The following is a 112,877-nucleotide window of genomic DNA, read 5'->3' on the forward strand; positions in this document are numbered from 1 at the left end:
GATCGACATCGAGGCGATCCTGCGCGATCGCATGCCGGGGTTCTCGCCCTCCGAGCAGAGCCTCGCGGCCTATATCCTTGACAATATCCAGATCCTGCCCTTCGAGACCGGCAGCAGCATCGCGCAGGCCGTCGGCGTCAGCGAAATGACCGTCACGCGCTTCGTGCGAGGCCTCGGCTTCGAGAACCTGCGCGACCTGAAGAAACGCTTGCGCGTGGCGGTGACGGAGAAGGACAGCGAGATCGACGACTACATGGCCCGCTTCCAGATGCGCGAGGGCCGGCAGCAGATGCTGCAGGAAAGCCTGCGGCTGGAGCTCGATGCCATCGTGAAGGCCTATGCCCTGACGACGTCCGAAGTGTGGGACGAGGCGGCCAGCCTGCTGGTGAAGGCCCGCACCATCTATGTCGTTGGCTTCCAGGCCTCGAAAGGCCTGGCGCTGGATTTTGCCAGCCGCCTGCTCTGGGCGCGCTCCAACGTCATCTTCATCGACAATGTCTCGGGCACGTTCGGCGAAATCCTCAACGCCGATCCCAGGCAGAGTGCCGTCGTTCTCGTGGATACGGCGTCCTATGCGACGCGCGGCATCAAGCTGGTGGAAAAGCTCAAAGCCATGGACATGCCGCTGGTCATCGTCACCGACAAGTTCAGCCATTGGGCCTTCGCCTATACGCGCTTCGTCTTCGAGGCGCACACCCATGTGAAAACCTTCTGGGATTCGACGGCGAGCCTCAGCGTCGTGCTCAACCTGCTGATCGATGCCGTGGCCACCAAGCTTGGGCCCAAGGCCAAGCGCAACTTCTCCATGATGAGCGACATGGGCAGCCTTTTCGGGGAATTCGTCGGCGGCAGCTACCTGCGCCGCAGCGATTGATCCCCATCCAAACCGTGAAACGAGACCTGCATGACCAGCCTTCCGTCCTTCCGTGATCCAACCGCGCCCGGCAATCCCGTCATTCCCCGGCAGGAGTGGGACCGAGCGCCCTGGAACCGCTGGACCTTCCAGCACGTGCGGGAGATGCTGCCGACGGCGCAGGTCTGGCGCGGGGCGGGGCCGGCAAGCCCGCTGCCGGTCGATCTCAGCGATATCGACGCCATCGCCTTCACGGCGGAGGGACAGGCCTATACCGTCGCCAGTTTCCTCGAAACGAGTTACGCCGATGGCCTGCTGGTGCTCCATCGCGGCAAGGTCGTCGCCGAGCGCTACCTCAACGGCATGACACCGCACAGCCAGCACCTGTCGCAGTCGGTCGCCAAATCGGTGGTCGGCACCGTTGCGGGCATCCTGATCGGCCGCGGCATCGTCGATCCTGCCGCGCCCCTGACATATTATCTGCCCGAGCTGGAAGCGACGGCCTATCGCGGCGCGACCGTCCAGCATGTGCTGGACATGACCAGCGGCGTGGTCTTCGACGAAACCTATACCGCGCTCGATTCCCACATGGCGCAGCTCGATGCGGCCAGCGGCTGGAAGGATCGCTGGAACCCCGACTGGCCCAGCCATGTCTGGGACCTGATCCTGTCGCTGAAGGATCTGGAATGCCCGCACGGCGCGTCCTTCCGCTATCGCTCCATCGAGACGGACGTCCTGTCCTTCGTTCTGCAGCGCGCCGCCGCCACGCCGCTCGCCGCGCTCGTCAGCCGGGAATTGTGGGCGCCGATGGGTGCGGAGGAGGATGCCTGTTTCACGGTTGATGCCGCCGGCTATGCGCTGGGCGATGGCGGGTTCAATGCGACGCTGCGCGACTATGCCCGTTTCGCCCTGCTGCATCTTCGCGGCGGCGAGATCGACGGCCGGCGTATCGTGCCGGCCGAATGGATCGGCGGGACGCGGTTCGGGGCCGACCCGACACTCTTCGGTGGCATCTACCACGACGTTCTTCCCGCCGGGGCCTATCACAACCAGTTCTGGATCGAAGACACGGTGCGCGGCGCCTACATGGCGAGGGGTGTCTTCGGGCAGCTCATCTATATCGACCCGGTGGCGGATTTCGCGGCGGTTGTCCTGTCGAGCTGGCCGGAATTCGTCAGCACGGTGCGGACGCGAACGGCGCTGACGGCGGTCAGGGCAATCCGCGAGGCCTTGTCAGCTTAGTGCATGCCCAGCCGGAGCCGCATCGCTTCGGTGCCGGACAATGCTACACGCACAAGAGGCGAGAGCAATTCCGGTAAACCGTAGCGCACCGGAATTGCTGTCGGATATTATTCGCGCGGCAGACCGTAGATGTCGAAGCTGAAATACGGCTTGGCAATGCGGTCGTACTCCCCGTTCTTGAGGAGCGTGCGGATCGCGGTGCTGACCTTTTCCGTCAGATCCTTGTCTTCCTTGCGGATGGCGATGCCCGCGTTGAGGGCGCCGCCATCCTCGGCGGGGACATCGGCAAGCATGGCAAGGCCGGCCCCGTCCGGGGACTTCAGGAAGGCATCGAGAGCCACATTGTCGGCGAGCACGACATCGACGCGCCCGGCGACGAGGTCGGCATTAGCCTCATCCTGCGTGGCATAGGTGCGGACTTCGGCGACATCCTTGAACTTGCTCTCGACATAGGTCGCATGGGTGGTCGAGACCTGTACGCCGATCACCTTGCCCTTCATTCCCTCGGGCGTCAGTTCCAGCGTCGTGCCTTTCGGCCCCATGAAGGTCGCCCGTGTCGAATAATAGGGAATGGTGAAGTCGACGATCTTGCTGCGCTCGTCCGTGATGGTCATGGAATTGAGGATCATGTCGATCTTCTTGGCCTGCAAGGCCGGAATGATGCCGTCCCAGGCGACCTCCACCAGGACGCAATCCTGCTTGATCTCGGCGCAGATCGCCTTGCCGATGTCGATGTCGAAGCCCTTCCAGGTGCCGTCCGCTTCCTTCCACTCGAAGGGTGGGTAGGCCTCGGGCGCCATGCCGATTTTCAGCGGTTCGGCGCTTGCCACCGCGGTTGCGGCGACGCTCATGCAGAGGGTGAAGGCAAGGGTCAGCAGGCGTTTCATCGGCACACTCCAGTCGGATAGCGCGATGGCAGTACGCCATCGCAGCGCAGGTTGCGCAGGCGATGATACAGGTTCGGACTCGTGGCGCAATAGAAATTGAACGATCGTTCAGTCTTCTGTTTTTGCAGGCGCCGCCGCGACGAGGAGACGAGGCATCGCGCCGGCGCACAGCGCGTCCACCCAGCTTTCGCAAAGCGTGATGGCCTCGTCCCGGGCGAAGGTCGTGGGGTTGAGGCTAAGTTCCAGCCAGAGACCGTCGAGCATGGCCGACAGGCCGATGGCCGCAAGGCGCGCGTCGATGCGGGGGCCCTTCCGGTCGGCGTGGATGTCGCCGAGAAGCGTTTCCAGCAGCGTCCGGTAGACGGCATAGGTGCGGTCATGCGCTTCGTTGATGGCCTGGGAATGGTCGATCATGCCCCAGAAGACCACCCATGTCCGCAACGTCGCGCGGTCCAGTGCCGCCGAGGAAAAGATGCCTTGGAAGCAGGCGCTGAGCCTTGCGCGTGGATCCGGCCCGGCGGCCGCTACCTGCGTCCTGACGGTCTCGAGCAGGCCGAGCGCCAGATGCTCGTAGGCATGACCGACAAGCGCATCCTTGTTTGCATAATGGTGGTTGATGAGACCGATGGATATGCCGGCCTCCGCACTGATCTTGCGGACGGAAAGACCCGCATGGCCCTCCCGGCCGAGGCAGACAAGCGTCGCCTCGATCAGTGCTTGGCGCCGATCCTCCGGCGGTTGTCGCTTGAACTTGCCGAATTCGTCCATCGTCGCCGCATTCTATAAAGGCGCGGGGCGTTGTGCGCTCGCCGCCGGGGGCATGCAATACCCGGAGGGTGTGCCACCAACTCCGGGTACAGAAATCTCGATGCGAAATTATCGCTTGGCGTTTCGCGCGATATGCTGCTCGAACGCCTTGCCGAAACCGGTGAGGAAATCGCGGGTTCCCTCGTTGGTCAGCTGCCCTGCATCGTCGAAAAGATTGCTGGTGCCGCCGATATAGGCTTCCGGCTGTTCCAGAACGGGCATGTTAAGGAAGCACAGCGACTGGCGCAGATGATGGTTGGCGCCGAAGCCGCCGATGGCGCCGATCGACGTCGAGATGATCGCGGCAGGCTTGCCGGCGAGCGCGCCTTGCCCATAGGGGCGGGAGGCGACATCGATTGCGTTCTTCAGCACGCCGGGGACCGAGCGGTTGTATTCGGCCGTTACGAAGAGCACCGCGTCCGCGGCCGCGATACGTTCACGCAATGCCGTCCAGTCGGCCGGCGGCGATGCTTCCAGATCCTGGTTGAAATAGGAAACCGCACCGATATCGAGAAAATCGAATGTCAGGTTCGGGGTCAACGCGGCAAGGGCCTTGGCGACCTTGCGGCTGAACGATTCCTTGCGGAGGCTGCCGACGAGAACTGCGACTTTGGTCATGTGAAACTCCATGCTTCGTGGAGTGGCGATCCTCCATCCTCGGACGGGAAAACTCAATATCGAAGATGTGGCCGTACTTTCCATCTTGCGGATCCAGCGAGCGTTTCCTGTTCGATGGGCGACCGGCGCGAACCTTTCAGCGGGTGACAGGCACGCGTGACGGTTGGCGAGAGCGGCCCACGCCTGGCGCAGCACGCCAAGCAGGGGCGGAGAGGGAATCGAGGCCGGCTGGAACGGAACGAAAACCGGTAACCATATCTTCAAGAGATCGTTGCACTGTCCCGGCAGGAGACCGGCGATGGCAAAGAAGACGACGAAGCGGAAGAAAAGCGCGGGAACGAAGCGGATGACGCGCGCGCGCGGTGGCATGGCGCACTGGTATGTGCTCGGTGCGGCCGTGATCGGCGGAATTCTCTACATGGACAATTGGGCGTCAGGGCCGGAATCGGCGGCGACGGGGATTCGCACCGCTTCCATCGAGCGCAAGACGGCGAAGGTGGAACGGGAGACGGCGCTGGTCCGGCCGAAGCAGCGGCCCGCGGAGGCGGTGGAGAACAAGGTTCCCGTCGACGAGAAGCTGCCGCCCTTTGCAGGGAAATGGTTCATCTGCACGACACAGACGGATTATTGCGTGCTCGACGGCAGCACGATCCTTTATGCCGGGCGCAAGGTGCGGCTCGCCGACATCGATGTGCCGGCGATTGCCGAGGCGCGCTGCGAAGCCGAGCGTTCGCGAGGCGGCGACGCCAAGCTGCGGCTGCGGGAAATCCTGAACGAAGGCGACGTGACGCTTGTCGCGGCGAAGGGCAATGGCGGCAAGGCCGGCGCTGCGCCGCATCTCGTGCTTCGCGGCGGGCAGTCGATCGGCGGCAGGCTGGTGCGCGAAGGGTTTGCCCGGCCCTTTAAGGGGCAGCACCAGTCCTGGTGTGGTTAACAAATCCTTGCCCGAACGCCGGGCTTCCTCGCGCCTGAATCTTCATGAAAACAAGAGGATATGGTGTCTTCACCATCTGGTGAAGACTGGCGGCGCGCCGGCGCGCGGTTTAAGCCTTGCGTCGCCTGTTCCTTTCCGGCACAAGCCAGACGCAAGCCTGCGTCCCTAAGCTTTCCGTTAACCGGGATGGTGCCGGCTGGAAAGGGACAATGACATGTCGAACGACCTCGAGCGCTATAGCGACCCTGACAATGCAACGGTCGCGCTCTTCCTTCTCGAAAACGACGTGGACGAACTGACGGACATTCTGGTGGCCGCGCTGGATGAGGCTTTCCGCATCCTGGACGACGAAGCATCCCCCGCGACCGTTCACTGATCGCCGATACGAAAGAGGGGCCTTCGAGGCCCCTCTCGCTTTTCGGGGTCAGCCGGCGGCGACGTTCTGGCGCTGCACGCCGAGACCGGCAATGGCGACCTCCATGCGGTCGCCGGGCTTCAGGTAGCGCGGCGGTTTCATGCCCATGCCGACGCCGGGCGGCGTGCCCGTCGTGATGACGTCACCGGGTTCGAGCGCCATGAACTGCGAGATGTAATGTACGAGGAAGGGCACCTTGAAGACCATGGTGCTCGATGAACCGTTCTGCACCCGTTCGCCGTTGACGCTGAGCGTCATGGCGAGATCGCCGGTATCCACCGCATCCGCCGTCACCAGCCAGGGGCCGATCGGGCCGAAGGTCGGGCAGCCCTTGCCCTTGGTCCACTGGCCACCGCGCTCCAATTGATAGGCGCGCTCGGAAATGTCGTTGCAGATGCAATAACCCGCCACGTAGTCCAGCGCCTCGGCCTCGGAAACGTAGGAGGCGCGCTTGCCGATGACGATTGCCAGTTCCACTTCCCAGTCCGTCTTCTCCGAGCCGCGCGGGATGAGGATCGTGTCGTCAGGGCCGACGACGCAGGAGGGAGCCTTGTTGAACAGCACCGGCTCGCTCGGCACCGCCATGCCGCTTTCGGCGGCGTGGTCTGCATAGTTGAGGCCGACGGCGATGAAGTTGCCGACCCGGCCGACGCAGGCCCCGAGACGGCTGCCGTCCGGCGCCAGCGGCAGGCTTGCGGGGTCGAGCGCACGCAGGCGGGCAAGGCTTTCCGGGCCGAGCGCGTCGCCGGCAATGTCGGGTACGATGCCCGAGAGATCGCGGATATGGCCGTCCGCGTCGATCAGGCCGGGCTTTTCCGCGCCCGCCGCGCCAAAGCGCACCAGTTTCATGTTGTCCTCCCGTGAATGCGGATTTCTGTTGCGCCCACATTCCATCCGGTTTTACATCGAGTCAACGATTTTCGAAAATCTTCCAGAGTTTACCAAATATGCGTGAGGCAGCCGATCAGAAGCGGGCAGGGGGAAAGACGCTGGCGGAGGATGCCTATGCGGCGATCCGGCAGGCGATCCGCTCGGGCGTTTATGCGCCGGGCGCGCGGCTGCGCTTCAGCGATCTGCAGGCGCTGTGCGGCATGAGCGTGACGCCGGTGCGCGAGGCGCTGGCCCGACTGACGGCGGAGGGCTTCACCGTGCTGGACGGCCATCGCGGCTGCAGCGTCGCGGGGCTCTCGCTGGCGGAACTGCGCGATGTCACGGCGGCGCGGCAGCTTTGCGAGGGCGAGGCCTTGCGGCTTTCCGTGGCGAAGGGGGATGCGGACTGGGAGGCGCGTGTTCTTGCCTGTCACCACCTGATGGTGCGCATTCCCCAACTGCGCGAGGACATGCCCTCGGCGATGCGGGAGGACTGGGAGGCGCGGCATGCGGCGTTCCATGCCGCGCTGATCTCCGCCTGCGGCTCGCCGACGCTGCTGGAGATCTGCGAGAAGCTGTTTTCGCGTGCGGACCGCTACCGGCGCCTGTCGATCAGCCTGTCCGGCGCGACGCGGGATGTGGAAGGCGAGCACAGGGACCTGATGGAGCGGGCGCTGGCGCGTGACGAGGATGGCGCGGTAGACGCCCTGCGCGCCCACTACGGCAGAACGGCCGCCGCGCTGGAAGCCTTCTTCCAAAACGAAAACGGCGGCCCGGCATAACCGGACCGCCGCTTCAATTTCGTCGAGGCCAGGCTTACTTGCTGGCGATCGTTGCCGCTGCGCCGACTTCCGCGCCGCCACCGATGGCCACATTGAGCGCGACATAGTCGCGGGCAAGCTGGCGGATTGCCGAGGCGAGCGACAGGCGGGCCGACGCGACGTTGCGCTCGGCATCGAGCACGTCGAGGATGGTGCTGGCGCCGCCGCGATAGCTTTCGCGGGCAAGGTTCAGCGTCTGTTCGTAGGACTGCACGACCTTGCGGAGGGCGGCGACCGTCTGGCCGTCGCGGATCAGCGCGGTCTGGGCGTTCTCGACTTCCTCGACCGCGTTCAGCACGGTGGACTTCCAGGAGAGATACTGCTGCTCGGCTTCCGAGCGGGCGATCTTGACCTGAGCCTTCAGCGCACCGCCGTTGAAGATCGGCAGGGTCAGCGTCGGGCCGAACGACCAGTTCGACAGGCTGCCGGTCACGGCGTTGAAGTTGCGCGCCACGCCGATGGAGCCGCCAAGCTCGATGCTCGGATAGAGCTGTGCCTCGGCAACGCCGATCCGGGCCGTCGCGGCCTGCAGGCGGCGTTCGGCGGCGCGGATATCAGGACGGTTGCGGATGAGATCGGCCGGGATGCCCGTCTTCGTCGAGTAACGCGGCATCGGCTGGGCCGAGCCCTTGATCAGGCTGGACGTGATGGTGCTGGCCGGTACGCCGAGCAGCGTGGCGATGTGGTTCGCCGCTTGATGGAAGCCGGTTTCCAGCGCCGGCAGGTCGGCCAGCGTCTGGTTGACGAGGCCTTCGGTCTGCAGCACGTCGAGGCTGGACGCGGCGCCGGCCTGCTTGATCTCGTTGGTGAGCTTCAGCGTCTCGCGGCGCGAGACGAGGTTCTTGCGGCTGAGCGCCAGCGCTTCCTGATAGTAGCGGGCGTTCACGTAGCTCGAGACGAGGTCCGAGAGATAGGCGAGGCGCGCGACGTCGACGTCGTCATAGGCCGCGTCGAGCGAAGCGTTGGCCGCTTCCTTCGAACGCTTGTACTGGCCGAAGAAGTCGAGCAGCCAGGACGCGCTCGCGCCGGCCGTGATCGACTTGGATTCCGAATGGTCGTTTCCGGTGGAGCGGCGCAGATAGCTGCCGTCCTGGCCGCCGACATTGCCGTCGGCGGATGCGCCGATGCTCGGCAGCGAACCCGCGCCGGCGACGACGACATTGGCTTCGGCCGCCGTGATGCGCTCCAGAGCCTGAAGAACCGTGAGGTTTTCACCCAGGCCCTGATGGACGAGATCGTTGAGGCGCCTGTCGCGGAAGGACTCCCACCACGGATTGAGCGCTACGTTATCGGCGCTGGCTGCCTTGCTTTCCGAGAATTTGGCCGGCAGCGCGGTCTCGGGCTTCTGGTAGTCGGGGCCAACGACACAGCCCGACAGGAGGAGCATGCTCAGGGGAAAAAGCGTCCGTACGAAATTCATGATCATACCCTGCCGACCGTGGTGGCTTTTCTTAACAGAACAAAATTGCGATTCACTCTTTATTCATGTTTAGGCCGAAGATCGAGCCTTCCCCGAAAAAAAGAATGGTCCCACAGCGTTTTTCCCCCGCTTCACGTGGCGTGTGTGTCCGTCGGGCAACTGACTTTTTCCACCAGATGCCCGATCTTCTCTTCTGGCGGGTAAATCGATTGTTGCTGTCGCGCCGCCAGGTTGCGCCACGGCATTTCCCCGGAATGTCCGTGTTCGCGACATATTTTCCTGAAAAATGCTGCATGCGCGAAAACTATTTTGCGATTCGAATTGTCACACAAATTCGGCAGCAATTTTTTCCAAAATTCTGCGGATTCCATTGACAAGAAAGGGAGAGCCGCTTATGTGTTGGAGCATCGCATGAAGACCGCATGCGTTTTGTTTCGGTCTACACCTGACGCATCCTTTTTTCAGCGTCAGCGCCAACCAGAGGGAGTGTGTCATGTACGATAACAACTGCATCGCCTCCGTGCGTGTGGCGTACTCCTGTCGTGAAACGATTACAGGGAAAGCGCATACGGCACTCCGCCGAATGTGATCTGCATCCCCCTCATCGAATTTAGCGCAAGATATGAATTGGCTGTGCCTCCGGGTGCGGCAGGAGTTGTTATGCAAAAGCAGGTTATCGAAATCGGTGGTGAGGCCGTCGGCGTCGTCGTTCCGGATGAGGATCGGCTGAAGTTCGTGGCCGTCAAATATTCCGTCTGGGATCTGGATTCCCAGCGTTTCTCCTCGGCAGACGAGGTACGCCTGGCGATCCGCCGTCTCCTCAACGATCCGTCCGCTGCGCAGCGGGCGATGTCCCCGGCCAATATCGCGGCCGCCTGAACCAGAATTTCCAACGTGCCGGCACTGTTTCGTGCTGGTTGACGACCGGCTCCGTCCCTGGCGGAGCCGGTCTTGTTTTGTGAACAATCCATTCACCGGGCGCTGGCTGGCGCGGGCGTTCAATTCCTGATTGGGTGGCTGTGAAAGGAGGTGCCCAATGACCAGTGGCATCCATCACATCACGGCGCTCACCCGGAAGATCCAGGCGAATGTCGATTTCTATGCGGGCTTTCTGGGCCTGCGGCTCGTCAAGCGCACGGCCGGCTACGAGGACGCCGAGCAGCTTCATCTCTTCTACGGCGATGCGGCCGCCACGCCCGGCTCGCTGATCACCTTCCTTGCCTGGGAGGACGGCTCTCCCGGCCGGGTCGGCCACGGCCAGCCGTCGGAGATCGCTCTTGCCGTGCGACCGGAAGCGATCGGCTTCTGGCTGACGCGCGCGTTGACCTGCAACATCGCTGCCACCGGGCCGGCGCAGGAATTCGGCGAACCCGTCCTGCGGCTGAAGGACCCCGACGGCATCATCGTCAAGCTCGTCGGCGAAGCCGATGTCGACGGCCCGGCGCCCCATGTCACCAGGGACATCGCGGCCGCCGATGCGATCCAGCGCATTCGCGGCGCGACGGTCCTGTCGGAAAAGCCGGCGGAGACGGCGGCTTTCGTCGGCCGGCATTTCGGCTTTCGCAAGGTGGCCGAAGCGAACGGCATCGTCCGGCTTGCCGGCGATGCCGGCGACGTGCTCGACATCCGGGATGCCAGCGGGTTCTGGACCTCGGCGCCGGGCACCGGCACGATCGACCATATCGCGTTGCGTGCGCCGGACCGCACCGCCGTGGAAGCGGCGGCGCGCCGTCTTGCGGAAGAGGATGCGGGCGACATGAACATGCACGACCGCAGCTACTTCTATTCGCTCTACGTGCGCGAACCCGGCGGTGCGCTGCTCGAATATGCGACGGATGGCCCCGGCATGACGGTCGACGAGCCGCTGGAAACGCTCGGCACGCGCCTGTTCGTCCCGAAACATTTCCGCGCCGACCCGGATGACGTCCGGGCGCGGCTTCCGCAATTTTCCCTGCCAGGAGAAGAAAGAATGCCCGAACGTGACCTGCCTTTCGTCCATCGCGTCCACCGCCCGGAAAATCCCGATGGCACCGCCGTCGTTCTGCTGCATGGCACCGGCGGCAACGAAACGAGCCTCCTGCCGTTCGGCGCGCGGCTTGCACCTGATGCCGTTCTTCTCAGCCCGCGCGGGCGCAGCGTGGATGAAGGCCATCCGCGGTTCTTCCGCCGGCTGAGCATGACGACCTTCGATCAGAAGGACATCGTGAACGAGGCGGAGGCCTTCGCGGCCTTCATGGAAGGGGCGAATGCGGCCTATGGGCTCGACCCGGAAAAGACGCTGTTCGTCGGCTACTCCAACGGCGCGAACATGATCGGCGCGATCATGCTGCTGCATCCCGGCATCATCCGCAATGCGGTGCTGCTGCGCGGCATGAATGTGCTGGAGAGCGTTCCGGCGACGGACCTGCCGGGCGCGAACGTCATGATGCTGAGCGGCCAGTCGGATCCCTATGGCCGCTTTGCCGGCGATCTCGAACGCCACCTGAAGGCACGCGGCGCGGCCGTCGAGCACAAGCTGCTTCCGGCCGGGCACGAGATCGGCGGCGCGGACCTCGAACTCGCCAAGGCCTACAAGGAGCGCATCCTCGGCTGAGGGCAATGGAAGAAGAAAGGGCGCGTCGTAGGACGCGCCCTTTTTGTTTGAGCGGCCTTTCGTTCAGCGCGTGTAGTCGCGGACGAAGGCCGCGAAGCCGGCAACAAAATCGCGCAGCTTCTGTTCCGTTGCCGCGTCTGCGATCCTGCCGTCCTGGATGACGGTGCCGGCGCGCGATACCATCAGCTTTGCGCCGAACCACGGCACCGTGCCGAGCGTGCGCATGATGGGAAGCCAGGCTTCCTGGGAAAGCAGGGTGCCGAAATTGCCTGGCGAGGCGCCGGTAATGGCGAAGGGCTTGCCGCCGAAGACGCGGGCGATATCGGAGGAGGGGCGGCTCATCCAGTCGATGGCGTTCTTGAAGACGCCGGGAATGCCGTTGTTATATTCCGGCGTGAAGAGGATGACGCCGTCCGCATCGGCGACAAGGTCCTTGAGGCGCGTCACGGTTTCGGGAATTCCCTCGGCCGCCTCCACGTCGCCATCGTATAGCGGAATGCCGTGGATCGAGCCTTCCGCGATCTCGACCCCTTCCGGCGCCATGGCGAGCGCCGCGCGCAGGAGCGCGGTGTTGAAGGAGGCCTTGCGCAGGCTGCCCGAGATAACCACCAGTTTCGTCATGTCGTCTCTCCGTTTTCAGACATAGAAAACCCCGGCGGACGGTTTGTCACGCCGGGGTTTGGCTTCAGCTTAGGCGAGGGGCTTCAGCCTTGCCTCGATCTGCGTGCGGCGCGGCTCCAGGAAGGGCGGCAGCGACAGGCTCTCGCCGAGGGTCTCCATGGGCTCGTCCACCGCAAAGCCGGGGCCGTCCGTGGCGATCTCGAACAGGATGCCGTTCGGCTCGCGGAAATAGAGCGAGCGGAAGTAGAAACGTTCGACCTCGCCGCTGGAAGGCAGGCGGAAGCCACGCAGGCGCTCCGTCCAGGCATGCAGCGCCTCGACATCCGGTGCGCGGAAGGCGACGTGGTGCACCGCACCGGCGCCCTGGTGGGCGGTCGGAAGGTCCGGTTCGACGGCGACGTGCAGTTCTGCCGCGGGACCGCCTTCACCCATCGAGAAGACGTGCACGTCCCCTTCGCCATCCGGGTTCGCGTAGACCGCCGTCTCCTTCATGTTCATGACATGCACAAGCACGGTTTCCGTGTTGCGGATATCGGGTACGGAGAGCGTGATCGGGCCGAGGCCCTTGATCTGGTGCTCGGCCGGAACCGGGCTCCTGTCCCAGGGATTTGCCGGCGTGCCGGCATTGTCGACCGTCAGGCGGAAGCGCTGGCCTTCGCCATCCTCGAAATCGAGCGTGGCGCGGCCGTTGACATCGCGGATATCGCCGACTTTCACCTTCAGTTCGGCAAAGCGGTCGCGCCACCATTCGAGCGTGGCAAGGGTGGCGACGCGCAGGCCCGTGCGGGAAACGCTGTGCGTGCCGCGGCGCTCATGGCCGACAGGCCAGTCGAAGAAGGTGAGGTCCGTGCCGGGGGAGGCAAGGCCATCGGCATAGAAGAGATGATAGGCGCTGGTGTCGTCCTGGTTGACGGTCTTCTTGACGAGGCGCAGGCCGAGGACCTGCGTGTAGAAGCGCAGGTTTTCCGGCGCATTCGCGGTGATCGCGGTCAGGTGGTGGATGCCAGTCAGCTGCATGGTCATGATAAACTCCTCTCCGGAAACTCCGGGGTGTTCTGGTGCGTACCCCGTTCTCGGGGCCTTGCGTTGAGGCGAATATCGCCCCTTGCCTGCGCTGCCGGAAGACCGGGCCGGACGAACGGATTGTTCACTTTTCTTGAACGGCCTCCGGTCGGTCTCCGTCGCGCGCACGCCACCGTGAAAGGCGTCGTTCCCTGGAGACTGCGTATCCGCCCATTCTGTTCCAACGTTCGGCGCCCCGAATTTTATCGTTTCATAAACCAGCATGCGCTTACGCTCCCGGTCTGCGAAATGACTTCGTCTCTGTTTCGCCGCGTCCGACGGCATGTTTCCGCCCTTCCGTTGAGTGCCGGCGCGGGTTTCCGCGGCCATGCGAGGAGACGTTTTATGCTGCCAAAGACTGCGACTGCCCGAAATATGTTCGCCATCGTGGCGGCCGGTGTTGCCACGACCGTGGCGACGGCGGGCGTTCTGCTCTGGCTGTCCTACCGCGCGGTGGAAGAGCGATCGATTTCGGAGATGGTCAATGCGGCCGAGGCGAGCGCCGGCAAGGTCGAAACCTATTTCGCGCAGGTGAAGGCGCTGAGCTGGAACATGCGTTCGGCGCTCTATGCCGTGAAGGCCACGGGCGCGCCCAGCCGCGAGACGATGAACGGCGTCTTCGACCGGCTGATGGCCGACAATCCCTTCGCGCTCGGCGTCAGCACCGGCTGGGAGCCGAACGCCTTCGACGGCAAGGACGAGCAATACAAGAACCAGCCGGGCCATGACGCCACGGGCCGCTACATTCCCTATTTCGTTCGCAGCGAGGGCAAGGTCGGCATGGAGGCGCTGGTCGATTACGACAAGCCCGGCCCCGGCGACTACTACCAGGTGCCCAAGGCGACGGGGAAGGATTTCCTGACCGAGCCCTACAGCTATGTCATCGGCGGCAAGAACGTGCTGATGACCTCCTTCATGGTGCCGCTGCTTTTCGACGGCAAGTTCCAGGGCGAAACGGGCGTCGACATCGCGCTCGATGCGCTGGCCGCCGACATGGCGCAGCTGAAGCCGCTCGGCGAGGGCTATGTCGCGCTGCTCAGCCAGGGCGGCAGTATCGTCAGCCATCCCGATTCCGCCGTGCTCGGCAAGACGCTCGCCGATTCCGGCCTCGATACGGCCGCCTGGCAGGCGCTGATCGCCGCGCCGGAAAAGGCGATGGAAATCACCGACGCGTCGGGCGTTCCCTCCATCGCGGTTGCCGTGCCGGTGCCGCTGGTGCCGGGCACGACCTGGTTCACCGTGGTTTCCGTGCCGAAATCCGTGCTTTTCGCCAGCCTTTCGACGCTGGCCGTCACCTCCATCATCGTCATTGCCGTGGCTGCGGGCCTGATGATCTCCATCGGCTGGCTGCTGGCCGCCCGCTTCCGCAAGCGTCTCGGCACGGTCATCGCCGCGACGAGCGAGATCGCCCGCGGCCGCACGGATGTCGACCTCTCGGAATCGGAGCGGCAGGACGAAATCGGCGAAATGGCCCGTTCGCTCGCCGTGCTGCGGGATGCAACGCTCGCCAAGATTCGCCTTGAGGGCGAGGCGGAGCAGAACCGCGCGCTTTCGGAAGGCGAACGCCGCCAGCATGCCGAGGAAGCCGAGGCGCGCGAACGCCAGACCCGGGCCGCCGTCGAGGCGCTCGCCGAAGGCCTGCAGAAGCTTTCCGACGGCGACATGACGCACCGGATCGAGCGGGCCTTCGCCGGTTCGCTGGACGAGTTGCGTCACGACTTCAACGCTTCCGTGGAGAAGCTGCAATCGGCGCTGCGCTCGGTTGGAAGCAATGCCAACGCCATCCAGGCCGGCACGTCGGAAATCCGCGCGGCGTCCGACGATCTTGCCAAGCGAACCGAACAGCAGGCCGCCTCCGTCGAGGAAACCGCGGCGGCGCTGGAGGAGATCACCACCTCGCTGAAGGACGCCACCAAGCGGGCGGAGGATGCGGGCCAGCTCGTCGAGCGCACCCGGGCGGGCGCAGAAAAATCCGGCGAGGTCGTTCGCCGCGCCGTCGATGCGATGAGCGGCATCGAAAATTCCTCGCGCGAGATTTCCAACATCATCGGCGTCATCGACGAAATCGCCTTCCAGACCAACCTGCTGGCGCTGAACGCCGGGGTGGAAGCGGCTCGTGCGGGCGAGGCCGGCAAGGGCTTCGCCGTCGTCGCGCAGGAAGTGCGCGAGCTTGCCCAGCGTTCGGCCAATGCCGCCAAGGAGATCAAGGCGCTCATCACCAAGTCGGGCGATCAGGTGCATCTCGGCGTCGCGCTGGTCGGCGAGACCGGCTCGGCGCTGTCGGAAATCGTCAACCAGGTGCAGGAGATCGACCAGAATGTCGCGGCCATCGTGCGCTCGGCGCGCGAGCAGTCGACCGGCCTCAACGAGATCAGCGCCGCGGTGAATTCCATCGACCAGGGCACGCAGAAGAACGCGGCCATGGTGGAAGAGCAGACGGCGGCGAGCCATGCGCTGGCAAGCGAGGCGGCGGCGCTCAACACGCTCATCGCCCAGTTCCGTCTCGGCGCTTCCGCAGCGGCCGCCGGCCGGCCGGTGGCCGCCTCGCCGGCGGAGCACCGTCCCGCGGCCTCGGGTGCAAGGGCGCTCGGCAACAAGCTCGCCCGCGCCTTCGGTGGCGGGCAGGCCACGGCGGCAAGTGCGGCCGCGCAGGACTGGGAAGAGTTCTGAGATTGCTTATCGGATGCGACAGAAGGGCGGCCCCGGTGGCCGCTCTTTTTTTGTCCGAAAGATGGGCGCAGGGCGCCGCCGGTTGCACAGGTTTTGCACAGGCGCGGGTCGCCTGAAGCGACGCGTCGCATTAGAAGCGCCTTTAGTAATATGAAAACACGATTGATTTTGCGGCCCCGCCATTCTGGCACGCTTCGTGCTTTTTGAGGGAGGGTCCAGAGGGGACCTAGATAGAAGCGTCCGAAGAACGGCGCTCCGAAAAAGCCGCTGCGTTGCTTTCCGGAAACCTTGGCGTTTCCAGGCAACCAGCGGCTTTCTTGTTTCCCGGCATTGCCTGCGGTTGCGCTAGGTTGCTGAAAGATATGGTCTATTATATTTTCCTGTCATAGCCTTACCCCGATTGGCTTTTTTCGCGGCTTCCGCCACACTCGGCTGCGGCAAGTTCAACGCCAGATGGCGCGGCGGCTTGCCAGTCTGCTCTTCGCGATATAATGAGGACCCATATTAAATGGGGTTTCTGCAACAGTGGAGACGACGATGACCCGAACGGGCAAGACGATGCTGGCGGCCCTTCTGCTGTCGGCTGCCACGGTGCCGGCCTTCGCCGACGGCATGGCGCGGCCGGTGCGTGTCGCACCGGTGCATTTCGAGGAACGCGAACAGTCGATCACCATCACCGGCGAGGTGGTGGCGCGGGTGGAGACCGATCTTTCCTTCCGCGTCGGCGGGCGCATCACCGGCTGGTTCGTCGATGTCGGCGGGGCGGTGAAGGAAGGGCAGGTCCTTGCCCGGCTCGATCCCGAAGAGCAGAAGGCGGATGTCGAGGCGGCCGAAGCCGGCGTGCGCGCGGCCGATGCGCGGCTGAAGCTCGCCCGCACCAATTTCGACCGCCTGAAGGCGCTTCTCAACGACGGCATCAGCACCCGGCGCGATTTCGACGACGCCGAGACGGCGTTGCGCACTGCCGAGAGCGCGCGCGAGGCGGCGATTGCCCAGCGCGACACCGCCAAGGAAGTGCTGTCCTATACCGAACTGCGCGCGCCCGCCGACGGGATCGTCACCGCGCGTCTTGCCGAGACCGGCCAGGTCGCCCAGGCGGCGCAGACCATGTTCACCATCGCCGACACCGGCCCGCGCGACGCCGTCTTCGACGTCTATGAATCGCTGTTCTTTGCCCAGCCCGCCAAGGATGGCGTCGTCGTGACGCTGCTCAGCGACGACACGGTGCGCACGACCGGCCATGTGCGCGAGGTCTCGCCGACCATCGACAGCCAAACCGGCACGGTGCGGGTGAAGATCGCCATGGAAGAAACGCCGCCGGAAATGACGCTGGGCGCTTCCGTCGTCGGCATGGGCTCGCTCGCCGCCCGCCGCGTCGCGGTGGTGCCGTGGCAGGCGCTGTCGGGCGTCGATGGCAAACCGGCGCTCTGGGTCGTCGACAAGGCGAACAGCACGGTCAGCCTGCGGCCGGTCGAGGTCCTGTCCTTCGAGACCGGCTCGGCGCTGGTCTCCGGCGGGATCGAGGAGGGTGAAAGCTACGTCGCCGACGGCACGAAGCTGTTGCGCCCCGGCCAGACCGTCACCGCGCGCGAAGGAGCCGCCCAATGAGGACATCCCTCCTTTTGACCACGGCCGTCATCGCAGCGCTCACGCTTTCCGGCTGCAAGAAGGAAGAGGAAGCGGCCGCACCGCCGCGTCCGGTGCTCTCGCTTGTCGTCGCGCCCACCGCGCTGCCGGGCACGCGCTTTGCCGGCACGGTGCAGGCGAAGGTGCAGGCCGCGCTCGGTTCGCGCGTTGCCGGCCGCCTCGTCTCACGCACCGTCCATGTCGGCGATCTCGTGAAGAAGGGCGATGAACTCGCCGTGCTCGACGGCACCGCCTACGAGCTTGCCGTGCGCTCCGCGCGTGCGGAACTCTCCAGCGCCGAAGCGACATTGACGAGCGCCATTGCCAGCGAGGAGCGGCAGAAGACGCTGCTGCAATCCAACGCCGCCGCCAAGGCTGCCGTCGAAAGTGCCGAGCAGTCGCGTGAGGCGGCCGATGCCGGCCTCATCCGCGCCCGCACGGCGCTGGTGAAGGCGGAAGAGCAGCTTTCCTATACCCGTATCCTCGCGGAATTCGACGGTGTCGTCGTGGCGACGGGGGCGGAGGTCGGACAGACCGTTTCACCGGGCGAGGCCATCGTCACCGTTGCCCGCCCCGACGAGCGTGACGCCGTCGTCGATATCCCGGAAATGGCGGAGCCCATCGCCGTCGGCACCCGCTTCCAGGTCTCCCTGCAGATCAATCCGGCCATCACCGTCAAGGGCACGGTGCGCGAGATCGCACCGGCCGCCGATGCCGCAACCCGCACGCGGCGCGTCAAGATCGCGCTGGAGAACCCACCGGACACCGTGCGGCTCGGCACGACGATCACCGCCGAACTGGAAGGCCCCGATCTCACCGCGCTGATGGTGCCGGAAACAGCCGTGCTGACGAAGGACGGCAAGCCGCATGTCTGGCTCGTCGATGCGGAAAAGGGCGAAGTGCATCTGAAGCCCGTGGAAACCGGAGCGAGTGCCGGCCGGTTCGTTCCGGTCACGAGCGGGCTGAAGGATGGCGACCGCGTCGTCACCGCCGGTGTGAACAGCCTCGAAGAAGGCCAGAAGATAAAGATCGAAGACGAGGCAAGCCTATGAAGAAGTTCAACCTTTCGGACTGGGCGCTCGATCATGCATCGCTCGTCTGGTACTTCATGATCGTCTTCGCGCTGCTCGGTTTCTTCACCTATCAGAATCTCGGCCGCGAGGAGGATCCATCCTTCGTCATCAAGACCATGACGATCAGCGCCGCCTGGCCCGGCGCTTCCGTGGAAGAGACGACCCGGCAGGTGACGGAGCGCATCGAGCGCAAGCTGGAGGAACTGGAATCGCTCGATTTCAGCCGCAGCGTCACGACGCCCGGCCAGACGCTGGTCTTCGTCAACCTGAAGCCGACGACCAAGGCCCGCGACGTGGCGCCGACCTGGCAGACCGTTCGCAACATGATCAACGATATCAGGGGCGAATTTCCCTCCGGCGTCATCGGCCCGGCCTTCAACGACCGCTTCGGCGACGTCTTCGGCAATATCTACGCCTTTACGGCCGATGGCCTGACGCCGCGCCAGCTCCGCGACTATGTCGAGGACGCCCGCCGCCGCGTGCTGACCGTGCCGAATATCGGCAAGGTCGATCTCGTCGGCGCGCAGGACGAGGTGATCTATCTCGAATTTTCGACGCGCCAGCTTGCCGCGCTCGGCATTTCCACCCAGCAGGTCGTTTCGACCCTGCAGGCGCAGAACGCCATCGCGCCCTCCGGCGTGGTGCAGGGCGGCGGCGAGCGCGTCAGCGTGCGCGTCGGCGGCCAGTTCACGTCCGAGGAAAGCCTTCGCGAGGTGAATCTGCGCGTCAACAACCGCTTCTTCCGCCTGTCCGACATCGCCACCATCACCCGCGGCTACCAGGATCCGCCGTCTTCCCTGTTCCGCTTCAACGGCGAACCGGCCCTCGGCCTTGCCATCGGCATGAAGCAGGGATCCAACCTCCTGGAATTCGGTGCGGCGGTGGAGAAGGAGATCGAGCTCCTCTCGCACGAACTGCCGGTCGGCGTCGACGTGCACCTCGTTTCCGACCAGCCGAAGGTGGTGGAAGAGGCCGTTTCCGGCTTCACGCAGGCGCTGTTCGAGGCGGTCGCCATCGTTCTCATCGTCTCCTTCGTCAGCCTTGGCCTGCGCGCCGGCCTCGTCGTCGCGCTCTCCATTCCGCTGACGCTCGGCATCACCTTCGTCTTCATGTACTACGACGCCATCTCGCTGCAGCGCGTGTCGCTCGGCGCGCTGATCATCGCGCTCGGCCTCCTCGTCGACGACGCCATGATCGCCGTCGAAATGATGGTGGCGCGGCTGGAGGCGGGGGATTCGCTGCGCAAGGCGGCGACCTATGTCTACACCTCCACCGCCTTCCCGATGCTGACGGGCACGCTGGTCACGGTGGCGGGCTTCATCCCGATCGGCCTCAACAACAGCGCCGCTGGCGAATTCACCTTCAGCCTCTTCGTCGTCATCGCCATTTCGCTCGTCGTGTCCTGGGTGGTCGCGGTCATCTTCACGCCGCTGCTCGGCGTGACGATCCTGCCCAAGAGCATGAAGAAGCACCACGAGGAGAAGGGCCGTTTCGCCCGCGTCTTCGCGCGCATCCTCGACGTGTGCATGCGCTGGAAATGGACGACCATCGTCGCGACCGTCGCGATCTTCCTCGTTTCGGTCTTTGGCATGCGCTTCGTGCAGGAGCAGTTCTTCCCGTCCTCCGACCGGCCGGAACTCGTCATCGACTGGGCGCTGCCGCAGAATGCCTCGATCGCCGAGACCAATGCGCAGATCGCCAAGCTCGAAGAGGAGAAGCTGAAGGGCAATCCGGATATCGAGCGCTGGTCCTCCTATGTGGGCGAGGGCGCGGTGCGCTTCCTGCTGTCCTTCGACGTGCAGCCGCCGTCGCCGGCCTTCGGCCAGACGATCATCGTCAGCAAGGACCTCGAAGCTCGCGACCGCCTGAGGGCCGACCTCCAGGCCTATCTGCGCGAGACCTTCGTCGGCACGGACGCGCTGGTGAAGCTTCTCGACATCGGCCCGCCGGTCGGCCGGCCGATCCAGTACCGCGTCAGCGGCCCGGATATCCAGGAAGTGCGCGCGCAGGCGCTCGCCTTCGGCGAACTGCTCGGCAAGAACGACCGCCTCGGCGATATCGTCTATGACTGGAACGAACCGGCCCGTGTGGTGAAGGTCGATGTTCTCCAGGACAAGGCGCGCCAGCTCGGGGTCACCTCGCAGGACATTTCCTCGGCCCTCAACGGCGTCGTCGGCGGCACGACCGTTACGCAGATCCGTGACGACGTCTACCTGATCGATGTCATCGGTCGGGCGCGGTCGAGCGAGCGCGAATCCATCGAGACGTTGCGCCAGATGCAACTGCCGACGGCCAACGGCACCTCGGTGCCGCTCGCGGCCATTGCCAACTTCCGCTACGAGATGGAGCAGCCCGTCGTCTGGCGCCGCTCGCGCCAGCCCACCATCACGGTCAAGGCGAGCATTACCGGCGGCGTGCAGCCGGCGACCGTCGTCTCGCAGATGGAGAAGGACGTCACCGCCTTCCGCGCGGACATGCCGTCCGGCTACGACGTCGTCGTCGGCGGCACGGTGGAGGAAAGCGCCAACAGCCAGGCGCCCATCGTCGCGGTGGTGCCGCTGATGCTCTTCGCCATGGCGACGATCCTGATGCTGCAACTGCAGAGCTTCTCGCGGCTCTTCCTCGTCTTCGCGGTGGCGCCGCTGGCGCTCATCGGCGTGGTCATCGCCCTGCTCGGCAGCGGCGCGCCGCTCGGCTTCGTCGCCATTCTCGGCGTTTTGGCGCTGATCGGCATCCTCATCCGCAACTCGGTCATCCTCGTCGTGCAGATCGAGGACCTCAGGCGCGAGGGCATGCATGCCTGGGATGCCGTGCGGGAGGCGACGGAGCATCGCATGCGACCGATCATGCTGACGGCGGCGGCGGCGAGCCTGGCGCTCATCCCCATTTCGCGCGAAGTGTTCTGGGGGCCGATGGCCTATGCCATGATGGGCGGCATCATTGTCGGCACGGTGCTGACGCTGCTCTTCCTGCCCGCGCTCTATATCGCCTGGTTCCGCATCAAGCCGGAGGCGAAGGACGAAGAGGCTGCGGCCGCCGAACCGGTGGACGCGACGCCGGCGGTCTGAGGATCCGTCCTCTCCGCCACGCGAACTTGGGCCGGGAGCAGCACGCTCCCGTCTTCCGGTCAGGATGTGCGGGGATCAGGGTCTCTTGCCCCCGCTCCATCCCGCACCCGCGGCGATGAAGTTCGGGTTGGCGAAATCCGCGTCATGCGCCTGATTGCGCTTGCCGTAGACAAGCGCTTCGCCGTCGAGCGTGCGCGTCTCGCCCCCGGCGGCGCGCAGCACGGCGTCACCGGCCGCCGTATCCCATTCCATGGTGCGGCTGAAGCGTGGGTAGACGTCGGCAAGGCCCTCGGCGACGAGGCAGAATTTCAGCGACGAACCGATGGCGGTGCAGGCATCGATGCCGTGGTCATCGAGGAAGCGTGCCGTCTCCGGCGTATCGTGCGAGCGGCTTGCAACGGCGGTCAGCGCCTTGCCACGTCCGCGACAGCCGATCGCCTGTCGCTCGACAATGGCTTCGCCCGCCACCTTGAAGCGCTCCGCGCGGCCTCCGGTCGCGACGAAGCCCATCGAAAGGGCAGGGGCGAGAACGATGCCGGCAATGGGCGCGCCTGCACGGATGAGGGCGATATTGACGGTAAATTCGCTGCGCCCGGCGACGAATTCCTTCGTGCCGTCGAGCGGATCGACCAGGAAGAACAGGCCGCCGGAAACATCCGGCACGCGTCCGGCGGCGACGGCCTCTTCGGCGACGACGGGGATATCGGGAAAATGCCGGATAAGGGCTGCAAGGATCAGCCGCTCGGCTTCCTCGTCCGCCTCGGTCACCGGCGAACTGTCCGGCTTGTACTGGACGTCGGGTCCGGCGCTGTGGATGGCCATGATGGCGCGACCGGCCGTAAGCGCCGCGCTCTCCATCACCTGCTGCAATGTCGAAAAATCTGTCCGCATGGTTTCCGGCTCTTTCTTCCCCGGCTTAGACGCACGGACCGGGGAATGCAACGCCGTCGTCATGTGGAAAGAGTCGCCCCTGCGCGTGGCTGCGACGCTGCCCCGTCTTGCCGTTTGTGCTGCATATGCGAATGTGGGGCAACTGATCCGGGATACCCCATGCGCTACTCCGCCCTGTCCATCATCAAGCAAGCCTTTGCCGGAAACCTCGGCTGGAAGCCCGCCTGGCGGGAGCCGGACCCGAAGCCGCACTACGACGTCATCATCGTCGGCGGCGGCGGTCACGGCCTTGCGACCGCCTATTATCTGGCGAAGGAATTTGGCGTGCGCAACATCGCCGTCGTGGAGAAGGGCTATCTCGGCTCCGGCAATGTCGGGCGCAACACCACCATCGTGCGCTCCAACTACATGCTGCCCGGCAATGAACCCTTCTACGAGTTTTCGCTGAAGCTGTGGGAAGGGCTGGAGCAGGAACTCAACTACAATGTGATGTTCTCGCAGCGCGGCATCATCAATCTCTTCCACAATGACGGCCAGCGCGATCACTACATCCGCCGCGGCAACGCCATGATGATGGAGGGCGTGGCGGCCGAGCTTCTCGACCGCGAGACGCTGAAGAAGATGCTGCCCTTCCTCAATTTCGACCATGCCCGTTTCCCGATCATGGGCGGCCTTCTGCAACGGCGCGCCGGCACGGCGCGGCACGATGCCGTCGCCTGGGGTTTCGCGCGCGGCGCGGACCGGCTCGGCGTCGATCTCATCCAGAATTGCGAGGTCACCGGTATCCGCCGGGAGAACGGCGCGGTGACGGGCGTCGAGACGACGAGAGGGTTCATCGGCTGCACCAAGCTGGCGCTGGCGGCGGCGGGCAACACCTCGCGCGTCGGCGCGATGGCCGGGCTGAGGCTGCCGATCGAAAGCCATGTGCTGCAGGCCTTCGTCACGGAGGGGCTGAAGCCCTGCATCGACCACGTCATCACCTATGGCGCGGGACACTTCTACATCTCGCAGTCCGACAAGGGCGGCCTCGTCTTCGGCGCGGAGATCGACGGTTATTCCTCCTATGCCCAGCGCGGCAATCTCGCGACGGCCGAACATGTCATGGAGGAGGGGGTGACGATGATCCCCGGGCTTTCGCGCGTGCGGGTGCTGCGAAGCTGGGGCGGCGTCATGGACATGTCGATGGACGGTTCGCCCATCATCGACCGCACGCCGATCGACAATCTCTACCTCAATTGCGGCTGGTGCTACGGCGGCTTCAAGGCGACGCCCGCGTCCGGTTTCTGCTTCGCGCATCTGATCGCCAGGGGCGAAAGCCATCACGTGGCGCGGGCCCTCAGGCTCGACCGGTTCGAGCGCGGTTTCCCCATCGACGAGGCGGGTGCCGGCACCCAGCCGAACCTGCATTGAGGTCAGCATGGCGAGCCTGATTTCCTGTCCGCATTGCGGCACGCGCCCCAAGGAAGAATTTGCCATCCGCGGCGATGCGACGCCCGTCCGTCCCACGCCGATGGCGAGCGACGAGGACTGGCACGACTATGTTCATGTGCGCGCCAATCCGCGCGGGCGCATCCGCGAGCATTGGCAGCATGTGGCCGGCTGCCGGCGCTGGCTGGTGGTGGAACGGGACAATTTCACCCATGAGGTCTTTGCCGTCACCGACGCCGCCGCAGAGCGGGGAGACGCCCGATGACCGCCTATCGTCTTGCCACCGGCGGCCTCGTCGACCGCAGCCATTCCCTGCACTTCACCTTCGACGGCGCAAGCCTTTCGGGGCATGCCGGCGATACGCTTGCCTCGGCGCTGCTCGCCAATGACCGGCTGCTCGTCGGTCGCAGCTTCAAGTATCATCGCCCGCGCGGCATCGTGACGGCCGGTCCATCCGAGCCCAATGCGCTCGTCACGATTGGCAGCGGCGCGCGGCGCGATCCCAACAGCAAGGCGACGGTCGCCGAACTCCACGACGGTCTTGCAGCCACCAGCCAGAACCGCTGGCCGAGCCTTGCCTATGATATCGGTGCGGTGAACGACCGGATATCGCGCTTCCTGTCGGCGGGTTTCTACTACAAGACCTTCATGTGGCCGGCCGCCCTCTGGGAAAAGCTCTACGAGCCGGTGATCCGCCGCGCCGCCGGCCTCGGCCGCACGGCGTTGCCGCCCGACCCTGACACCTACGAGAAAAGCTGGGCGCATTGCGACCTGCTGGTCGTCGGCTCCGGCCCGGCGGGCCTTGCCGCGGCGCTGGTCGCCGCGCGCTCGGGCCTGCGTGTCGTCGTCGCCGAGCAGGATTTCGTCCTTGGCGGCGCGCTGCTTTCGGAAACGACCCTGCTCGATGGCGAGGCCCCCTTCGTCTTCGCCCGCCGCGTCGTCGACGAACTGCGCAACAGCCCGAACGTCACGCTTCTGCCCCGCACCACCGTCTTCGGCTGGTATGACGACAATGTCTTCGGCGCGGTGGAGCGCGTGCAGAAGCATGGCGCCGCGATCGATCCGGCGCGGCCGGTGGAGCGGCTGTGGCGCATCGTTGCGCGACAGGCGATCCTTGCGACCGGTGCGGAGGAGCGGCCGCTGGTCTTCGGTGGCAACGACCGGCCCGGCATCATGACCGCGAGCGCCGTCAGCACCTATGCCAACCGGTTCGGCGTCGCCGCCGGCAAGTCCGTCGCGATCTTCACCAGCGGTTCCTCCGGCTACCGTACGGCGCGAGACCTTGCGGCGCAGGGCGTCGGGATCGCCGCCCTGATCGACAGCCGTACAGGCTCGGCCGACAACGCGCCGGAGGGCGTGCGCGTCATTCGTGGCGGGTCCATCGTCGATACGAAGGGCCGCCATCGCATCCGCGCCATCGTCGCGGATCGCGGCGGCTTCGAGGAACTGATCGCCTGCGACGCCGTCGCCATGGCGGGCGGCTGGAGCCCGGTGATCCATCTTGCCTGCCAGCGCGGCGGCAGGCCGGTCTGGTCGGACGCTCTCAACGCCTTCCTTGCCCCCGATGTGGCGGGCCTCGTCATGGCGGGGAGCGCCGCGGGCCACTATCGTCTTGCGGAGTGCTTCGAGGATGGCGCGCGCAAGGCGACGGCCATCGTCGAAAACCTTGGCCGGCCCGTTGCCGGCGTCACGCTTCCGGCAGTCGGCGAGGAGCCCGATCCGTCCTTCACCGCGCTCTGGCATGTGCCCGGCGCGAAATCGAAGGCCTTCGTCGATTTCCAGAACGACGTGCACACCAAGGACCTCGGTCTTGCCGTCCGCGAGGGCTTCGGCCATGTCGAGCACGCCAAGCGCTACACGACGAGCGGCATGGCGACGGACCAGGGCAAGCTCGGCAACATCAATGCCATCGGCATTCTGGCCGGTATGCGCGGCGTCAGCCCGGCCGAGGTCGGCACCACCACCTTCCGCCCGTTCTATACGCCCGTCTCCTTCGGCGCGCTGGCCGGTCCCTCCGTCGGCGACCACGCCATGCCGACCCGCCGCTCGCCGCTGCATGGCTGGGCGGCGCGCAACGGCGCGGCCTTCATCGACGCCGGCCTCTGGTATCGCCCGTCCTGGTTCGTGAAGGCGGGGGAGAAGACCTGGCGCGAGAGCGTCGACCGCGAAGTGCGCACCGTGCGCGAGCATGCGGGCCTCTGCGATGTCTCGACGCTCGGCAAGATCGAGGTCTTCGGGCCGGATGCCGCCGAATTCCTCAACCGTCTCTACTGCAATCCGGTGCTGAAGCTGCCGGTCGGCAAGGCGCGCTACGGGCTGATGCTGCGCGAAGACGGCATGGTCTATGACGACGGCACGGTGAGCCGGTTGGGCGAAGACCATTTCCTCGTCACGACGACCACCGCCATGGCGGCCGGCGTGTTGTCGCATATGGAATTCTCGGCGCAGGTGCTGTGGCCGGAGCTGCGTGTGCGGTTCCTTTCCGTGTCCGATCAGTGGGCGCAGATGTCGATTGCCGGACCGAAGGCACGCGCCATCCTGCAGGCCGTGGTGGAAGACGATCTTGCCGACGCGGTCTTCCCCTTCCTTGCCGCCCGCGACGTGCGCCTGAAAGGCAATCTCCGGGCGCGGCTCTTCCGTATCTCCTTCTCGGGCGAACTGGCCTATGAGCTGGCGGTGCCGGCAGGCCATGGCGAGGTGGTGGCGGATGCGCTGATGCGCGCGGGCGAAGCGCATGGCCTGTGTGCCTACGGCGTGGAAGCGCTGAACGTGCTGCGCATCGAGAAGGGCCATGTCACCCACGCCGAGCTCGACGGCCGCGTGACCCCCGACGACGCCGGCCTTGGCCGCATGATGGCCAGCGGCAAACCGGATTTCATCGGCAAGCGGCTTTCCACCCGCTTCGGCCTGACGGCTGCGGACCGGGCGCAGCTCGTCGGTCTGCGGGCGCTGGAGGCCGACAAGGACATGCGCGCCGGCGCGCATCTTCTGAAGGAAGGCGTCAAGCCTTCGACGTTGAACGATCAGGGCTGGGTCAGCTCCGCCTGCTTTTCGCCGACGCTCGGCGGGCACATCGCGCTCGCTTTCCTGAAGTCCGGCCGCGAGCGCTATGGCGAGCGGATCGTGGTGTGGGATCAACTGCGCGGCGTCGAGGCGATGGCGGAGGTCTGCGACCCGGTCTTCGTCGATCCGCAAAATCTCCGGCTGATGGGGTGAGGTGAGAGATGGCTTACGACTATCAGTCCGTGCACGCACTGGACGGCACCATCGGGGCAATTTCCGCTCGCCGGCCGAACCACCTTGCCGTCCATCGTCAAGCCGCGCTCGCCGTCGTCCTTGCCGCGTCCGGCCACAATGCAGAAGCGGCGGGCATCCTGGTCGCGAACGGCGAGTTCGAGGCCCGGTTTTCCGGTCCGGGCGAATGGCTGGTGCTGTCGCAGGTGCATGCGCCGGAAACGCTGGCCGCCGAGCTTGCCCTTCGGCTTGGCGATTTCGCCCATGTGGTCGACCAGAGCCATGGCCGCGTCGTGCTCACCCTGGCCGGTCCCGATGCCGCCCGGATCCTGGCGAACGGCATCGCCGTCGATCTTCATGCGGACGCCTTCCCGGTCGGCCGCGCGGCGAATGTCCTGTGCGGCCACCTTGCCGTCAACCTCGTGCGCACCGGCGATGCGAGCTTCGATCTCGTCGTGATGCGCTCCTTCGCCGAGGCGCTGGTGGACGACCTCAAGCGCATGGCGCGGAGCTTCGACCTGTCCGTGGATTTCGCCACGCGCTGACAAAATCTTGAAGCGACATGGCGCTTCGCACCGTGGGCTTGCCGGGCCGGCGGGGAACCCCGTAGGCTGGCCTTTTCAGCAGCAGCCCATTCCCTCAAAAACCGCCGAAAACCGGAGTTTTCCATGAAGAGCCATGCAAGGGTCGTCGTCATCGGGGGCGGCGTCGTCGGCTGTTCCGTTCTCTACCATCTCACCAAGTTCGGCTGGACCGATGTCGTGCTCGTCGAACGCTCGGAGCTGACCTCCGGCTCGACCTGGCATGCCGCCGGCGGCATGCACACCATCAACGGCGATCCCAACGTCGCCAAGCTGCAGAAATACACCGTCGAGCTCTACAAGGAGATCCAGGACTATTCCGGCCAGGATATCGGCCTGCACATGACCTCGGGCATGATGCTGGCGGCGACCAAAGAGCGTTTCGACTGGATGAAGTCGATCCTCGCCAAGGGGCGCTATATGGGGCTCGAGGCGCATCTGCTCAGCCCCAAGGAAGCCCATGACCTGATGCCGCTGCTCGATCCCGACCAGTTCGTCGGCGCGGTGTTCGATCCGGTCGAAGGCCATCTTGACCCCTACGGCACGACCCATGCCTATGCGAAATCGGCCAAGAAGAACGGCGCCGACATCTATCTGCACACCAAGGTGGAAGACCTCGTGCAGCGTGAGGACGGCAGCTGGCGCGTCATCACCGACAAGGGCGAGATCGTTGCCGAGCACGTCGTCAACTGCGGTGGCCTGTGGGCGCGCGAGATCGGCCGCATGGTCGGTCTCGAACTGCCGGTGCTCGCCATGGAGCATATGTATCTCATCACCGAGGACATGCCTGAAGTCATCGAGTTCAACCAGACGCGCGGCAAGGAGCTGATGCATTGCGTGGACTTCGACGGGGAGATCTATCTCCGGCAGGAGCGCAACGGCATGCTGATGGGCACCTATGAAAAGGCCTGCCGCCCATGGTCGCCGCTGACCACGCCGTGGGATTTCGGCCATGAGCTCCTGGTGGAGGATATCGAGCGCATCACGCCGGAACTGGAAGTCGGCTTCCGCCACTTCCCGGCCTTCAACAAGGCCGGTATCAGGAAGGTGATCAATGGTCCCTTCACCTTCTCGCCCGACGGCAACCCGCTCGTCGGCCCCGTACGCGGCATGACGAATTTCTGGTCGGCCTGTGCCGTCATGGCGGGCTTCAGCCAGGGCGGCGGTGTCGGCCTTGCGCTCGCCAACTGGATGATCCACGGCGATCCCGGCTTCGACGTCTTCGCCATGGATGTCGCGCGCTACGGCGACTATGCGACGCTCGCCTATACCAATGCCAAGGTCCGCGAAAATTATTCGCGCCGCTTTTCGATCCGCTATCCCAACGAAGAGTTGCCGGCCGCCCGTCCGCTGCTGACGACGCCGATCTACGACAGGCTGAAGGAGGCGGGCGCAGTCTTCGGTGCGTCCTACGGGCTGGAGCAGGCGCTGTGGTTCGCGCCTGCCGGCGTCGAGGACCATTTCTCTTGGCGCCGCTCGACCGATTTTGCGACCGTCGGTGCTGAGGCAAAGGCGGTGCGCGACAGCGTCGGCCTGATGGAGACATCGGGCTTTGCGAAATATGCCGTGAAGGGGCCGGGCGCGGAAGCCTGGCTCGACCGGCTGCTGACCTGCCGCCTGCCGGCGACGGGCCGCATGACGCTGGCGCCGATGCTGAAGGACGACGGCAAGCTCATCGGCGATTTCACGCTGGCCAAGCTCGGGGAGGGGGATTTCCTTCTCATCGGCTCCGGCATCGCCGAGGACTACCACATGCGCTGGTTCGAGGCGCATCTGCCGAAGGATGGTTCCGTCTCGCTCGAAGCCCTGAACCTCTCGCTTGTCGGCCTTGCCGTTGCCGGTCCGCAGGCGCGCGCGGTGCTTGAGGCGCTGACGCATCAGGATCTTTCCACCGAGGCCTTCCCCTTCATGGCGGTGCGCAGGATGGATCTCGGCATGGCGCCGGCCATCGTCGGGCGTGTCAGCTATACCGGCGATCTCGGCTACGAGATCTGGATGAAGCCGCAGCACCAGCGCTATCTCTACGAGCGCCTGATGGAAGCCGGCGCCGGGTTCGGCATCCGTCTCTTCGGCTTGCGTGCCCTCAATGCGCTGCGCCTCGAAAAATCCTACGGCAGCTGGTCGCGGGAATACCGTCCGCTCTACGGGCCGCTCGAGGCCGGGCTGGAGCGCTTCGTCGCGCTCGGCAAGGATGCGGACTTCGTCGGCAAGGCGGCGGCGAAGGCCGAGCGGGAAACCGGAGGAGCGATGCGCCTTCGCACCTTCATCGTCGAGGCGAAGGATGCCGATGTCATCGGCGACGAGCCGATCTATCTCGACGGGGCGGTGCGCGGCTGGGTGACGTCGGGCGGCTACGCCCATGCGGCGGGCGTTTCCGTGGCGATCGGCTATGTGCCCAAGGAGATCGCGGACGTTGCAACCGGCTGGTCGATCGAGCTTCTCGGCGAGATGTTGACAGCGCGCCTGCAGGCCGAACCGCTCTTCGATCCGTCGGGCGCCAGGATGCGCGGCTGACGGCACCGATTCCCGAAAAACGGCGCTCGAAACCGGGCGCCGTTTTTCCTGCTTTCGTGCAGCATTCTGCACAAAAGCGCTGCTTTTCCCGCCGCTTTTTTGGTTTCCATGGCGTTAATTATGTCATTTGACGCTTCTTGCTAAAGAAATTGTCGATCCGGGCTTTTTGGGCTTCCCTTTTGTATCGAAAGCGGTATGGAATCCCTCCTGTCCAAACAAGCTCGAAAAAGAGCGACAAAAACAAGAGATGCGGCCCTCAGGGAACCGCATCCGGGGGATTATATATATGGAGTATTTCGTCCAGCAGCTCGTTAACGGGCTGACCCTTGGCTCGATTTATGGTCTGATAGCCATTGGCTACACCATGGTTTACGGCATCATCGGCATGATCAATTTCGCCCACGGCGATATCTTCATGCTGGGCGGTTTTGCCGCTCTCATCACCTTCCTCTTGCTCACCAGCGTGTTCGTCGGCCTGCCGGTCGTCATCCTGCTCCTGGTGATGATCGCCGCGGCAATGCTCACGGCGTCGCTGTGGAACTGGACCATCGAGAAGGTCGCCTACCGGCCGCTGCGCGGTTCCTTCCGCCTCGCGCCGCTGATCACCGCAATCGGCATGTCCATCGCGCTGTCGAACTTCATCCAGGTCACGCAGGGTCCGCGCAACAAGCCGATCCCGCCGCTGGTCTCGTCGGTCTACAACGTCTTCGGCATCGCGATCTCGCTCAAGCAGATCATCATCATGCTGCTGACCGTCATCCTGCTGACGACCTTCTGGTACATCGTGAACAAGACTTCGCTGGGCAGAGCGCAGCGTGCGACCGAACAGGACCGCAAGATGGCGGCGCTGCTCGGCATCGACGTCGACCGCACGATCTCCGTGACCTTCATCATGGGCGCCTCGCTCGCTGCCGTCGCCGGCACCATGTACCTGATGTATTACGGCGTGACCGTCTTCACCGACGGCTTCATCCCGGGCGTCAAGGCCTTCACGGCTGCGGTTCTGGGCGGCATCGGCTCGCTTCCGGGCGCCGTGCTCGGCGGCCTGCTCATCGGCCTCATCGAGAGCCTGTGGTCCGCCTACTTCACCATCGACTACAAGGACGTCGCGACGTTCTCCATTCTCGCCATCGTCCTGATCTTCAAGCCGTCCGGCATTCTCGGACGACCGGAAGTCGAGAAGGTTTGATTTCATGTCCAACATTTCCAACTCCCCTGAGAGCGCCGGCGGTAACCTGACGGCGCGGGCTCTGCGCGAGGGCTTTTTCGCGGGCCTCATCTCGCTCGGCCTCTTCGTCCTCTTCGTCGGTCTCGAGACCACGCAGAACATCCGCAACGAACTGGTGCTGAACCAGCGGTGGGGTCTGCTCGCGATCTTCGTGATCGTGGCTGCCGTCGGCCGGTTCCTCTCCGTCGCCTATCTCCGCCCCTATATGGCCGCCCGCAAGGCAGCCCTCTCGAACGCGGCAGCGGAAACGGAAGAGAGCTTCTTCAAGCGCAATTTCAGCAAGATCGCCATTGTCGCGCTGCTGATCTATCCGCCGCTGATGGTCATGCTCTTCGGCGTGCAGGGCTCGCTGAAATGGGTCGACAATTTCGGCATCCAGATCCTCATCTACGTGATGCTGGCCTGGGGTCTGAACATCGTCGTCGGCCTTGCCGGCCTGCTCGACCTCGGTTACGTCGCCTTCTACGCGGTCGGCGCCTATTCCTACGCCCTGCTCTCGCAGCAGTTCGGCTTCTCCTTCTGGATCCTGCTGCCGCTCGCCGGCATCCTTGCCGCCTTCTGGGGCATGATCCTCGGCTTCCCGGTGCTGCGCCTGAAGGGCGACTATCTCGCCATCGTGACGCTCGCCTTCGGTGAGATCATCCGCCTTGTGCTGATCAACTGGACGGAAGTCACCCGCGGCACCTTCGGCGTCTCGGGCATCCCGAAGGCCTCGGTCTTCGGCATCTGGTCCTTCGACGTCAGCGCGCCGAACAACTTCGCCAAGGCTTTCGGCCTGCCGATGTCGTCGGCCTACTACAAGATCTTCCTCTTCTATCTCATCCTGGCGCTGGCTCTGCTCACCGCCTATGTGACGATCCGCCTGCGCCGCATGCCGATCGGCCGCGCCTGGGAAGCGCTGCGTGAAGACGAGATCGCCTGCCGCTCGCTCGGCATCAACACGGTGACGACCAAGCTGACGGCCTTTTCCATCGGCGCCATGTTCGGCGGTTTCGCCGGCTCCTTCTTCGCCGTGCGCCAGGGCTTCGTCTCGCCGGAAAGCTTCGTCTTCCTGGAATCGGCGATCATCCTCGCCATCGTGGTTCTCGGCGGCATGGGCTCGCTCATCGGCATCGCGGTTGCGGCGGCGGTCATGGTCGGCGGCACGGAACTGCTGCGCGAGATGACCTTCCTGAAGGCGGTCTTCGGGCCGGACTTCACCCCGGAACTCTACCGCATGCTGATCTTCGGCCTCGCCATGGTCGTCGTCATGGTCTGGAAGCCGCGCGGCTTCGTCGGAAGCCGTGAACCGACCGCCTTCCTTCGGGAACGCAAGGCAGTCTCCGGCAGCTTCACCAAGGAAGGGCACGGCTGATGGCGCCCGAGACGAAGATAGCGACGAATACGATGACGAATGATCCCATTCTGAAAGTCGAGCACCTCTCGATGCGCTTCGGTGGCCTCATGGCCATCAACGACCTCTCCTTCGAGGCGAAGCGCGGCGAGATCACGGCGCTCATCGGCCCCAACGGCGCCGGCAAGACCACGGTCTTCAACTGCGTGACCGGCTTCTACAAGCCGACCATGGGCATGATCACGATGCGTCAGAAGGCCGGCAAGGAATTCCTGCTGGAGCGGATGACCGACTTCGAGATCACCCGCGATGCCAAGGTGGCGCGCACCTTCCAGAACATCCGGCTCTTCTCGGGCCTGACCGTTCTCGAAAACCTGCTCGTCGCCCAGCACAACATGCTGATGAAGGCGTCCGGCTATACGATCCTCGGCCTGCTCGGCCTGCCGGGCTACAAGAAGGCTGCGGCGGAATCGATCGAGATCGCCAAGTACTGGCTGGAAAAGGCAAGCCTCATCGAGCGCGCCGACGACCCGGCCGGCGATCTGCCCTACGGTGCCCAGCGCCGTCTGGAAATCGCCCGCGCCATGTGCACGGGGCCGGAATTCCTCTGCCTCGACGAGCCGGCGGCGGGCCTCAACCCGCGCGAGTCGCTCGCGCTCAACGAACTCCTGCGCTCCATCCGCAAGGATAGCGGCACGTCGATCCTGCTCATCGAGCACGACATGTCGGTCGTCATGGAAATCTCCGACCACGTGGTCGTGCTCGAATACGGGCAGAAGATCTCCGACGGCACGCCGGACCATGTGAAGAACGATCCGAAGGTTATCGCGGCCTATCTCGGTGTCGAAGATGATGAGGTCGAAGAGGTGATCGAGCAGATTGAAGAGACGCAGGGAGGTACGCACTGATGAGCGATACGCTTCTTAGCGTCCGCGCCGTGGAAACCTACTACGGCAATATCCGCGCACTCGCGGGCGTCGATGTCGAGGTCAAGAAGGGCGAGATCGTCTCGCTGATCGGTGCCAATGGCGCCGGCAAGTCGACCCTGATGATGACGATCTGCGGCAGCCCGCAGGCCCGCGCCGGCACCGTCACCTTCGACGGCGAGGACATCACGCGCCTGCCGACGCATCTCATCGCCCGTCGCCGCATCGCGCAGTCGCCGGAAGGGCGCCGCATCTTCCCGCGCATGACGGTCTTCGAAAACCTTCAGATGGGCGCGAGCCTCGATAACCTGAAGTATTTCAACGAGGACGTGGAAAAGATCTTCACACTCTTTCCGCGCCTCAAGGAACGTCAGTCCCAGCGCGGCGGCACGCTTTCGGGCGGCGAGCAGCAGATGCTGTCCATCGGCCGCGCGCTGATGGCGCGTCCGAAGCTGCTGCTTCTCGACGAACCGTCGCTCGGCCTCGCGCCGCTGATCGTCAAGGGCATCTTCGACGCGATCAAGAAGCTCAACCAGGAAGAGGGGCTGACCGTCTTCCTCGTCGAGCAGAACGCCTTTGCCGCCCTCAAGCTCTCCGACCGGGCCTATGTGATGGTCAACGGCCAGGTGACGATGAGCGGTTCGGGCAAGGAACTTCTGGCCAATCCGGAAGTGCGCGCCGCCTATCTCGAAGGCGGACGCCACTAAGGCGGTCCCGCCCATGGTCTCCCCGGGGATCATGGGCAGATGTAGGAGTTTACAGCGGCCCTTGCGCGTTGTGACGCGCGGCGCTGTAGAGGAGTAAGATCATGCAGGGAATTCTCTACGAAGAGCCGTCCATCTGGCAGTTCCTCTTCATCACCGTCATCATGGGCGGCTGGACCGCGTGGCGCACCGGCAAGAGCGTCGCGGAGAACTGGCAGAACTACGGAACGCTGGTCATCTACGTCCTTTTCCTGGGCGTTGCGATCCGCTTCATCCATCATGCGCTGTTCCACGGCACCATGCTGACACCGCAGTACTATGTCGTGGACACGGTCGTGCTTTTGTTGTTTGCTACGCTCGGTTACCGCTACTATCGTACGCGGCAAATGAGCAACAACTACTACTGGCTCTATGAAAAGGCTTCGCCCTTTTCCTGGAAGTCCAAATAACCAGAGGGAACGTCGCGCGTCGGTTCTCGGCCGCGGCTCAACGAATACCGGCGCAACGATTGCGGGTGTTGCGGCCGGTTAAAAATCAGCCCGCTTTTAAATTTGGGAGTAATAATATGAAGAAGTCTCTCATGTCGGCTGTTGCTTTGGCTGCAATGGTCGCTTTCAGCGGCAGCGCCTGGGCCGACATCCTGATCGGCGTCGGCGGCCCGCTGACCGGTCCGAACGCCGCATTCGGCGCGCAGCTGCAGAAGGGTGCCGAGCAGGCCGCTGCCGACATCAACGCAGCCGGCGGCATCAACGGCGAGCAGATCAAGATCGTGCTCGGCGACGACGTGTCCGACCCGAAGCAGGGCGTTTCGGTCGCCAACAAGTTCGTCGCTGACGGCGTGAAGTTCGTTGTCGGCCACTTCAACTCGGGCGTTTCCATCCCGGCGTCGGAAATCTACGCTGAAAACGGCATCCTGCAGATCACCCCGGCGTCCACGAACCCGACCTACACCGAGCGCGGTCTGTGGAACACCTTCCGTACCTGCGGCCGTGACGACCAGCAGGGCGCCGTAGCAGGCTCCTTCATCGCCGCGAACTACAAGGACGCCAAGGTTGCCGTCGTTCACGACAAGACCCCGTATGGCCAGGGCCTTGCCGACGAAACCAAGAAGGCAATGAACGAAGCCGGCATCACCGAATCGCTCTATGAAGGCGTGAACATCGGCGACAAGGACTTCTCCGCTCTCATCGCCAAGATGAAGGAAGCCGGCGTTTCCGTCGTCTACTGGGGCGGTCTGCACACCGAGTTCGGCCTGATGGAACGCCAGGCTGCCGACCAGGGCCTGAAGGCAACCTTCATGTCGGGCGACGGTATCGTCTCGAACGAACTGGCTTCGATCGCCGGCGACGCCGTCGACGGCACGCTGATGACGTTCGCTCCGGACCCGCGCAAGAACGCCGCTGCCAAGGACCTCGTAGAGAAGTTCCGCGCTGCCGGCTTCGAGCCGGAAGCCTACACGCTCTACTCCTACGCTGCCGTTCAGGTCATCGCTGAAGGCGCCAAGGCTGCTGGCGGCACCGACGCACAGGCTGTTGCCGAAGCCATCAAGGCGAAGGGCCCGTTCAACACCGCCATCGGTGAACTCGGCTTCGACGAAAAGGGCGACATCACCCGTCCGGACTACGTCATGTACACCTGGAAGAAGGGTGACGACGGCAAGTACACCTACGTCGAGAACCAGTAATCGGTCTTACGGAACGGGCGGCGCATGCACGCCGCCCGGCCGCTTTTCCTTTGAGCCCGGCCTTGTGCCGGGCTTTTTTGTGCGCGGCCCGATTTCACGCTTGCGTGGCAATGCCGCTGTGCGAACAATCGGAGCCTTCGGTGCTTTCCTGACAGCCGCATGCTGCAGGTCGGACCAGACAGCGTGAGGACACATGATCTTCGGTATTCGCCTTCTGCTTCCCCTTGCAGCCCTCGCTGCATCCGTCTCCTTCGCCGCGGCGCAGGATGAAACGGCGCTGGATTGCGGCGCCTCCACGGCCCAGCCCGATCTCAACGATTGCGCCTACCGCGCCTATGAAGCGGAAGATGCCGCGCTGAATGCCGCCTACAAGAAGGCGATGGCCAGGGCGAAGGCGCTGGACACGGAAAACACCGATCCGCCGCTCTATGCCGATCCTATCGGCGCCGCCGATGCGCTGAAGAACGCCCAGCGTGCCTGGATCGGTTATCGCGACGGCCATTGCGTGCTGGCGGGGTTTCAGGCGCGGGGCGGGCAGGCCGAGCCCATGCTGGTTTCCGGTTGCCTCGCCGATCTCACACGCAAGCGGACGGACGAGCTGAAGGAATTTCTGGAGACGGACTATTGAGGATCCGGCGATGACGCGCCGGATCGCCATCGTCGGAAACGGCCCGATCCGCGACGGGCTTGCCGACGCGATCGACAGTGCCGACATCGTCGTCCGCTTCAATCTCTGCCGCTCGGCGGGCGCAGGCGGTGTCCGGACGGATATCATCGCCGTCTGCAACACGGGGCGCCCCGCGCTGGAAATGCTGGCCGGCGGATGCTGGAAGGCGAGCGAGACGGTCCGGCAGGCCAGCGAGATCTGGTGCGTGCGCGCACCGGAAACCTTTGCCGCATTGCGCGCGCCGCTGTCTCTCAGCCATCCCGATCTCGACGATTTCTGCGACGACTACACGCCGGGTTTTGAAACCTTCGCCCGCGTGACGGGGAGGCGGCTTTGCATCATACCGGCGGCAACGCACCGGGCGCTCGATGTCTCGCTCGCCGCCTTCGACCCGGTCCCCTATGTGGTGCCGAGTTCCGGGTTGATCACCATCGCGCATGTGCTCGATAGCATCGCCATGGAGGGTGACGCCGTTGCCATAGCCGGTTTCGGTCACGAGGGATGGGAGTGGCATCCCTTTGCCGCCGAGCGGCGCTGGGTGGAGGCCGCCATTGCCGCCGGTCGTCTCGAGCGCCTTGACCGGCAGGCCTGAACGCCTCCTTTACCTTGCCGGGCGGCTCGAAACGGAACAGTTAAATATCTATCCAATCCATTAGAAGTCTCTGAAAGAAAATGCGCTAGGGTCTCTCCGCTCATTATGGAGAGATCGATGCGTGGCAGGCTGGCCCTCTGGTTGAGGGCGCAGATCGAACTTGGCGTTTTTGAAACGAAGGCGGACATTTCGGCCTTCGTGCTGAACACGGTTCTGGTGGCGACGACCCTTGCGACGTCCACCTATCTCGTGGTCGCCGCCATTCTTGCGCATTTCGGGCTCTTGCCCTATCCGCTGCGTTCCGCCATTGGCTTCGGCGGTTCGACGACCATCGTGATCGCCGCCAGCATCACCGCGCTGCTTGCCTGGCTGATCGGTACGGCGATCCACGAACTCTCGCTGTCGCGCGCCGAATTCGAGCGGCGCAGCCGGCTGGATGCCCTGTCCGGTCTTTATAATCGCCAGGCCTTTACCGATGCGCTGTCGCAAACGACGGAGAACGGTTTCTTCGTGATATTCGATGTCGATCGCTTCAAGGACGTCAATGACACCCATGGTCATGCGGTGGGCGACGATGTCATCGTTGCGGTGGCGGAGGAGTTGAAGCGGGTTTTCCTGCCCGGTCATCTCGTCGGCCGCTTCGGCGGCGAGGAGTTTGCCGCTTTCATCCGCAGCGAGGACCGCAGCGACTGCTGGCTTCTCGTGGAGGAGGCGCGCCGGTCGGTGAGCGGGCGGCGGGTCGCGGCGGGCGAGGGCACGATTGTCGTTACGCTGTCGGCCGGCATTGCCGACCGGAAAGGGGAGCGGCCGTTCGAGGCCGTCTTCGTGGCGGCGGATCGGGCGCTTTATCTCGCCAAGTCGCTGGGGCGCGACCGTTCGGTTCATGAGGACGAAGGCGAAGCGCTGCTTGCGCCGCGCCGGCGCGCGGCCGGCGGACGGCACCGTTGAGGCCGATCGTCAGATCCGGCGCAGGGCTTCGGGATCGCTTATATGGACGAGGCGGCCGCGCACGCTGACGCCGTGGCCGCGCAGCAGCGAGAAGGCGCGGGAGAGGGCTTCCGGCGCAAGGCCGAGTTTTCCGGCCAGAAGGCTCTTCTGATAGGGCAGGCGGAAGCTCACCGCCTTGCCATCCACCGCGCAATGGCCGAGCAGGTAGCGCGCCACGCGCTGCGGCGCGGTGTGCAGGCGGTCGTCGGCGAGGCTTGCAAAGGCCTTGCCAAGCTGGGTGGAAAGGGCGGTGGCGAGCGCCACCGCGAGATCCGCCCGGCGGTTGGCGATATCGCGCACGCGCTTCAGGTCGAAACGGGCGATCAGGGCCGGTTCGGCGGCCTGGGCCGTCGCACTGTACCGGCCGCCATCCAGCACCACGCTCGCACCGACGAGATCGCCGGGACCGTAGAGCTCCACATCGGCCTCCCGGCCATCGGGATCGAGCTTGTAGGCACGGATGTAACCGGACAGGACGCAGTGCAGCATGTCGGCGGGTTCGCCTTCGCGGAACAGCATCTGCCGCGCCGGCAGGTTGCCGATGACGGCGACTTCCATCATCGCCGCGACGCTTTCCACGCCAAGGACGGACAATAGGCCGGAATTCAGCAGGGTCTCGCGTTCCCGGGCACCGGGTTTCATCAGCCTGTTCATCGATCTCACTCCATGCTCCCGCAGGCGTCGTTCGGTCTTCGATGAAAGGACGATAGTCGAGGTCGGGGAAGTCTTACTTGATTTCGATCAATGAACAGGAAAACGGCCGGCCCTGCTTTCGCGGGACCGGCCGTTCGATTGGCGTTCGGGCTTATTCGGCGGCGAGCGGCGAGTGATGCACCACGCTGAACGGCTTGCGCTCGCCGTTCTTCCTCTCGAGCGTCTCGATGCGCTTTTCGAGATCGCCGACGTCGCGGGCGGTGTCACTGGCAAGGCGGGTGAGGGCTTCCGGCTCCATGGCCAGCAGCTCGTCATCCTTCTTGCCGACGAAGCGGCCGAAGATCCAGGCGAGAAGGCGCGACAGGTCGTCCATGATCAGGAAGAACGACGGCACGACGACCAGCGAGAGCACGGTCGAGACGATGATGCCGCCGATCACCGCGATGGCCATCGGCGAACGGAACGAGCCGCCTTCACCGACGCCGAGCGCCGAGGGCAGCATGCCGGCCGACATGGCGATGGAGGTCATGACGATGGGGCGGGCGCGCTTGCGGCCGGCCTCGATCATGGCTTCCACCCGGTTCATGCCGTGGTGCATCATCTCGATGGCGAAGTCGACGAGCAGGATCGCGTTCTTCGTCACGATGCCCATCAGCATGAGAATGCCGATGAGGACGGGCATGGAGAGCGCGTTCTGCGTCAGGATCAGGCCCGCCGCCACGCCGCCGATGGCGAGCGGAAGCGAGAGCAGGATGGTGAAGGGCTGGATCACGTCCTTGAAGAGCAGGATCAGCACCATCAGCACCAGCAGCAGACCGAGCAGCATGGCATTGCCGAAGGACTGCTGCATCTCGCCCTGGATCTCCGCATCGCCGCTTTCGGCGAACTGGACGGTCGGCGGCATGTCGATGCTGGCGGCGATCTCCTTGAAGCGCGCCGTCGCCGTATCGAGCGCCACGCCCTGCTGGAGGTCGGAGCCGATGGAGACGACGCGGTTGCGGTTGTGCCGCTTCACCGAACTCGGGCCTTCCGAATAGTCGATATCGGCGACGGAGGAGAGCGGCACGAACTGGCCGCCGGCCGTCTGGATCTTCAGGTTGCGGATCGCGGCGAGATCGGCGCGGAAGCCGCGGTCGACCTGTACGCGGATCGGGATCAGCCGGTCGTCGAGCGAGACCTTGCTGAGCTGCGAGTCGATGTCGCCGATGGTGGCGACGCGCACGACTTCCGAGATCTGCGCCGTGGTGATGCCGAGGCGGGCCATCTGGTCGTCGCGCGGGCGGATCTGCAGTTCCGGCCGCGGCAGCGAGCCTTCCGAGGTGACATTGGCGAGCAGCGGATCGGCGCGCAGCTTTGCTTCCAGCACGGCCACGGTGTTGTTGAGGTCCGCCTCGTTGTTGGAAAGCAGGTTGAAGGCGAGGTCGCGTTCGCCGCGGTCGTTGAGCTTGATGATGCGCACGTCCGGGATCTTGTGCAGCGTCGCGAAGATTTCCTTCTCGATGTCCCACTGCGGACGCAGGCGGCCCTTCGCCTCCATCTTCGGCAGATACTGGCCGATGACGGGGATGCGGCCGAGCACGTCGTTCACCAGCTTGTGGGCGAGCGAATGTTCGAGCTTGTCGAGGATGACGGTCACGGAGGCGCGGCGCAGTTCCAGGTCGCCCTTCGGCGAGGAACCGCCGAGCACGAAGACGCTTTCCACGCCGTCGATGTCCTTGACGCGCTCGAAGATCTGCGTGGTCGTACGGTCGGTATCGGCGAGCATGGCGTCCGGCGGCAGCTCGACCGAGAGCACGACGCGCGAGGCGTCTTCCGGCGGCAGGAAGCTGCCCGGCACCGTGAAGAGCAGCATGACGGAGGCGATGAGGAAGGCGAAGGCGCCAAGCAGCGTCGCATAACGGGCGTACCACTTGCCCGTCGTCTTGCTGACGAGCCAGGTGTAGCCGCGCATGAAGGCGCCTTCCTTCTCCTCGCCATGGCCGTCCGCATCGCCCGAGCGCATGAGATAGGCTGCCATGACGGGTGTGACGAGGCGCGCCACCACGAGCGAGAAGAACACCGCGACGGCGACGGTCAGGCCGAACTGGATGAAGTACTGGCCCGGAATGCCCGGCATGAAGGAGACCGGCACGAAGACCGCGATGATGGTGAAGGTCGTCGCGATGACGGCGAGACCGATTTCGTCTGCGGCCTCGATGGCGGCGCGATAGGGCGTCTTGCCCATGCGGATGTGCCGCGCGATGTTCTCGATCTCCACGATGGCGTCGTCGACGAGGATGCCCGTCGCGAGCGTCAGCGCCAGGAAGGAGACGAGGTTCAGCGAGAAGCCCATCAGGTCCATGACGAAGAAGGTGGGGATCGCCGACAGCGGCAGCGCCACGGCGGAGATCAGCGTCGCCCGCCAGTTGCGCAGGAAGAGCAGCACGACGATGACGGCGAGCAGCGCGCCCTCCATCAGCGTGTGCAGAGCGGCTTCGTAGTTGCCGTAGGTGAAATAGACGGCGTCGTCGACGAGCTGGATCGAGACGTCGGGATATTGCGTGCGCACCTGGTCGAGCGATTTGGCGACGGATTCGGCGACCGTCACTTCGCTGGCGCCCTTGGAGCGGAAGACCGCGAAGGTGACGACCGGGTTGCCGTTGAAGCGCGAGAAGGAGCGCGGCTCCTCATAGGTGTCGCTGATCTTTCCGAGCTCGGAAAGCCGCACGAAGCGGCCGTTCGGCAGGGCGATCATCGTGTTGGTGAGCTTTTCGACGGAGCGGGCGTCGCCCAGCGTGCGGATCGCCTGCTCGGCGCCGGCGATCTGGCCGCGGCCCGAGCCGACATCGGCATTCATGCTGCGGATCTGGCGGTTCACGTCAGCCGCGGAAATGCCGAAGGATTCCAGCTTGTCCGGGTTGAGGTCGATGCGCACCTCGCGATCGGCGCCGCCGAAGCGGTCGATCTTGCCGATGCCGGGACGGCCCTGTAGCGAGCGCTTGACCTTGTCGTCGACGAACCATGACAGCTCTTCCAGCGTCATGTTGGGCGAGGAGACCGCGAAGGTCTGGATCGCCTGTCCCTCGACGTCGATCTTGGTGACGACCGGTTCCTCGACGGAGGCGGGCAGGTCGCTGCGGATGCGGTCGATGGCGTCCTTGACGTCCTGCAGCGCCTGGTTCGTCGGCTTTTCGATCTCGAAGAGCACCGATGTCAGCGAGCTGCCGTCGGTGACGGTCGACATGATGTCGTCGACGCCTTCGATGCCGGCGACCGCGTCCTCGATCTCCTTGGTGACCTGCACTTCGAGCTCGGCCGGCGCGGCACCGCTCTGGGTCACGGAGACCGCGATGATCGGCACGTCGATATTGGGGAACCGCGTGATGGGCAGTGCAAAAAAGGATTGGATGCCGACATACATCAGCAGGAAAAACGCGAGCAGCGGCGCAATCGGATTGCGAATGGACCAAGCTGAAAAGTTCATGTCCCCAAAGTCCTTGTTGAGAGACCAGACGGTGTCCGGGTCCCGGCTCCTCCCGGATCACCCGCATGCTGCCAGGCGCCCCAGCCCGGCCTGAGCGGCTCCGCCTGGGCGGAGCCTCCACGTCATTTCACGGCCGAAGCCTGCTCGGCATGGACCGGGTTCACCCGGTCGCCGTCGCGGACATAGGCGCCGGCCTTGGCGACCACCTCGTCGCCGGCCGCAAGGCCGCTGACGATCTCGATCACCTGGCCGTCCTGAATGCCCGTCTCGACCGGTACCAGCTTGACGATGCCGTTTTCCACCTTGCGGGCCACCGTCTTGCCTTCTGCGGTCGTGATGGCGGACAGCGGCAGGACGATGCCCTTGCGCTCCGCAACGACGATCTCGGCGCTGGCGAACATGCCGGCGCGGGCCTTGCCCGGTTCGTCGAAGCGAATGTAGACGCGGCCGAGGCGGCTTTGCGGATCGAGGGTCGGCTCGACGAGGCGAACCGTGCCTGTCAGCGTGGCCGCGCCGCCGGCAAGGGTGACGCTCACCTTCTGTTCCGGCACAAGCTTGAGCACCGCATCCTCGGCAACGTCGGCCTTCAGCTCTATTTCGCCGTCGCGGATGACGGTGAAGAGCGGCGTGCCGGCGCCGCTGGCGATGGCGCCGATCTTCGCGGTGCGGGCGGAGACGATGCCGGCGACCGGCGACTTCACTTCGGTTCGGGCAAGCTTCAGGTCGACATCGTCGATCTGCGACTCGGCCACCTTGATATCGGCTTCGGACACGGCAATCGCCTGTTCGGCGGAATTGACGCGGGCGAGCGCCGCATCGGCGGCGGCAATGGCCTGGTCGGCCGCGGCCTGCGACTGCGAACCCGACTTGACCAGCTTCTGCGCGCGATCGCGCGTGCGCACGGCCTCGTCGGCATTGGCCTTGGCTTCGACAAGCTGCGCCTTGATCTGCGCCAGCGCAGCCTCGGCCTTGGCGAGCGAGGCTTCGCTCTGGCTCTTCTGCAGGAGCAGGGCATCGTCGTTCAGCGTGGCGAGCGTGCCGTTCGCTTCGACCCTGTCGCCGACATCGGCGGCGAGCGAGCGGATGGAGAGGCCTTCGACGAGCGGCGTGACATAGACCTCGTCGACGGCCTGCACGGTGCCGGTCGCGATCACCCGGTCCACGATGGCGCGGGATTCAGCAGGGGTGACGACGATGGCCGGAAGGTTTTGCGTCTGTTGCTGGCCGGCCATATCGCCCGTGGCCGCATCGGCGGCGAGGGCGGAAAACGGGACGACCGTCATGAAAGCGGCGGCGGAAAAAGAGAGAACTTTCCTGTGTCCAGAAGCCATAGGCCGAACTTTCCCAAAAAGCATGACTTTATGATCTTGGTCCGGGCGATGTTGTTTTTCTTCTGCCGGACTTTATTCCTGCCAGTTTGGGAAAATACGGGAAGGCTCCCCAGCCTGTCCCCTGGTCCCACTGTGCGGTCTATGTAATCGGCGCCCGCGAACCTTACAAGGGGTAACGGAATGGTGCCTCATTATTTTAGGCGTTTGGCATTTCAATGGCAATCGCGGCGCGCTGTCGCAGGATTTGCCCTTTCCCGAAACGAAACGTGCGGGGCAGGGCCCCGCACGCTTGCTGTTCTCGAAGCGCGGACTACTTGAGGGCTTCGTCCGTGACCTCGTGCGTCCAGGCGCCTTCCGGCTCCTTGGAGATGACCGGATCCGAACCGCCGGCGAGCAGCGAGGCGACGGTGCGCTTGTAGTCCGCCTCGTCGAGCGCGCCGTTGGAACCGGCCGTCAGCTTGGCGACCTCGCCCATCATCCGCTTCTGGTGCGCTTCGGTCTGCGCGCCGGTGCTGTCGTTCTCCAGAACGATCTCGGCGGCTTCGTCCGGATGCTCCTCGGCATATTTCCAACCCTTCATGGAGGCGCGGACGAACTTGACCATCTTCTCCTTGAAGGCGGGGTCTTTCAGCTTGTCCTCCAGCACGTAGAGGCCGTCTTCCAGCGTCGCCACGCCCTGGTCCTCGTATTTGAAGGTGACGAGGTCTTCCGGCTTGATACCTGCGTCGAGCACCTGACCGTATTCGTTGTAGGTCATGGTGGAGATGCAGGCGGCCTGCTTCTGGATCAGCGGGTCGACGTTGAAGCCCTGCTTCAGCACCGTCACGCCATCCGGCCCGCCCTCGGTCGGGATCTTCAGGTGGCTCATCCAGGAGAGGAACGGATATTCGTTACCGAAGAACCAGACGCCGAGCGTCTTGCCCTTGAAGTCTTCCGGTCCCTTGACGCCGGATTCCTTGAGACAGGTCAGCATCATGCCCGAAGACTTGAAGGGCTGGGCGATGTTGACGAGCGGCACGCCCTTTTCGCGCGTGGCAAGGGCGGAGGGCATCCAGTCGACGATGACGTCGGCGCCGCCGCCGGCGATCACCTGGGCGGGCGCGATGTCCGGGCCGCCCGGCTTGATTTCGACGTCGAGCCCTTCCTCTTCGTAGAAGCCCTTGTCCTTCGCGACGTAGTAACCGCCGAACTGCGCCTGGGTGACCCATTTGAGCTGGAGCGTCACCTTGTCGGCGGCGCCGGCCTCGAATGCGGCGAGCGAAAAGGCGCTTGCCAGCAGCAGCGATGCAATCTTGGCTTTCATGTCAGTTCCCTCTTTCTTCTTGTTACGCCTGTCCACCGCGGACAGACGGATGCCAGAACGTGACGACCCGCTCGATGAGCGCGACGATCCCGTAGAAGGCGGAGCCAGCCACCGCGGCGACCGCGATTTCGGCCCAGACCATGTCGACATTCATGCGACCCACTTCCGTGGAAATCCGGAAGCCCATGCCGACGATGGGGGTTCCGAAGAACTCGGCGACGATGGCGCCGATCAGCGCCAGCGTGGAATTGATCTTGAGGGCGTTGAAGATGAACGGCCAGGCGGCCGGCAGACGCAGCTTGACCAGCGTCTGGAACCAGTCGGCGGCATAGGTGCGCATCAGGTCGCGCTCCATGTGGCTCGTCGCGGCAAGGCCGGACACGGTGTTCACCAGCATGGGGAAGAAGGTCATGATGACGACGACGGCGACCTTGGACTGCCAGTCGAAGCCGAACCACATGACCATGATGGGCGCGATGCCGATGACCGGCAGGGCCGAGACGAAATTGCCGAGCGGCAACAGCCCCTTCTGCAGGAAGGGCGAGCGGTCGATGAGAACGGCGACGGCGAAGCCGAGGCCGCAGCCGAGCGCATAGCCCGTCAGCACGGATTTCAGGAAGGTCTGGCGGAAGTCCGCCCAGAGCGTCGGGATGGAATTGATGAGCCGCGCCCAGATCATGCTCGGCGGCGGCAGCAGCACGGAGGGGATGGCAAAACCCCGCACGATGCCTTCCCACAGCACGAGGATGGTGACGCCGAAGAGGAGCGGCACGGCAAGGCGTGCGGCGCGGTCGGCGGCGGGATTTGCGAATTTCCGGCGCACCAGCCACTCGTTGAAGGCCCAGGCGGCAAGCCAGAAGACGACGGCCGAAATCAGGATCGATAGGGTCATGCCCGTGCCCCCATGCGCTTGAGGACGAGGCTATGAGCGAAGCCGACGATGATGACCAGCAAGGCCGCCACCGCCGCCGCCATGAAGAGCGCCGCCCAGATCTGCACCGTCTGGCCGTAATAGGAGCCGGCAAGCAGACGCGCGCCGAGGCCGGCGACCGCGCCGGTCGGCAGTTCGCCGACGATGGCGCCGACCAGCGAAATGGCGATCGCCACCTTCAGCGAGGTGAAGAGATAGGGCATGGAGGCGGGCCAGCGCAGCTTCCAGAAAGTCTGCGCGGCCGAGGCGTGGTAGGTGTGCATCAGGTCGAGCTGGATCTGCTCGGGGCTGCGCAGGCCCTTCACCATGCCGACGACGATGGGGAAGAACGACAGATAGGTCGAGATCAGCGCCTTCGGCATGAGTCCGGAAATGCCCACGGCATTCAGCACGACGATGATCATCGGCGCGATGGCGAGGATGGGGATCGTCTGGCTGGCGATGACCCAGGGCATCAGCGAGCGGTCCATGGCGCGGTTGTGCACGATGGCGATGGCGAGCAGGATGCCGAGCACGGCGCCCATGGCGAAGCCGAGCAGCGTCGCCGATAGCGTGATCCAGGCGTGGTAGACGAGGGAGCGCTTGGAGGTAATCGCCTTGTTGACGGTGGTGTCCCAAAGTTCCGCGAAGACCTGGTGCGGGGCGGGCAGGACCGGCCGCTCCTGCGCCATGGTCTTCGGCAGCAGTTCCATGAAGCCGATGGTCGTTCCGGCGCGCGCGGCCGTGTCGCGCTCGAAGGGCGCGTTCAGCACGACGACGAAGACGTACCAGAGGGCGAGGAGGGCGAGGACGACGGTGCCGATCGGCAGCAGGCGGTCCTTGAGGAAGCTTGTCTCGCCCATGGCTCAGCTCCGCGCCGGGGTGGGCAGCAGCATCAGGCCCATGGCAAGGATGCCGAGGCCGACGCCGGCAAGCTGCGTGCCGCTCAGCCGCTCGCCGAAAAACAGGAAGGCGATGACATTGATGATGAGGAGCTGGGTGATGGCGGACAGCGAGATGGCAAGCCCGAGCCCGCCCTCGCGCATCAGCTTCAGCATCATCAGGTTGCCGACGATGTAGAGCGCCAGCGAGAACAGCAGGTAAAGGATGTTCGTCGTGCCGATATAGACCCGCGAGGCCGTCGCCGCGCCGATGAAGACCGCCGTTGCACCGAAGAGCCAGAGCACGAAGGGGAGCTTCATCAGGCGTGCTCCTCGTAGCTGTGGCCGGCGCGCAGGCCTTCGCGGACGCGATGGGCGATCTCCAGGAATTCCGGCGTCTCGCGGATGTCGAGCGGGCGTTCCTTCGGCAGGGGAGATTCGATGATGTCGGTGACGCGGCCGGGACGGGGGCTCATGACGACGATCTTCGTGGAGAGATAGACAGCCTCCGGGATCGAATGGGTGACGAAGCAGATCGTCTTGTTGGTCCGCGCCCAGAGCTTGAGGAGCTGCTCGTTGAGGTGATCGCGCACGATCTCGTCGAGCGCGCCGAAGGGTTCGTCCATCAGCAGCAGGTCGGCGTCGAAGGCGAGCGCGCGGGCGATGGAGGCGCGCTGCTGCATGCCGCCGGAAAGCTGCCAGGGATATTTCTTGCCGAAACCGGCGAGATTGACGAGGTCGAGCGTGCGCTCGATGCGCGCCTTCTGGTCCGCCGCCGAGTAGCCCATGATTTCGAGCGGCAGGGCGATGTTCTTTTCGATGGTGCGCCAGGGATAGAGCGCGGCGGCCTGGAAGACATAGCCGTAGGCGCGGCGCTTGCGGGCCTCCTCGGGCGACAGGCCGTTGACGGTGATCGTGCCGGATGTCGGCTTTTCGAGATCGGCGATGACACGCAGGAACGTCGTCTTGCCGCAGCCGGAAGGGCCGATGAAGGAGACGAAATCGCCCTTCTCGACGGAGAGGTTCACGCCGGTCAGCGCCGTGACGGGGCCATCGGCGGTCTGGAAGGTGAGGCCGAGATCTTTCGCGGAGACGACGGTATCGGATGAGGACATGCGGGTCATCTTTCGGCGCCCTTCGCGGCGCGGTTTGCGGCAGACTGCATGTCCCTTTCCGGCATTGCAATCGGCATTGTCTGGCGTATCACTTTGCGCACGGAATTCTCACGCTGGAACCGGGGGACGAGACGATGGCGGTGGAGACGAAGGCCGAATGCCGGGTGGTGCGTCCCGGCGGCACCTACGATGGAAAGCAGGGCTTCAGCTATTTCGAGGGCATCGCCCGCGAGACAGTGGGTGCGTCCGGTATCTGCATGCATCTGCTGACGATCCCGCCGGGCGGCCGGGCCAAGGTGCATATGCACGAACGGCACGAGACGGCGATCTACATGCTCTCCGGCGAAGCGCATACCTGGTACGGCGAGCGGCTGGAGAACCATGTGATCGTAAAGGCGGGAGAGATGTTCTACATCCCCGCCGGCGTGCCGCATCTGCCCGCCAATCTCTCCAGCGAGCCGGTCTCGGCCGTCATCGCCCGGACAGATCCCCACGAGCAGGAGAGCGTGGTGCTTCTGCCACATCTCGAGGCGCTGGTTGCGGTTTAGGACGCGCAGCTCTCTGCCCCTCATCCCGCTGCCGCGCCGTTCTTTCTGCCAGCGGGGAGAAAGCACGGCGGGGGTGTTTTTCGTGCCCCATGCGGGTGGCCCGCTTCGGAGAGCGTCGGATCCGGCCGGACAGAGGGAAAGCCTTGCGTCTGCGATCACGTCTTGCACCTCGCAAGCGGCCCCCAGCGCGTGCCATCGGGGAAGCTGACGGTGTAGCCGCCGTTTTCCGGCGTCAGTGTCAGGTCGTAGGGCGTGGTCTCTTCGGAACCTTCCTCATGGCATTCGGCCCGAACTGTTGTCACATCGCCGGCCTTCCTGCCCTCTCCCTTGAATTCGCAATAGGAGACGGCGGTCGTGACGCCCTCGCCGTTCAGCAGGAAGAAGATATCGGCGCCGGAGGATTCGCCTGTTTCGGCATAGTGACAACCCTCCTTGTCGCCGTAGCTGCCCTCCAGGATGCCCGCCGCCCCCGCCGGGCCGGCGAGGACGGTGCCGAGGATGAGGGCGAGGGTGAAGCGACGGATCGGCATCAGACGCCGCTCGCCGGAATGCCGGTGCGCTCCACCTTGCGCGGCGCGGTGATTTCCTTCCAGGTCGACAGCGCCTTGTTGACGGCGGCGAAAGGCTCGCGCTTGACGAACTGGCCGTGACCCTCGCGGGTCTTCACGGTGCTCTCCTCGATGGCGACGACGCCGCGTGTCAGCGTGAAGCGCGGCAGGCCTGTCACCTGCTTGCCCTCGAACACGTTGTATTCGATGGAGGATTGCTGGCTCTCCGCGGAGATCGTCTTGGAGCGCTTCGGATCCCACACGACGATATCGGCGTCCGCGCCGACGAGGATCGCGCCCTTCCTCGGATAGACGTTGAGGATTTTCGCGATGTTGGTGGAGGTGACGGCCACGAACTCGTTCATGGTCAGGCGACCGGTGTTGACGCCGTAGGTCCAGAGCATCGGCATGCGGTCTTCGAGGCCCCCGGTGCCGTTGGGGATCTTGCGAAAATCGCCGACGCCGAAGCGCTTCTGGTCGCCTGTAAAGGCGCAATGGTCGGTCGCCACCACCTGCAGCGAGCCTGCGGCAAGGCCCGCCCAGAGCGAATCCTGGTGCTGCTTGTTGCGGAAGGGCGGGCTCATGACGCGGCGGGCGGCATGGTCCCAGTCCTTGTTGAAATATTCGCTTTCGTCCAGCGTCAGGTGCTGGATCAGCGGCTCGCCATAGACGCGCATGCCGTTCTGGCGGGCGCGGCGGATGGCTTCGTGCGCCTGTTCGCAGGACGTGTGCACCACATAGAGCGGCGCACCGGCCATGTCTGCGATGATGATGGCGCGGTTCGTCGCCTCGCCCTCGACGGATGGCGGGCGGGAATAGGCGTGGCCTTCGGGCCCGTTGTTGCCTTCGTCCATCAGCTTCTGCTGCATGGCGGCGACCACGTCGCCGTTCTCGGCATGGACGAGCGGCAACGCGCCAAGCGCGGCGCAGCGCTGGAAGGAGGCGAACATCTCGTCGTCGTTCACCATCAGCGCACCCTTGTAGGCCATGAAGTGCTTGAAGGTGTTGATGCCGTGTTCTTCCACCACGGTCTTCATCTCGTCGAAGACCTGCTCGCCCCACCAGGTCACGGACATGTGGAACGAATAGTCGCAATTGGCGCGGGTCGACTTGTTGTCCCAGCGCTTCAGCGCGTCGAGCAGCGACTGGCCGGGGTCGGGCAGACAGAAATCGACCACCATGGTCGTGCCCCCGGCAAGGCCGGCGCGCGTGCCGCTTTCGAAGTCGTCGGCCGAATAGGTGCCCATGAAGGGCATTTCGAGATGGACATGCGGATCGATGCCGCCGGGCATGACATAACAGCCCGCCGCATCCAGCACTTCGTCGCCGGAGAGATTGGGGCCGATCTCGACGATCCTGCCGCCGTCGATCTTGACGTCCGCCTTGTAGGTGAGGTCCGCGGTGACAATGGTTCCGCCCTTGATGACAGTGCTCATTCTTCCGTCCCTTCGTCGTCTTCAAAGCTGCTCGGAAACACGCAGATTTCGAGCGAGAAATTCAGGTCCGCCAGTTGCCGGATGATCGCCGCATCGAAGTCGGGGCATATTGCTGCGATCCGGTCTGCATCGAAGTAGATCGCGAGGCTGATCTCGCGGGCGCGGCCGATCTGCGCCGCTGCGGCGAACACCTTGCCATGGCGCGCAAGGACGCCATGCAGATACTCGCCGGCGCTTACGTCGCCACCATCCTCTTCGCGGGGATAGAGGAAGATGTCGTCTGCTCCGGGTTTTACCGTCCAGCCTTCGGCGCCGGCCGTGAACGCGTCGATTTCAGCCTGCGAAACGCCATTCACGCGCATCGTGATGGAGTATTCGATCGTCGTCCTTTCGCTGCCGCCAGCCTCAGTTTCATCCGGGGAGGCGTCAGCGCTCATTCCGCGATTCCCGCCGTCTCGATCACCGCATGGAGCAGCACGTCCGCACCGGCGGCGGCCCATTCCTTTGAAATGTCCTCCGCTTCGTTGTGCGAAAGGCCGCCGACGCAGGGGCACATGATCATCGTGGCAGGGGCGACCTTGGCGGCCCAGCAGGCGTCGTGACCGGCGCCGGAGATGATGTTCATATGGCTGTAGCCGAGGTCTTCGGCGGCCTTGCGGACGGTGGCGACCAGTGTGGGGTCGAAGGTGACGGGGTCGAAATGGCCGACCGCCTCGACGGAATAGCCGACGCCGAGCGCCTCGCAGATGGCAGGCGCCTCCGCCTCGATGCGGGCGCGCATGCCGTCCAGCTTTTTCTGGTCGGGAGAGCGGATGTCGACGGTGAAGACGACCTTGCCCGGCAGCACGTTGCGCGAATTGGGCGAGAAGAACACCTGCCCGACGCCGCCGACGGCGCCCGGCTGGTTTTCCATTGCGACGGTCTGGACCATTTCGAGGATGCGCGCCATGGCAAGGCCCGCATTGACGCGCATGGCCATCGGCGTCGAGCCGGTATGCGCCTCGCGGCCGGTCAGCGTGAATTCCAGCCACCAGAGGCCCTGACAATGGGTGACGACGCCGATGTCCTTCTTCTCGGCTTCGAGGATCGGCCCCTGCTCGATGTGATATTCGAAATAGGCGTGCATCTTGCGCGCCCCGACCGCTTCGTCGCCGATCCAGCCGATGCGCTTCAGCTCGTCGCCGAAGGTCTTGCCCTCGGGGTCCTTGCGGCCATAGGCGTAATCCTGCGTGTGCACGCCGGCAAAGACGCCGGAGGCGAGCATGGCGGGGGCGAAGCGCGCGCCTTCCTCGTTCGTCCAGTTGGTGACGACGATGGGGTGCTTCGTCCTGATGCCGAGGTCGTTCAGCGAGCGCACGACTTCGAGGCCGGCGAGCACGCCGAGCACGCCGTCATATTTGCCGCCGGTCGGCTGGGTATCGAGATGCGAGCCGACATAGACGGGAAGAGCATCGGGATCGCTACCGGCGCGGGTCATGAACATGTTGCCCATCGTGTCGACGCCCATCGTCAGACCCGCCGCGTCGCACCAGGTCTGGAACAGGCGACGTCCCTCGGCGTCGGAATCGGTCAGCGTCTGGCGATTGTTGCCGCCGGCGATGCCGGGGCCGATCTTCGCCATGTCCATGAGGGAATCCCACAGGCGGTCCGCGTTGACACGCATGTTCTCGCCGGGTGCGGCCATGTCATATGCTCCCACGTCTTCGGGCTCTTGAAGCCTCAATTTTGTTCCCACCGGCTGGCAGCGCGATTGTTTTGTTTGCGCCGTCCGACTCAGCAGTTGCCTTTACTTGATAACTGACTGATAATTTGACCGGTTGGTAAACATTACAGCTTCCGTAGCGGCACTCAAGCCGAAAAACCAAAATCCTCGGATGAGCGCCCAGAAAATGGCGGCTGGTTAAACTGGTGAATTTGGCGGCACTTTTCCGCGGGACGGAAGAGCCGAGGGGGCACGATGGCATTACCGAGGGCGGCGAGGACTCAGCGGCGCACGCGCATCCAGGAGGAGAAGGAGGAGCGGATCCTCGAGGCGGCGCTGGAAGTGTTTTCGCTGCACGGGTTCCGCGGCGCCACGGTGGACCAGATCGCCGAGGTGGCGGGCATGTCCAAGCCGAACCTGCTCTATTATTTCCGCACCAAGGAAGCGATGCACCGGGCGCTCATCAATCGCGTGCTCGACACCTGGCTCGATCCGCTGCGCGAGTTCGACGCGGCGGGCAATCCCGTCTCGGAGATCCGCAGCTATATCCGGCGCAAGCTGGAAATGGCGCGGGATTTCCCGCGCGAAAGCCGGCTCTTCGCCAATGAAATCCTGCAGGGCGCGCCCAATATCGAGGACGAGCTGAAGGGGCCGCTGAAGGCGCTGGTCGACGAGAAGGCGGAGGTCATCCGGGCCTGGGCGAAGGCGGGCAAGATCGCCAAATGCGATCCCTATCACCTGATCTTCTCGATCTGGTCGACGACCCAGCACTATGCCGACTTCGACGTGCAGGTGCGCGCGGTGCTCGGGCAGGACCAGGCCGGCGAAGGCCGTTTCGAAGACGCCGCCCGTTTTCTCGAACAACTGTTCGTCACCGGCCTCAACATCCACGAACAGGTGGTGTGAGATTTCGTCCGCGCAAGTGCGGACGCTAATGGCTGCGCTTTTTTTATCGAGATCGTTAGTCCGGCAGCAATGCCATCAGCGCCAGCCCGCAGGCCGTGACCAGCGCGCCGGCCAGCACCGGCAGGCTGGCCCAGCCGTGGCCGAGCAGGCCTTCCAGCAGGATGATGAAGCTTGGCGTCAGGTAGCCGTAGCCGAGCACCTTTGAGGCCGGCAGGCGCATCGATGCATACTGCAGAAGCAGGAACGTGCCGGCCGTGGTGACGACGGCGAGATAGGTGACGGCGGCGTAGACGGCGAGGGGCAGGGCAGAGAAGTCGACCGCCAGAAGACCCTTGACGCCGGGCGGTATCAACCACAGCGTCGCGCCGACCGTGACCCAGAAGCCGAAGGCGACGGCGGGCTCGCCGCGGTCGAAGCGGCGGATCAGCGGCACATAGAGCGCATGGCAGATGACGCCGACGAAGAAGATCATCTCGCCCGCGCCGACATCGAAGGAGAGGATGGCGCCGATATCGCCGCGAAAGATCACCCAGACCGCGCCGGCGGCGGCGATGAGGAGACCGGCGAGCACGCCGGGGCGCGTCTTCTGGCCGAGTACGGGCAGGGCGAAGGCGGCGCTGAGGAGAGGCATCAGCGTGAAGACCGCACCGGTTGCAATCGGGCTGGTGAATTCCAGCGCCATGAACATGGTCAGCATGTAGATGGCGATAAGCCCGCCGAGCAGCAGGAAGCGCCAGGCCTGCCGCGGCAGGGCGAGGGGAATGCGGAAGGCGCCGAAGGCGAGCGCAGCCATGACGGCGATGGTGAGGATGTAGCGCCAGAGCATCAGCGGCTCTGCCTCCATGTAGCGCGCGGCAAGCCCGCCGAAGGAGAAGGAACCGGCGATCAGCACCGCGAAGAGCAGCATGGCGAGATGCCCCTTCAGCTTTTCGCGGCCTTTCGCGTGCGTGGAAAGGCCCGTCGGGGTCGGCATACGCTTCGTCAAGAAAATCACCCTATTGTCAGCGGCGCGGCCTGCTCATAGACGCGGGGAAGGCGGCGCGCCAGCCCCTGAGGCTCCCCACAGGAAAGCCGCAATCGCCGCGCATAGGCCGGCGGCATTCGAAAGGACATTTCATGACGACGGCAATTGGCTTCAAGGATACGGATCGCAAGACGAGCGAACTGCTCGAGGACATCCTCCATTCGATCAAGGGCGAGCACATCACGCTGCGCGACCTCCTGTCGATGATGGGTGAAAGCGGCCTGCTCCTGCTGTGCGCCTTCCTGTCTTTGCCGTTCCTGTTTCCGGTGTCCATTCCCGGCGTCTCCACTGTCTTCGGCGCGGGCATCGTGCTGATCAGCGCGGCCATTACGCTCAACCGCCTGCCCTGGCTGCCGGAAAAGGTCGCCGACCGGCGGCTGGAGAGCGGCAAGCTGCGCCCGGTGCTGCAGCGCGGCGTCACGTTCCTGCGCAAAATCGACCGCTTCTTCAAGCCGCGCATGACGGGCCTCACCTCCGGCGCGGTGATGAACCGCGTGAACGGGCTGGTGCTGATGGGGGCGGGGGTGCTGCTCATGGCGCCGCTCGGGCTCATTCCCTTCTCCAACACGCTTCCGGGCGTTGCCATCCTGCTGCTCGCCGCGGGCATCTCGCAGCGCGACGGGCTGGTGGTGATTGCGGGCTATGTGATGGTGGTGCTGACCATCGTCTACTTTGCGGCGCTGGCGTTCCTTGCCTATAGCGCTGGAAACAGTTTCCTCGGCTAAATCGCCGCCGGCACGCCGGTAGAGCGGGCGCTACGTCGATAGAATCGAAAAGGCCGGAGCATCTCGCACCGGCCTTTTCGTTTTCACTCCGCAGCCTGCTTCGCCATCGGGTTGTTCGGGTGGGTCGTCCAGTTGGCGTAGTTGGGATCGACCGGCTTGCCGGTGCGCTGGTCGAGCGTGCCGGGATCGAGTTCCACCATGGTGATGCAGTTCTCGACGGGGCAGACGTTGACGCAAAGATTGCAGCCGACGCATTCGTCTTCCATCACCTCGAAATGCCTGACGCCGTTGACGAACTGCGTGATCGCCTGGTGCGAGGTGTCCTCGCAGGCGATGTGGCAGCGGCCGCACTTGATGCAGGCATCCTGGTCGATGCGGGCCTTGGCGATATAGTTGAGGTTGAGGTACTGCCAGTCCGTGACATTCGGCACGGCGCGGCCGCAGATGTCGTCGAGATTGCGGTGACCCTTGGCGTCCATCCAGTCGGAAAGGCCGGAGATCATTTCCTGCACGATCTTGAAGCCGTAGGTCATGGCCGCCGTGCAGACCTGCACGTTGCCCGCGCCAAGCGCCAGGAACTCGGCGGCATCGCGCCACGTCGTCACGCCGCCGATGCCGGAGATCGGCAGGCCGTAGGTTTCCGGGTCGCGGGCGATCTCGGCCACCATGTTGAGCGCAATGGGTTTTACCGCCGGGCCGCAATAGCCGCCATGGGTGCCCTTGCCGCCGACCGTCGGGTTTGGCGCGAAGCTTTCGAGATCGACGGAGACGATGGAGTTGATCGTGTTGATCAGCGAAACGGCGTCGGTGCCGCCGGCCTTGGCCGCACGGGCGGGCTTCCTGATGTCGGTGATGTTGGGCGTCAGCTTGGTGATGACGGGCATGCGCGTGTACTGCTTGCACCAGCGCACGACCATCTCGATATATTCCGGCACCTGGCCGACCGCCGCGCCCATGCCGCGCTCGGACATGCCGTGCGGACAGCCGAAGTTGAGTTCGATGCCGTCCGCGCCGGTCTCCTCGACCAGCGGCAGGATCGCCTTCCACTCCGCTTCCTCGCAGGGCACCATGATCGAGGCGATCAGCGCCCGGTCCGGCCAGTTCATCTTGACCTGCTTCATCTCGACGAGGTTGGTGTAGAGATCGCGGTCGGTGATGAGCTCGATATTGTTGAGGCCGAGGAGCCGGCGGTCGGCGCCCCAGATGGCGCCGTAGCGCGGGCCGTTGACGTTGACGACCGGCGGGCCCTCCGAGCCCAGCGTCTTCCAGACCACGCCGCCCCAGCCCGCCTTGAAGGCGCGCTCGACATTGTAGGCCTTGTCGGTCGGCGGCGCGGAGGCGAGCCAGAACGGATTGGGCGACTTGATGCCGACGAAGTTGTTGCGAAGATCAGCCATGTCTCATCTCCCTCAAGCGACGGCAGCGGAAGGCTGCGCGCCGGCAGCCAGCATGCGGTTGATCGAATCGGCGGCGTCGCGGCCCTGTGCGACGGAGGTGACCGTCAGGTCCTCGCCGGCCTTCACGCAGTCCCCGCCTGCCCAGACATTGGCGAGCGAGGTGCGGCCTTCGGCATCGATGGCGATGCGGTTGCCCGCCATGGCGAGGGAGCCGAGCCCGGCGGCCTCGAAGGTCTGGCCGATGGCCTTGAAGATCTGGTCGGCGGCAAGCGCCCCGGTCTCTCCCGTGCCGACGAGCTTGCCGTCGCGCATTTCGGTATATTCCACTTCGATGCCGGCGACGTGGCCGTCCTTGGCGATGACGCGCCTGGGCTGCAGCCAGTGGCGGATCATCACGCCCTTGGAGGCGGCGAGGTCCTGCTCGAAGGGAGAGGCGTTCATGTGCTCCTTGCCACGGCGGTAGCAGATCGTCACCTCCTCGGCGCCGAGCAGCTTGGCCTGCACGGCGGCGTCGATGGCCGTCATGCCGCCGCCGATGACGACGACGCGCCGGCCGACCGGGACGGTGGCCTTGTCGGTTGCCTGGCGCAGTTCCGCGATGAAATCGACGGCGTCGGTGACGCCGGGAAGGGTTTCCCCTTCCGCACCGAGCGCGTTGACGCCGGCAAGACCCATGCCGAGGAAGACGGCGTCGAAATTGGCGGTGAGGTCGGCGAGCGTGAAGTCGCGGCCGAGCTTCAGGCCGTTCTTCACGTCGATGCCGCCGACGGCCAGCACGTAGTCGACTTCGCGCTGGGCGAAATCGTCGACCGCCTTGTAGGTGGCGATGCCATATTCGTTGAGGCCGCCAGCCTTCTCGCGTGCCTCGAAGATCACGACATCATGGCCGTTCACCGCGAGACGGTGCGCGCAGGCAAGGCCTGCCGGACCTGCGCCGACGACCGCAACGGCCTTGCCGGTGCGCGCTGCGCGCTCGTAGAAATGCTTGTTCTCCGTCATCGCGACATCGGTCGCGTAGCGCTGCAGGCGGCCGATTTCCACGGGGCGGTGCTCCGCGGTGTTGCGCACGCAGGCCTGCTCGCAGAGCGTCTCGGTGGGACAGACGCGGGCGCACATGCCGCCAAGGATGTTCTGGTCGAAGATCGTCTTGGCCGAGCCGATGGGATTGCCCGTCGAGATCTGGCGAATGAACAGCGGAATGTCGATGGAGGTGGGACAGGCCGTCATGCACGGCGCGTCGTGACAGAAGTAGCAGCGATCGGCTGCGACCAGCGCCTCATGGTCGTCGAGGCGCGGGTGGAGGTCGGAAAAGTTGGTCTCGTATTCGGCCGGCGCAAGACGCCCCCGATGAATCCCAGATTGCGTCGTTCCCATTGTTATCTCCCATTCGTGTGGGCTTTTTGGATGAGAGAACGGTAACTCAGCTTTATTTTTTTATCAAACGGTAAAAGTTCAAAAGAAATGCTGGTTTTTCAAGGCTTGCGGCAAAATAAAACATGAGATTCCCGGTTATCTTTTCCTTGCCTCAAGGGTGCGGCGCAACCGCGCCTGTCCTTGCTGCGCCACCAGATGCCGTTTGACAGGTGACCGGAAAAGATGCAGCAAATCGTGTACAACAACCGGGGTAGACGATGGCGAAGCGGACGGAAACGGCCGGACGACTGGACGATGCGGCAAGGGCCGGCTGGCTCTATTACGTCGCCGGCCGCACGCAGGACGAAATCGCCGCCGCTATGGGCATTTCCCGCCAGTCGGCGCAGCGTCTGGTTTCGCTCGCCGTCGCCGAACGGCTGATCAAGGTGCGCCTCGACCATCCCATTGCCGAATGCCTGGAACTGGGCGAACAGCTCAAGCGGAAGTTCGCTCTCGTGCATGTCGATATCGTGCCGGGCGATCCGGGCTCGACCTCGACGACGATCGGCATCGCCGAAGCGGGGGCGGCGGAAATCGAGCGCTGGCTGAAGACCCCGGAACCGATCGTGCTGGCGGTCGGCACGGGGCGTACGCTGAAGGCGGCGATCGACCAGCTTCCGACCATGGAATGCCCGCAGCACCGGATCCTGTCGCTGACGGGCAATATCGGTCCCGATGGTTCGGCCGCCTATTACAACGTCATCTTCTCCATGGCCGACGCGGTCAAGGCGCGGCACTATCCGATGCCGCTGCCGGTGCTCGTCTCCTCCATCGAGGAGCGGGACCTCCTGCACCGGCAGAGCCTTGTGCAGTCGACGCTGCAGCTCGGGCGCGAGGCGAATGTGGCCTTCGTCGGTATCGGCGAGCTTGGGGCGGATGCGCCGCTCTGTCTCGACGGCTTCCTCGATCCGGAGGAAATGGCGCGGCTGATGGCGGACGGGGCCGCGGGCGAAATCTGCGGCTGGATGTTCGACCGCAACGGCAAGCTGCTCGAAGGCAGCATCAACGAGCGCGTTGCCTCCGTGCCGCTGCCGTCCCGCGAGACGACCACGGTCATCGGCCTTGCCAAGGGCAAGCGCAAGTATCTCGCCCTTCTGGCCGCCCTTCGCGGCGGCATGATCAACGGCGTCATCACCGACGAGTCGACCGCGCGCTACCTGCTTTCGGCCTGAGCGACGCATTTCCGGACGCAAGACGGGCGCCCGCTTCATAAAAATTCCCCATGAAATTCAATGGAGGTTGCCTCGCATTGTGCGGTGCAGCAACGAATGGCCGTTGACTTCCCGTGCCATAATATGGGTAATTGCTCACGAGCGAAGCAAATGCTCATTACTCTTCTGGGAGGAAGACAATGAATTTGAAAACCCTTCTGCTGGGCACCTGCTCGGCTGCTCTCCTGTGCGGTTTTGCTAATGCGGAAACCCTCACCATCGCCACCGTGAACAACGGCGACATGGTCCGCATGCAGGGGCTGACGGACGATTTCACGAAGAAGAACCCGGACATTCAACTCGAGTGGGTGACGCTCGAGGAAAACGTGCTGCGCGAACGCGTCACGACCGACGTCGCGACGAAGGGCGGCCAGTACGACATCATGACCATCGGCACCTATGAGGTTCCGATCTGGGCAAAGCAGGGCTGGCTGGTGCCGCTCGACAATCTCGGCGCCGACTATGACGTCGACGACCTGCTGCCGGCCATCCGCTCGGGCCTGACCGGCGACGACGGCAAGCTCTATGCCGCGCCGTTCTACGGCGAATCCTCCTTCGTCATGTACCGCAAGGACCTGATGGAGAAGGCCGGCCTCACCATGCCCGATGCCCCGACCTGGGACTTCATCGCCGATGCCGCGCGCAAGATGACGGACCGCACTGCCGGCATCAACGGCATCTGCCTTCGCGGCAAGGCAGGCTGGGGCGAGAACATGGCCTTCCTGACGGCGACCGCCAACGCCTTCGGCGCCCGCTGGTTCGACGAGAACTGGAAGCCGCAGTTCGACCAGCCGGAATGGAAGAACGCGCTCGACTTCTACGTCAAGCTGATGAACGACGCCGGCCCGCAGGGTGCATCCTCGAACGGCTTCAACGAGAACCTGGCGCTGTTCCAGCAGGGCAATTGCGGCATGTGGATCGACGCCACGGTCGCCGCCTCGTTCGTCTCCAACCCGAAGGAATCGACGGTTGCCGACAAGGTTGGCTATGCGCTCGCTCCCGACACGGGTCTCGGCAAGCGCGGCAACTGGCTCTGGGCCTGGAACCTCGCCATCCCGGCCGGTTCGCAGAAGACGGAAGCGGCCGAGAAGTTCATCGCCTGGGCAACGAGCAAGGAATACACCCAGCTCGTCGCCGAGAAGGAAGGCTGGGCCAACGTTCCTCCGGGCACGCGCTCCTCGCTCTATGCGAATGCCGAATACCAGAAGGCAGCGCCCTTCGCGAAGATGACGCTCGACTCGATCAATGCGGCCGACCCGAAGAATCCCTCGGTCAAGCCGGTGCCCTATGTCGGCGTGCAGTTCGTCGCCATCCCGGAATTCCAGGGTCTCGGCACGACGGTCGGCCAGCTCTTCTCGGCCGCGCTCGCCGGCCAGATGCCGGTCGACGATGCGCTTGCGCAGGCACAGCAGGCCGCCGTGCGCGAGATGACCCGCGCCGGCTACATCAAGTAAGCACCTCCTCCCCAAGGACGGGCTGCCCGGGATGCGTTCCGGGCAGCCGATGAAACGGGGAGGGCTGAATTCCGGACCAGCCCCTCACTGCCTGACGGCATCCTCTCCCCCAGTCGGGGTCGGGAATGATGGCCGCACCGCTCCCCTTCGCCCCGCTGCGGGGAGAAGGTCCCGGCAGGGGGATGAGGGGCAGTCTGTCCTGCACTGTACGACATGACCGCATCGGCCGGCGTACCGGCCCCGGGGAGGAGAAAATCATGGCGACGGAGAACACGCGCGGTCTTGCGCGGCTGATGTTGGCGCCCTCTGTGGGGCTGCTGCTGATCTGGATGATCGTGCCATTGGCGATGACGCTGTGGTTCTCGTTCCAGAACTACAATCTGCTCAATCCGGCCAATGTGAGCTGGACGGGCCTCTTCAACTACCAGTTCTTCTACACCGATCCAGCCTTCTTCCAGTCGATCTGGAACACGCTGCTGATCGTGGTGGGCGTGCTCGCCATCACCGTCATCGGCGGCACCGCGATCGCATTGCTGCTCGATCAGCCGATGTGGGGGCAGGGGATCGTGCGCATCCTGGTGATCTCGCCCTTCTTCGTCATGCCGCCGGTCGCCGCACTGGTCTGGAAGAACATGATCATGCATCCGGGCTACGGCGTGCTCGCGGATATCAACCGGTCGCTCGGACTGCAGCCGGTCGACTGGTTCGCCCAGTACCCCCTGACCTCGATCATCATCATCGTCGCCTGGCAGTGGCTGCCCTTCGCCACCCTCATCCTGCTGACGGCCCTGCAATCGCTCGACGGCGAGCAGAAGGAAGCCGCCGAAATGGACGGCGCGGGCTTCGTCTCCCGCTTCATCTATCTGACCGTGCCGCACCTTGCCCGCTCGATCACCGTCGTCATCCTCATCCAGACGATCTTCCTGCTCGGCGTCTATGCGGAGATCCTCGTCACGACCAATGGCGGTCCGGGTTACGCATCCACCAACCTGCCGTTCCTGATCTATCGCACCGCGCTGCTCGGCTACGACGTCGGCGGGGCATCCGCCGGCGGCATCATCGCCGTCATCCTCGCCAATATCGTCGCCTTCTTCCTGATGCGCGCCGTCGGCAAGAACCTCGACAAGTAAGGGGACAAGATCATGGCACGAGCTGTTTCAAACCGCCGCATTGCGGTTGCATCCATCGCCGCCTGGATCGTGGCGCTGATCATCTTCTTCCCGATCCTCTATACGATCATCACCTCGTTCAAGTCGGAGAACGAGGCGATCCAGGGCTTCAGCCTGATCCCGTCCGGGACCATCGAGAGCTATGCCGCCGTGCAGGCGCAGAGCAACTACTTCAAGTTCTTCCTGAACTCTGTGATCATCTCCGTCGGCTCCACGCTGCTCGCCCTGATCATCTCGGTTCCGGCCGCCTGGTCGATGGCCTTCTCGCCGACGAAGAAGACCAAGGACATCCTGATGTGGATGCTCTCGACCAAGATGATGCCGGCCGTCGCCGTGCTGGTGCCGATCTACCTCATCTTCCGCGACACCGGCCTGCTCGACAGCCGCATCGGCCTCACCGTCATGCTGACCATGATCAACCTGCCGATCGTGATCTGGATGCTCTACACCTACTTCCGCGAAATCCCCGGCGAGATCCTCGAGGCCGCCCGCATGGATGGCGCGTCGCTGTGGGGCGAGATCGTCTATGTGCTGACGCCGATGGCGGTGCCGGGCATCGCCTCCACCATGCTGCTCAACATCATCCTGGCCTGGAACGAAGCCTTCTGGACGATCCGCCTGACGACGACCAACGCTGCGCCGCTGACCGCCTTCATCGCCTCGTTCTCGAGCCCCCAGGGTCTCTTCTGGGCGAAACTCTCGGCCGCCTCCACGCTCGCCATCGCCCCCATCCTGATCATGGGGTGGTTCAGTCAGAAACAGCTTGTCCGCGGCCTGACCTTCGGCGCCGTGAAGTAAACGAAAGATCGGGGAGGAAACCCCCAGGAGGCAACAATGGGCAAGATCATTCTCAAAAAGGTCAACAAGTCCTTCGGCGCGACGCAGGTCATCCCGGGCATCGACCTGACCATCAACGACGGTGAATTCGTCGTCTTCGTCGGCCCCTCGGGCTGCGGCAAGTCCACGCTCCTGCGCCTTATCGCCGGCCTCGAGGACACGACATCGGGCACCATCGAGATCGATGGCAAGGACGTGACGGGAGCAGCACCCGCAAAGCGCGGCCTTGCCATGGTGTTCCAGTCCTACGCGCTCTATCCGCATATGAGCGTCGCCAAGAACATCGCCTTCCCCTTGAAGATGGCGAAGATGGATCAGGCGGCGATCGACAAGAAGGTGACGGAGGCCGCGCGCGTCCTGAACCTCACCAATTACCTCGACCGGCGACCGGGACAGCTTTCCGGCGGTCAGCGCCAGCGCGTGGCCATCGGCCGTGCGATCGTGCGCGAACCGTCGGCCTTTTTATTCGACGAACCGCTGTCGAACCTCGACGCGGCGCTGCGCGGCACGATGCGGCTGGAAATCAGCGAACTGCATCATCAGCTCAAGACGACGATGATCTACGTCACGCATGACCAGGTGGAGGCCATGACCATGGCCGACAAGATCGTGGTGCTGAATGCCGGCAATATCGAGCAGGTCGGCTCGCCGCTCGATCTCTACAACAAGCCGGACAACCTGTTCGTCGCCGGCTTCATCGGCTCGCCGCGCATGAACTTCGTCAAGGGCGAGGCCGCCAGGCCGTGGAATGCGCCCACCGTAGGCATCCGGCCCGAACACATCCGCCTCTCCAAGGAAAGCGGCAGCTGGAAGGGGCTCGTCGGTGTCGCCGAGCATCTCGGCTCCGACACGTTCCTGCATGTCAATGTCGAGGGCATCGGCATGGTGACGGTGCGGGCGGGCGGCGACTTCCCCGTCACCCATGGCGATACCGTCTACCTCACCCCCGAGGAGGGCCGCATCCACCGCTTCGACGACAAGGGGCTGGCAATTCGATGAAGAGGCTGGAGGGCAAGAGCGCGCTGATCACGGGATCGGCGCGCGGCATCGGCCGCGCTTTCGCGGAGGCCTATATCCGCGAAGGCGCCCGCGTCGCCATCGCCGACATCAACATGGAGCGGGCGCAGGCGACCGCGAAGGAAATCGGCCCTGCGGCCTATGCCGTGCAGATGGACGTGACGCAGCAGGCCTCCATCGATGCGGCCATAGCGGCCTGCGTGAAGGAGGCCGGGGGTCTCGATATCCTCGTCAACAACGCCGCGCTCTTCGATCTCGCGCCCATCGTCGAGATCACGCGCGAGAGCTACGACAGGCTGTTTTCGATCAACGTCGCCGGAACGCTGTTCACGCTGCAGGCGGCGGCGCGGCAGATGATCGCGCAGGGGCGCGGCGGCAAGATCATCAATATGGCAAGCCAGGCCGGCCGGCGCGGCGAGGCGCTCGTCGCCGTCTATTGCGCCACCAAGGCGGCGGTCATCAGCCTGACCCAGTCGGCGGGGCTGAACCTCATCAAGCACGGCATCAACGTCAATGCCATCGCCCCCGGCGTGGTGGACGGCGAGCACTGGGACGGCGTCGACGCTCTGTTTGCCAAATACGAGAATCGGCCGCTCGGCGAGAAGAAGCGTCTCGTGGGGGCGGAGGTGCCCTTCGGCCGAATGGGCACGGCGGACGACCTCACCGGCATGGCGCTCTTCCTTGCCTCGCAGGAGAGCAACTACGTCGTGGCGCAAACCTACAACGTCGACGGCGGCAACTGGATGAGCTGAGCCCGCGATGGCGGACCCGGCACGAGACAAGACCGGACCAACCGGAAGGAATGGACCATGACCACGAAACTGTCGCTCGCCACCCTCGACGCGGTCGAAAAGACCGCAGGCGTGCCATCCTATGCGCGCGGCAGCCTTGCGGCGGGCATCGTCCACTTCGGCGTCGGCAATTTTCACCGGGCGCACCAGGCGGTCTATCTCGACGACCTCTTCAATCTCGGCCTCGATCATGACTGGGCGATCGTCGGCGCCGGCGTACTCCCATCCGACGCCGCCATGCGCGAGAAACTTGCCGGGCAGGATTTCCTGACGACGGTGGTCGAGCAGGACAATAACCGCTCCGGCGCGCGCGTCACCGGCGCGATGATCGACTACCTCGCGCCCGGCAACGCGGCGGCGACCGTCGCGCGCCTTGCCGATCCGGCGATCCGCATCGTCTCGCTGACCATCACCGAGGGGGGTTACTTCATCAATCCTGCCTCGGGCATCTTCGACCCCGCCCATCCGGCCATCGCCGCCGATGCCGCCAACCCGGCGGACCCGAAGACCGTTTTCGGTCTCATCCTTGCCGGCCTGAAAGTCCGCAAGGACAAGGGCATCGCGCCCTATACGGTCATGTCCTGCGATAACATTCCCCACAACGGCAAGGTGACGCATGCGGCCGTATCCGGTCTCGCGCGCCTCTCCGACCCCGGTCTTGCCGACTGGATCGACGCCAACGTCGCCTTTCCGAACGGCATGGTCGACCGGATCACCCCGGCGACCGGTGCGCGCGAGATCGGCATCGTCGCCGACGACTACTCTATCGACGACGCCTGGCCGGTCTTCTGCGAAGAGTTCAAGCAATGGGTGCTGGAAGACAATTTCCCTGAGGGACGCCCGGCGCTGGAAAAGGTCGGCGTGCAGTTCGTGCCCGACGTGGCGCCCTACGAGCACATGAAGATCCGCATTCTCAACGGTGGCCATGCCGCCATCGCCTATCCGGCCGCCTTGCTCGATATCCATTTCGTACACGAGGCGATGGAGGATCCGGATATCCGCGCCTTCCTCGGCAAGCTGGAGCGCGAGGAGATCATTCCGGTCATCCCGCCCGTGCCGGATACCGACCTCAACGACTATTACGCCCTGATCGAGCGGCGCTTCTCCAACCCGAAGATCGCCGACACGATCCCGCGCCTTGCCCAGGACGGCTCCAACCGGCAGCCGAAGTTCATCCTGCCTTCCACCGCCGACCGGTTGTCCCGCGGCGAGGATGTGACCGGTCTTGCGCTGGTCTCGGCCCTTTGGTGCCATTATCTTGCCGGCGTGACGGACAGCGGCAAGGCGATCGCCTTCAACGACCCGAACATCGACCGCATCCATGCGGCAGCGACCGCGGCAAAGAACGATCCGCAGGCCTTCCTTGGTCTGGGGGACATTTTCGGCGCTGTCGCGAATGCCGGCCTCTTCATCCGACGCTTCACCGATGCCCTGCAATCGTTGCAGCAGAATGGCACGCGGGCGACCTTGAGGCGCTATCTGGACAATGCTCTGTCGAGCTGAGGCCGGAGGGGCTTTTCATCTGATGGGGCAGACAGTACCAACGGGGGCCTGAAACGGAACGGAAAAGCCATGGCCGCCAACGCGACAGATCTCGTCATTTTCGATTGCGACGGCGTGCTCGTCGACAGCGAGCCGATCTCGATTTCCGTGCTGGTAGAGGCGCTGGCAGCGGCGGGCGTGGCGATGAGCGAGGCCGAAGCGCACGAGCGCTTCCTTGGCCGCAGCCTGAAAAGCATGTCGGAAATCCTGCATGACGACTATGGCCTTGCGGTCGATGCGGCGTTCCTGGAGACCATGCGCAAGGCGCTCTATGCGCGTTTCCGCTCCGAACTTCAGCCGATCGACGGCGTTGCCGAGACCGTGGACCGGCTCGGCATCGCCCATTGCGTCGCCTCCTCCAGCCAGCCGGAACGCATTCGCCTCTCGCTTTCCGTCACCGGCCTCATCGACCGTTTCGAGCCCAACATCTTCAGCGCCAGCATGGTGACGCATGGCAAGCCGGCGCCCGACCTTTTCCTGCACGCGAGCGCCAGCATGGGGATTACGCCCGGCAGATGCGTCGTCGTGGAGGACAGTCCGGCGGGCATCATGGCGGCGAAATCGGCCGGCATGCGCGTCGTCGCCTTCACGGGTGGCTCGCATGCGCGCACGCCGCAGCACCGCGAGGCCTTGATGGCCCTCGGCCCCGATGCCCTGTTTGACGACATGCGGGAATTGTTACAGTTTGTCCGCAACGAAAAGGGCGGCGGGAAAGAACATTGATGCGCGATCTGATCGTTGCGGTGGACATCGGCACGGGGAGCGCGCGTGCCGGTGTGTTCGACCGGAGCGGCACGATGCTCGGCCGTGCGGAACATCCCATCGCCATGCGGCGGCCGAGCGCCGATCTTGCCGAGCACGATTCCGAAGATATCTGGCAGGCGGTCTGCACCGCCGTGAAGGCGGCCTGCAAGGCGGCCGACGCCCCGGCGGCGCGCGTTGCCGCTTTCGGTGTCGATGCCACTTGTTCGCTCGTCGTTCGCGACACGGCGGGAAATCCGCTTGCGGTGTCCGGCGGCGAGGGCGAACGGTGGGACACCATCGTCTGGCTGGACCATCGCGCGCTGGAAGAGGCCGATCTCTGTACCGCGACCGGCCACCCGGTCCTTGCCCATTCCGGCCGCGTCATGTCGCCGGAAATGGAAATGCCGAAGCTGATGTGGCTGAAGCGCCAGCGGCCGGGGCAATGGGCGAAGGCCGGCTATTTCTTCGACCTTGCCGATTTCATCACCTGGCGGGCGACGGGGTCGAATGCCCGCTCGCGCTGCACGATGACGGCCAAGTGGAACTATCTCGCCCATGAGACGGCGCCGTGGCGCGCGGACTTCCTGAAGGCGGTCGGGCTGGAGGACGTGCGGGAGCGTGGCGGCCTGCCCGACGAGACCGCGCCCGTCGGCGCAGCCGTCGGCCGGTTGACGAAGGACGCGGCGGAGGCGCTCGGGCTCGATACGGATTGCGTGGTCGCGGCAGGCCTCATCGACGCCTATGCCGGTGCGCTCGGCGTGCTCGGCTCCTTTGCGGGTGAGCCGGAAAAACTGGAGCGTCAACTGGCGCTGATCGGCGGCACGTCGAGCTGCATCGTCGCTTTTTCGCGTTCGGCGAAATTCGGCCTCGGCCTGTGGGGGCCGTATTACGAGGCGGTGCTGCCGGGCTGGTGGCTGGTGGAGGGCGGCCAGTCGGCGACGGGTGCGCTGCTCGATCATGTGGTGCGCGCGCACAGCGCCGGGGGCGAGCCGACGGCGGCAAATCATGCCCGCATTCTCGCGCGCATCGCCGTGTTGCGGGCAGAGGAGGGCGAGGCTTTCGGCACGCGGCTGCATGTGCTGCCGGATTTCCATGGCAACCGGTCGCCGCTTGCCGATCCGCAGGCGCTCGGCGTGATCAGCGGCCTTGCGCTCGACGCCTCCTTCGACGGGCTCTGCTGCCTCTATTGGCGGACCGCCGTCGCCATCGCGCTCGGCATTCGCCATATCCTGGAAACGATGGGCGAGGGCGGCTATCTGCCCGATACGCTGCATGTCGCCGGCGGCCATTTGCGCAATCCGCTGCTGATGGAACTCTACCGCGACGTCACCGGCTGCCGGCTCGTCGTGCCCGAGGCGGGCGACGCCGTGCTCTTGGGAAGCGCGATGGCGGCGGCCGTTGCCGGCGGACTTCATGGCGACCTGCCGTCCGCGGGAAGGGCGATGCATCCGGGTGGCCGCACGCTGCTGCCCGATGCCGGCCGCAAGGCGGGCTATGACCGGGACTATCGCCGTTTCCTTACGCTTTACCGCCACCGCGCGGAGCTGGAAGCGATGCCTTGAAAAATTCCTGAAAAAATTTGCAACCGGGTGGAACCAAATCTCCGGTCGCGTGTTTTCTTGTCGTCACCGGTCTACGCATATCCCCCAAATGCGAGGCCCTCGACTGGTGATCGACCACGATACCGTGTCCCCCTCCGGTCCGTGGATACTCAAGCAGCCAGTGCCCCTCCGGCGCTGGCTGTTTTCTTTTGTGCCTATGGCAAAGACAAAGAAAAGGCGGCGGTGGGCGTGCCGCACCACCGCCGCCGCCGCGCCGCCGCTGCGGCATCCGGGAGCGGGATCAAGCCGCTGCGCGGGTCTGCGGCGTGAAGAGGAGGGCCTGGTTGATCAGGACCTTCACCTGCTCCGGGTTGAACGGCTTGGAGACGAGGAAGGCCGGCTCCGGCCGCTCGCCCGTCAGCAGCCGTTCGGGATAGGCCGTGATGAAGATGACGGGAATGTTGGTGCGGGAGAGGATCGTGTTGACGGCGTCGATACCGGAGGAGCCGTCGGCGAGCCGGACATCGGCGAGCACGAGGCCGGGCCGGCTGTCGCTCCAGAGCGTTTCGGCCTCGGCCTGGGTGCGAGCGATGCCGGTGACGCGGTGGCCCATGCCGCTGACCATATGGGCAAGGTCGAGTGCGATCAGCGGCTCGTCCTCGATGATCATGATGCCGGTTTCCGCCTGGGCGGCGATTTCCGCAAAGGCCGCATCGAGCAGGGCGCGCACCGCGCTCGCCTGCGCTTCGAGAATCTCTGCGGTCTTGTCGACGGAAAAGCCCTCGACGGTGGCTAGCAGCAACGCCTGCCGGCCGAGCGGGGGAACGCCCGAGAGATCGTAGGGCGCTTCGGCGCCCGGCTTGATCGTACCGGCACCGCGGCTCACCGAGACCGGCAGGGACGAGATGATGCGGCTCAGAAGGCCGAAGAGCCTTGCCTTGTCGTCTTCTCCTTCCGGCAGCACGGAGGGATCGATGAGGATGGTTTCGAGCGTGGCTGCCACATAGGCGTCGCCCGAAGACTGCGTGCCCGTGAGGGCGCGGGCATAGCGGCGAAGGGCCGGAAGGTGCGGCCCGATACGGTCGGAAATCGGCATATTTTGTCCCCTGTTCACAAATTGCTGCAATCGCAGTTGACGGTTTGAACGCGGGAACCAAATTTAGGTTCCGAACAGGGGAACTTTTTTTGACACCGGGCATTTCCACGCCGAATTCGTCAGAAGGGCGTGTATGAACTTGAGAGTGGCAAGAGAGACGAGCGTGAACAAGCAGAACCCCGGGAGGCAATCTCCCCCAAAGGTGAATGATCCGAATGCGCAGATCGCAATGAAGCTGCGCACGTTCTATCATTCCGTACAGGATGAGGCGCTTCCCCAGAGGTTCCTGGATCTTCTCGAAAAATTGGATGCTGTCGAAAGCAGCGTGCAACGGGCCGAGTGAGGACGTGATGGACCAGGGACAGACGACTTTCAAGCGCGAGTTGCTGGCAGTACTGCCGAGCCTGCGCGCCTTCGCCATTTCCCTCATCGGCCGCCACGACCAGGCGGACGATCTGGTACAGGACACCATCATGAAAGCCTGGGCCAAGCAGGAACAGTTCGAGATGGGCACCAACATGAAGGCCTGGCTCTTCACGATCCTGCGCAACGAGCTTTACAGCAAGCTGCGCAAGCGCGGCCGCGAAGTGCAGGATTCCGAGGGCATCTTCACCGAGAACCTGGCGCAGCACCCCTCGCAATACGGTTCGCTGGATATGCAGGATTTCAAGAAGGCCTTGGAAAAGCTGCCGGACGAACAGCGCGAGGCGATCATCCTCGTCGGTGCCTCGGGCTTCTCCTATGAGGAAGCGGCGGAAATCTGCGGCTGCGCGCTCGGCACGATCAAGAGCCGCGTGAACCGCGCCCGCCAGCGCCTGCAGGAGCTGCTGCAGGTAAGCGGCGAAAGCGATTACGGGCCGGACGCGATTTCCGCGCCGATCACCTCGCGCGCATTCGCATCGTGAATGAAAACGACAAGCCGCCCGTCTTCCCGACGGGCGGCGCATGAAGTGAGGGGATAGGCGCGAATCTGCACCCTGCCGCGTATGACGGATGAAAACGGGGATGGAATCGCGTACCGGAGACCTATGAAGGACAATATCCAGCCTCTGCCGTTTGAAGTTGCCGCGGTTCTGGGCGCGCCCGACCGTCTGGCGGCGCTCGACGCGGCCATGCCGGTCTTTCTCGGTCCCGATGCCGATTTCGACGATATCACCGCGCTTGCCGCCGCGCTCTTCGAGGCGCCGATCGCGCTTGTCACCGTGCTCGGCCGTACGGACCAGTGGTTCCTCGCCCGCCAGGGCACGCCCGAGATCCGCGCTCCCTCCGAAGACTCCTTCTGCGCGCGCCTGATCACGTTGTCGTCCGGCGAGCCGCTCGCTGTCCGCAATGCGCTGGAAGATCCGCGATTTTCGTCTCTGCCGAGCGTGGTCGGTGAGCCGCATCTGCGTTTTTATGCCGGTGCGCCTGTGACCATCGACGGTCGGGCGGTCGGGACGGTCTGCATCTTCGATATAAAGCCCCGGACGGAAATCGCCCCCGACCTCTTGCCGCGCCTGAAACGGCTGGCGGCGCTCGCTGCCTCGCTGATCAAGCTGAAGGATGAGGCACGGCGGCGGACCCTTGCGGCCGAAGTGCTGTCGCGCGACGAGAAGCGCCATGCACTGGCGCTGGACGCGGCCAATGTGGCAAGCTGGCTGTGGGATATCCAGACGGGCATGGTCTCGGGCAACGAGACCTTCTATCGCATGCTCGGCATCAAGCCCGCCAAACCGATGCGCGCGCGGAAATTCTTCACCTCCGTGCATTCCGCTGACCGCAAGATGACCATCGGGCGCCTGCGCAATGCGCTTGCCACCGGCAAGGAATATGACGGCCTGTTCCGCGCGGCAAAATCCGGACGCTGGCTGCTCGGCCGCGGGCGCGTGCACGAATGGGACGCGGACGGGCGGCCGACGATCTTCCTCGGCATCAATGTCGACGTCACCGAGGGGCAGCTTGCCTCCGAGCGCACGCGCCTCCTGCTGCGCGAGCTTAACCACCGGGTCAAGAACACGCTCGCCATGCTGCAATCGCTGGCGCGCCAGACATTGCGGCAGACGAGCGATCCCGTCGAGTTCATGGATGCCTTCGCCGGACGGCTGCAATCGCTCTCCGAGGCGCATGGTCTGCTGAGCGATCACGAATGGGGCGTCATTCACCTGAAGATGCTGCTGCAGAAGCAGATCATGCCCTATGCCTTCGATTACGAAAGCCAGGTCGAAATCCACAAGGACGAGGTGGAACTGGGGCCGGACCAGGCTGTCGGGCTCGGCCTCGTTTTGCACGAGCTTGCGACCAATGCCCGCAAATACGGCGCACTGTCGGTGCGTTCCGGCAAGGTGGTGATCACCGCGCGCGTGGTGAACGAAGATGAGCAGCGCGTGCTCAACATGACCTGGCACGAAGTGGGTGGACCGCCGGTCGATCCGAACGGTCGTCGCGGCTTCGGTTCGGTGCTGATCGAACGCAGCCTCGACAAGATCCTCGGCAGCAGCGTGCATGTCGAGTATCTGCCGAAGGGCGTGACCGCCGTCGTGCGGATGCCGCTTTAAAAAACTGAAAAATCAATCGTCGTCGCGGCGGGATTTCGGCGCCAGCAGGAAGCCGAGGGCGAGCGCCACGGCCGTGGCGGCGAAGGGTTTCTTCACCGCAACGGTGGCCGCCGCCGCCATCAGGTCCCGCCGGGCTGCAAGCTGCTGGCGGCGGATGCGGCGCAATTCGCGCTCACGCTTGTTGCGTGCGGCAACGATGGCCAGCACGATGAGCGCAAGCAAAAGGAAGCCGCCGGCAAGGCCGAAGAGGGCGGGTACGGTGCCGTAGCGGTCGGAGAGCGCCACCGCGGTGCCCACGAGAGCGAGCACATAGGCTGTCACGAGCAGGGTGCCGATAAAGAGGCCGGCAATGGCATTGCGCTTGGCGATGTCCATCGTTTCGTCCACCCGGTCGGTGACGCGGGTGACGAGGTTCTGGATGAGAATGGCCCCCAGTGACAGCATGCCGGTCGTGCTCCGAATTCGTAAGAGAGAAGGGGACGCCTGACGGCGTCCCTGATCGCGTGGCGTCAGCGCCGCAGCAGGGTGGCAAGCAGGAAGCCGGCGGCGGCTGCAACGCCGAGCGTCGCCAGCGGGTTCTCCTTGACGGCCTGCCGCGCCTTGCGGCCGGAATCCTGATAGCGGGCCTGGAATTCGGCGAGAATGTCCTCGCCGGCGGCGATCATGCTCTTGATGTCGCCTTCCGCCCGGTCCTTGAGGCCATGGGCGGCATCGCTGACGTCTGCCTTCACCGCGCGTGCCTTGCGGCGAATGCGGCCTGCGCCATCGGCGGCGTCATTGGCGAGAAGGCCGGCGAGCGCCGCGATTTCCGCGCGCAGTTCCGCGATCTGGTCCTCGACCGCCTGCGCGTCGTCCTGGATGCTGCTGCGAAGGGTCTTGCTGCGGGATGAAAACAGTCCGTTGGCCATGCCGTTTCTCCTTGTTACGGTCACTCGCGGCGATGCGCGAGCCGAACAGCGCTCCACCCCCTTGGCGGAACGGTCTTTCGGGGCGGTAAACGTGGAGCGTGGAGAAAAGTTCCGTAAGGCGCTGGAAAATCAGGCCGAAGCGGTATGTGGCAGCACGAAAGGCACGCCGGCTGCGGGCACGCCGTTGATGCGCATGCGGCAGCCGAAGACGGCTTCCATGGCATCGTCGGTCATCACCTCGGCGGGTGGGCCGGAGCGTTCGATGCGACCGTTCTTCATCATCACCATATGGTCGGCGAACATCGCGGTGAGGTTGAGATCGTGCATGACCGCGATCACCCCGCCGCCGCCCTCGCAATAGCGCCGGGCGAGCTGCATGATGGTGAGCTGGTGGCGGATGTCGAGCGCGGAAACCGGCTCGTCCAACATCAGGAAGCAGGGCTCGCCGTCGAGCACCGGCTCCCAGATCTGCGAGAGCACGCGGGCAAGCTGCACGCGCTGTTGCTCGCCGCCGGAGAGTTCCTGGTAGAACCGGCCGGCAAAACCCGCGAGGTCGACGGCGCCAAGCGCTTCGGCGGTGACGGCATCGATGCGATCGGCATGGCGGTTCGGGCCGACGGTGAGGCCGAGGCGAACGATCTCGCGCACCGTGAAGGGGAAGGCGATGGTGGCGGCCTGCGGCAGCACGGCGCGCTTGATGGCGAGCTGCCAGGGCTGCAGCGCGCGCACGTCATGGCCGTTGAGGCTGATGTCGCCCTTGCTGGCGAGTTCGCCGGCGATGGCCTTCAGCATCGTCGTCTTGCCCGAACCGTTGGGGCCGACGATGGCGGTGATCTCGCCGGGCTTTGCGGTCAGCGATACGCCGTGCACGATGGTCTTGCCGGAAAGGCTGACCGAGAGGTTCTTTGCGGTGATCATGCGTTCTACCAGCCGTTCCGGGTGCGGTCGCGCAGCAGGACCCAGAGGAAGAAGGGCGCGCCGGCAAGCGCCGTGATGATGCCGATGGGCAGTTCGGCGGGGGCGACGATGGTGCGGGCCAGCATGTCGGCGCCAAGCAGCAATACGCCGCCGAGCAGGGCCGAGGCCGGCAACAGGTAGCGATGGTCCGGGCCGATGACGATGCGCAGGAGATGCGGCACGACGATGCCGACGAAGCCGATGCCGCCGCTGACCGCGACCGACGCGCCGACCGCGCCGGCCACGGCGACGATGGCGACATATTTCAGATGCTGCACCTTCACACCCATGTGGAAGGCGGCGGCCTCGCCGAGCGTGATGGCGTTGAGGCCGCGGGACAGGAACGGCACGACGACGAGCGCCAGCAGAATGATCGGACCGGCGGCGAAGAGCTTCAGCCACGTCATGCCCGAAAGCGAGCCGAGACCCCAGAAGGTGATGTCGCGCAGCTGCTTGTCGTCGGCCATGTAGATGAGGATGCCGGTGACGGCGCCGGCGAGCGCCGAGATGGCGATACCGGCCAGCAGCATGGTGGCGACGGAGGTCTGGCCGCCGCGCGTCGCGATGCGGTAGAGCAGCAGCGTGGTCAGCAGGCCGCCGCCGAAGGCCGCGAGCGGCAATGCATAGGCGCCGAGCGAGAGCATCACGCCGGCCGGCAGGCTGCTGCCGAGCACGATCATCAGCACCGCGCCGAGTGCCGAACCGGAGGAAATGCCGACGAGGCCGGGATCGGCGAGCGGATTGCGGAAGAGGCCCTGCATGACGGCGCCGGACATGGCGAGCGCCGCGCCGATGAGGAAGCCGAGCAGGGCGCGCGGCATGCGGATGTCGAAGACGATGATGCGATCGCGCACGCTGAGCGCGGTGTCCTCCGCGCCGGTCAGCAGCGCACCGATGACATTGGTCGCGGAAGCATCCGAAGCGCCGGTGGCGATCGACAAGGCGAGCGCGACGATCGAGAGGATGACGAGCGCGGCAAGGGTCATGCGGGCGATGGCCGTCCGGTCGCCGGCGGCCTTGGCCTGACCGGAACGCATCAGAAGGGAGCCGCGCGCGAGCGGGCCGCGCATCGCATCATTGAGAGACATTGCCGGATTTGCCGTAGAATTTCTTGTTGAGATCGGTGATGGCCGAAGCGGTGCGCGGGCCGAAGCCGAGCAGGTGCAGGCCGTCCATGCGCACCACGGACTTGCTCGCCGCCGCCGGGGTCACGGAGATGGCGGGATGGGCGAGGATCTCGTCGTCGCTGCTGCCATGGCTGCCGCCGCGCGTCATGACCAGGATGACGTCTGGCTTGGCGTTGATGATCGCCTCGTCGGTGATCGGCTTGTAGCCGTCGAAGGTGTTGTCCGTGGCGTTGATGCCGCCGGCAAGGCCGATGATGCCATCGGCCGCTGTACCCTTGCCCGCCGCCATGACGCGGCCGCCCTGGAAGCTGAGGACGAAGAGCACACGCTTGCGTTCGCTTTCGGGCCGCTTGGCGGCATCGGCGATAGCCGCGTCGAGTTCCGCGCCGACCTTTTCCTCCAGCGCCTTGGCCTTTTCCGGCACGCCGAGGAACTGGCCGACGACGTCGATCTTCTTCAGGATCGCATCGCGGTCATAGCCTTCCGGCACGGTTGCGAAGGGAATGCCGGCGCTCTTGAGCACGGCCAGCGCATCGGCCGGACCGCTGCCCTCGACGGCGAGGATGGCGGTCGGATTGACGGCGATCACGCCTTCCGGCGAGAGCGCGCGCATGTAGCCGACATCCGGCAGCGTCATGGCCGCTTCCGGATACATGCTGGTGGAGTCGCGGGCGACGAGGCGGCCCTCTTCGCCCAGCGCATAGATGATTTCCGTGACCGCGCCGCCGATCGCCACGAGCTTCGAGGTGTCGGCCTGCTGCATCTCCTGCGCGACGGCCTTGCGGATGAAGCCGCCGTCGCCGGCGGCCGTCAGCGGCAGCAGCATCGGAGCCGAAAGCGCAAGGACGGTGAGGGCCACTTCCCACGGGCGGGCGCGGCGGAAATCGAAGCTCTTGCTCATGGCGGTGGTCCTTCGCAGTTTTTCTGGCGCGGTTTTCGGGCTCAGGCGGCGGCGCTGTCCGGTCGTGGCAGGTTGCCGAGGATTTCGCGCCAGTCGGCACGCTCGTCCATGCCTTCCTTGCGCTTGCCGAAGAACTGGATGACCATCTCGCCGTTCGCGTCATAGGCCTCGAGCGAGGTGACGTGGCCGTCCGATGTCGGCTTGCGCACCACCCAGCACTCGGCGATGTGGTCGGTGCGCAGGTGCATGTGGAAGGTCGGATCGAGCACGTTGATCCAGGGACCCATCGGCTGGATGTTCTTCACCGGACCGGTATGGATCTGGATCGTGCCGTGGTTGCCGACGAAGCACATGATGTCGGTGCCGCGTTCGGCGGAAGCGTTCAGCAACTGGGTGACGGAATCGGCGCGCACCTCATGGGCGAAGTCCTCGCCGACGCTGCGCACGGCATCCTGGCGGGCGATCTTCAGCTTGCGCAGCATGCCGAAGAACTGGTGGGTGTCCGTCATGGCGCTCCAGTTTTCGCGCAGCGCGGCGACGTCGACCGGACCGGTCTCGACGGTCTTTTCCGCGATGACTTCGACGAATTCCTGCGACTGGTCCTCCAGGCGGAAGTCGGCGACGATGGCGTCATAGGCTTCGAGGCTGGAGGCGGGACGCAGGTGCACCTTGTGCACGGCATTGCCGGCCTTGTCGAAGAACTGCAGGCTGCGGCGAACCTGGTCGCCGTCGGTCTTCGTCACGGCGAAGCCATGCGCCCAGGTGCCGGGGAAGATGCGCAGGTCGATGTTCTCGCCGAGCACGATGGAGGCGTGCTTGCCGGTGTTGATCTTCTCGAAGACGCCGATCTTCTCGTGCACGACGCTTTCGTTGCGGGTCAGCGCCATGACCTCGCCGAGCGCTTCCGAACGCTCCAGGAAACGGTTGGCGTCGCCATCGATACGCACGGCCGTCAGACCCACCTCGGCGGCCACGAGCGCGGCTTCCGAAATGCCGAGCTGGGCGGCGACGTCGCGTTCGCGCATCTTCGGGTTCTCGGCGCGGAAGGCGCGGATTTCGGCGGGGGTCGGGCGGGTCGTGTTGGTCATGGCGCGGCCTTCATCGAGATGCGGGTTTGCCCCTGCCGATCCTTCTCCGCCAATAAATTTTCTTGGCGAAACAGGAGGTTGAGGGGGATTTTGATGTTTTCTATCTTGACTTCATTACTCATATTTATCTATGCACGCAATACCGGAGCGGCAAAGTCATGTTAATTCTTTGCACGGCGGCCGGATAACGGATTGCAGCCGATGCCCCGGCGCCAGAAGAAACAGGCAGGCCCATGACCCTACGCACCCTTCTCGTCTCCGCGATGTTTTCCGCTGTGGCCCTTTCGGGCGCGGCGGCTGAGGAGGCCGCTGTGGCCAAGGGGCTGGATGTGGAGCTGAACGCGCTGGCGAGCTCGCAGAAGGGTTGCCTCTTCACCTTCGTCGCGCAGAACGGCTTTGACCGGAATGTCGCCAAGGTCTCGTTCGAATTCGTGATCTTCAACGTCAAGGGCACTGTCGAGCGCCTGGCGCTGCTCGATTTCCGCGACCTGCCGGCGGGCAAATCCAAGGTGCGCCAGTTCGACGTGCCAGGCATCAAGTGCGAGGGCGTGAAGAACCTGCTGATCAACGATGCGCCGGTCTGCGAAGGCGAGGGGCTCGAGAAGGGCCGCTGCATGGACGGCATCGTCACGCGCAGCAAGGCGGCCGCTGGTCTGGAAGGTTGAGTTGAGTGGCGCTGCGCATGAAGCGGCGGCGTCTGGAACGGAATGACGGGTGATATCATGGCTGGTAGCAAGTGGCTCTGGATCGGTGCGGGTGCCTTTTCCCTGCTCGCTCATGCCGGCGCGGCCGCAATCCTCACCATGACGCCGGCGCCGCAGGCAGAAGAGGCGATGATCGCCGGTGGCGTCGTCGCGGAAGTGGCGATGCTCGGCAATGGCGCGTTCGAGGCGGTGGAATCGGGCAATCCCGAAGACGCGATCACGCCCGAGACGATCCAGCCCGACATTTCCGAGCCCGTGCCGCAGGAATTGGCGGAAATCCAGCCGACCGAGATCCAGCCGATGGAGATCGCCCCCGTCGATCCCGTTGCCTCCGAACCCGTTCAGGAACTCATCGTTCCCTCCGCCGAGGTGGAGATCGCTGCGATCCCGGTCCCGGAAATCAAGCCCGAGGTCGAGCCGGAGCAGGAGATCAAGCCGGTTCCCGAGGTGAAGAAGGAAGAGCCGGTCAAGAAGGTCGAGCGCAAGAAGCCGAAGCAGAAGATCGTCAAGAAGGCCGGCGAAAAGGGCAAGGCCAAGGAGAATGCCACCAAGGGCGAGGTCGACGGTTCGGCGGATGTGAAGACCGCCTCCGTCGGCGGCCAGAAGAAGGGCAATTCCTCCGCGGCCGGCAATGCCGCCGTCAGCAATTATCCGGGCAAGGTGCGCAACAAGATCAATCGCGCCAAGCGGCGCGCGCCGGGCGGCGAGCGCGGCAGCGTGGTCGTAAGCTTCGTCGTGGGGTCCGGCGGGCAGGCGAGCGGCATTCGCATCGCGCGCAGTTCCGGCAGTTCGGCGCTCGATCAGGCGGCGGTCGATTCGGTGCAGCGCGCCGCTCCCTTCGCCAAGATTCCGGACGCCGCGGGCCGGTCGTCCTGGGCTTTCAACGTGCCGATCGTCTTCAACTGAGATCGCTTTTCCCGCCGTCCTCAAGCCGGCGGGATTTTTTGTCGGAAAATATGACTTTAATAGTCATGTTTATACTTTACTCTGAAAATCAAGTTTTGTAGGTTGCCCCCGAACTGAGGCTCCGCCCTTCGCGGAGTTCCAAAGGGGATGCTGCATGAATGGAATGACGGCTGGCCGCATCGAGGCGGTCTTGAAGGCGGCGATTGCGGAGCGTGACCGGCGCATTGCGGATCTGGAGCGCCAGCTTGCCGCGCTGAGGAAGCAGATGGCGGCGACGCAGGAAGGCGCACCGACTGCAACGCCGCCGGTGGACCAGCGCGCAGCCCAGCCGCCGCGCGGCGTCGATGTCACCAAAGTCAAGCGCCGCACCGGCGAAGCGGAGAGGAAGGCGATGCGCGAGAAGCACAGGCAACAGCAACTGGCGCGCCAGCGGCAGGAGAGCGACGTCGAGAAGGCCGAGAGCAAGGCCGCACTCGAGGGGCGCAGCTTCCTCTATGTCGGCGGCCGCGATTGCCAGGTGGCGCATCTGCGGCAGATCGCCAGTTCCTACGGCGCCAACCTCATCCATCACGACGGCGGCCTGCGCGAGGCGGTGTCGCGCATCGACAATGTGCTGCCCTCGGTCGACTGCGTCTTCTGCCCCATCGACTGTATCAGCCACGATGCCTGCATCCGCGTGAAGACGGGCTGCAAGAAGTGGGAGAAGGCCTTCGTGCCGCTGCGCAACGGCAGCAAATCCTCCTTCGAACGCGCCCTGCAGAGCATGAGCCAGGGAGACAATGTCCAGTGAATGATGAAAGACCCGAAGCCTTCATGATGATCGGCCTGCACAAGCTGGCCGCGCAGAACGGCGACGGCCTCGTGCCGGAACTCTATGCCCTTTTGACGCGCCGCGCGGATATGCTGCAAAGCGCGAATGTTACCGAATTTCCGCTGCTGAACGCCCGCCCGCCGGCGCGCGTCGCGGCATTCGAGGGCGCGTCCGCGCTTGAAGCGCGCAACGACAATATCGTAGCCTTCCCCATGCCCCGCCGCGTCCGGCGGGATTCATTCTGATCCAGAGGGTTACCATGTTCGTCGCCATGAACCGCTTCCGCATTGCCATCGGCCATGAAGAGGCGTTTGAAAACATCTGGAAGGGGCGGGAATCGAGCCTTTCCGACATGCCCGGCTTCCAGTCCTTCCACCTGCTGCGCGGCGATACGAACGCGGAAGAAGGCTTCACGCTCTTCGCCTCCCACACGATCTGGGCGAGCAAGGACGACTTCGTTGCCTGGACCAAATCGGAAAACTTCCGTCAGGCCCACAAGAACGCCGGCGACAACAGGGGCATCTATCTCGGCCCGCCGAAATTCGAAGGCTTTACGGCCGTCGTCGGCGCGTAGGCGCGCCTCTCGAAACAGTGGTCAAATCCTCGGCGCTTCGGGTCTGGCCCGAAGCGCTGTTTTCATGCGTCCCGGCGCGGCAGGAACGCGCCCAGCGCGACCGCCAGCCAACCGGCCATCATGAGCAGGCCGCCCGTCGGCGCCGACATCGGGAAGAGCCCGTGCCCCGTGGAATGCCGGACGACGAGATCGCCGGCAAAGAGCGCGGTGCCGAGGATCAGAAGAGCGGCGGCGAGCGGCGCGGTGCGCACCGAGGACCAGCCGGCGTGAAGCGCGATCAGCGCCGGCGCATGGGCAAGGCACATGGCGGAGGCGCCGGCCATCAGTCGGGGATCGCTGCCATGGGAGGCCGCGGCCGCGGCGGCGACGCCGGCAAGGCCCATCAGGCCGGCCACCAGAAGGGTTGCCGAGCGGAACGAAAAGATCATCGGATTATTCCTGGTTCTGCATGTGATGGGCGAGACGCGTGACCGGCTCGAGAATGACCTTGCGCAGGCCTTCGCCCGGCACCGTTTCCTCCAGCGCCCGCACGAAACACAGCAGCCATTCGTCGCGTTCCGCCGGGCCGATGGGTGCCACGAAATGGCGGCGCCGCAGCATGGGGTGGCCGCGCTTTTCCGTATAGAGCGGCGGGCCGCCGAGCCAGCCGGTCAGGTACTCGTAGAGCTTTTCCTCGCTGCCCGACAGGTCCGGCGGGTGTATCGCGCGGCAGCGCGCGGCTTCCGGCAAGGTGTCCATCAGGTGGTAGAAACGGCGCGTCAGCGCCCGGACGCCGGCCTCGCCCCCGACTGCCTCGTAAAGCGTGATCGTTTCGCCCTGCCGTTCCTGATCTTCCGTCGTGTCCGCCATGGGTCCGTCTTACCGCCGGTGCATTCCCCGCGCAATGGCGGGCTCCTCGCTGCGGCGAAACGCGCGCATTTGGCGCCAGTTGACAAGAAACCGTCCAGACGGTATGTTTGTCGTATGAGCAAGGCACATCATCGCAAAAAGCACCCCGAAGCCGTCCGTCAGCAGCTGCTGGACGTCGCGGCGAAACTGTCGCTGGAAAAGGGGCCGGCAAGCGTGACGCTCGACGCGGTCTCGCAGGCGGCCGGCGTCAGCAAGGGGGGGCTGCTGCACCATTTCCCCAACAAGCTTTCGTTGCTTGACGGCCTCTTTGCCGACCTGACGGAAAAGCTCGACCGGGCACTGGCGGAAAGGATGCGCGAGGATCCCGAGCCGAAGGGGCGCTTCACGCGCGCCTACATCTCCGTGTTCTTCCAACCCGAAGGACTGGCGGACGGCGAGAAGTGGAAGGTGCTGACCATCGCGCTCATCTCCGAACCGCATCTGCGCGAACGCTGGCGACAATGGGTGGAGCGCCATCTTTCGGAAAATGTCGGCACGGATTCCGCCTTCGACGCCATGATCGCCCGCTATGCGGTGGACGGTCTGTGGCTTGCGGACCTGCTCGGCACGCCGACGATGGATGCGCAAACGCGCGCCGTCATGCTGGAGCGACTGACGGCGCTCTCGCGCCTCTGATCCCTGATGTTGGCGCCAACGCGCCGGAGAAATCCCATGAACCTCACCGTCGTCTATGCCGTGCTGGTCATCGCCATCGTCTTCGAAGTTCTCGGCACCTCCGCCATGCAGGCGGCCCAGCATTTCTCGCGCCTCTGGCCGACCGTCATGATGGTGGCGTGTTATGCCGTCGCCTTCTTCTTTCTCTCCTGGAGCCTGCGCTACGTTCCGGTCGGCATTGCCTATGCCATCTGGAGTGGCCTCGGCATCGTGCTGATCTCGCTCGTCGGCTATTTCGTCTTCGGCCAGAAGCTCGATCCCGCAGCCATTTTCGGTCTCGGGCTCATCATTGCCGGCGTTCTTGTGCTGAACCTTTTCTCCAAGTCGACATTTCACTGAAAGATGCCGGGAATTGAAGGGGGGCCCCGCTTGCCAAAAAGCGGGGCTCGCTCTATCGATTCCGGTGAATTGAAAGCGGTTTCAATTTTCGACGTCAGAGGAATGGCACATGGCAATACGCACCATCGTATGGGGTGAGAACATCCACGAGCAGACGAACGCGATCGTGCGTTCGATCTATCCTGATGGCATGCACAACACGATCGCCGACGCGCTCAACAAGGACGCGGGCATTTCCGCGACGACGGCGACCCTGCAGGAGCCGGAGCACGGCCTGACGGAAGCACGCCTTGCCAAGACCGACGTGCTCCTGTGGTGGGGCCACAAGGATCACGGGGCGGTGAGCGATGCGGTGGTGGAACGTGTGGCAAGGCGCGTGTGGGAAGGCATGGGTCTCCTCGTGCTGCATTCCGGCCATTTCTCGAAGATCTTCAAGCGCCTGATGGGGACGCCCTGCGCCCTGAAATGGCGCGAGGCCGGCGAGCGCGAGCGTCTGTGGGTCGTCAACCCGCGCCATCCCATTGCCGAAGGTCTCGGCGAGAATTTCGTGCTGGAAAACGAGGAGATGTACGGCGAGCAGTTCTCCGTGCCGGAGCCGCTGGAAACGGTGTTCATCTCGTGGTTCGCCGGCGGCGAGGTGTTCCGCTCGGGCCTGACCTGGCGGCGCGGCGCGGGCAATATCTTCTATTTCCGTCCGGGCCACGAGACCTATCCGACCTATCACGACGCCACCGTCCAGAAGGTGCTGGTCAACGGCGTGAAATGGGCCTTCAACCCGCAGGGCACCTATGCCGCGATCCACGACGCGCCCAACGTGCCCGTCGAAAAGGCGCTGGAGCCGATCGTCGAGCGTGGTCCGAAACTGCATGAAGCCGGCGAAGCCGGATATCGCTGAGGCCATTCGATGCGTCTTCTCGTTCTTGGAACAGGCGGCATGGCCAACACCCATGCCAGGCACTTTGCCGCGATCGACGGCGTCGAGGTCGTCGGCGCTGTCGATGTCGACCCGTCGCGCGCCAAGGCCTTTGCCGATACGCACGGCATTCCCAACGTCTTCACGTCGCTGGAGGAGGCGATTGCCTGGAATGGCTTCGACGCCGCCACCAATGTGACGCCCGACCGGGCGCACCATCCCACCACGCTGGCGCTGCTGGCGGCGGGGAAACATGTGATGTGCGAGAAGCCGCTGGCGGAAAACTATGCCAAGGCGGATGAGATGGCCCGCGCCGCCGAGGCGGCGGGCCTGATCACCATGGTCAATCTCACCTATCGCAATGTCGCGCCGCTACAGGTGGCGCGCGCCATGGTGCTGGCCGGCGAAATCGGCCATGTGCGCCATGTCGAGGCGTCCTATCTCCAGAGCTGGCTCGTTTCGAAAGCCTGGGGCAACTGGGCGACGGAGAGCCAGTGGCTCTGGCGGCTTTCGACCCGGCACGGTTCGAATGGGGTGCTCGGCGACGTCGGCATCCATATCCTCGATTTCGCCAGCTATGGCGCGGCGAGCGACGTGGAGCACGTCTTCGCCCGGCTGAGGGCCTTCGACAAGGCGCCGGACAACCGTATCGGCGAATACGACCTCGACGCCAATGACAGTTTCACCATGACCGTCGATTTCGCCAATGGCGCGCTCGGCGTGGTGCATGCCAGCCGTTGGGCGACCGGCCATCTCAACGAATTGCGCCTGCGCATGCATGGCGACAGGGGCGCGCTGGAGGTGATCCACTCGACAGAGGGATCGAAGCTGCGCGGCTGCCTGGGCGAGGATGTGGAAAAGGCCATCTGGCGGGAGATCGACGCCGGCACGGTGCCGACCAACTATGAGCGTTTTGCCGCCGCCGTCGCCGCCGGCGAGAGGATCGAGCCCGGCTTCCGCCATGCCGCCGACCTTCAGAAGGTGCTCGATCTCGCCATCGAGACCGAGAAGGAGCGGCGGGAACTGAAGGTCTGAGATCAGGCCGGGGCAGGGCCCGTCGAGCCGCGGACGTGAAGCTCGACCGGCCAGACCTCCTGCAAGGCCTCCGGCGCTTCCCCTTGCAACAAGCGCAGTACCATGTCGCCGATCCGTTCGCCCGCCGTGCGGATCGGCGATTGCGTGGTGGTGAGGGCCGGGACGAGATTTTCCGGGCTGAGATAGGGAAAGACGTCGTCATGGGCGATGAGGGAGACGTCCGTGCCCACGGCCAGCCCCGCGATGCGGATCGCCCGCATGGCGCCGAGCGCCGACATCATCGACCCGGCGATGACGGCCGTCGGCGGTGCGGGGAGGGCGAGGAAGGACTGCATCAGCCGGAAACCGGTCTCGTCGGTGAATTCGCCATGGGCGATCAGCGCGGGATCGACGGCAAGGCCGCGCGCGGCAAGCGTCCTGCGATAGGCCTCGTTGCGGTCGCGGGCATAGGTGTTGACCGTATCGCCGTTGATGAGCGCGATGCGTCGGTGGCCGAGAGCGGCAAGGTGCTGCGTCGCGGTCTCGATGGCCCCGAAGTTGTCGATATCGAGGAAGGCGAAGGGTTCGTCCGCTGCGCTGCGCCCATGCACGATGAAGGGCAGGCCGAGCCGTTGCAGGAGAGCGATGCGGCTATCCGTGCAGGCGGGCGTGTGGACGACCACCGCATCCACCCGCTTGCTGGCGGCAAGCCGGCGGTAGGCCGCGGCTTCCTCTTCCTCCGTCTCGACGGTCGAAACGAGGATGTCGATACCGTTCCGTTGCAGGCGAGTGGAAAGGCCGCCCATGAATTCGCTGGAATGGGGGCCGAAACGCCCGCCGCCCTGGAACACGATGCCGATGGCGTCGGCCCGCCCGGTCGCAAGCCGCTGTGCACTGACGTTCGGCCGATAGCCGAGCCGTTCCGCCTCGTGCAGCACGCGCGCCCGGGTTTCGGGCTTCACCTCCGGGTAGCCGCTCATCGCCCGGCTCACCGTCGTCTGGGAGAGGCCGATGCGGGCGGCGAATTCCTTGAGGTTCATCTTGCTTCCCTGCGTCCGGACGAAGGACCAGAGGCTTTATGAACCTTCCGATCCATGGGGGCAAGCTCGGCGGTCGCTGCAAAAGGTGCCGGTGCGCGACCCATGCCTTCAGTACTGTCGGGTACGGTGTGCCCAGCCTTCTCGCTGCGGCCAGCCACGAGCAAGATATTCATGCCATAGGCTGGAGTCGGATCTGACGCGGGATGGCGCGGCGCCTTCCGGCCCGAAGCCCCCTCAGGTCCCGCGCTGTGCTGGAGGCCCTTTATGAACCGTGTCGTGCTTGCCCGTTATTCCGAGCCCCTGGAGTGGATCAAGCTGATCCCCGACGACTTCGAGGTCATCGTCTACAACAAGGGCGAAAAGATCGAGTCGCCAACGGTTCTCCAGCGCGCCACGCAGATCATCGACCGTCCCAACGAGGGGCGGGAATCGGAGACCTATCTCAACCACATGCTGACGGAGATGCGGGACGACGACGGTTTCACCGTCTACGCCCAGGGCGGCCCCTTCGAGCACAGCCCGGACTTCATCAGCCTGCTGCACACCTGGAAGACGTGGGACGACCTGCAGCCGATGTCCTGGCAATGGCTCGCCGATAAGAAAGTGCCGCCGCCGCTGCTGCTTGCCGATTACGAGCGTGGCCTGTGCGGCCGGCCGCGTGTCCGGCTCGAACGCTTCTCGCTGCTCACCTGGGGACCGATCGATTTCATCGACCAGGGCGCCTGGGGCATGGGCCATGTCTACCGCGCCATCCACGAGGGTCTGCCGGACGGCACCAACATCGCAAGCCACTTCTTCAAGCTGGCCAAGCTCGACGCGCTGGCGGAAGAGGCCGAGCGCCACATGGTCGGCGTTTTCTCCTACGGCGCCATCTTCGCCGTCCGCAACCGCCGCGTCGCCGCGGTCCCGGCCGAATCCCTCGCGATCCTGCGTCACCTCTCGGTCTCCGGCATCGCGGTCTACGGCTACATCCTCGAACGCCTCTGGCTGCATCTCTTCGGCGAGAAGTTCTCGCTGCCGAAGTTCACCCCGCCGCCACTCTGAGCGGCGATTCTGGCCGCCGCCGCTCTGGGCGGCTATTCTGTAAAGCAGGGTCTGGCAAAGCCGGAACCGCCTCGATAGGCGTTCCGGCTTTTTTGCGCCATATCTTCTGAAAAACGAGTGTCGACAAGCCGCGCTGCTGCGAATGGCTCCATGGGAGCCCGATCTGGCTTGCGGTTCAGGCCGTTTCGTCAAGCTGCTCCTGCTCGAACAGCTCTTCCGGCAGGGATTCGTACCAGGCCGTGATGCGCTTGGCGATGTCACGGCTCGCATCCACGCGGAAATGCGCGCAGTCCACCATGCGGTCCTGGTTCACGAAGTCGTCCACATCGAGGAAATCGACCTCGTCGCGAATGGCGGCAAGGCGCCGCCAGACATCGCCGAAGGCGGCCATGCGCGTCGTGGTGATGCCGCGCATGATATGATCGTCGTTGACGCCCACATCGCTGGGATTGCCGATGACCAGGAGACGTCGCCCCTTCACCTTCAGGAAGTCGCAGAATTCGCTGGCGCAATGTTCATAGAGGCCGCTTTCGAGATGCTCCCAGGCTTCCCGTGGCCACATGACGTTGAAGAAATCGGAGCCGATGTAATGCACGACCGCAGGCGGATAGTTCTGCAGGCGGTACGACTTGTTGAGAATCATCGACAGGACGAAGATGCGGGGATGGCTGTCGATTTCGGCGACGTCCCGCAGGCCGGAAAAATGCGCGAAGACGCCGGACTGGCAATTCGCCATGAAACGGATGCGGACATCGCGGTTGTCGATATCCGGGCTGATTTCCTCCGCAAGGATGCGGGCGCGAACCTCGGGATTGTTGAAGCCCTCGACCGTGATCCAGGACGGAATTTCCGGCGTCACGGAGATGCTGTCCGGCACCTGCAGGTTCCGGAAGCGCTGGAACGCCTCATGCAGCAGCACGCTTTCCATGCCCATATGCATGATGCGGCAGGAGAAGGCCATGTGCAGCAGCGCTTCGGTCCGCACATCCGCGGCGATGAAGCCGACGAGGCCGTGATAGCCGAACTTGTCCCAGGCAAACAGCGCGAAGCCTTCCCGCAAGGAAGCCTCGGAAACGAAGTCCACCATCGAGCCGGGCTGGACGCGGGTCTTCATGTAGTTGAGCTGGTTGGTGCGGTTGATCAGCTCCTCGAGCCGCGGCGCAAAGTCGACAAGGTCGGAGCTGGTGGCGATCGCCACGTGGATGTCGCAGGTTCGCAGGAACGCCTCGCGGTCGCCCTCGAAAGCCTCGCCTTCCGTCAACCGGCTCTGCAGGCTTCGATATTCCTCGACCCGCGACTTCTGGACATGGGCATGGCTCTCCACGAGCCTGGCGAGAAACGCGTCGCAATCCTCGGACTTGGCATCGAGCGTGTGCAGATCCGGAAGAACGGCCTTGGCTTCGGCAAGGTTGATGTCGTTGTCGTCGATGAACAGGCAGTTCTTCGGCTTGAGCTGCATGTCCTTGATCAGCGTCTGGATCGCCGCGCCCTTGGGCACGAAGGCGATGCGCGGGAAGACGAACTCCTCCCAGAGCCCGAGCGCCTCCAGCTTGCGGCGGGCGATGTCGAAATCGTTCTTCGAGCAGATGGCGGAGACGATACCGGAGCGGTTCAGACGGCGCAGCGCCTCGACGCGCGCCCCATGGGGAACGATGGCATCGGCATCGTCCAGCGTGCCCTGCCAGAGGGTCTCGTCGAGATCCCAGATGACCAGCTTGATGGATTTGGCGACATCTTCGGCCTGCTTTTCCGCCTTCGCGGCGCGCCGAGGCCGCGTTGCCTGCACGCCCTTCAGGAAGAACATCGCCGAATCCGCGCCGAAGCTTTCGATCTCGCGCTCCACGCCCGGGCGGAAGCAGATGGAAACCGGAACGCCCGCCTGCGAAAGCGCCTGATAATTCTGCAGGAAAGCGACCGGCGAAACGACCGGGTCGTTCTCGCCGTGAACGAGCAGAACCGGCGGCCCTCCCTTTATATCCTGCTGGAGATCGGAAAAACCCTCGATATCGCCGCTGAAGCCGATGATGGCGGAGGGGGATTCGACCTGTCGCAGCCCGTGATAGAAGGCGAGCGCCACGCCCTCCATATGGCCGACGATCGCGATCCGGTCGTTCGTCAGGCCATAGTCGTTCCGCAGCCCGGCAATATAGGCGTCCAGCGCCTCCGCTCCCAGCACGAGCCCGATGGATGGCGCAGAAGGATCCACCACTGCCTCTTCATCGACAATCTCGACCGCGCCGTGGAAGATCGGCATGGCAAACAGCGTATCGCCCATATGCTCGCGCCAGCGGCCGGCGAGAAGGCGCATGGTCGCATCCTCGGCGTTTCTGCCATGCAGCAGAACAACGGCAAACTGCGGCTCCTCGCCGTTGGCGGGCAGAAGCTTGCTGTCAAATCCAATGCGCATGGGATCGTCCTGTCTGGTCTCAAGAACAAAGGCAGGCAGAGGAGCTTACCATCCGAACGCACCAACCTGCATTTGCGATTGCCCGCGTTCGAACGCAGCAACCGACGCTATCGCCTTATCTGCTCAAGCTGGTGTGAAGCTCTCGGATGGGGGGGTGCGTGGGAAGAGCTGCTCGGTGCTTGGGCTTTGCTCCGATACCCTTGCGTCACAGGTCCGACAGGGCCTGCCATCGTGCCATTGATGATTACTCGCCGAAATATCGGGTTTGCATGCCGGAACGAGATCCGGCGAACGGGCTTGCCGAACCAGGGGTTCGATGCCGTTCGCGCCGGATCCCTTGAACGTCAGCTAGCCTTGCTCTCTTTCACAATCTTGTCCCCAAGGCGGATTGTTTCCTGGATCAGCAAATCCAGGTCGCTGCGCCGCGTTCTGTGATTGTCTATCGCGACCCGCAGGCAATGCGCGCCATTGACTGTCGTGTCCGAGAGTACTGCGGTGCCTTCTTCCTGTAATCTCAGCATGATCTCGGTGTTGAGTGCCTTCAGATCCCCGGCGCTCATCCCATCCGCGCGATAGCGAAAGCAGACGATACTGATGTTTGTCGGCGCGACCAGCTCCAAAAGAGGTTCGGCCTCGACCAGTGCGCTGAGATAGTGGGCCTGCTCTATGTTCTGGTCGATCAGGCGACCAAACTTCTCGATTCCATGCTCCTTAAGTGCCATCCAGACCTTGAGCGCCCGGAACCCGCGCGAGGTCTGCAGGCTGTAATCTGAGAGCCAATTGGCCGATGCAAGGCCGCGGGGCGTCATCTCCAGATACTCAGGTGTCACGGCAAATGTATTGCGATGCGCTGCGGCATCCCGGATCAGGGCGCAACCGGCCTCAATTGGCGAGTGGAGCCATTTGTGTGGATCGAGCGCCACAGAATCGGCGCGTTCGATGCCGGCCACACGATAGGCGTTCGATCGGGTGATGGCGATCAAAGCGCCTATGCAGCCATCGACATGAAACCAGAGATTCTCATCTTCCGCCAAGCTTGCTAGAGCCTGCAGATCGTCGATAGCACCAGTATTGACTGTCCCGGCCGTTCCGATCACGCAGGCAGGCTGGAACCCTGCTGCACGGTCCTCCGCAATCGCTGCCCGCAAGGCCGTGAGATCGATGCGCAATGCGGTATCTGTCGGAATGCGTCGTAGGGCCCGATTCCCCAACCCCAGCGCTTCCATTCCCTTGCGGTGGCAACTGTGAATTTGATCAGAGCCGTAGTAACGCAAGGGTTTTTCCATGGCAGCCACACCGTGCTCGCGCACGTCGATGCCCGCCTTCACATTTCGCGCCACGTTCAGGCCGATGATATTGGCCATCGAGCCGCCGGCCACCAGGGTGCCGCTGGCGGACGCGGGAAAGCCGACCATCTCCTTGCACCAGTTCACCACCTGTTGGTCCACCATAGTGGCGGCGTGGTTTCCGCCGCCAACATTCGAGCCCTGGACGGCTGCCAAAAAATCTCCCAGCGCCCCGGCAAAATTGCTGGCTCCCATGTACCAGGCCCAGAAGCGTGGATGTACGTTACCCATGGGATAGGGCATCACGTTCTCCGCCACTTCGCGATAGACATCGGCCAGCGGCGCCGGTGACCGCGGCAATGAGGATCTGAAGAATGCCTTTACGTCCGCAGGCATCTCCCGCCAAACCGGACGGTCGCGGACGTCACGTAGATAGCTGACACCATCGTCGACGATTTTGTGCGCCAGCGCCTCAACATCAGACCAGTCTTTCGGGTCAAGCGTTTCTTCAGTCGGCCGTCCTGCTGCAATGTCATCCATCAGACCCCCTCCCAAAAAAGTGCTGATGCATTGAGATAATATACGCGTTTGCTTATGGACGCTATCCAACTGGACTTTCGATAGGGTTCAATCCTGTCATTTGGCGGTATCCGTGGCTTGTGGCTTCCTGCCCAAGGTAGTTGGTGCGCCCCGCTGCAAGCTTTCAGGAAGGTGCCCATTGAGTTCCCGCCGGGAAGCTGAGGTTTCAGCGTCTCGCAGGGCTGCGCGTCGGTGAGAGTGCCGCGCTCTCTCCCTGTCATGAAAGGCCACATTGAATATATTGAAGAATTTCGAAACGCTTGTGCAATTGCGCTGCTTATTTCCAGCACGCGCGAGGACAAGAAGACTGATTATTCAATGAATCAAGAAACTCGGTGGCGCACCCGACAGGATTCGAACCTGTGACCTTTGGAATCGGAATCCAACACTCTATCCAGCTGAGCTACGGGTGCATCCAGGGCGATGACTCGCCTGTCCGATGAGGGGTTCTTAGCCTAGCTGGGGGCGGGCTTCAATCGGGAAATTGCGGGGGCGGGCAATCTCTTGGGTGGTTTGTTGGTGGGGGCGCATGAAAGTATAAAGCCGCCGGGGTGGGCCGGCGGCTTTTCGTGTCTGGTCTGGCCGGTCAGGCCGTCTGCATGGCGCCGGGGCCGGGGATGGCTTTTTCAGGGACCTTGCCGAGGATGATCATGCCGAGCACCTCGTCCTTGGTGACATCCTCCGTGCGGGCGTGGCCGACGACCTGGCCGTTCTTCATCACCGAGACGCGGTCGGCAAGATCGAAGACGTCGTGGATGTCGTGGCTGATCAGGAAGATGCCGATGCCTTCCTTCTTCAACTGCTTGATCAGTTCGCCGACCTGGGCGGTCTCCTGCGGGCCGAGCGCGGCCGTCGGCTCGTCCATGATGAGGATGCGGGCGTTGAAGAGAATGGCTCTCGCGATCGCCACCGACTGGCGCTGGCCGCCGGAAAGCGCCTTCACCGGCTCCTTGAAGCGCTGGAAGTTGGGGTTGAGGCGGCCCATGACCTCGCGGGTCTTGGCCTCCATCGCCACGTCGTCGAGCGTGCCCCAGGGGGTACGCAGCTCACGGCCGAGATAGAGGTTGGCGGCGGCGTCGACATTGTCGGCGACGGCGAGCGTCTGGTAGATCGTCTCGATGCCGTATTTCTTGGCGTCGCGCGGGTTGCCGATGTCGGCGGGCTCGCCATTGATCAGGATTTCGCCGGCATCGCGCTTGTAGGCGCCGGAGAGGATCTTGATCAGGGTCGACTTGCCGGCGCCGTTGTGGCCGAGCAGGGCGACGACCTCGCCGGGATAGAGATCGACCGAGGCATTGTCCACGGCGTGGATGCCGCCGAAGGAGATGGAGATGTTCTTCAGCTCCACGAGGGGCGTACGGGTGTCCGTCATTGGATGGGCTCCTCTTACTTGGCGCGGGCGCGATAGATCGTGTCGAGCCAGACGGCGACGACGAGGACCATGCCGACCACGATGCGCTGGAACGGGGTGTCGATGCCGACCAGCACCATGCCCGATTGCAGCGATTGCATAACGAGGGCGCCAAGCATGGCGCCCGCAATGGTGCCCATGCCGCCGGCGAGCGAGGTGCCGCCGATGACGGCGGCGGCGATGGTGTAGAGCTCGTCGAGCTCACCCTGCGCATTGGTCGCGGCGTTGAGGCGGGCGGTGGAGATGGCGGCGGCGATGGCGCAGAGCATGCCCATCAGCGCGAAGATCTTGACCGTGACCCAGCGGGTCTTGATGCCGGCGAGTTCCGCGGCTTCCGGATTGCCGCCGAGCGCGAAGACGTAGCGGCCGAAGCGCAGGCGCGTCGAAATGAAGGTCATGACGATGCCGACGACGATGGCGATCAGCACGGGGATGGCGATGCCGTGCGGAATGAACAGGCCGCCCTCCGGCCAGGCGATGCCGTTGGCATCTGCAAACTTGCGAGCGATGGCGACCGGCCAGGGATAGCTGTTGACGACGGCGATGGCGCCAAGCACCAGCGCGCAGCCGATGGCGACAAGGAAATATTCGGCCCACATGGGGCGCAGCGGGAAGCCGAAGCGCTTGCGCTGCTTGCGGGAGTTGGCGATGGTCGCGACGATGGCGATGCAGGCAAGCACGCCGACGATCCAGCTCGCCGTCGCACCGATCGAGCCTTCGGTGCCGCCGCCCATCAGGCGGAAGGTGGCGTCCATGGGGGCGACGGTGCGTCCGCTCGTGACAAACCAGGTGGCGCCGCGCCAGATCAGCAGGCCGCCGAGCGTGACGATGAAGGACGGCACGTTGAGGAAGGCGATGATCGAGCCGTGCAACGCGCCGATGGCGGCGCCGAGCAGCAGGCCGGCAAGCAGGGTGACGACCCAGATTGCCGGATGATTGAAGCCGAGAAGCTGCGGCAGCAGTTCGGCCTGCAGCACGCCCATGATCATGCCGACGAAGCCGAGGATCGAGCCGACCGACAGGTCGATGTTGCGCGTGACGATGACGAGCACCATGCCGGTCGCCATGACGGCGACGGAGGCGGTCTGGACGGAGAGGTTCCAGAGGTTTCTCGGCGTCAGGAAGAGGCCGCCGGACAGGATATTGAAGCCGACCCAGATGATCAGCAGCGCGCCGACCATGCCGAGCAGGCGCGTGTCGATCTCGGTCGCGCGGAAGAAGCGCTTCACCGGATTCTCGCTCGCGGTTCGCGCGCGATTGGCATGTACGGTATTCGTGATGTCGGCCATCGCTTTGCCGTCCCCCTCACTTTTGTTGAACGTGTCGTCCGGGCTTTTCGAGGATTGAATGCCGCTTCATCCTCCGCCCGCTGCCCATCTTGCGCAAGCGCCGCAACGGTTGCCGTTGCGGCGCCTGGCGATGGTCAGGTCAGTCCCGGATGGTGGCGGCTCAGTTGCAGGCCGCGACCGAACCGGCGGCAACGCCCTGGCAGGCCGTTTCCTTGGAAATCCAGCCGGCGTCGATGACGACGTTCAGGTTGTCCTTGGTGATCGGCAGCGGTGCGAGGAAGACCGACTTCATCTCGGTGCCCTTCGGGCCGCCGTTGAAGGTGGTGACGCCTTCGATCTCGTCCATGGTCTTGCCGCTGGCGAGCGAGGCCGCGATTTCCGCGGCGCGCTTGCCGAGTTCACGCGAGTCCTTCCAGACGGAGACGGTCTGGGTGCCGAGCGCGACGCGGTTCAGCGCGGCGTGGTCGGCGTCCTGGCCGGAGACCGGAACGGAGCCGGCAAGGCCCTGCGCCGTCAGAGCGGCAATCGCGCCGCCGGCCGTGCCGTCGTTCGAGGCGACGACCGCATCGACCTTGTTGTCGTTCGCCGTCAGGAACTGTTCCATGTTCTTCTGGGCGTTTTCCGGCTTCCAGCCATCGGTGTAGGCTTCGCCGACATTCTTGATCTTGCCGGCGTCGATGGCTTCCTTCAGCACTTCCTGCTGGCCTGCGAAGAGGAAGTCGGCATTCGGGTCGGACGACGAGCCCTTGATGAAGACATAGTTGCCTTCCGGCTTCACCTTGAACACTTCGCGGGCCTGCATGCGGCCGACTTCCTTGTTGTCGAAGGTGATGTAGAAGGCAGCGGGGTTTTCGATCAGGCGGTCGTAGCCGACGACCGGAATGCCTTCGGCGGCAGCCTTTTCGATGGCCGGGCCAATGGCGTCTGAATCCTGCGCCAGCACGATGATGGCGTTGGCGCCCTGGGCGATCAGCGACTCGATATCCGTCAGCTGCTTTGCGGCGGAAGACTGGGCGTCAGCGGAAATATACTTGTCGCCGGAGGCCTCGAGCGCTGCCTTGATGGCGGCCTCGTCGGTTTTCCAACGCTCTTCCTGGAAGTTCGACCAGGAAACGCCGACCACCAGGTCCTTGGCGTGCGCGGCGGCGGAATGCAGGGAAACGATGATGGCAGCCCCTGCCATCAGCTTCAAAACGGACTTCATAATATCCTCCCAAGTGAACACCGGCCGCCTGGACGAACCTCCCGTCCAATCAACGACCGGCCACGATAACACTGCCTCGATGCCCCTCCCGACGGTGCCGGGACTTTTTTCTCGACAGTCGAGAAAATAAATGTCAGAACTTTTTTGGGCTGTCAACACGGTTTAGAAAACCCTTGAATGACGGCGTGACAGATGCTTTGGGAGGGGCATGTGTTGCAGCATATGAAGGCGGGCGGAAACGGAAGATGCTGGTGAAGTCGAGCACGGAGCTTGTGCGTCAGCAGAACAGTGCGCTCGTTCTTGCGTCGCTGCGCCGGCACGGGCCGCTCGCCCACACGGATATTTCCCACCATACCGGCCTTGCCTCGGCGACGGTCTCGGCGATCACGGCGGAACTGGAAAAGGCCGAGGTGCTGGAGCGGCGCGAGCAGCAGGCGTCCGCCGCGCGCGGCCGGCCGCGGGTCATCTTCGGCCAGCGGCGCGGCGCCGGCTATCTCGTCGCGGTGCGCATCTCGTCCGATGCCGTGCAATATTCGCTCGCCGATTACGGCGGCACGCTGCTCGACCGGTTCGAGGAACCGCGCAGCCATGCCGACACTTCGACGCAACCCTTCGCGGATGCCTTCGTTGCCGCGCTGGAAAGGCTGGTCAGCCGTTCCAGGATCGCGCGGGAGGAGGTGCTGGTCGTCTCGATCAGCAGCAAGGGCCTCGTCGATCCCGTCTCCGCGCGGCTGGTCTGGTCGCCGGTCTTCGGTTCGCAGCAGGTGGATTTCGCCGCGCTCCTGCAGCCGCACTGGCGAGCGAAAATCCTGCTCAGCAACGAGACGCTGCTTGTCGCGCATGCCATGGCGTTGCGCATGGAAAAGGCAGGCGCGAAGAACCTGCAGGCCGTTGCCGCTCTGTCGCTCGGCCACAGCATTGGCCTCGGCATCGCGCGGTTCGACCGTACGGGCGAACTCTCCGTCACCGCCCCGAATTTCGGGCATATGCTGAATTCATCGGACGGGAAGCTTTGCCGCTGCGGTTCGCAGGGCTGCATCGAGGCGTCGGCCGGTTTCTACGGCATCCTGCGCACGGCTTTCGAAGTGCCGCCGGATACGATCCCCGCCAAGTTCGTGCCGCTTGCCGAAATGGACAAGATCGCGCTGCGCGCCCGGCAGGGACACCGCATGTCGGAATATGCCTTCCGCCAGGCCGGCCTTGCCCTGGGGCAGGGGCTGTCGCGCATGGCGAGCCTCTACGAGAACATGCCCATCGCCATTACCGGCCCGGGCATCCGTTATTTCGATCTTCTCCAGCGCGGTCTCGAAGAGGGATTGGCGCAATCCCAGCAGGTTCGCCTTTTCGGCGCACCGCCGATTTCCATCGTGCCGGAGGAGGCGACGCTGGTGCTGGAGGGGCACCTCGACCGGGCACTGGCGGAAATGGACCACGACATCATCGCGGCGCGGACGGCCGGCGAATAAAAAGACCGGGCGACAGAAATCGCCCGGCCAGTCGGCCTTGGGAGGAGGGCTCCGTCAGGCGACGGAGATCTGGCGTTTTTCTTCCACGGACTTGAGGGCCGCATCGGCAAGCGCGAGCGCGGCGAGACCGTCGGCGCCGGAAGGAGACAGGGACGTGCCCTTTTCGATGGCCGCGATGAAGCTTGCGATCTCGTTGGCATAGGCCTCGGTGTAGCGCGTCATGAAGAAGTCGTGCAGCGGCGGACGGGTGTAGCCGTCGCCATTGGCGACCTCGATGGAGACGGGGCGCTGGTTTTCCGCCGAGACCATGCCCTTCGAGCCGTGCACCTCGATGCGCTGGTCGTAGCCATAGCTGGCGCGACGGGAATTGGAGATGATGGCCTGCTTGCCCGACGTCGTCTGGAGAATGACCGAAACGCTGTCGTAGTCGCCGGCCTTGCCGATTTCGGGATCGACCAGCACGGCCGCCGTCGCGAAGACCGAGACGACCTCTTCGCCGAGCAGGAAGCGCGCCATGTCGAAGTCATGGATCGTCATGTCGCGGAAGATGCCGCCGGAGCGCTTGATATAGTCGACCGGCGGAGCGCCGGGATCGCGCGAGGTGATGGTCACCATCTCGACATCGCCGATGCGGCCGTCGTCGATCGCCTTGCGGACGGCCATGAAATGCGGGTCGAAGCGGCGGTTGAAGCCGACCATCAGCTTGCCCTTGGTCTCGTCTACGACCTGGATGCAGGCCTTCACGCGGTCGATGGCGAGATCGACGGGCTTTTCGCAGAAGATCGCCTTGCCGGCGCGGGAAAAGCGCTCGATGAGATCGGCATGGGTGTCGGTGGGCGTGCAGATCACGACGGCATCGATGTCGTCGGCGGCTTCGATGGCCTCGATGGTGCGGACCGCGCAGCCATATTGTCTGGCAATGGCGTCGGCGGCAGCCGGGAAGGCGTCGGCGACTGCGACGAGCACGGCGTCCGGGTTGCCGGTCACGGCCTTGGCATGGACCTTGCCGATGCGGCCGGCGCCGAGAAGACCAAATCTTACAGTCATGTTGTCCTCGTATGTGGGGAGCGAATAGGAAATGGCGAGTGGCGAATAGGGATCAGGTATGGGAGAGAGTTGGCGATCTGAATAATAGCTATTCGCTATTGGCGACTCCCTATTCGCAATCTCTTATGCGCTTGTGACCTTACGTCTTGCGCTTCTTCTGCCGGTAGACGTCGACGACCACGGCGGCGACGATGATCACGCCCTTGACGATCTCCTGGTAGAAAGCATCGACGCGCAGGAAGGTAAAGCCCGAGGTCATGACGCCGAGGATGACGGTGCCGATGACCGTGCCGGTGATGCGCCCGACGCCGCCGGCAAGCGAGGTGCCGCCGATGACGGTCGCGGCGATGGCGTCGAGTTCGTACATCACGCCCATGCCGGCCTGCGCGGTCTGGGCTCTGGCGGCGGTGACGACGCCGGCAAGGCCCGCAAGAGCGCCGGCAATGGCATAGACCTTCACCAGATGCGCCTCGACATTGATGCCGGAGACGCGGGCGGCCTGCACATTGGCGCCGATGGCATAGGTGAACTTGCCGTAGCGGGTGTAGCGCAAGGCGATGTGGAAGATCACGGCGACGACGAGGAAGATCACCACGGGCCAGATGCCGGTGCCGATGAAGTTGAACTGATCCGTCAGGCCCGAGACCGGCTGACCCTTCGTGTACCATTTGGAAATGCCGCGGGCGGACACCATCATGCCGAGCGTGGCGATGAAGGGCGGGATTTTCGTTTTGGCGATGAGCTGGCCGTTGATGAAGCCGGCGAGCAGGCCGACGCCGACGCCGAGCGCGATGGGCACGATGACGGGAAGATCGGTCAGCGAAGGATAGAGCGCGCGCGGCCAGGTGGAGGCCTGGGCGAGCGAGGCGGTGAACATCGCCGTCATGCCGACGACCGAGCCGGAGGACAGATCGATGCCCCCGGTGATGATGACCTGCGTGACGCCGACGGCGATGATGCCGATGACCGAGACCTGCAGGATGATGATCGTCAGGCGCTGCGGGTTCATCAGGAAGCTCTGGCCGATGAAGATCCAGCCGAGGATCTCGTAGGCCAGCGCGATACCGACGAGGACGAGAAAGATGTTGAGTTCCGGCGGGAGCCGGCGGGCCGATTTCTGCGCGGCAACCTGGGCCTGCGCGGCGGAATTCGTGCTCATGATTACCTCCCTTGGGCCGCGGACGGCCATGATCCTTACTGGGCAGCCAGTTCCATCACCTTGATCTGCGTGGCGTCCGCGCGATCGAGGAAGCCGGTGACGCGCCCCTCGTGCATGACCATGATGCGGTCGCTCATGCCGAGCACCTCGGGCATTTCCGACGAGATCATGATGACGGCGACGCCGTCGCGGGCGAGTTCGGTGACGAAGCGGTGGATCTCGGCCTTGGCGCCGACATCGATGCCGCGGGTCGGCTCGTCGAGAATGAGGATGCGCGGATGGGTGAGCAGCCAGCGGCCGATCAGCACCTTCTGCTGGTTGCCGCCCGACAGGTTTTCGATGCGCTCGCCAAGGTTCGGCGTCTTCACGCGCAGCTTGCGGCTCATTTCCTCGCAGGCCGCCGTCAGCGCGCGCTCGGCGACGAAGCCGTTCTTGACGAACTTGTCCTGCAGAACGGCGATCTGCATGTTTTCCAGGATATCGAGAACCAGCAGGCAGCCGGTGTCCTTGCGGTCTTCCGTCAGGAAGGCCATACGGTGCCGGATCGCCGTGTTCGGGCTGTCGATGACAAGATCCTTGCCGTTGATCGCGATGGTGCCGGAAGTCGCGGGCGTCACGCCGAAGAGCGTTTCGGCGACGTTCGAGCGGCCGGAGCCGACGAGACCGGCGATGCCGAGGATTTCCCCGGCGCGCACCTCGAAGGAAACGTCGCGGAAGACGCCCTTGAGGCCGAGGTCCTTCACCGACAGGACGACGTCGCCGATCGGGACCTCTTCCTTGGGGAACATCTGGGTGATCTCGCGGCCCACCATCATGCGGATGATGTCGTCGCGCGTGACGTCCGAGGAGGCGTGCGTGCCGATATACTTGCCGTCGCGGAACACCGAAAATTCGTCGGCGATCTCGAACAGCTCGTTCATCTTGTGCGTGATGTAGACGATGCCGATGCCCTGCGCGCGCAGGTCCCGGATGATGGTGAAGAGGTGGTCGACCTCGCGTTCGGTGAGCGCTGAGGTCGGCTCGTCCATGATGAGCACGTCGCTCTCGTAGGAAACGGCCTTGGCGATCTCGACCATCTGGCGGTTGGCGACGGACAGGTCACGCACCTGCGTTTCCGGGTCCATGGCGATGTTGAGGCGCTGGAAGAGTGCGGCGGTCTTGCGGTTCATCTCGCCGTGATCGACGAAGCCGAAGCGGGTCTTCGGCTCGCGGCGGATCCAGATATTTTCCGCGACCGTCATGAAGGGCATCAGGTTGAGCTCCTGATGGATCATGGCGATGCCGTTTTCGAGGGCATCGAGCGGTGAATCGAGCCGGATCTTCTGGCCCTTCAGCAGCACTTCGCCCTCGTCGGGCGTGTAGATGCCGGCGAGAATCTTCATCAGCGTGGATTTTCCCGCGCCGTTCTCGCCCATCAGGGCGTGCACGGTGCCGCGCTTCAGTCTGAACTGGACGTCGTCGAGTGCGACGACGCCGGGAAATTCCTTGCGGATGCCTTCGGCGGCCAGCAGGAATTCAGCATTCGGAATGGCGCCGCTGGCACGAACCGCGGCCATGGTGGTCGGACTGACCATCGTCCCTCCCTCCCGGAGCAACCTGAAACGGGCGGACGCGCGCACGCCGGGTGCGCGCGTCCTTCATGGTCTGCTTTACGGAACCGGCGTGCCGGTCAGTTCTTGGCCTGGAAATCGGCCATATTGGCCGGGGTCACGAGCTGGAAGGGAATATAGACCTTCGAGTCGACCTTTTCGCCCTTGGCAAGCTTCAGGGCGGCGTCAAGCGAACCCTTGCCCTGGCCGGCGGCATCCTGGAACACCGTCACGTCGAGCTCGCCGGCCGCCATGGCGGCGAGCGCGTCCTGCGTGGCATCGACGCCGGCCACGACGACCTTGTCCATCGGACGGCCCGCAGCCTTCAGCGCCTGGATCGCGCCGATCGCCATCTCGTCATTGTTGGCGATGACGGCGTCGAATTCCAGCCCGGCGGAAAGCCAGTTGGTCATGAGGTCGGCGCCCTGGGTGCGGGACCAGTTGGCCGTCTGCTCCTCGACAATTTCAAGGCCCTTGCATTCGTCGGTGGCAATGACGTCCTTGATGTCCTGCGTGCGCATGCGTGCGGCCTGGTTGGACAGTTCGCCCATCATGACGACGACCTTGCCCTTGCCGTTGAGCAGGCGGCAGACTTCCTTGGTTTCTAGCGTGCCGGATTCCTGTTCGTTCGATGCGACGAAGGCCTGCTTCTCCGGCAGTTCGTTGACGTTCACAGGCTCGCGATTGACGTAGACGAGCGGAATGCCCGCATCGGCGGCAGCCTTCGACATGGCAGCGGTGGCGTCCGTATCAACCGGGTTGACGATGATGGCGCTGACACCGGATGCGATGAAGTTCTGGATCTGGCTCTGCTGCTTGGCGACGTCGTTCTGGGCGTCCTCGATCTGCAGTTCGACGCCGTCGAGCGTCTTGGCGTAATCGGACATGCCGTTGCGCAGGACCGTCAGGAAGTTGTCGTCGAACTGGGCCATCGTGACGCCGATCGTTTCGGCATGGGCGGCGGTCGACATCATCACGGCGAGCGCCGCGCTCATAATCACTTTCTTCATTGTCGTTCTCCTCCTCGCGCGGTGTCCGGCGGCACCGCAGAATGATCCGGATGACCGGCCCTGCTCCTCCCGGGAGGCAGCGCCAAAACAGAATAAACAAACCGTGAATTTCATATTGCGGAATGTTTATTCCATTTTCTGCCTGTAACGTCAAGCCCGTTCCATTTCGAGGTGAGGGGAAACCGGCCGACCTGGGGAAAAGGGCCGGCGTGATGTCCGCCGACCCGTGGGTCTCAGAGGCTCTCGCGCAGGAAAGCGACGCTTTCGGCGACCGCCGCTTTCGGGTCCGCGACATCATGTACGGCCGGCGAAAAGGGCTCGAAGGACAGCGGGCCGGCATAACCGGTAGCAAGCAATGCCTTGATCTGGCTGACATTTCCAAGCCGGTCATCAGAGCCTACAAGAACGCGGTGGCCGTCCCGCATGTCGGAAACGGAGACTGCGGGGTCCTCGACGCCAGAAATGTGGACGAGGCCGGTCAGGTCGGCAAAAAAATCCGGTTCGCCGGCGAGGTGATGGTGGAACGTGTCGTGCACAAGGCGGAATGTCCGTTCCCCTCCGACGGCTTTGATCGCCTCCACCGCTTCGCGCTTGGAGCGCAGCGAGCAGATCTCGAAGCCGAGCGGTTCGACGAGGCCGATGATGCCGGCAGCATCGAGCAGGGGTTTCAGCGCGGTCAGCGCCTCGCGGAGGTTCGCCTGTCGCTCGCCATCGGCCCGGCCGGTGCCGTCGTTCTTCGGCACGAGCACCAGCGCACGGGCGCCGCAGGCGCTGGCGTAGTCGATCAGTTCTCTCGCCTCGGCCGCGCGGGCGGGCGTCCATTCGTTGAAGCGCTGGAGGGCGTTGATTGAGATGATCGCGACACCATGGCGTTCGGTGAGCGCCTCCACCTCGGCGGGCGTCGTGCCGTCGAGGATGGCGTTGCCGTCGAGGTCGTTGCGGATTTCGACCGCCGTCATGCCGAGGGAGACTGCGAGGGCGAAGAAGGCGTCGAGCGCCAGGGTGGGCGCCGTCATGTGGTTGAGGGCGAAAGTCAGGGTGGGCATGGAATCCTCCGGTCTTCGAGGCCATCGACAGGGCGGCCCCGCATGCACGCATGAGGATCGGGACAGGCTTGGCGGGCGTCAAAGCCGAACGTGCTGTCGCGGCCTTCATCGCTGAAAGATTGAGAAAACATCATGATGGAATACCATCATGCGGCGTCAGATATTCTCCGGCAGGAAGATGTCGAAGGGCAGGAATGTCTGGCCCGGCACGGCGTTCTCGCCCTTCTCGATGGCGGTCACCATCAGCGAGACGAGTTCACGGCAGAGGGCGGGCAAGGGGGTGCTGATGGCCATTGTGACGACGTCGTCGGCAAGGCCGGCCTTCGATTCTGGGGTCAGTTCGTTGACGATGAGCTGCACCTTGCCGGCATAGCCTTCCTCGCGGATCGCCGAAACTGCCCCCTCCATGCCGCCGCCGGCGACATAGAGACCGACGAGATCGGGATGCTGCGCCAGAAGGTTTGCCGTCGCCTCGTGGGTGATCTCGCTGGTGTCGAGATTGACCAGCGTGTCCAGCACCTCGAAACCCTGGCCCTTTTCGCGGAAGAAGGAGCGGAAGCCCATCTCGCGCAGCTCGTGGCCGTGAAAGCGGTGGCTGCCGACGAAGATCGCGACCTTTCCGGGGTGCCTTGCGCCGCGCGCGATCATCCAGGCGGCGGTGCGCCCGACCTTCATGTTGTTGAGACCGATATAGCCCTGCCGCACGTCCATGGCGAAGTCCGAGAGAAGGCAGAACAGCGGGATGCCACGGGTCTTCAGGTCTTCCACCAGGGTCGTGGTCGCCGGATAGTCCGGCGCGACGACGGCGAGCGCCTGGTTGCGCGCGGAGAGCTGGCGCAGCATCTCGGCTATCGCCGCCGGTGTCTGCGCATTGATGAACTCGATCTGCGGCACGATGCGCGCCGTGGTGCAGGCATTGCAGGCAATTTCGATCTCGCGCGCGAAATTCTGGTAGAAGGCCTGGCTCGGGCGCTGGAGGCTGAGGCCTAGCCGGTATTGCGGCAGGTCCTCGAAGACGCGCTGCCGGATGAGGCCGATGGCGTGATAGCCGATGGCATTGGCGGCCTCATAGACCCGGCGCGCGGTCTCCTCGCGCACCTTGTGGCGGCCGTTCAGCACGCGGTCGACCGTTGCCACGCTGACGCCGGCCGCCCTGGCGAGATCCGAGATGGTGGGTCTCGATGCCATGTTCCCCTCCGTGAAATCTTTCCATCAAACAAGAATGATAATGAATGATGGAATTTGATGCATTCTATCATGGCAGGATTGAGAGACACAAGAAGCGGCGGTATCGTTTTCCCATCAGATGAGGCGGGTCGGTGAGCGTGCGCCCCGCGTGGAGGAGACGAGCGATGAACCCGACGAAGAGGGACTACAGCCTTCTTGGCCGCGATGCCGAGGCGGCCGTTGCCAACGGGCTGGCGGCGGCCGAATGGTATCATACCGAAATCCCGCGCAAGGACATGAAGGCGCTGATGCAGCGCAGCGATGCGGAGGCCATCCGCGACACCACGATCTGGCTGGGAGCCATGCTCGTCTGCGCCGCCGCGGGCATCTGGTTCTGGGGAACCTGGTGGGCCGTGCCGTTCTTCCTCGTCTACGGCGTGCTCTACGGCTCGGCCTCCGACAGCCGCTGGCATGAATGCGGCCATGGCACGGCGTTCAAGACGATGTGGATGAACAATGCCGTCTACCAGATCGCTTGCTTCATGATCATGCGCAATCCGGTGACGTGGCGCTGGAGCCACACGCGCCACCACACGGATACGGTCATCGTCGGCCGCGACCCGGAGATTGCCGTCATGCGCCCGCCGGATCTCCTGCGGCTCGTCCTCAATTTCTTCGGCCTGCTCGATGCCTGGCATGCCGTCGTCGATATGGTGCGAAATGCGGCGGGCGTGATGAGCGCGGCGGAAAAGACCTTCGTGCCCGAAATGGAACAGCCGAAGGCAATCCGCATCGCCCGCATCTGGCTCGCCATCTACGCCGCGACCATCGCCGCCTGTTTCTACTTCGGCTCCATCCTTCCGGCCATGCTGATCGGCCTGCCGCGCCTCTACGGCGCTTGGCATCATGTGATGACCGGCTTGCTCCAGCATGGCGGCCTTGCCGACAACGTCGTCGACCATCGGCTCAACAGCCGCACGGTCTACATGAACCCCGTCAGCCGCTTCATCTACTGGAACATGAACTACCATGTGGAGCACCATATGTTCCCGATGGTGCCCTATCACGCGCTGCCGCGTCTGCACGCCATGATCAGACACGATCTGCCGGCGCCGAACCCGTCCATCTGGCACGGCTACAGGGAAATGATCCCGGCCTTCCTGCGGCAGCTGCGCAACGAGGACTATTTCCTGAAGCGGGAACTGCCGCAGACGGCGCGCCCCTACAAGGAAGAGTTCCACACTGAGACCGCGATTGCGGCCGCCGAATAACAACCCATCTCGGAGGAAACACCATGAGCGACAACTGGATCGAGGTCTGCGCGGCGGACGAGATCGACGAGGAGGATGTCATCCGCTTCGACCATGCGGGCCGCACCTTCGCGATCTACCGCAGCCCGGAAGACACCTACCATGCGACGGACGGGCTCTGCACCCACGAGAAGATCCACCTTTGCGATGGGCTGGTGATGGATCACATCATCGAATGTCCCAAGCACAACGGCCGCTTCGACTACAGGTCCGGTGAAGCCAAGGGTGCACCAGTCTGCGTCGACCTCAGGACCTATCCGGTCAAGGTCGAGGGCGGCACGGTCTTCATCGGGCTCTAGGGTTTTGTCGCATTATCGACGCCGAAGCGACTTCGCTTTGGCTGGAAATATTCCAGGGGAAACTGTCATGGCGAATTTCGTTATCGTCGGTGCCGGCGAATGCGGCGCACGCGCTGCCTTCGCGCTTCGCGACAAGGGGTTCGACGGCACGCTGACCTTGATCGGCAGTGAGCCCCACCTGCCATACGAGCGTCCGCCGCTTTCCAAGGAGGCGCTGGTTGCCGGCGCTGGCCCGAAATTCGTCGCGGAACCGCAGCGCTATGTCGAAGCCGGTATAGACCTGCTGCTGGGCCGCTCGGTCTGCGGGATCGATCGCGCCGCAAAGCGTGTCTCGCTGGGAGACGGCACGGTCGTTCCCTATGACAAGCTGCTGCTTGCCACCGGCGCCCGCCCGCGCGCCCTGCCGGGAACGACCTACGGCGGCCGCATCGCGGCGCTGCGCAGCCATGACGATGCCGCCCGCATTCGCGCGCATCTGATGGACGGCAGCCATATTGCCATACTGGGCGGAGGGTTCATTGGGCTGGAGCTGGCCGCTAGCGCCCGCAAGCTCGGCGCGACCGTCACGCTTATCGAGGGCCAGCCGCGTGTCCTCAGTCGTGGCATTCCGGCGGAGATTGCCGAGATCGTCGCGCGCCGGCACGCTGCCGAGGGCGTGGAAATCCTCTGCGGCGCGAAGGTCGCGCGCATCGAGGAACGGCCGGGCGAAGTGCGCCTCACGCTTGAAGACGGACGTGTCGTAGCTGCCAGCCTGCTCGTCGTCGGCATCGGCGCGGTGCCGAACACGGAACTGGCGGAAGCGGCTGGCCTTGCCATCGAGAACGGCATTGCCGTCGATGGAATGCTGCGCACCTCCGATCCGGATATCTTTGCCGCGGGAGACTGCACCTCCTATCCGCTGTCGCTCTATGGCGGGCGCCGCATCCGCCTTGAATCCTGGCGCAACGCGCAGGAACAGGGAGCGCTCGCAGCGGCCAACATGCTCGGCGGTGCTGATATCCATGCGGCGGTGCCGTGGTTCTGGTCGGATCAGTACGACATGACCTTGCAGATCGCCGGCCTTGCCGATGGCGCGGCGACAACCGTCCGGCGCGACATGGGCGAGGGGACATTCATCCTCTTCCATCTCGATGCCGCGGGGCAGCTGATCGCCGCAAGCGGCATCGGGCCGGGCAATGCGGTCGCGCGCGACATCCGCCTTGCCGAAATGCTGATCGCCGCCCGCATCCATCCCGATCCGGCGGAGCTCGCCGCACCGGAAACCAAGCTCAGGAAACTGCTCGCTGCCTGAGGGAGACCAACGTGAAGACCAAGAGACCGACCGTCGCCGACCTCCAGGCCATGAAGGGCAAGCGCCAACTCACCATGCTGCGCGTCGTGACGCTGGATGAGGCGGCAGCCGCCGAACAGGCGGGCATCGACCTCGTTTCCGTGCCGCCCGCCCTGCTGGGGCCGGCCTTCCGTGAGGCGGCCCCGACGGTCTTCGCCTTCCCTGGCCTCGAATACGGTGATTTCGTCACGACCGACGACTACCTGCGCGGCGCCTTCCAGGCGATGAAGGCCGGAGGCGATGCGGTCTATTGCGCCGCCGGCCTTTCCACCGTCCGGCGCCTGCGCGAGGAGGGCATTCCGGTGTGTGGCCATGTCGGTCTCATTCCCTCCAAGGCGACATGGACGGGCGGGTTCCGCGCGGTCGGCAAGACGGCGGAAAGCGCGCTGGAAATCTTCCGGCAGGTCAAGGCGCTCGAAGAGGCGGGGGCCTTCGCGGCGGAGATCGAAGTCGTGCCCGGCGAAATCGCGGCGGCGATCAGCGCGAGGACCGCGCTCGTCATGCTGTCCATGGGCGCGGGGACGGGGTGCGACGCGCAATATCTCTTCGCGGACGACGTGCTCGGGCAGAATCGTGGCCATTATCCGCGCCATGCCAAGGTCTACCGCAACTTCGCCGCCGAATATGACCGGCTCCAGCAGGAGCGCGTCGCCGCCTTCCGCGAATATGCCGATGACGTGCGCTCTGGCGCCTATCCGCAGAAGGGACACCTCGTCGGCATCGAGCCATCCGAGCTTGCCGCCTTCCTCGATCGGCTCAGCGCTTGAAAAGCCGGTTTCCCCCCGCCGCAAAACCGCCTATGTAGGCGCTGAAGGCGCGAGGAGACGTTCATGAAGTTCATCGACCCAGACCACCCGTTCTACCGCCCGCTCTGGCGGCGGTTGCTGCTGGTCGGGCTATGCGCCGTTTGGACGGCGGTCGAGTTCTATAATGGCGAACAGACCTGGGGCACGATCTTCCTCGTCGTGACCGCCTATGCCTTTGCCCACCTCATTCTCTTCTTCAAGCCTTCGGATGCGGCAGCCAAGCCGCCGGAACAGAAGCCCTAGGGAAAGGCGCCCCCAGTCCCTGCCGGTTTGCGCATGGCCTGAACGCAAGGCGATCGGTCCTAGACCATGTCAGGTTCAGATTGAACCAGACATGTTCAAAATTCTTTTTGTTTTCGTTTGTCTTTTCGGGAAAACCGGTTCCCACTTTTCCCTGACAAACTCTAGCGAAGTCCCAGGCTCTTTTCGACCGCAAGGCGGCGGATCGTTTCGTCGATCAGCATGTTGGCGATCTTCATGCGCAGCGTCGCATTGGCGCGAAGATCGACGGGTGCACGGTCGGGATGGTTTTCGCGCGCGAAGCTGCGGCGGCGGGCGAGAAGGTCCTCGGTGCTTTCCCGGCCGGTGAGGGCGAGATCGTCGGCCACGTCTTCGGGCGTGGTGCGCAGCAGATGCGGCGGCGGTGCCGGCGGCGGCTCGGCCGCGGGGGGCGGCTGCGGTTGCGGTTCTTCATAGAGATCGAGATAGGCGGCGGCAGCCTGCGACCCTGATACGAATGCGCCGGTCGTGCCGAGGCCGGTGAAACCGGAGGTGAGGCCGCGCACTGTGCCGGCGCCGCTCTCTTCCGGTGTCTCCGCATCAGCCTCCTCGGCCGCTTCGCGCGCTTCCGTCTTCAGGCGCTCCAGCACGGATTCAAAAACGGTCATGCCGAACATGGGTTATCCTTCTTTCAGTCCGGCGACAGCATGCGGCTGCGTTGCCAGATCAGATCATAGAGCAGTTTGGCGCTCGGCGGGAGCGCCCTGCCTTTGACGGAGATAAGGCTGTAGGGCTTGATGTCGATCTCGAAATCCGTGTTGAGGATGCTGATCTCGCCGGCCTGCGCGCCGACATCGGCGACGAAGTTGGCCATGTCGCGCGCCACCGGCGCGATGGCATTCGAGCCGCAGACGATGGCGGTGGTGAGCAGGATGGACGAGGTGTTGACGACGGTGGCCGGCAGCGGCACGCCGGCGGCGATGAACAGTTCCTCGATCCGGCGGCGCAGCAGCGTGCCGGCCGGCTGGAACACCCAGTCGTAGCGCGGCAGGTCCGCGAGGCCGACGACGGGCTTTTCCGTCAGCGGGTGCCCCTTGCGCACGATGAGGCAGGCCTTCTCGATGCCGATCTCCGTGACGTTGAAAAGGCGCGGGTTGAGGTCGTCGGGCACGCGGGCGATGATGAAGTCCTGCTGCGCGGCAAGCAGTTCGCGGGCGAGCACATTGCTCGTTTCCACGCGCACGTTCACCTCGATGCCGGGATAGGCGGCACTGACCTGCTGGATCGCGGGGACGGCGAGGCTGATGGCCGGCGCCGTCACCGAGCCGAGAAACACCGAGCCGCCGGTGCCCGACTTCAGGGCGGAAAGCTCGCGGTCGACCTCGCGCAACTCCAGAAGGATGGTGCGCGCCCGCCGCGCGAAGGCCCGGCCGAAGGCGGTGAGGGTGACGCCGCGCGAGATGCGCTCGCAGAGCTGCGCCTTGAGGATCGTCTCCATTTCGGTCAGCATGCGCGAGGCCGCGGGCTGGGATATGTTGAGCGTATCCGCGGCCGCGCTGACCTGCCCGTGCTGCTCGATGGCGACGATCATGCGCAGGTGGCTGAGCTTCAGGCCGCTGCGCAGCAGCCCGATGCTCTGCAGGTTGTCGAAATTCTCGCCGGCGAAAAGCTGCTCCTCGCCGTTTCCCTCTGTCCGCATGGCTCCCTCGTATAAAATAGTATATTTGGTTCACTGTATATCAAATCTGATATCGATTTAGAAGTTCATTGCATTTGACAGTTATGGCAATTCGTACGACGTTGCGCCAATGTGCGCTGGGGTCCTTGGGAGTGGGGACCGGCGGGCTTGCGCCCGACCAGTCCAGGCCGTCGCCTGATAGCGACCCCGCCCGTGCACAGAACAATGCCTGGCCGCAATTTCGGCCAGTGCGTACAAGGGAGAGACCTTTCAATGAAAATGATCACTTCGCTTCTCGCCGCCGCCGCCATCAGCGTCGCGTCGTTCGTGGCGCCGGCTTTCGCCCAGGACAAGGGCATGGTCGGCATCTCCATGCCCACCAAGACCTCGACCCGCTGGATTTCCGACGGCGAGACGATGGAAAAGCTGTTCAAGGAAGCCGGCTACACGCCGGACCTGCAGTTTGCTGACGACGACATCCCGAACCAGCTGGCCCAGATCGAAAACATGGTCACCAAGGGTGCCAAGGTTCTCGTCATCGGCGCCATCGACGGCACGACGCTCTCCGACATCCTGCAGAAGGCTGCCGATGCCGGCGTGAAGGTCATCGCCTACGACCGCCTCATCCGCGACTCGGGCAACGTCAACTACTACGCCACCTTCGACAACTTCCAGGTCGGCGTTCTCCAGGCGACCAGCCTCGTCGACGGCCTGAAGGCGAAGTTCCCGAACACCAAGCCGTGGAACGTCGAGCTCTTCGGCGGTTCGCCGGACGACAACAACGCCTTCTTCTTCTATGACGGCGCGATGTCGGTCATCCAGCCGCTGATCGACAAGGGTGACATCGTCATCAAGTCGGGCCAGACCGGCATGGAAACCGTCGGCACGCTGCGTTGGGACGGTGCCGTCGCCCAGGCGCGCATGGAGAACCTGCTGTCCTCGACCTACACCGATGGCCGCGTCGATGGCGTTCTGTCGCCCTATGATGGTCTCTCCATCGGTATCCTGTCGGCCCTGAAGGGCGTCGGCTACGGCTCGGGCGACCAGCCGATGGCGATCGTCACCGGCCAGGACGCCGAACTGCCGTCCGTCAAGTCGATCCTCGCCGACGAACAGTATTCGACGATCTTCAAGGACACCCGCGAACTCGCCAAGGTGACCGTCGGCATGGTCAACTCGATCATGGAAGGCAAGGAGCCGGAAGTGAACGACACGAAGACCTACGACAACGGCGTCAAGGTCGTCCCGTCCTACCTGCTGAAGCCCGTCGCCGTCGACAAGTCCAGCGCGGAAAAGATCCTCGTCACGGACTCGGCCTACTACACGGCCGACCAGCTGAAGAACTGATCGTTCTTCCTTTCCCGGGGTTCGCGACACGTGCGCGAACCCTCTTTTCTCCGGATCGCAGAGCGAATAGGCTCGGTTACGCCGCTTGAATGACGGCGGCTGGCCGCTGGAAACTGGTATATGAGCAAAACCCTTCTGGAAATGCGTGGCATCACGAAGACGTTCCCGGGCGTAAAGGCGCTCGACAACGTCAACCTGAAGGTCCGCGAAGGCGAGATCCATGCCCTTGTCGGCGAAAACGGCGCCGGCAAATCCACCCTCATGAAAGTGTTGAGCGGCGTCTATCCTGCCGGCTCCTACGAGGGGGAAATCCATTTCGACGGCGAGGTCCGCCGCTTCTCCACGATCTCCGACAGCGAGCATCTGGGCATCATCATCATCCACCAGGAGCTGGCGCTGGTGCCGCTTCTGTCGATCGCGGAAAACATCTTCCTCGGCAACGAGGTCGCGACGAACGGCATCATCGACTGGAAGAAGGCCTTCCGCCTCACCCAGGACCTGCTCGACAAGGTCGGTCTCAAGGAGCCGCCGGGCACGCTGATCACCGATATCGGCGTGGGCAAGCAGCAGCTCGTCGAAATCGCCAAGGCGCTGTCAAAGAAGGTGCGTCTGCTCATCCTCGACGAGCCCACGGCCTCGCTGAACGAAAAGGACTCCGACGCGCTCCTGAAGCTGCTCATGGAGTTCCGCGCGCAGGGCCTGACCTCCATCATCATCTCGCACAAGCTGAACGAGATCAAAAAGGTCGCCGACCAGATCACCATCCTGCGCGACGGCGGCACGGTCGAGACGCTCGACTGTCACCACGAGGACATTTCCGAGGACCGCATCATCAAGGGCATGGTCGGCCGCGAGATGGAGGACCGCTATCCGCCGCGCGAGCCGAATGTCGGCGAGACGCTGCTGGAGGTAAAGAACTGGAACGTCTTCCACCAGCATCACCGCGACCGGCAGTTCCTGCATGACGTGAACTTCACGGTGCGCGCCGGCGAGGTGGTCGGCATTGCCGGCCTGATGGGGGCAGGGCGCACCGAGACGGCGATGAGCCTTTTCGGCAAGAGCTGGGGCCACAAGATCACCGGCGACGTCACCATGCGCGGCAAGCCGGTGGATGTGAGCACGATCCCGAAGGCGATCGAGGCGGGTCTTGCCTATGTCACCGAAGACCGCAAGCAGCTCGGCCTCGTGCTGATCGACAACATCATGCGCAACACGACGCTCGCCAATCTCAAGGGCGTTTCCAAGGCGACGGTGATCGACGGTCACCAGGAGGCCAAGGTCGCCTCCGGCTATCGCCAGAAGCTGCGCATCCGCTCGCATTCGATCTACCAGGAAACGATCAATCTTTCCGGCGGCAACCAGCAGAAGGTCGTGCTGTCGAAGTGGCTGTTCACCAATCCCGAGGTGCTGATCCTCGACGAACCGACGCGCGGCATCGATGTCGGCGCGAAATTTGAAATCTACACGATCATCAACCAGCTTGCCGCCGAGGGCAAGGGCATCCTCATGATCTCGTCGGAGATGCCGGAACTGCTCGGGACCTGCGATCGCATCTATGTCATGAACGAAGGACGCATCGTGGCCGAGCTTTCAAAGGCGGAAGCAAGCCAGGAATCCATCATGCGCGCCATCATGCGCTCCGGGGAGAAACACTAATGGCCACCGATACCGCGACCAAGACGACCCAGCCTTCGGTGGGGGAATATCTCAAGAAGAACATCCGTGAATACGGCCTGCTCGTCGCGCTGGTCGTGATCATGGTCTTCTTCCAGGTCATTACCAACGGCGTGCTCTTCCGCCCGGTCAACATCACCAATCTGGTGCTGCAGAACTCGTTCATCGTCATCATGGCGCTGGGCATGCTGCTGATCATCGTGGCGGGGCATATCGACCTTTCGGTCGGCTCCATCGTTGCCTTCATCGGCGCGATCTCGGCGATCATGCTGGTGAAGTGGGGATTGCCGGCCATCGTCGTCGTGCCGCTCTGCATCCTGGTCGGCGCCGTCATGGGCGCCGCGCAGGGCTATTGGGTCGCCTACCAGAAAATCCCGTCCTTCATCGTGACGCTGGCCGGCATGCTCGTCTTCCGTGGCATGACCTATGTCGTGCTGTCCGGCCGTCCGGTCGGTCCGTTCCCGAAGGAATTCCAGATCCTGTCCACGGGCTTCGTGCCGGACTTCCTGTCCATCACCGACCCGGCGACCAGCCTGATCAAGAACTACGTCGCGCTCGTCGCCGTGCTGGGGCTTGCCGGCTACGCCATCTATGCGGGCCTGCGCGAGCGCCGCATGAACGCGATGCACGAGACGGAAAACGAGCCCTTCGCCTTCTTCGCCGTACAGATGGCGATCATCGGTATCGTCGCGGTCTTCCTCGGCTTCCAGCTCTCCACCTATCGCGGCCTGCCGAACGTGCTCGTCGTCATGGGCGTTCTGATCGCGCTCTACACGTTCGTCACGACGCGCACGACCATCGGCCGGCGCATCTATGCCATGGGCGGCAACGAGAAGGCGGCGAAGCTCTCGGGCATCAACACCGAGCGGCTGACCTTCTATACCTTCGTTAACATGGGGGCGCTTGCCGCGCTCGCCGGCATGATCATCGCCGCCCGCCTCAACTCGGCGACGCCGAAGGCCGGCGTCGGCTTCGAGCTTGACGTCATCGCGGCCTGCTTCATCGGCGGCGCTTCGGCCTCCGGCGGCGTCGGCAAGATCACCGGTGCGGTGATCGGCGCCTTCATCATGGGCGTCATGAACAACGGCATGTCGATCATGGGCATCGGCATCGACTACCAGCAGCTCATCAAGGGCCTGGTGCTGCTCGCCGCCGTGTTCTTCGACGTCTACAACAAGAACAAGGGCTGACCGGGAAACCGGTCGGCCGACCATTCAAGCGCAATTGAACCGGCCGCCGAAGCGGCCCATGCGGAGACGTGTGTCCACCGCAGGTGCGGAGCTTTGACCTGAAGCCCGCGACAGGAAGGAAACGAAGATGCTGATTTCGCAGGTGGCAAATGCCGATGGTTCCATCACCGTCGTCGTGAGGCAGGAGGGCGGCGAGGGCCGCGCGGTCAACGGCGCGAGCAGCGTCTACGCGCTTGCCATGGAGGCGGCCAACAGCGGGCAGTCGCTGAAGGCGGTCATCGACGCCAAGGGGCTTGGCGAGGCGGTCGATCTCGCCGCAGCCTATGCGGACGACCGGCTGCTCTCGCCGATCACCCATCCGGATGCGGCGCACCTGCATCTGACCGGCACGGGCCTTACCCATCTCGGCTCTGCCGCCACGCGCGATTCCATGCACAAGAAGACGTCGGAAGCGGCTGAGGAGACGCTGACCGATTCCATGAAGATGTTCCGCATGGGTCTCGAGAACGGCAAGCCGAAGGCCGGCGAGAAAGGCGTGCAGCCGGAATGGTTCTACAAGGGCAATGGCACGCAGGCCGTCGCGCCCGGCGAGGCGCTCACCTCGCCCTCCTTCGCGCTGGACGGCGGCGAGGAACCGGAAATGGCGGGCATCTACGTCATCGCCGAAGACGGTTCGCCGTTCCGCATCGGCTTTGCCGTGTCGAACGAGTTCTCCGACCATGTGACGGAGCGGATCAACTATCTCTACCTTGCGCATTCCAAGCTGCGGCAGGCAAGCTTCGGTCCGGAAATCCGCGTCGGCGCGGCGCCGGACGATATCCGCGGCTTTTCGCG

The 112,877-nt window shown here is 64.3% G+C and carries 105 protein-coding genes, 1 tRNA gene and 1 pseudogene (2 of these 107 cut by a window edge); 60 read left to right on the plus strand and 47 right to left on the minus strand.

The window, feature by feature from the left end; translation table 11 throughout:
• Positions 1-874 carry the 3' portion of a MurR/RpiR family transcriptional regulator gene (locus V8U06_RS07885; protein WP_427140186.1) on the plus strand. 56 nt of this gene lie to the left of the window's left edge, so the window shows 874 of its 930 coding nt (coding positions 57-930); its start codon lies off the left edge, out of view; it ends in the stop codon at positions 872-874.
• Between the two features lie 30 nt (positions 875-904).
• The gene (locus tag V8U06_RS07890) at positions 905-2,095 is read left to right on the plus strand and encodes a serine hydrolase domain-containing protein (protein WP_427140187.1); all 1,191 of its coding nucleotides are present in this window, start codon (positions 905-907) and stop codon (positions 2,093-2,095) included.
• A gap of 107 nt (positions 2,096-2,202) precedes the next feature.
• On the opposite strand, the gene V8U06_RS07895 is transcribed toward V8U06_RS07890, so the two are convergent.
• The 3 genes from V8U06_RS07895 to V8U06_RS07905 form a co-directional block, all read right to left on the minus strand.
• A complete protein-coding gene (locus V8U06_RS07895) occupies positions 2,203-2,982 on the minus strand; it encodes a transporter substrate-binding domain-containing protein (RefSeq protein WP_226918008.1) in 780 nt (259 codons plus the stop codon).
• Positions 2,983-3,090: 108 nt separating this feature from the next.
• Positions 3,091-3,750 carry a TetR family transcriptional regulator C-terminal domain-containing protein gene (locus V8U06_RS07900; protein WP_427140188.1) on the minus strand — a complete coding sequence of 220 codons (660 nt, stop codon included), beginning with the start codon at positions 3,748-3,750 and terminating at the stop codon, positions 3,091-3,093.
• 108 nt (positions 3,751-3,858) lie between these two features.
• Positions 3,859-4,776, minus strand: a complete 918-nt coding sequence (locus V8U06_RS07905) for an NADPH-dependent FMN reductase (protein ID WP_427140189.1) — start codon at positions 4,774-4,776, stop codon at positions 3,859-3,861.
• On the opposite strand from V8U06_RS07905, the gene V8U06_RS07910 reads away from it, so the two are divergent.
• Positions 4,754-5,341 (plus strand): thermonuclease family protein, encoded by a 588-nt coding sequence (locus V8U06_RS07910; protein ID WP_427140190.1) that lies wholly within the window; start codon positions 4,754-4,756, stop codon positions 5,339-5,341. The genes V8U06_RS07905 and V8U06_RS07910 overlap by 23 nt on opposite strands.
• Positions 5,342-5,555: 214 nt before the next feature.
• Complete coding sequence (locus tag V8U06_RS07915) at positions 5,556-5,717, plus strand: hypothetical protein (protein WP_226918013.1); 162 nt, start codon at positions 5,556-5,558, stop codon at positions 5,715-5,717.
• A 48-nt stretch (positions 5,718-5,765) separates the two neighbouring features.
• On the opposite strand, the gene V8U06_RS07920 is transcribed toward V8U06_RS07915, so the two are convergent.
• Positions 5,766-6,605: a fumarylacetoacetate hydrolase family protein gene (locus V8U06_RS07920; protein ID WP_427140191.1), complete on the minus strand. Its 840-nt coding sequence runs from the start codon at positions 6,603-6,605 to the stop codon at positions 5,766-5,768.
• A 98-nt stretch (positions 6,606-6,703) separates the two neighbouring features.
• Here V8U06_RS07920 and V8U06_RS07925 point away from each other — a divergent pair, with 98 nt between their 5' ends.
• Complete coding sequence (locus tag V8U06_RS07925; protein WP_427140192.1) at positions 6,704-7,408, plus strand: GntR family transcriptional regulator; 705 nt, start codon at positions 6,704-6,706, stop codon at positions 7,406-7,408.
• Positions 7,409-7,442: 34 nt separating this feature from the next.
• On the opposite strand, the gene V8U06_RS07930 is transcribed toward V8U06_RS07925, so the two are convergent.
• Positions 7,443-8,867, minus strand: coding sequence for an efflux transporter outer membrane subunit (locus tag V8U06_RS07930; protein WP_427140193.1), 1,425 nt, complete (start codon positions 8,865-8,867; stop codon positions 7,443-7,445).
• 660 nt (positions 8,868-9,527) lie between these two features.
• Between V8U06_RS07930 and V8U06_RS07935 the strand changes: the two genes are divergently transcribed.
• Both V8U06_RS07935 and V8U06_RS07940 read left to right on the plus strand, forming a co-directional pair.
• On the plus strand, positions 9,528-9,746 hold the full coding sequence (locus V8U06_RS07935; RefSeq protein ID WP_226918017.1) for a hypothetical protein: 219 nt from the start codon (positions 9,528-9,530) through the stop codon (positions 9,744-9,746).
• A 157-nt stretch (positions 9,747-9,903) separates the two neighbouring features.
• Entirely contained in the window at positions 9,904-11,460 is a 1,557-nt protein-coding gene (locus tag V8U06_RS07940; protein ID WP_427140194.1) for a VOC family protein, read from the plus strand.
• Positions 11,461-11,523: 63 nt separating this feature from the next.
• On the opposite strand, the gene V8U06_RS07945 is transcribed toward V8U06_RS07940, so the two are convergent.
• Both V8U06_RS07945 and V8U06_RS07950 read right to left on the minus strand, forming a co-directional pair.
• Complete coding sequence (locus tag V8U06_RS07945; protein ID WP_427140195.1) at positions 11,524-12,081, minus strand: NADPH-dependent FMN reductase; 558 nt, start codon at positions 12,079-12,081, stop codon at positions 11,524-11,526.
• A gap of 69 nt (positions 12,082-12,150) precedes the next feature.
• Positions 12,151-13,104: a ring-cleaving dioxygenase gene (locus V8U06_RS07950; protein WP_427140196.1), complete on the minus strand. Its 954-nt coding sequence runs from the start codon at positions 13,102-13,104 to the stop codon at positions 12,151-12,153.
• A gap of 384 nt (positions 13,105-13,488) precedes the next feature.
• Between V8U06_RS07950 and V8U06_RS07955 the strand changes: the two genes are divergently transcribed.
• From V8U06_RS07955 to V8U06_RS07970, 4 genes are all read left to right on the plus strand, one after another.
• Positions 13,489-15,813 carry a methyl-accepting chemotaxis protein gene (locus V8U06_RS07955; protein WP_427140197.1) on the plus strand — a complete coding sequence of 775 codons (2,325 nt, stop codon included), beginning with the start codon at positions 13,489-13,491 and terminating at the stop codon, positions 15,811-15,813.
• A gap of 537 nt (positions 15,814-16,350) precedes the next feature.
• Complete coding sequence (locus tag V8U06_RS07960; protein WP_427140198.1) at positions 16,351-17,421, plus strand: efflux RND transporter periplasmic adaptor subunit; 1,071 nt, start codon at positions 16,351-16,353, stop codon at positions 17,419-17,421.
• Positions 17,418-18,491, plus strand: coding sequence for an efflux RND transporter periplasmic adaptor subunit (locus V8U06_RS07965; protein ID WP_427140199.1), 1,074 nt, complete (start codon positions 17,418-17,420; stop codon positions 18,489-18,491). The genes V8U06_RS07960 and V8U06_RS07965 overlap by 4 nt, the downstream gene beginning before the upstream one ends.
• On the plus strand, positions 18,488-21,580 hold the full coding sequence (locus tag V8U06_RS07970) for an efflux RND transporter permease subunit (protein ID WP_427140200.1): 3,093 nt from the start codon (positions 18,488-18,490) through the stop codon (positions 21,578-21,580). The genes V8U06_RS07965 and V8U06_RS07970 overlap by 4 nt, the downstream gene beginning before the upstream one ends.
• A 75-nt stretch (positions 21,581-21,655) precedes the next feature.
• On the opposite strand, the gene cysQ is transcribed toward V8U06_RS07970, so the two are convergent.
• Complete coding sequence (cysQ, locus tag V8U06_RS07975) at positions 21,656-22,471, minus strand: 3'(2'),5'-bisphosphate nucleotidase CysQ (RefSeq protein WP_427140201.1); 816 nt, start codon at positions 22,469-22,471, stop codon at positions 21,656-21,658.
• Positions 22,472-22,630: 159 nt separating this feature from the next.
• Between cysQ and V8U06_RS07980 the strand changes: the two genes are divergently transcribed.
• The 14 genes from V8U06_RS07980 to V8U06_RS08045 all read left to right on the plus strand — a co-directional run bounded on the left by V8U06_RS07980 (position 22,631) and on the right by V8U06_RS08045 (position 38,310).
• A complete protein-coding gene (locus V8U06_RS07980) occupies positions 22,631-23,881 on the plus strand; it encodes a sarcosine oxidase subunit beta family protein (RefSeq protein WP_427140202.1) in 1,251 nt (416 codons plus the stop codon).
• A gap of 7 nt (positions 23,882-23,888) precedes the next feature.
• Positions 23,889-24,164, plus strand: coding sequence for a sarcosine oxidase subunit delta (locus tag V8U06_RS07985; RefSeq protein ID WP_427140203.1), 276 nt, complete (start codon positions 23,889-23,891; stop codon positions 24,162-24,164).
• Positions 24,161-27,115, plus strand: a complete 2,955-nt coding sequence (locus V8U06_RS07990) for a sarcosine oxidase subunit alpha family protein (protein ID WP_427140204.1) — start codon at positions 24,161-24,163, stop codon at positions 27,113-27,115. The genes V8U06_RS07985 and V8U06_RS07990 overlap by 4 nt, the downstream gene beginning before the upstream one ends.
• Before the next feature lie 8 nt (positions 27,116-27,123).
• The gene (locus tag V8U06_RS07995) at positions 27,124-27,678 is read left to right on the plus strand and encodes a sarcosine oxidase subunit gamma (RefSeq protein WP_226918029.1); all 555 of its coding nucleotides are present in this window, start codon (positions 27,124-27,126) and stop codon (positions 27,676-27,678) included.
• A gap of 123 nt (positions 27,679-27,801) precedes the next feature.
• Positions 27,802-30,228 (plus strand): GcvT family protein, encoded by a 2,427-nt coding sequence (locus V8U06_RS08000; RefSeq protein ID WP_427140205.1) that lies wholly within the window; start codon positions 27,802-27,804, stop codon positions 30,226-30,228.
• Positions 30,229-30,514: 286 nt separating this feature from the next.
• Positions 30,515-31,417: a branched-chain amino acid ABC transporter permease gene (locus V8U06_RS08005; RefSeq protein ID WP_226918031.1), complete on the plus strand. Its 903-nt coding sequence runs from the start codon at positions 30,515-30,517 to the stop codon at positions 31,415-31,417.
• Positions 31,418-31,421: 4 nt separating this feature from the next.
• Positions 31,422-32,810, plus strand: a complete 1,389-nt coding sequence (livM, locus tag V8U06_RS08010; protein ID WP_427140206.1) for a high-affinity branched-chain amino acid ABC transporter permease LivM — start codon at positions 31,422-31,424, stop codon at positions 32,808-32,810.
• The gene (locus tag V8U06_RS08015) at positions 32,810-33,697 is read left to right on the plus strand and encodes an ABC transporter ATP-binding protein (RefSeq protein ID WP_427140207.1); all 888 of its coding nucleotides are present in this window, start codon (positions 32,810-32,812) and stop codon (positions 33,695-33,697) included. The genes livM and V8U06_RS08015 overlap by 1 nt, the downstream gene beginning before the upstream one ends.
• Complete coding sequence (locus V8U06_RS08020) at positions 33,697-34,422, plus strand: ABC transporter ATP-binding protein (RefSeq protein ID WP_427140208.1); 726 nt, start codon at positions 33,697-33,699, stop codon at positions 34,420-34,422. Before V8U06_RS08015 ends, V8U06_RS08020 begins: the two co-directional genes overlap by 1 nt.
• A gap of 101 nt (positions 34,423-34,523) precedes the next feature.
• On the plus strand, positions 34,524-34,868 hold the full coding sequence (locus tag V8U06_RS08025) for a DUF6867 family protein (protein WP_427140209.1): 345 nt from the start codon (positions 34,524-34,526) through the stop codon (positions 34,866-34,868).
• Positions 34,869-34,984: 116 nt separating this feature from the next.
• Complete coding sequence (locus tag V8U06_RS08030; RefSeq protein ID WP_226918036.1) at positions 34,985-36,103, plus strand: branched-chain amino acid ABC transporter substrate-binding protein; 1,119 nt, start codon at positions 34,985-34,987, stop codon at positions 36,101-36,103.
• A 205-nt stretch (positions 36,104-36,308) separates the two neighbouring features.
• The gene (locus V8U06_RS08035) at positions 36,309-36,731 is read left to right on the plus strand and encodes a lysozyme inhibitor LprI family protein (RefSeq protein ID WP_427140366.1); all 423 of its coding nucleotides are present in this window, start codon (positions 36,309-36,311) and stop codon (positions 36,729-36,731) included.
• A gap of 10 nt (positions 36,732-36,741) precedes the next feature.
• The gene (locus tag V8U06_RS08040) at positions 36,742-37,362 is read left to right on the plus strand and encodes a Urease operon accessory protein (protein ID WP_427140210.1); all 621 of its coding nucleotides are present in this window, start codon (positions 36,742-36,744) and stop codon (positions 37,360-37,362) included.
• 117 nt (positions 37,363-37,479) lie between these two features.
• Positions 37,480-38,310 carry a GGDEF domain-containing protein gene (locus tag V8U06_RS08045; protein ID WP_427140211.1) on the plus strand — a complete coding sequence of 277 codons (831 nt, stop codon included), beginning with the start codon at positions 37,480-37,482 and terminating at the stop codon, positions 38,308-38,310.
• A 9-nt stretch (positions 38,311-38,319) separates the two neighbouring features.
• On the opposite strand, the gene V8U06_RS08050 is transcribed toward V8U06_RS08045, so the two are convergent.
• The 8 genes from V8U06_RS08050 to V8U06_RS08085 all read right to left on the minus strand — a co-directional run bounded on the left by V8U06_RS08050 (position 38,320) and on the right by V8U06_RS08085 (position 48,006).
• Complete coding sequence (locus tag V8U06_RS08050) at positions 38,320-39,003, minus strand: Crp/Fnr family transcriptional regulator (RefSeq protein ID WP_427140212.1); 684 nt, start codon at positions 39,001-39,003, stop codon at positions 38,320-38,322.
• A gap of 151 nt (positions 39,004-39,154) precedes the next feature.
• On the minus strand, positions 39,155-42,466 hold the full coding sequence (locus tag V8U06_RS08055) for an efflux RND transporter permease subunit (protein ID WP_427140213.1): 3,312 nt from the start codon (positions 42,464-42,466) through the stop codon (positions 39,155-39,157).
• Between the two features lie 122 nt (positions 42,467-42,588).
• Positions 42,589-43,749, minus strand: coding sequence for an efflux RND transporter periplasmic adaptor subunit (locus V8U06_RS08060; protein WP_427140214.1), 1,161 nt, complete (start codon positions 43,747-43,749; stop codon positions 42,589-42,591).
• 358 nt (positions 43,750-44,107) lie between these two features.
• Complete coding sequence (locus V8U06_RS08065; protein ID WP_226918043.1) at positions 44,108-45,100, minus strand: ABC transporter substrate-binding protein; 993 nt, start codon at positions 45,098-45,100, stop codon at positions 44,108-44,110.
• 22 nt (positions 45,101-45,122) lie between these two features.
• Complete coding sequence (locus tag V8U06_RS08070; protein ID WP_427140215.1) at positions 45,123-45,992, minus strand: ABC transporter permease; 870 nt, start codon at positions 45,990-45,992, stop codon at positions 45,123-45,125.
• A complete protein-coding gene (locus V8U06_RS08075) occupies positions 45,989-46,873 on the minus strand; it encodes an ABC transporter permease (RefSeq protein WP_427140216.1) in 885 nt (294 codons plus the stop codon). Before V8U06_RS08075 ends, V8U06_RS08070 begins: the two co-directional genes overlap by 4 nt.
• A gap of 3 nt (positions 46,874-46,876) precedes the next feature.
• A complete protein-coding gene (locus V8U06_RS08080) occupies positions 46,877-47,212 on the minus strand; it encodes a hypothetical protein (protein ID WP_226918046.1) in 336 nt (111 codons plus the stop codon).
• Positions 47,212-48,006: an ABC transporter ATP-binding protein gene (locus V8U06_RS08085; protein WP_427140217.1), complete on the minus strand. Its 795-nt coding sequence runs from the start codon at positions 48,004-48,006 to the stop codon at positions 47,212-47,214. Before V8U06_RS08085 ends, V8U06_RS08080 begins: the two co-directional genes overlap by 1 nt.
• Before the next feature lie 134 nt (positions 48,007-48,140).
• On the opposite strand from V8U06_RS08085, the gene V8U06_RS08090 reads away from it, so the two are divergent.
• Positions 48,141-48,554: a cupin domain-containing protein gene (locus V8U06_RS08090; protein ID WP_427140218.1), complete on the plus strand. Its 414-nt coding sequence runs from the start codon at positions 48,141-48,143 to the stop codon at positions 48,552-48,554.
• Positions 48,555-48,709: 155 nt separating this feature from the next.
• Here the strand turns inward: V8U06_RS08090 and V8U06_RS08095 are convergent, their stop codons facing one another.
• The 4 genes from V8U06_RS08095 to V8U06_RS08110 are packed head-to-tail and all read right to left on the minus strand — an operon-like array spanning position 48,710 to position 52,222.
• Positions 48,710-49,084, minus strand: coding sequence for a hypothetical protein (locus V8U06_RS08095; protein WP_427140219.1), 375 nt, complete (start codon positions 49,082-49,084; stop codon positions 48,710-48,712).
• Positions 49,084-50,538 (minus strand): dihydropyrimidinase, encoded by a 1,455-nt coding sequence (hydA, locus tag V8U06_RS08100; protein WP_427140220.1) that lies wholly within the window; start codon positions 50,536-50,538, stop codon positions 49,084-49,086. The genes V8U06_RS08095 and hydA overlap by 1 nt, the downstream gene beginning before the upstream one ends.
• Entirely contained in the window at positions 50,535-50,975 is a 441-nt protein-coding gene (locus V8U06_RS08105; RefSeq protein ID WP_427140221.1) for a hypothetical protein, read from the minus strand. The genes hydA and V8U06_RS08105 overlap by 4 nt, the downstream gene beginning before the upstream one ends.
• On the minus strand, positions 50,972-52,222 hold the full coding sequence (locus tag V8U06_RS08110) for a Zn-dependent hydrolase (protein ID WP_427140222.1): 1,251 nt from the start codon (positions 52,220-52,222) through the stop codon (positions 50,972-50,974). The genes V8U06_RS08105 and V8U06_RS08110 overlap by 4 nt, the downstream gene beginning before the upstream one ends.
• Before the next feature lie 273 nt (positions 52,223-52,495).
• On the opposite strand from V8U06_RS08110, the gene V8U06_RS08115 reads away from it, so the two are divergent.
• On the plus strand, positions 52,496-53,146 hold the full coding sequence (locus V8U06_RS08115) for a TetR family transcriptional regulator C-terminal domain-containing protein (protein ID WP_226918053.1): 651 nt from the start codon (positions 52,496-52,498) through the stop codon (positions 53,144-53,146).
• 55 nt (positions 53,147-53,201) lie between these two features.
• Here V8U06_RS08115 and V8U06_RS08120 read toward each other — a convergent pair whose 3' ends face one another.
• Positions 53,202-54,131 (minus strand): DMT family transporter, encoded by a 930-nt coding sequence (locus V8U06_RS08120; RefSeq protein WP_427140223.1) that lies wholly within the window; start codon positions 54,129-54,131, stop codon positions 53,202-53,204.
• A 131-nt stretch (positions 54,132-54,262) separates the two neighbouring features.
• Between V8U06_RS08120 and V8U06_RS08125 the strand changes: the two genes are divergently transcribed.
• Positions 54,263-54,895 carry an exopolysaccharide biosynthesis protein gene (locus V8U06_RS08125; protein ID WP_427140224.1) on the plus strand — a complete coding sequence of 211 codons (633 nt, stop codon included), beginning with the start codon at positions 54,263-54,265 and terminating at the stop codon, positions 54,893-54,895.
• An 83-nt stretch (positions 54,896-54,978) separates the two neighbouring features.
• Here V8U06_RS08125 and preA read toward each other — a convergent pair whose 3' ends face one another.
• Both preA and V8U06_RS08135 read right to left on the minus strand, forming a co-directional pair.
• Positions 54,979-56,292, minus strand: coding sequence for an NAD-dependent dihydropyrimidine dehydrogenase subunit PreA (preA, locus tag V8U06_RS08130; RefSeq protein ID WP_427140225.1), 1,314 nt, complete (start codon positions 56,290-56,292; stop codon positions 54,979-54,981).
• A 12-nt stretch (positions 56,293-56,304) separates the two neighbouring features.
• Entirely contained in the window at positions 56,305-57,666 is a 1,362-nt protein-coding gene (locus V8U06_RS08135; protein WP_427140226.1) for an NAD(P)-dependent oxidoreductase, read from the minus strand.
• A gap of 257 nt (positions 57,667-57,923) precedes the next feature.
• On the opposite strand from V8U06_RS08135, the gene V8U06_RS08140 reads away from it, so the two are divergent.
• The 9 genes from V8U06_RS08140 to V8U06_RS08180 all read left to right on the plus strand — a co-directional run bounded on the left by V8U06_RS08140 (position 57,924) and on the right by V8U06_RS08180 (position 68,032).
• Positions 57,924-58,877, plus strand: coding sequence for a sugar-binding transcriptional regulator (locus V8U06_RS08140; protein ID WP_226918058.1), 954 nt, complete (start codon positions 57,924-57,926; stop codon positions 58,875-58,877).
• Positions 58,878-59,056: 179 nt separating this feature from the next.
• Positions 59,057-60,370 carry an ABC transporter substrate-binding protein gene (locus V8U06_RS08145; protein WP_427140227.1) on the plus strand — a complete coding sequence of 438 codons (1,314 nt, stop codon included), beginning with the start codon at positions 59,057-59,059 and terminating at the stop codon, positions 60,368-60,370.
• A 257-nt stretch (positions 60,371-60,627) separates the two neighbouring features.
• On the plus strand, positions 60,628-61,500 hold the full coding sequence (locus V8U06_RS08150; protein WP_226918059.1) for a carbohydrate ABC transporter permease: 873 nt from the start codon (positions 60,628-60,630) through the stop codon (positions 61,498-61,500).
• 12 nt (positions 61,501-61,512) lie between these two features.
• Positions 61,513-62,337 carry a carbohydrate ABC transporter permease gene (locus V8U06_RS08155; protein WP_427140228.1) on the plus strand — a complete coding sequence of 275 codons (825 nt, stop codon included), beginning with the start codon at positions 61,513-61,515 and terminating at the stop codon, positions 62,335-62,337.
• 36 nt (positions 62,338-62,373) lie between these two features.
• Positions 62,374-63,375, plus strand: a complete 1,002-nt coding sequence (locus tag V8U06_RS08160) for an ABC transporter ATP-binding protein (protein WP_427140229.1) — start codon at positions 62,374-62,376, stop codon at positions 63,373-63,375.
• Positions 63,372-64,145: an L-iditol 2-dehydrogenase gene (locus tag V8U06_RS08165; RefSeq protein WP_226918062.1), complete on the plus strand. Its 774-nt coding sequence runs from the start codon at positions 63,372-63,374 to the stop codon at positions 64,143-64,145. Before V8U06_RS08160 ends, V8U06_RS08165 begins: the two co-directional genes overlap by 4 nt.
• A 57-nt stretch (positions 64,146-64,202) precedes the next feature.
• Entirely contained in the window at positions 64,203-65,687 is a 1,485-nt protein-coding gene (locus tag V8U06_RS08170) for a mannitol dehydrogenase family protein (RefSeq protein WP_427140230.1), read from the plus strand.
• A gap of 69 nt (positions 65,688-65,756) precedes the next feature.
• Entirely contained in the window at positions 65,757-66,449 is a 693-nt protein-coding gene (locus V8U06_RS08175) for an HAD family hydrolase (protein WP_427140231.1), read from the plus strand.
• Positions 66,449-68,032, plus strand: coding sequence for an FGGY-family carbohydrate kinase (locus V8U06_RS08180; protein WP_427140232.1), 1,584 nt, complete (start codon positions 66,449-66,451; stop codon positions 68,030-68,032). Before V8U06_RS08175 ends, V8U06_RS08180 begins: the two co-directional genes overlap by 1 nt.
• Positions 68,033-68,312: 280 nt before the next feature.
• On the opposite strand, the gene V8U06_RS08185 is transcribed toward V8U06_RS08180, so the two are convergent.
• Positions 68,313-69,107, minus strand: a complete 795-nt coding sequence (locus tag V8U06_RS08185) for a response regulator (RefSeq protein WP_427140233.1) — start codon at positions 69,105-69,107, stop codon at positions 68,313-68,315.
• A gap of 163 nt (positions 69,108-69,270) precedes the next feature.
• Between V8U06_RS08185 and V8U06_RS08190 the strand changes: the two genes are divergently transcribed.
• The 3 genes from V8U06_RS08190 (at position 69,271) to V8U06_RS08200 (ending at position 71,641) form a co-directional block, all read left to right on the plus strand.
• Positions 69,271-69,450, plus strand: coding sequence for a NepR family anti-sigma factor (locus V8U06_RS08190; protein WP_305854589.1), 180 nt, complete (start codon positions 69,271-69,273; stop codon positions 69,448-69,450).
• A 7-nt stretch (positions 69,451-69,457) separates the two neighbouring features.
• Entirely contained in the window at positions 69,458-70,012 is a 555-nt protein-coding gene (locus V8U06_RS08195; RefSeq protein WP_427140234.1) for an RNA polymerase sigma factor, read from the plus strand.
• Between the two features lie 123 nt (positions 70,013-70,135).
• Complete coding sequence (locus V8U06_RS08200) at positions 70,136-71,641, plus strand: sensor histidine kinase (RefSeq protein ID WP_427140235.1); 1,506 nt, start codon at positions 70,136-70,138, stop codon at positions 71,639-71,641.
• Between the two features lie 12 nt (positions 71,642-71,653).
• Here the strand turns inward: V8U06_RS08200 and V8U06_RS08205 are convergent, their stop codons facing one another.
• The 6 genes from V8U06_RS08205 to V8U06_RS08230 form a co-directional block, all read right to left on the minus strand.
• Entirely contained in the window at positions 71,654-72,085 is a 432-nt protein-coding gene (locus tag V8U06_RS08205; protein WP_427140236.1) for a hypothetical protein, read from the minus strand.
• Between the two features lie 65 nt (positions 72,086-72,150).
• Positions 72,151-72,549, minus strand: coding sequence for a DUF883 family protein (locus V8U06_RS08210; RefSeq protein WP_427140237.1), 399 nt, complete (start codon positions 72,547-72,549; stop codon positions 72,151-72,153).
• A gap of 129 nt (positions 72,550-72,678) precedes the next feature.
• A complete protein-coding gene (locus tag V8U06_RS08215) occupies positions 72,679-73,467 on the minus strand; it encodes a heme ABC transporter ATP-binding protein (protein WP_427140238.1) in 789 nt (262 codons plus the stop codon).
• 5 nt (positions 73,468-73,472) lie between these two features.
• Positions 73,473-74,594 (minus strand): FecCD family ABC transporter permease, encoded by a 1,122-nt coding sequence (locus V8U06_RS08220; RefSeq protein ID WP_427140239.1) that lies wholly within the window; start codon positions 74,592-74,594, stop codon positions 73,473-73,475.
• The gene (locus V8U06_RS08225) at positions 74,581-75,534 is read right to left on the minus strand and encodes a heme/hemin ABC transporter substrate-binding protein (RefSeq protein ID WP_427140240.1); all 954 of its coding nucleotides are present in this window, start codon (positions 75,532-75,534) and stop codon (positions 74,581-74,583) included. Before V8U06_RS08225 ends, V8U06_RS08220 begins: the two co-directional genes overlap by 14 nt.
• A gap of 41 nt (positions 75,535-75,575) precedes the next feature.
• Positions 75,576-76,622 (minus strand): hemin-degrading factor, encoded by a 1,047-nt coding sequence (locus tag V8U06_RS08230; protein ID WP_427140241.1) that lies wholly within the window; start codon positions 76,620-76,622, stop codon positions 75,576-75,578.
• A gap of 233 nt (positions 76,623-76,855) precedes the next feature.
• Between V8U06_RS08230 and V8U06_RS08235 the strand changes: the two genes are divergently transcribed.
• The 5 genes and pseudogenes from V8U06_RS08235 (at position 76,856) to V8U06_RS08255 (ending at position 79,617) form a co-directional block, all read left to right on the plus strand.
• Positions 76,856-77,287: a hypothetical protein gene (locus V8U06_RS08235; protein ID WP_427140242.1), complete on the plus strand. Its 432-nt coding sequence runs from the start codon at positions 76,856-76,858 to the stop codon at positions 77,285-77,287.
• A 57-nt stretch (positions 77,288-77,344) separates the two neighbouring features.
• Positions 77,345-78,232: a TonB family protein gene (locus tag V8U06_RS08240; RefSeq protein ID WP_427140243.1), complete on the plus strand. Its 888-nt coding sequence runs from the start codon at positions 77,345-77,347 to the stop codon at positions 78,230-78,232.
• 472 nt (positions 78,233-78,704) lie between these two features.
• A pseudogene (locus V8U06_RS08245) lies at positions 78,705-79,022 on the plus strand (DUF2325 domain-containing protein); the annotation flags it as partial.
• Positions 79,019-79,288, plus strand: a complete 270-nt coding sequence (locus tag V8U06_RS08250) for a hypothetical protein (RefSeq protein ID WP_427140244.1) — start codon at positions 79,019-79,021, stop codon at positions 79,286-79,288. The pseudogene V8U06_RS08245 and the gene V8U06_RS08250, both read left to right, overlap by 4 nt.
• Before the next feature lie 14 nt (positions 79,289-79,302).
• On the plus strand, positions 79,303-79,617 hold the full coding sequence (locus tag V8U06_RS08255) for an antibiotic biosynthesis monooxygenase family protein (RefSeq protein ID WP_427140245.1): 315 nt from the start codon (positions 79,303-79,305) through the stop codon (positions 79,615-79,617).
• Between the two features lie 62 nt (positions 79,618-79,679).
• On the opposite strand, the gene V8U06_RS08260 is transcribed toward V8U06_RS08255, so the two are convergent.
• Positions 79,680-80,045, minus strand: a complete 366-nt coding sequence (locus V8U06_RS08260; RefSeq protein ID WP_226918080.1) for a DUF423 domain-containing protein — start codon at positions 80,043-80,045, stop codon at positions 79,680-79,682.
• A gap of 4 nt (positions 80,046-80,049) precedes the next feature.
• Positions 80,050-80,466: a group II truncated hemoglobin gene (locus V8U06_RS08265; RefSeq protein ID WP_226918081.1), complete on the minus strand. Its 417-nt coding sequence runs from the start codon at positions 80,464-80,466 to the stop codon at positions 80,050-80,052.
• Positions 80,467-80,580: 114 nt separating this feature from the next.
• Between V8U06_RS08265 and V8U06_RS08270 the strand changes: the two genes are divergently transcribed.
• The 4 genes from V8U06_RS08270 (at position 80,581) to V8U06_RS08285 (ending at position 83,467) form a co-directional block, all read left to right on the plus strand.
• Positions 80,581-81,141, plus strand: coding sequence for a TetR/AcrR family transcriptional regulator (locus V8U06_RS08270; protein ID WP_427140246.1), 561 nt, complete (start codon positions 80,581-80,583; stop codon positions 81,139-81,141).
• Positions 81,142-81,177: 36 nt separating this feature from the next.
• On the plus strand, positions 81,178-81,519 hold the full coding sequence (locus V8U06_RS08275) for an SMR family transporter (protein ID WP_427140247.1): 342 nt from the start codon (positions 81,178-81,180) through the stop codon (positions 81,517-81,519).
• Positions 81,520-81,628: 109 nt separating this feature from the next.
• Positions 81,629-82,414: a ThuA domain-containing protein gene (locus V8U06_RS08280; RefSeq protein WP_427140248.1), complete on the plus strand. Its 786-nt coding sequence runs from the start codon at positions 81,629-81,631 to the stop codon at positions 82,412-82,414.
• A 9-nt stretch (positions 82,415-82,423) separates the two neighbouring features.
• Entirely contained in the window at positions 82,424-83,467 is a 1,044-nt protein-coding gene (locus V8U06_RS08285; protein ID WP_427140249.1) for a Gfo/Idh/MocA family protein, read from the plus strand.
• Positions 83,468-83,469: 2 nt separating this feature from the next.
• Here V8U06_RS08285 and V8U06_RS08290 read toward each other — a convergent pair whose 3' ends face one another.
• Complete coding sequence (locus V8U06_RS08290) at positions 83,470-84,486, minus strand: LacI family DNA-binding transcriptional regulator (RefSeq protein WP_427140250.1); 1,017 nt, start codon at positions 84,484-84,486, stop codon at positions 83,470-83,472.
• 264 nt (positions 84,487-84,750) lie between these two features.
• Here V8U06_RS08290 and V8U06_RS08295 point away from each other — a divergent pair, with 264 nt between their 5' ends.
• The gene (locus tag V8U06_RS08295) at positions 84,751-85,530 is read left to right on the plus strand and encodes a hypothetical protein (RefSeq protein WP_226918087.1); all 780 of its coding nucleotides are present in this window, start codon (positions 84,751-84,753) and stop codon (positions 85,528-85,530) included.
• A gap of 175 nt (positions 85,531-85,705) precedes the next feature.
• Here the strand turns inward: V8U06_RS08295 and V8U06_RS08300 are convergent, their stop codons facing one another.
• From V8U06_RS08300 to xylF, 6 genes are all read right to left on the minus strand, one after another.
• The gene (locus V8U06_RS08300) at positions 85,706-87,937 is read right to left on the minus strand and encodes an HAD-IIIC family phosphatase (RefSeq protein WP_427140251.1); all 2,232 of its coding nucleotides are present in this window, start codon (positions 87,935-87,937) and stop codon (positions 85,706-85,708) included.
• Between the two features lie 344 nt (positions 87,938-88,281).
• Positions 88,282-89,763 (minus strand): pyridoxal phosphate-dependent decarboxylase family protein, encoded by a 1,482-nt coding sequence (locus tag V8U06_RS08305; protein ID WP_427140252.1) that lies wholly within the window; start codon positions 89,761-89,763, stop codon positions 88,282-88,284.
• Positions 89,764-90,138: 375 nt separating this feature from the next.
• Positions 90,139-90,215, minus strand: a tRNA-Arg gene (locus V8U06_RS08310).
• A gap of 173 nt (positions 90,216-90,388) precedes the next feature.
• The gene (locus V8U06_RS08315) at positions 90,389-91,174 is read right to left on the minus strand and encodes an ATP-binding cassette domain-containing protein (protein WP_226918129.1); all 786 of its coding nucleotides are present in this window, start codon (positions 91,172-91,174) and stop codon (positions 90,389-90,391) included.
• A 14-nt stretch (positions 91,175-91,188) separates the two neighbouring features.
• Positions 91,189-92,502: a sugar ABC transporter permease gene (locus V8U06_RS08320; RefSeq protein WP_427140253.1), complete on the minus strand. Its 1,314-nt coding sequence runs from the start codon at positions 92,500-92,502 to the stop codon at positions 91,189-91,191.
• 160 nt (positions 92,503-92,662) lie between these two features.
• A complete protein-coding gene (gene xylF, locus V8U06_RS08325; RefSeq protein WP_226918131.1) occupies positions 92,663-93,706 on the minus strand; it encodes a D-xylose ABC transporter substrate-binding protein in 1,044 nt (347 codons plus the stop codon).
• Between the two features lie 245 nt (positions 93,707-93,951).
• Between xylF and V8U06_RS08330 the strand changes: the two genes are divergently transcribed.
• Positions 93,952-95,172, plus strand: coding sequence for an ROK family protein (locus tag V8U06_RS08330; protein WP_427140254.1), 1,221 nt, complete (start codon positions 93,952-93,954; stop codon positions 95,170-95,172).
• 54 nt (positions 95,173-95,226) lie between these two features.
• Here the strand turns inward: V8U06_RS08330 and iolG are convergent, their stop codons facing one another.
• The 6 genes from iolG to V8U06_RS08360 form a co-directional block, all read right to left on the minus strand.
• Positions 95,227-96,219 (minus strand): inositol 2-dehydrogenase, encoded by a 993-nt coding sequence (iolG, locus tag V8U06_RS08335; protein WP_427140255.1) that lies wholly within the window; start codon positions 96,217-96,219, stop codon positions 95,227-95,229.
• A 139-nt stretch (positions 96,220-96,358) separates the two neighbouring features.
• Entirely contained in the window at positions 96,359-97,378 is a 1,020-nt protein-coding gene (locus V8U06_RS08340) for an ABC transporter permease (protein ID WP_427140256.1), read from the minus strand.
• Between the two features lie 35 nt (positions 97,379-97,413).
• A complete protein-coding gene (locus V8U06_RS08345) occupies positions 97,414-98,952 on the minus strand; it encodes a sugar ABC transporter ATP-binding protein (RefSeq protein WP_427140257.1) in 1,539 nt (512 codons plus the stop codon).
• Between the two features lie 95 nt (positions 98,953-99,047).
• On the minus strand, positions 99,048-99,977 hold the full coding sequence (locus V8U06_RS08350; RefSeq protein ID WP_427140258.1) for a sugar ABC transporter substrate-binding protein: 930 nt from the start codon (positions 99,975-99,977) through the stop codon (positions 99,048-99,050).
• Positions 99,978-100,210: 233 nt separating this feature from the next.
• Positions 100,211-101,023 (minus strand): TIM barrel protein, encoded by an 813-nt coding sequence (locus V8U06_RS08355; RefSeq protein WP_427140259.1) that lies wholly within the window; start codon positions 101,021-101,023, stop codon positions 100,211-100,213.
• Positions 101,024-101,179: 156 nt separating this feature from the next.
• Positions 101,180-102,211: a LacI family DNA-binding transcriptional regulator gene (locus V8U06_RS08360; protein WP_427140260.1), complete on the minus strand. Its 1,032-nt coding sequence runs from the start codon at positions 102,209-102,211 to the stop codon at positions 101,180-101,182.
• A gap of 164 nt (positions 102,212-102,375) precedes the next feature.
• Between V8U06_RS08360 and V8U06_RS08365 the strand changes: the two genes are divergently transcribed.
• From V8U06_RS08365 to V8U06_RS08385, 5 genes are all read left to right on the plus strand, one after another.
• On the plus strand, positions 102,376-103,461 hold the full coding sequence (locus tag V8U06_RS08365) for a fatty acid desaturase family protein (protein ID WP_427140261.1): 1,086 nt from the start codon (positions 102,376-102,378) through the stop codon (positions 103,459-103,461).
• A gap of 23 nt (positions 103,462-103,484) precedes the next feature.
• Positions 103,485-103,799: a MocE family 2Fe-2S type ferredoxin gene (locus V8U06_RS08370; RefSeq protein WP_226918139.1), complete on the plus strand. Its 315-nt coding sequence runs from the start codon at positions 103,485-103,487 to the stop codon at positions 103,797-103,799.
• A gap of 67 nt (positions 103,800-103,866) precedes the next feature.
• Positions 103,867-105,090: an NAD(P)/FAD-dependent oxidoreductase gene (locus V8U06_RS08375; RefSeq protein ID WP_427140262.1), complete on the plus strand. Its 1,224-nt coding sequence runs from the start codon at positions 103,867-103,869 to the stop codon at positions 105,088-105,090.
• Positions 105,091-105,101: 11 nt separating this feature from the next.
• On the plus strand, positions 105,102-105,896 hold the full coding sequence (locus V8U06_RS08380; protein WP_427140263.1) for a 3-methyl-2-oxobutanoate hydroxymethyltransferase: 795 nt from the start codon (positions 105,102-105,104) through the stop codon (positions 105,894-105,896).
• A gap of 63 nt (positions 105,897-105,959) precedes the next feature.
• The gene (locus V8U06_RS08385) at positions 105,960-106,178 is read left to right on the plus strand and encodes a hypothetical protein (protein ID WP_427140264.1); all 219 of its coding nucleotides are present in this window, start codon (positions 105,960-105,962) and stop codon (positions 106,176-106,178) included.
• Between the two features lie 161 nt (positions 106,179-106,339).
• On the opposite strand, the gene V8U06_RS08390 is transcribed toward V8U06_RS08385, so the two are convergent.
• Both V8U06_RS08390 and V8U06_RS08395 read right to left on the minus strand, forming a co-directional pair.
• A complete protein-coding gene (locus V8U06_RS08390) occupies positions 106,340-106,822 on the minus strand; it encodes a hypothetical protein (RefSeq protein ID WP_427140265.1) in 483 nt (160 codons plus the stop codon).
• Between the two features lie 23 nt (positions 106,823-106,845).
• On the minus strand, positions 106,846-107,853 hold the full coding sequence (locus V8U06_RS08395; RefSeq protein ID WP_427140266.1) for a LysR family transcriptional regulator: 1,008 nt from the start codon (positions 107,851-107,853) through the stop codon (positions 106,846-106,848).
• A 252-nt stretch (positions 107,854-108,105) separates the two neighbouring features.
• On the opposite strand from V8U06_RS08395, the gene chvE reads away from it, so the two are divergent.
• From chvE to araD1, 4 genes are all read left to right on the plus strand, one after another.
• Positions 108,106-109,179: a multiple monosaccharide ABC transporter substrate-binding protein gene (gene chvE, locus V8U06_RS08400; RefSeq protein WP_226918144.1), complete on the plus strand. Its 1,074-nt coding sequence runs from the start codon at positions 108,106-108,108 to the stop codon at positions 109,177-109,179.
• 120 nt (positions 109,180-109,299) lie between these two features.
• The gene (gene mmsA / locus V8U06_RS08405) at positions 109,300-110,835 is read left to right on the plus strand and encodes a multiple monosaccharide ABC transporter ATP-binding protein (protein WP_226918145.1); all 1,536 of its coding nucleotides are present in this window, start codon (positions 109,300-109,302) and stop codon (positions 110,833-110,835) included.
• Positions 110,835-112,043, plus strand: a complete 1,209-nt coding sequence (mmsB, locus tag V8U06_RS08410) for a multiple monosaccharide ABC transporter permease (RefSeq protein ID WP_427140267.1) — start codon at positions 110,835-110,837, stop codon at positions 112,041-112,043. Before mmsA ends, mmsB begins: the two co-directional genes overlap by 1 nt.
• Positions 112,044-112,170: 127 nt before the next feature.
• Positions 112,171-112,877, plus strand: partial view of an AraD1 family protein gene (gene araD1 / locus V8U06_RS08415; protein ID WP_427140268.1) — the 5' portion only. The gene runs 289 nt beyond the window's last position; only the first 707 of its 996 coding nucleotides appear in the window; it begins with the start codon at positions 112,171-112,173; its stop codon lies beyond the right edge, outside the window.

The sequence above is a fragment of the Shinella sp. G-2 genome, assembly GCF_050172695.1.
Taxonomy (GTDB): domain Bacteria; phylum Pseudomonadota; class Alphaproteobacteria; order Rhizobiales; family Rhizobiaceae; genus Shinella.

Excerpts from the sequence above, each read along its gene's own strand:
- mmsA (WP_226918145.1), top strand. The coding sequence starts at position 109,300 with ATGAGCAAAACCCTTCTGGAAATGCGTGGCATCACGAAGACGTTCCCG.
- cysQ (WP_427140201.1), bottom strand. The coding sequence starts at position 22,471 with ATGCGGACAGATTTTTCGACATTGCAGCAGGTGATGGAGAGCGCGGCG.
- V8U06_RS08270 (WP_427140246.1), top strand. The coding sequence starts at position 80,581 with ATGAGCAAGGCACATCATCGCAAAAAGCACCCCGAAGCCGTCCGTCAG.
- V8U06_RS08115 (WP_226918053.1), top strand. The coding sequence starts at position 52,496 with ATGGCATTACCGAGGGCGGCGAGGACTCAGCGGCGCACGCGCATCCAG.
- V8U06_RS08205 (WP_427140236.1), bottom strand. The coding sequence starts at position 72,085 with ATGCTGTCACTGGGGGCCATTCTCATCCAGAACCTCGTCACCCGCGTC.
- V8U06_RS08135 (WP_427140226.1), bottom strand. The coding sequence starts at position 57,666 with ATGGGAACGACGCAATCTGGGATTCATCGGGGGCGTCTTGCGCCGGCC.
- V8U06_RS08235 (WP_427140242.1), top strand. The coding sequence starts at position 76,856 with ATGACCCTACGCACCCTTCTCGTCTCCGCGATGTTTTCCGCTGTGGCC.
- V8U06_RS08260 (WP_226918080.1), bottom strand. The coding sequence starts at position 80,045 with ATGATCTTTTCGTTCCGCTCGGCAACCCTTCTGGTGGCCGGCCTGATG.
- V8U06_RS08275 (WP_427140247.1), top strand. The coding sequence starts at position 81,178 with ATGAACCTCACCGTCGTCTATGCCGTGCTGGTCATCGCCATCGTCTTC.
- V8U06_RS07905 (WP_427140189.1), bottom strand. The coding sequence starts at position 4,776 with ATGCCACCGCGCGCGCGCGTCATCCGCTTCGTTCCCGCGCTTTTCTTC.
- V8U06_RS08055 (WP_427140213.1), bottom strand. The coding sequence starts at position 42,466 with ATGAACTTTTCAGCTTGGTCCATTCGCAATCCGATTGCGCCGCTGCTC.
- V8U06_RS08195 (WP_427140234.1), top strand. The coding sequence starts at position 69,458 with ATGGACCAGGGACAGACGACTTTCAAGCGCGAGTTGCTGGCAGTACTG.
- V8U06_RS08225 (WP_427140240.1), bottom strand. The coding sequence starts at position 75,534 with ATGAGCAAGAGCTTCGATTTCCGCCGCGCCCGCCCGTGGGAAGTGGCC.
- V8U06_RS08230 (WP_427140241.1), bottom strand. The coding sequence starts at position 76,622 with ATGACCAACACGACCCGCCCGACCCCCGCCGAAATCCGCGCCTTCCGC.
- V8U06_RS08045 (WP_427140211.1), top strand. The coding sequence starts at position 37,480 with ATGCGTGGCAGGCTGGCCCTCTGGTTGAGGGCGCAGATCGAACTTGGC.
- V8U06_RS07970 (WP_427140200.1), top strand. The coding sequence starts at position 18,488 with ATGAAGAAGTTCAACCTTTCGGACTGGGCGCTCGATCATGCATCGCTC.
- V8U06_RS08365 (WP_427140261.1), top strand. The coding sequence starts at position 102,376 with ATGAACCCGACGAAGAGGGACTACAGCCTTCTTGGCCGCGATGCCGAG.
- V8U06_RS08385 (WP_427140264.1), top strand. The coding sequence starts at position 105,960 with ATGAAGTTCATCGACCCAGACCACCCGTTCTACCGCCCGCTCTGGCGG.
- preA (WP_427140225.1), bottom strand. The coding sequence starts at position 56,292 with ATGGCTGATCTTCGCAACAACTTCGTCGGCATCAAGTCGCCCAATCCG.
- V8U06_RS08345 (WP_427140257.1), bottom strand. The coding sequence starts at position 98,952 with ATGGTCAGTCCGACCACCATGGCCGCGGTTCGTGCCAGCGGCGCCATT.
- V8U06_RS08000 (WP_427140205.1), top strand. The coding sequence starts at position 27,802 with ATGAAGAGCCATGCAAGGGTCGTCGTCATCGGGGGCGGCGTCGTCGGC.
- V8U06_RS07895 (WP_226918008.1), bottom strand. The coding sequence starts at position 2,982 with ATGAAACGCCTGCTGACCCTTGCCTTCACCCTCTGCATGAGCGTCGCC.
- V8U06_RS08285 (WP_427140249.1), top strand. The coding sequence starts at position 82,424 with ATGCGTCTTCTCGTTCTTGGAACAGGCGGCATGGCCAACACCCATGCC.
- V8U06_RS08070 (WP_427140215.1), bottom strand. The coding sequence starts at position 45,992 with ATGACCCTATCGATCCTGATTTCGGCCGTCGTCTTCTGGCTTGCCGCC.
- V8U06_RS07990 (WP_427140204.1), top strand. The coding sequence starts at position 24,161 with ATGACCGCCTATCGTCTTGCCACCGGCGGCCTCGTCGACCGCAGCCAT.
- V8U06_RS08090 (WP_427140218.1), top strand. The coding sequence starts at position 48,141 with ATGGCGGTGGAGACGAAGGCCGAATGCCGGGTGGTGCGTCCCGGCGGC.
- mmsB (WP_427140267.1), top strand. The coding sequence starts at position 110,835 with ATGGCCACCGATACCGCGACCAAGACGACCCAGCCTTCGGTGGGGGAA.
- V8U06_RS08395 (WP_427140266.1), bottom strand. The coding sequence starts at position 107,853 with ATGCGGACAGAGGGAAACGGCGAGGAGCAGCTTTTCGCCGGCGAGAAT.
- V8U06_RS08075 (WP_427140216.1), bottom strand. The coding sequence starts at position 46,873 with ATGGGCGAGACAAGCTTCCTCAAGGACCGCCTGCTGCCGATCGGCACC.
- V8U06_RS07955 (WP_427140197.1), top strand. The coding sequence starts at position 13,489 with ATGCTGCCAAAGACTGCGACTGCCCGAAATATGTTCGCCATCGTGGCG.
- V8U06_RS07920 (WP_427140191.1), bottom strand. The coding sequence starts at position 6,605 with ATGAAACTGGTGCGCTTTGGCGCGGCGGGCGCGGAAAAGCCCGGCCTG.
- V8U06_RS08150 (WP_226918059.1), top strand. The coding sequence starts at position 60,628 with ATGGCGACGGAGAACACGCGCGGTCTTGCGCGGCTGATGTTGGCGCCC.
- V8U06_RS08300 (WP_427140251.1), bottom strand. The coding sequence starts at position 87,937 with ATGCGCATTGGATTTGACAGCAAGCTTCTGCCCGCCAACGGCGAGGAG.
- V8U06_RS08110 (WP_427140222.1), bottom strand. The coding sequence starts at position 52,222 with ATGGCCGCACCCGGCGAGAACATGCGTGTCAACGCGGACCGCCTGTGG.
- V8U06_RS07930 (WP_427140193.1), bottom strand. The coding sequence starts at position 8,867 with ATGAATTTCGTACGGACGCTTTTTCCCCTGAGCATGCTCCTCCTGTCG.
- V8U06_RS08030 (WP_226918036.1), top strand. The coding sequence starts at position 34,985 with ATGAAGAAGTCTCTCATGTCGGCTGTTGCTTTGGCTGCAATGGTCGCT.
- V8U06_RS07910 (WP_427140190.1), top strand. The coding sequence starts at position 4,754 with ATGACGCGCGCGCGCGGTGGCATGGCGCACTGGTATGTGCTCGGTGCG.
- V8U06_RS07945 (WP_427140195.1), bottom strand. The coding sequence starts at position 12,081 with ATGACGAAACTGGTGGTTATCTCGGGCAGCCTGCGCAAGGCCTCCTTC.
- V8U06_RS08295 (WP_226918087.1), top strand. The coding sequence starts at position 84,751 with ATGAACCGTGTCGTGCTTGCCCGTTATTCCGAGCCCCTGGAGTGGATC.
- V8U06_RS08350 (WP_427140258.1), bottom strand. The coding sequence starts at position 99,977 with ATGAAGAAAGTGATTATGAGCGCGGCGCTCGCCGTGATGATGTCGACC.
- V8U06_RS08255 (WP_427140245.1), top strand. The coding sequence starts at position 79,303 with ATGTTCGTCGCCATGAACCGCTTCCGCATTGCCATCGGCCATGAAGAG.
- livM (WP_427140206.1), top strand. The coding sequence starts at position 31,422 with ATGTCCAACATTTCCAACTCCCCTGAGAGCGCCGGCGGTAACCTGACG.
- V8U06_RS08290 (WP_427140250.1), bottom strand. The coding sequence starts at position 84,486 with ATGAACCTCAAGGAATTCGCCGCCCGCATCGGCCTCTCCCAGACGACG.
- V8U06_RS08050 (WP_427140212.1), bottom strand. The coding sequence starts at position 39,003 with ATGAACAGGCTGATGAAACCCGGTGCCCGGGAACGCGAGACCCTGCTG.
- V8U06_RS07925 (WP_427140192.1), top strand. The coding sequence starts at position 6,704 with ATGCGTGAGGCAGCCGATCAGAAGCGGGCAGGGGGAAAGACGCTGGCG.
- V8U06_RS08210 (WP_427140237.1), bottom strand. The coding sequence starts at position 72,549 with ATGGCCAACGGACTGTTTTCATCCCGCAGCAAGACCCTTCGCAGCAGC.
- V8U06_RS07935 (WP_226918017.1), top strand. The coding sequence starts at position 9,528 with ATGCAAAAGCAGGTTATCGAAATCGGTGGTGAGGCCGTCGGCGTCGTC.
- V8U06_RS07960 (WP_427140198.1), top strand. The coding sequence starts at position 16,351 with ATGACCCGAACGGGCAAGACGATGCTGGCGGCCCTTCTGCTGTCGGCT.
- V8U06_RS08005 (WP_226918031.1), top strand. The coding sequence starts at position 30,515 with ATGGAGTATTTCGTCCAGCAGCTCGTTAACGGGCTGACCCTTGGCTCG.
- V8U06_RS08165 (WP_226918062.1), top strand. The coding sequence starts at position 63,372 with ATGAAGAGGCTGGAGGGCAAGAGCGCGCTGATCACGGGATCGGCGCGC.
- V8U06_RS08320 (WP_427140253.1), bottom strand. The coding sequence starts at position 92,502 with ATGGCCGACATCACGAATACCGTACATGCCAATCGCGCGCGAACCGCG.
- V8U06_RS08330 (WP_427140254.1), top strand. The coding sequence starts at position 93,952 with ATGCTGGTGAAGTCGAGCACGGAGCTTGTGCGTCAGCAGAACAGTGCG.
- xylF (WP_226918131.1), bottom strand. The coding sequence starts at position 93,706 with ATGAAGTCCGTTTTGAAGCTGATGGCAGGGGCTGCCATCATCGTTTCC.
- V8U06_RS08145 (WP_427140227.1), top strand. The coding sequence starts at position 59,057 with ATGAATTTGAAAACCCTTCTGCTGGGCACCTGCTCGGCTGCTCTCCTG.
- V8U06_RS07900 (WP_427140188.1), bottom strand. The coding sequence starts at position 3,750 with ATGGACGAATTCGGCAAGTTCAAGCGACAACCGCCGGAGGATCGGCGC.
- V8U06_RS08200 (WP_427140235.1), top strand. The coding sequence starts at position 70,136 with ATGAAGGACAATATCCAGCCTCTGCCGTTTGAAGTTGCCGCGGTTCTG.
- V8U06_RS08080 (WP_226918046.1), bottom strand. The coding sequence starts at position 47,212 with ATGAAGCTCCCCTTCGTGCTCTGGCTCTTCGGTGCAACGGCGGTCTTC.
- V8U06_RS08125 (WP_427140224.1), top strand. The coding sequence starts at position 54,263 with ATGACGACGGCAATTGGCTTCAAGGATACGGATCGCAAGACGAGCGAA.
- V8U06_RS08020 (WP_427140208.1), top strand. The coding sequence starts at position 33,697 with ATGAGCGATACGCTTCTTAGCGTCCGCGCCGTGGAAACCTACTACGGC.
- V8U06_RS08160 (WP_427140229.1), top strand. The coding sequence starts at position 62,374 with ATGGGCAAGATCATTCTCAAAAAGGTCAACAAGTCCTTCGGCGCGACG.
- V8U06_RS07950 (WP_427140196.1), bottom strand. The coding sequence starts at position 13,104 with ATGACCATGCAGCTGACTGGCATCCACCACCTGACCGCGATCACCGCG.
- chvE (WP_226918144.1), top strand. The coding sequence starts at position 108,106 with ATGAAAATGATCACTTCGCTTCTCGCCGCCGCCGCCATCAGCGTCGCG.
- V8U06_RS08085 (WP_427140217.1), bottom strand. The coding sequence starts at position 48,006 with ATGTCCTCATCCGATACCGTCGTCTCCGCGAAAGATCTCGGCCTCACC.
- V8U06_RS08065 (WP_226918043.1), bottom strand. The coding sequence starts at position 45,100 with ATGAAAGCCAAGATTGCATCGCTGCTGCTGGCAAGCGCCTTTTCGCTC.
- V8U06_RS08015 (WP_427140207.1), top strand. The coding sequence starts at position 32,810 with ATGGCGCCCGAGACGAAGATAGCGACGAATACGATGACGAATGATCCC.
- V8U06_RS08180 (WP_427140232.1), top strand. The coding sequence starts at position 66,449 with ATGCGCGATCTGATCGTTGCGGTGGACATCGGCACGGGGAGCGCGCGT.
- V8U06_RS07980 (WP_427140202.1), top strand. The coding sequence starts at position 22,631 with ATGCGCTACTCCGCCCTGTCCATCATCAAGCAAGCCTTTGCCGGAAAC.
- V8U06_RS08155 (WP_427140228.1), top strand. The coding sequence starts at position 61,513 with ATGGCACGAGCTGTTTCAAACCGCCGCATTGCGGTTGCATCCATCGCC.
- V8U06_RS08360 (WP_427140260.1), bottom strand. The coding sequence starts at position 102,211 with ATGGCATCGAGACCCACCATCTCGGATCTCGCCAGGGCGGCCGGCGTC.
- V8U06_RS08215 (WP_427140238.1), bottom strand. The coding sequence starts at position 73,467 with ATGATCACCGCAAAGAACCTCTCGGTCAGCCTTTCCGGCAAGACCATC.
- V8U06_RS08140 (WP_226918058.1), top strand. The coding sequence starts at position 57,924 with ATGGCGAAGCGGACGGAAACGGCCGGACGACTGGACGATGCGGCAAGG.
- V8U06_RS07940 (WP_427140194.1), top strand. The coding sequence starts at position 9,904 with ATGACCAGTGGCATCCATCACATCACGGCGCTCACCCGGAAGATCCAG.
- V8U06_RS07995 (WP_226918029.1), top strand. The coding sequence starts at position 27,124 with ATGGCTTACGACTATCAGTCCGTGCACGCACTGGACGGCACCATCGGG.
- V8U06_RS08240 (WP_427140243.1), top strand. The coding sequence starts at position 77,345 with ATGGCTGGTAGCAAGTGGCTCTGGATCGGTGCGGGTGCCTTTTCCCTG.
- V8U06_RS08040 (WP_427140210.1), top strand. The coding sequence starts at position 36,742 with ATGACGCGCCGGATCGCCATCGTCGGAAACGGCCCGATCCGCGACGGG.
- V8U06_RS08025 (WP_427140209.1), top strand. The coding sequence starts at position 34,524 with ATGCAGGGAATTCTCTACGAAGAGCCGTCCATCTGGCAGTTCCTCTTC.
- V8U06_RS08060 (WP_427140214.1), bottom strand. The coding sequence starts at position 43,749 with ATGACGGTCGTCCCGTTTTCCGCCCTCGCCGCCGATGCGGCCACGGGC.
- V8U06_RS08220 (WP_427140239.1), bottom strand. The coding sequence starts at position 74,594 with ATGTCTCTCAATGATGCGATGCGCGGCCCGCTCGCGCGCGGCTCCCTT.
- V8U06_RS08170 (WP_427140230.1), top strand. The coding sequence starts at position 64,203 with ATGACCACGAAACTGTCGCTCGCCACCCTCGACGCGGTCGAAAAGACC.
- V8U06_RS08175 (WP_427140231.1), top strand. The coding sequence starts at position 65,757 with ATGGCCGCCAACGCGACAGATCTCGTCATTTTCGATTGCGACGGCGTG.
- V8U06_RS08370 (WP_226918139.1), top strand. The coding sequence starts at position 103,485 with ATGAGCGACAACTGGATCGAGGTCTGCGCGGCGGACGAGATCGACGAG.
- V8U06_RS08280 (WP_427140248.1), top strand. The coding sequence starts at position 81,629 with ATGGCAATACGCACCATCGTATGGGGTGAGAACATCCACGAGCAGACG.
- iolG (WP_427140255.1), bottom strand. The coding sequence starts at position 96,219 with ATGACTGTAAGATTTGGTCTTCTCGGCGCCGGCCGCATCGGCAAGGTC.
- V8U06_RS07965 (WP_427140199.1), top strand. The coding sequence starts at position 17,418 with ATGAGGACATCCCTCCTTTTGACCACGGCCGTCATCGCAGCGCTCACG.
- V8U06_RS07915 (WP_226918013.1), top strand. The coding sequence starts at position 5,556 with ATGTCGAACGACCTCGAGCGCTATAGCGACCCTGACAATGCAACGGTC.
- V8U06_RS08390 (WP_427140265.1), bottom strand. The coding sequence starts at position 106,822 with ATGACCGTTTTTGAATCCGTGCTGGAGCGCCTGAAGACGGAAGCGCGC.
- V8U06_RS08355 (WP_427140259.1), bottom strand. The coding sequence starts at position 101,023 with ATGCCCACCCTGACTTTCGCCCTCAACCACATGACGGCGCCCACCCTG.
- V8U06_RS07890 (WP_427140187.1), top strand. The coding sequence starts at position 905 with ATGACCAGCCTTCCGTCCTTCCGTGATCCAACCGCGCCCGGCAATCCC.
- V8U06_RS08305 (WP_427140252.1), bottom strand. The coding sequence starts at position 89,763 with ATGGATGACATTGCAGCAGGACGGCCGACTGAAGAAACGCTTGACCCG.
- V8U06_RS08265 (WP_226918081.1), bottom strand. The coding sequence starts at position 80,466 with ATGGCGGACACGACGGAAGATCAGGAACGGCAGGGCGAAACGATCACG.
- V8U06_RS08185 (WP_427140233.1), bottom strand. The coding sequence starts at position 69,107 with ATGCCGATTTCCGACCGTATCGGGCCGCACCTTCCGGCCCTTCGCCGC.
- V8U06_RS07985 (WP_427140203.1), top strand. The coding sequence starts at position 23,889 with ATGGCGAGCCTGATTTCCTGTCCGCATTGCGGCACGCGCCCCAAGGAA.
- V8U06_RS08375 (WP_427140262.1), top strand. The coding sequence starts at position 103,867 with ATGGCGAATTTCGTTATCGTCGGTGCCGGCGAATGCGGCGCACGCGCT.
- hydA (WP_427140220.1), bottom strand. The coding sequence starts at position 50,538 with ATGAGCACTGTCATCAAGGGCGGAACCATTGTCACCGCGGACCTCACC.
- V8U06_RS08105 (WP_427140221.1), bottom strand. The coding sequence starts at position 50,975 with ATGAGCGCTGACGCCTCCCCGGATGAAACTGAGGCTGGCGGCAGCGAA.
- V8U06_RS08340 (WP_427140256.1), bottom strand. The coding sequence starts at position 97,378 with ATGAGCACGAATTCCGCCGCGCAGGCCCAGGTTGCCGCGCAGAAATCG.
- V8U06_RS08095 (WP_427140219.1), bottom strand. The coding sequence starts at position 49,084 with ATGCCGATCCGTCGCTTCACCCTCGCCCTCATCCTCGGCACCGTCCTC.
- V8U06_RS08315 (WP_226918129.1), bottom strand. The coding sequence starts at position 91,174 with ATGACGGACACCCGTACGCCCCTCGTGGAGCTGAAGAACATCTCCATC.